The sequence below is a fragment of the bacterium genome, assembly GCA_016703265.1.
Lineage (GTDB): Bacteria > Krumholzibacteriota > Krumholzibacteriia > LZORAL124-64-63 > LZORAL124-64-63 > CAINDZ01.
On record JADJCK010000004.1, the window covers coordinates 1 to 115,343 of the forward strand.

Here is a 115,343-nt window from a genome sequence, read left to right on the forward strand (position 1 = left end):
CGACTTCCGCCGCGCCGCCGCCACATGCCGCGCAAAGTTGTCCAGGATGGCCTGCCAGCCAGTGCGCTGCAGTTCCACGCTGTTCTCCGATTCGGCCTCGAACGTCTCGCGCACCGTGACGCCCCCGGGCCTTTCCACGAACTCGACGAGCACGGCGCGACCATCATCGAGCACGTACTCGAGTACCGACGGCGCGATGATCCGTGTGTACGTTCCCGAGAAGTCGAAGCCCATGCTGCCGTCCTTGGCTTCCATGTGCGCGGTGAACGTGCCGCCCACGCGCAGGTCGAGTTCGGCGCTGGTCGTGTGCCAGTCGGGCGAGGCTGTATTCCAACAGACGATGTCCGCCGGCGTGGTCCAGGCGCGCCACGCTTCGGCCGCGGATGCATCGACGGCGGTTTCGATCAGGATCTTCATGGGCGGCTCCCTTGCTGGGTAAGCGCCCATTCTATCAAGGCCGGGCGCCACTCGCCACGCAGGTGCGCTCAGGTCTTCCCCGACCGCTTCTGAAAATCCTTTTGCACCCGCCCCATGATCTTCTCCTTGCGATGCGCCTCGGCCCGCGCCCGCACATCGGTCTTCGCCGCGGCCACCTGCTGCTCGCGCTGGAGCTTGTGCCAGCTGGCCAGGCGCTCCGGGTCGAGCGCGCCCGTCTCCACCGCCTCGCGCACCGCGCAGTCCGGTTCCTCGCCGTGCCCGCAGTCGCGGAAGCGGCACAGCGGCGCCAGCGCCTCGATGTCCGGGAACGCGAGCGCGATGCCGTCCTCGTCGCCGGTCAAGCCGATCGCGCGCAGTCCCGGCGTGTCGATGATGACGCCATGCCCCGGGATGGCGACCAGCTCGCGCGCGACGGTGGTGTGGCGGCCGCGCCCGTCGTTCTCGCGGACGTCGCCCGTGGCCAGGCGCTTCTCGCCCAGCAGCGCGTTGATGAGCGTGGACTTGCCGGCGCCCGACGGCCCCAGCAGGATCGCGGTGCGGCCGGCGGCGACATGCGCCATCAACCCGGCCACGCCGACACCGTCGAGCCCGTTCACCGGCACGATCTCGACGCCGATCGCGACCTCGCCCACCGCCTCGCAGGCCGCCTCAGAATCTATCGACAGATCGCTCTTCGTCAGCACCACCACCGGCACGGCGCCCGAGCTCCAGGCCACCGACAGTTCGCGCTCGAGCCGGCGCAGGTTCGGCTCATCGGCGATGGGATGCACCACGAACACGGTGTCGACGTTGGCGGCCAGCGCCTGCACCTCGGAGGTGCGGCCGGCATCGCTGCGGACGATGGCGTTGCGCCGCGTCAGCACGGCCTCGATCAGCGAGGCGCCGTCGCCGTCGGGAACCGACAGCGCGACCCAGTCGCCGACCACCGGCAGCGCCGCGTGCCCTTCGCCGGCCTTCAACAGCCGCGCGGCCGTGCCGGCGCGCACGATGCCGTCGGCCGTCGCCACCAGCGAACTGGTGCGGTCGCCGCGGATCACGCGGCCCGCCACCAGGCCCGCGGCGGCGTGCGGGGCAAACAGTTCCTGCCAGTGCCGGGACCAGCCCAGTTCGGTGAGTGTGGTGTTCATGGCTCAAGTATAGCGCAATCGGCCGGGATCAATCACCAACGTTGTATTCGATCGACGCGACCTCGAACCGCAGGTAGACGAATTTCCCCGCCTCCGCGTGCCAGACCCCCTCGCCGTGCGACATCAGGCGGTGCGCGCCGAAATCGCGATAGGCGCTGAGCGGCGTCGACCAGCGCATCGGCGTGAACGACGTGCCGTCCTTCGCCAGGGCGCCGCGCCCGTCGGCGACGAAATCGGTGAGTTCGCCGCGGTCGTTGAACGTGAGCACCGCGCGGACGGTGCGCCCGGCGTTGGTGAAGGTCCCGTAGGCCGTGTGCGCATCGACCTGCTGCCACACGATGGCGGGGTCGACCATGGCGCCCGGCGCCATCACGCACAGGTCGTTGAACAGCGTCACCGTCTCGGCGGCGTCCATCTGCGGCCCGTGCGCATCGACCATCGTGAACACCGAGGCGACCTTCACCCGCATCGTCGCCTCCGGCCCGACGAACCGGTGGAAGGCCTGGAACGGGACGCCGAACATCACGCCATCCATCAGGAACAGTCGCGTCGGCTGGTCGAAGAAGTTGTGCTGCTCGCCGGTGAACGACATCCAGCGAGCGTCGGGTCCACTGCGGATCTGCCCGCGGAACCGCACCCGGAAGTTCTGCACCCGTGGCTGCCCGACCGCTCCCGAAAGCCGGACATAGCGCTGGATGACCTCGGGCAACGGCGCCAGGTCGGCCTCGGTGAGCAGCGGCATGGCAACGGCCCGGCCCAGCCCCTGCGCGACTTCGCGACGATACTGCGCACGATAGCTGCCCGGGGCCTGCGCCAGCCAGGCGAGCACGACGACCACCAGAACCAGCACATTGGCGATGGTCCCGAACCGCGCATCGCTCCATGACGTGAGGATCACGACCTGCGACACGACAACGGCCGCAGCTCCCACCACCCACCACATCCGCGGCCAGGCGAAGAGGGCGATCGCGGCGGCGATGAACAGCACGGCGGCCACGAGCCAGAGCGCGCCCAGCGGCCTGCTGATCGGTTGGGTGAGCAGCGGGAGCGCCGTCCCGAAGGCCTTGGCCGTGCCGAGCAGGTGGATCAGCCCGTGAGCGACGAGGATCAGCGCGAAGACATACTTCATCAGTTCAGGCTCCCGGCAGTTCGCGACAGGCAAAGGCGACGCCGGCGCCTCGTGACCCGGTCTCCTGTCAATATACTCACGGTTGGCCGGCGTGGATTACCTGTACATCGCCTTCACGTGTCCCCACCCGGCCGCCTCGACCGGCACCGAGCCGCAGGCGCCATCGACGGTGCGTTCGATATGCGTGATGATGTGGCCCGGATCGCCCATCATGCCGCAATAGGTGCGCCGGCCATACACGTCAACGATCTGGCCGATGAGGCCGAACGCCGACTCGTCGACGAGCGCAGTCATGTTTGCGGCGCTGATCTCCCCGACGAAGGTCTCCGTCCAGCAGTCTGCCTCGCAGGCGACAATCCGAAAGTACCAGGTGGCCCAGTTGATCTCCAAACGCCCGCGCAGGAATGGTGCTGTTCCACAATCCGTGAGTGCGTAACCGCGGGGATCAAGGTCGCAGTTGTGGCTGATGTACCGCCGGCTGCCATCGGGCCGCACGGCGAACGGTACGTAACGGTAGACAACGTTGTCCCGAGGCGGCGCCAAGGTGACGGTGGAGCTGAAGCTCGAGAAACCGCCCTCGTCGACCGGGACGAACGGCAGCGGCGTGTCTTCCAGGTACACATCCGGTTCGCAGGTCCCGATGGCCTCCCGCCTCAGCACAAGATGGTCGTACTCGCCGGCGATGGGATCGTAGTAGCTCCCCGCCACGGTCACCACGTGGGCGCCGTCAACGCACTCGACGCGGGCCGCCGCAACAAAGTGGGAAGCGCGGCTTTCGCCGGCTCCAAGCGCTGCAACTGTCAGACCGAAGGCCACCATCCTGGCGATATTGATTCTCATGATATCCCCCTTGCCGCTCATCCCTGCCCTGAGCCATACTGTGGGCAAGGGCATCATAGCACAGTCCCGCGCTGCCCGGTCCAGCGCCGACGCCGCAACAGGAGCACCCTCATGAACACCGACTTCCTCCGCGCCCAACTCCGCATGAGCGGCTGGTTCCTCGACCAGGCCCTCGCCGGCATCACCCATGAAGCCAGCCTGCACCCCACGCCCACCGGCCAGACCATCAACTGGCTCGTCGGCCACCTGGCCGATGCCCGCGGCGGCGCGCTGGCGCTGCTGTCGGGCGAGCGCAGCTGGCCCGACGCCGAGCTGGCCCTGTACAAGCGCGGCGCCGACTCGCTCGATCCCGCCCGTGCGCTGCCGCTCAGCGAACTGACCCGCCGCTTCGCCAGCGTGCAGGAACCGCTGTTGCAGCACCTCAAGACACTGACCGACGAGCGCGCCGCGCAGAAGGCGCCGTTCAGCCCGAGCGGCAATCCGGAGGAGACGGTGGGCAGCCTGATGGGCGTGCTCGCGTTCCACGAGGTCTATCACGTGGGGCAGGTGGGCCTGCTGCGGCGATGGGCGGGATTGGCGCGGGTGGTGTAGCGCCGGCGCACTTGCGCCGGCGCAACCCGGCACTCTACCTGAAACAAGAACACCACCACCGCCCATCCGCATACGCAGGATGCTCGAGGGGGGCACCGGACCAGCCAGGTGACCAGCAGGCACTTCTGCCAGGGCGGCCACGCTTGGGCGGAAGCCGAATTCGGAGGGGGGCGATGGCCCAGCGCCACGTCGGCAAGCAGGGCGCTGACCAGCGCCGACCTGCAGCACCCGAACACCGGCGTGCCGTGATCGCGCGCCGACACCGAGTAGAGCAACAGGCCCAGCACCACCACCAGCAGCAGGCGCGATCAACGCGGGGGAGTCACAACACCACCACAGGCGAACAGCGGCGGCAGGCCGTGAGCCCGGGCCGTCTCGATCACCTGCTGCCACCAACGAGGCGATGCCGCCCATGGCGCCGCACGGCAGCAGCCACTGCTCGAAGTAGGCCTCGATATCGACGCCGATGGCCTGGAAGATCAGCACCATGAAACCGGTTAGCACGCCGCCGCCCAGCGCGATCAGCACGTAGTAGATGAAGAGCTCGCCCGAGAAGCGGATGAAATCCATGCGTCCGGCCGACTGTCCCCAGCGACCGCCCGCGTAGGCGATGCCGACCAGCAGCCACAGCGCGATGGGCATGTGGATCGCGGAGAGGACCGCGGTCGCACCCAGTCCCTGCCCGCCGTTGGCCCCGAAGGACTGGTACAGGTTGGCGAAGACCGCCAGCGTCACCGCGCCCAGGATGGGCAGGCGCAGGGCGGCCACGGACATCTGCCGCTTCCAGACGAAGTAGCCGACAAGCAGCGGCAGCACGAACAGCGAGAGATTGGCCGCGTAGAACCCCTCAGCCTCTCCCCAGCGCAGCCCGAAGAGCGCCGGCGCCTTGATCGCCACCGCTGCGGCGATCGCCAGTCCGAACGCGACAAAGCTTCGCGCCGCGCGCCGTCGCCCCCGGCATCGCCCGCCGCCGGCACCACCACCAGCTGCTTCCAGAGTCGTTCGGAGTGTTCGAGCGCGAACTCGCGCGAGAGCGCGTCGAGGCTGCCCATGCGCTGACCGAGACGAGGAATGCCTCGTCGGCGTCGAGGCCGGAATCGACCAGGTGCGCGATCTGCTCGCGCAGGTGATCCTCGAGCTCGGCCACATCCACCGAGTGGATCGCCTGCCGGCGCTGCAGGAACGTGCGCCACTGGTTGATCTGGTCTTGAGTGCGCGGGGGCGGCTCAGGCCCCCTCGGGAAGCGGCATTCCGGATGGCGACAGGTCTGTCGGCAGCGCGGCGGACACGGTCGACCAGATGCCCCGCAGCGTGGCGTCTACCGCCTGCCACTGCCGGCGGTCCTCGACGAGCTGCGCGCGGCCGCCGGGGGTGATCCGGTAGTACTTGCGGCGGCGGCCGGTTTCGGCCACTTCCCACCGCGCCTCGACATGGCCCAGCCGCTCCAGCCGGTGCAGGACCGGGTAGAGCATCCCGTCGGTCCACTCCATGCTGCCCTGGGATAACTCCCCTACCCGCTTGATGATGGCGTATCCGTAGCTGTCCTCTTCGGCCAGGATCGCCAGCACGATCGGGGTCGACGAGGCGGCCATCAGGTCCTTGCTGATCTCCATGGATTCCCCTGCCTTCGGCTGCGGCTTTTACCTCGCAGAACTATACATTGATCTGCTATGTATGTCAAGCCCGGGAGAGCGGTTTGGTCGGGGGCAAAAAAAAGGCCCCAGGCCGGGAAATCGGGTGCGCGGAGGGTTGCGGCAGGGCTCGCGCCTGAATCACGGGCATCGGCCCGCCGGCCTGCGACCGCGATGCGCGGACTCAAACGATGACGATTTGTTGCGCCACTAAGCACGCACGCGTCACCAAAAAAGAAACCCCGCCACTCGAAGAGTGGCGGGGCTTTTCATCAACCCGTGGGCTGACGGTTCGGCTTACCAGCGACCGCCGCCGCCGCCGCCGCCACCGCTGCGACCGCCACCACCGTAGCCGCCGCCGCCGCCGCCGCTGCGACCGCCGCCACCGAAGCCGCCGCCGCCGCCGCCACGGGGCTTGTCCTCGGCCTGGTTCACGCGCAGTGCGCGCCCGCCCATTTCCTTGCCGTCAAGGGCCTGGATAACGCCGGAAATCGCGTCGTCGTCCATCTCGATGAAGCCGAAGCCACGGGGACGACCCGTCTCACGGTCGTTGATCAGCGCAACCGAGTGCACGGTGCCATGCTGACCGAACAGCTGGCGGAGTTCGTCTTCGGTCGCGGTGAAGGGCAGATTGCCGATGTACAGTTTCTTCAAGATCTTTTCTCCATGTGCCGGCTTGCCGGCTTAACCAAGCGCTCATGATCGGTGGCTAGTTCCACCAGGACCCATCGCACTTCTAGCTCTCCGGCTATCGTACTGATCGCCGGCATCGTCAACAGCAACCTCGTCGGACATGCCGTCGGGTGGTTACCGTCCGGACAATATAGCACGTCCAGCGCTATTTCAACATGGTCACTGTGCGGCGGTCCGTCCGGGCCCCCGCCACCAGCTCGATGACGTAGGCCCCGCTGGCCTGCCGCCGCCCCCGGCCGTCGGTCCCGTCCCAGGTCACGGTCCGGGTTCCGGCCGCGAACGTGCCCTCTTCCAGCACCCGGACCAGCCGGCCCTCCAGGTCATGGACGGACACCCGCACCGCAGAAGCGCCCTCAAGGGCGTAACTGATTGATACGCGCGGATTAAATGGATTCGGGTATGCAGTATTCAAGCCCGTGGCCCGGGGGATGGCAGCGGTGTCATCCACCCCGGATGGGGTGCCGGCCGCCCGCAGCTCGATATTGTCGATGCCCACCGTGGCCGCAACGGGGGCCGGCGGGAACGTCGGCAGCGGGTTGTGCATCAGGCGCACCTCGCTCGTGGCGGCCAGCGCGCCGGCGGCGGAACCCGCCAGGACGACCAGGTCGGTGGCCTTGATCGCGAACTGGACCTCCATCCAGCCGCTGCCCGAGGGCACCGCCACCACCTGCGTGACGGCCGCGTTCGTGCCGGCCAGGTCGGTGAACAGAAGCCGGAGGCTCAGGTCGGTGGCGCCGAAATTGTTGACATCCATTACCACGGAACCGGCCCCGGCAGTCCCGTAGTCGCCCGCCCACTGGCCCAGATTGAAGGCGACCAGGCGGCTGCCGGCCCCGAAGGTGCCGGAGGAGCGCAACTGCAGGTAATTGTCGTTGGCGCCGCCCGGACCGCCGGTGGCCACGTTCTGGGGCGGCAGGGGATTCGGGACGCCGGACGACCAGCCGCTGGTGGTGCCGTCCTCGAAGGTGTCGGTCTGGCCGATGGTCAGGGCCAGGGCGGGCGCGGCTATCAGCATCGCTGCTGTGGCGATGGCGGTCATGTACGGGTGCCTGAGGGTCATGGTGGTTCTCCCGGTCCAGAGTGGGGGCGAACCGGGAAAGAATATCAAAATCGTCGGATATTTGCACGCAGGCGTTACCGCACCAGCATCAACTTCCGCGTCTCCGCATAATCGCCGGCCCGCAACCCCGCGAAGTAGACCCCCGACGGCAGCGGCAATCCGTGCGCATCGGTCGCCTCCCAGACCACGCGATGCGTGCCCGCCGCCATCTCGCCATCCACGAGGCCGGCCACCTGCCGCCCCTGCAGGTCGAAGATGTCCAGCCGGCAACGGGCAGGCTGCGCCAGTTCGAAGGCGATCTCGGTGCGCGGGTTGAAGGGATTGGGCCACGAGCCCAGCAGGCGGGTCGCGTTGGTGGGCGTCTCGTCGACCGCCGAGGTGTCCTCGAGTTCGACGATGACGACCGTGGTGCCCGCGGCGGCGATGTCGACGTCGATGGTGCAGACGGTGGGCTCGCCCGTGGCGTCGACCTGGGCCAGCGTGCCGCCGGTGACGAGATAGCCGGCGGCGCCGTGCGGCATCGCCACCTGGATGCGCCCGTTCTCGAAGCGCTCCGCATAGCCGTTGTGGATCTCGACCTGGACCTGGTTGTGCATGCCGTCGTTGGCCGGCAGGTAATCCACGGTCAGGGTCTGCCCGTTGAGGCCGGCCTCGAGGGTGGGCCGCGGGTTCAGTTGGCCGTTGGCAAAGCGCACCAGGCGGAAGGGCCGGTTGGTGCCGCCCGCGTTGTCGGTCAGGATGTTGTAGGGCGCGGTCGCATCCTCGCGGTTCGAGTGCACGTGGCCGCCCAGCGCCATGTCGAGCCCCAGCGTCGCCAGGTTCAGCTGGCTGGCGAAATCGTAGTGGTACAGGAGCACCTTCGTGTCACGAGTGGTGGCCGCCAGGTCCATCTGCAGCCACAGCAGCTGGTGCGTGGTGAAGCTCGTGGCGCCGTAGTGCTCGAAGCGCCAGCCGTCGTAGTTGTCGTAGACTTCCATCGCGGCGAAGTGCACCGGGCCGTAGTCGAAGCTGTAGTTCTGCGTGCGCAGCGGCGCGCCGATGGGCGGATTGTCGAGCCGCTTCCAGCCGAAGAAGCGCCACCAGGTGCGGCGCGAGGTGCCGTCGGGCGGCGGCGTGTCGTCCCAGCCTCCGATGTCGTGGTTGCCCGCGATCAGGTACACCGGCACCCGGAACTCGCGCAGTTGCTGCTGCCCGCGACTGTAGTGGCGCTTGCCGAGGTAGTCCTCCATCTCGCCGTCGTTGATGAAGTCGCCGGTGATCGCCGCGAAGGCCGGGTTGATGATGTTCACGTCGTTGATGATGTGCCGCAGGCTGATCGTGTTCGAACTGTCGGCGTCGGCCCCGCTCTCGTACCAGTAGAGATAGGTCGGCAGGTGCGTGTCGGTCAGCTGGACGAAGTAGAAGTCGTCGGGATACGCCGCCTGCACCTTGACCGCCTGGCGCGTGACATCGTTGAGGCCGCCGTTCGCCGTCACCCGCAGGTCGTACAGGTCGAGCACCGGCACCGACGGCACCTGGGCGGTCAGCGTCCACCAGAGCGTCGAGGCGTCGTAGCTCGAGGACTGCAGCGCCAGCGGGATGTTGAAGCCCCCGCGCTCGAGACTGGCGGTCCAGCCGGTCGTCGCCGGCGCGGCCGCGCAGGAGATCTCGAGGGTACCGCCGGGCAGCACGATCGACGGGATGTTGAGCAGCGGCTTCTGGATCACGGTGAGCGTGTCACCGAGGGCCCAGGGCTGGGCGTGGGCGGTAGTGCCCAGGAGGGCCACGGTGACCAAGGTGGCCAAGGCGAACAAGTTGGCCAAATGGGCCACGCACGCGAAGCGGGAGGACTTCATCGGTTGCGATCCTGTCGCTGGGGAGGTTGGACGAGTGGTAATGATAGCAGGGTTGGGGAGTGGGGATCAACGTGGGTGGTGCGCGGACTCACGAGCGTTTCGGCCCGTGCGGACTACCGGAACTGCCCACCACCCTCGACTGCGTGCCGCTCCAGCTGATCGATTGCGTCCACGATCAATCTGCGCGCTGTGATCGCAAAGGCTTCGATGCTCGGCGGCATCGACGCCAGCAGACCATTGGCGCAAGTATGGTGCCCCTGCTCCAGATCGAAAGGGCTCTGCACGAGTTGACGCAACCCCGAACCTGCACGCCCGGCCAACTGGCGCCATTCGTCGGGGAAGCTGCGGCGCAGTGCTGTTGCCCAAAGTTCGGGCCATTTCTCGAGGGCGGCTTCGTCTTCACCCGACGCAAGCCGGGCAAGGGCAATGACGCGTCCCAGGTCCTTGTTGCTCCGCTTGATGGACGGACGCCCCGCGAAGCCGCCCGACATTGTTTGGTGCCCGATTGTCGGATGCTCGAGCAGGTTGGCCAATGCCATCATCTCCGGACGGGCAACCGCGAGTCCGAACGGTGTCGGGAGCGGATCGACCGTCGCGAGGGCCAGAAAGCCGAAGCTGCCGAGGCCCATGTGTCCGGCCTCGGTCGGCAATCGCAACCACTTCAGATCCCGTTGAGCGGATGATTCGGGCACAGTGAGCAGTTCCAGAAACCACCCGGCGCGATCGGATCGCTGCAGGCGAACCGCAGGGAGTTCGTCCTCCGGAGTTTGCGCATCGCCCGGAGTCCTCCCCTGCGGTCCTTCCATAAATAGCCATCCGGCGGCAAGGAGTCGATTGGTGATCGCCGTACCCGCGGGCAGTGCCGCCATCCGCGGTGACAGCAGGCAATCGGCATCCTTGGTTCGCACCACCATCTCGCCTTGCGACGCGAAATAGCGGTATCCCGCGGCCAAACTGCCAATGATGATCATGCTCTGGCGACAATCCTCAGGCACCGCTTCGGCGATCTCACGTAGCACCCGCGATGGCGAGATTGCGTGGTATCCATCACCTGTCATAGCGGGTCACCTCGTTCCGTCGCGACTCCAGGTGATCCAGGAGTTGCTGAGCCTGAACATCCAAGCGGGCGTCATGGAGATCAAGAAGGCACTCCACCGGGTCGACCACGAGTGCCCCGTCGTCAACGGTCTCGAAAAGGCTGACACGGCGCCTCAGGTAGTGGACGGCAAGCCTCACCGCGCGCTGCGGATCGCTGGTGGCGACAAGTCCCGGATCGAGTCTCTCCACCGGCAGAAGCTCGACGCCGGACAAAGGTGCGTGCACGCAGATGTCGAGCCGCGGAGCACTCACGATGTCCAGCGAGGGCATGTGGTGGCGGGCCCCGAAGACGCCACCGATGGCAAGATCGCAGCGCTCCAGTTGGCGCACCTTCCGTTCCAGGTATTCAGCCGAACGAGATTGTCCGGATCGATCTTCATACCGCATGGTCGTCCGCGCGGCAGAGGCCGTGACGAGCAGGCGACGCCAGGCTTCTTCGGGGAAGTATGCCAGTTCCACGCGCCGATCGCGCGTGCGCGTGACGGCAGAGCCGAGCGAATGGAGAGCCGCCGCAACGGTGCGGTAGCTGCAGCCGACGGTCTTCGCGAGCCAATCCGCGGTCAGCGGCCCGGAACCGGCGTACCGCTGCTGCAGCAACACGCGCAGGACTTCCGATTGCATCGACGGGCGCGGCAATGGGAACGAGTGTGATCCGGCCGTCGTCGCGAGTCGCGTGATCTCTTCCCAGATCCGGATCGGGAGCTCGCTTGGGCGGCGAGCTTCCGGATCGGTTCCGGCAAAGACGATATGCAGGTTCCGGGCAACATCCTGGCGAAGTGCGGGGGCCAGACGCTCGAGTTGCTCGAGGACGGTTGCTTCGGAGAGCCTTGAGTTCACGAGCGCCAGGTACCCGCTCTTCCCGGGGTGCTCGCCCAGCAACTGCGCAAGCTGCACCAGCCCCGCCTGAACTTCGCGCAGAGCCGAGACATTCCACTTTACTTCCACAACCGAGCTATCGTCTTCACAATCAACGGGATACACTGGAAGACACTCCTTCGGCGTGACCACGTGAGCTCGCTGCCGATGCAGCATAGCAGAAATGATGCCGCATGTCAATATTGCATCCGCATATCAATCATGCATCTTCATATCAATGATGGGCGCTCACGCCGCACGCTGTCGATGGGATCGCCGACATGCTATTCTGTACACGATGCGTACCCCGCTCCTCCTCACCCTCCTGCTGCTCGGCTGCCTCCAGGCTGCGATCGCGCCTGTCACGTCGCCTGTCCAGGTCGAGCGGAGCCTGCAGTTGCGCGGCGGCCCCGTCGAGGCCCCGCCCGCGCCGGCCGACAACACGACCACGCTCAAGCGGCTGAACGATACGTCACGACAGTCGGCCCTGACCGGCGACGGGAAGCTGCAGAAGGGCATCCTCGCCGGGGCGCTGCACCATGTGCCCGCTGCTGATGCGGCGTCATCGCGAATGGACGTCGCCGGGCCGTCCACTGCCGAATCCATCCACCAGCGCCCGCCGAAGCCGCGGGCTCCGCCGTTCGCTCCTTCCTGCTAGTCGCTGACGAATGTTCACCGTCGAAGTGATCAAGGCCACGGTCGGCCCGATGCCGGCCACAGGGAGGAGACTGCAATGTCGAACCGCGAAGAACTCGATACCGACAGGAAGACCAGCGACCCGTCCAAGCCGAAGACGTGGCAGCAGAAGTATGGAGCCGCGCTGATGCTGGTCGGCTTTGGATTGCTGATGGTCCTGATGGTCGTGATGCAGAAGTCGATGCAGTAGCGATGGTGCGGGTGGGCCGGAGGGGACTCCGGCCCACCGCTTGACTTGCGCCGGCGCAATTGTCCCGATTCAGCGGATCAGCGCCAGACTCACCGTCTCCACCATGCCCCCCGACTCGAGGCGCGCGAAGTAGCTGCCGGAGCCCACCGCGCGACCCGCCGCATCGCGCCCGTCCCAGTTCACCTGCTGCGATCCCGCAGGCAATCCGCCATCGACGAGCGTCCGCACGAGACGACCGGCCAGGTCGTGGACGCTCAACCGCACGTGCGATGCTTCTTGCAGTGCGAAGCGGATGGTCGTCCGGGGATTGAACGGATTGGGCGCAGCGCCCAGATGCGCGCGGAGGCCTGCCACCGGCACGCGCGAGGTTTCCGCAAGAACTTCCAGCACCTGCACGCCGCTGCCGCCGCAGGCGACCGCGACGTGGCGGCCAATCGCCTGCGCCTGGATCGCGAAGCCCACGGTGGCGAATGACGTGACGAGGGTAGGCGCCGCTGGATCCGCGACGGAGACGACGGCCAGGCCCGCGTCGCCGGCCGCCACCAGGGCCAGGTCGCCGACCAGGCTCACCTCCGTCGCGAGTCCGCTTGTCGGCAGGGTCGCCATCAGGAACGGCGCGCCCGGGTCGGCAACGTCGAGCAGCACCACGCCGCCGGTGCCGTCGGCCACCACGCAGAGATCGCCCGCGACCGCCAGGCCGTTGGCTTCGCCGGCGGTATCGAAGAAGCCCACTTCCACCGGCAGCAGCGGATTGCCGACATCGATGATTCGCACGCCGGACAGGTAGTCGGCGACATAGGCGTACGCGCCCTGCACGACCACGTCGCTGGCGAAGTCGGGCGTGTCCACGGCGCCGACGAGGAGCGGCGCGGCGGCATTGCTGATGTCGATCACGTGCAGGCCGAACGCCTTGTCCGCCACGTAGGCATGGGTGCCGGCGACATCGACGCTGAGGGCCAGGCCCGGGGTGTCGACGGCGCCCACCTCGACCAGGCTTGTCGGCGTGGACAGGTCGATGATGCGCAGGCCCGACGTGCGGTCGACCAGGTACGCCAGGGAACCGACGATGACGGCGTTGCGCGCGAACGCCGGCGTGTCCAGGGTGTCGAGCGCCACGGGCGCCAGCGGGTCGGCCAGGTCGAGCAGCACGACGCCGGCATTGTGATCGGCCACCAGGCACAGGTTGCCGGACACCGCCACGCCGTACGCCTGGCCGGGAGTGTCGACGATCGAGGCCGGCAGCGGCGGCACCAGCACCTGGGCCGCGGCCGGCAAGGCGCACAGGGCCAGGAAGCTCGCGGCAGCGGCGGCGACCACGAGGCGGCAGGGGGCCATGGTGACGTCCTCGGTTCAAGGAGAGAGGGTCGCGCCGGGCTGCTGGATCTGCGGCCCGGCCGTCGCTTCGCCATCTTATACCATTTCTATACCATACGCAACGACAATCGTTTACGGCCTTTAATCACCTCATATGAATCATTCTATTGCTTTTATGTCTAGCATATGTATAATTTCTTCCCCGCTTGGGGCCCCAGGGAATCGACGGTTCAATGAGAGGAAGACAACCGTGAGGAAGACCTTCGGAACCACCGCGCTGCTCGCCTGCGCGTTGACGTTGCTGCTCGCTTCATCCGACGCCGAGGCTTCCAGCCTGGGTCGGCTGCACCGCGAGCGCCTGGAAGTCGGGCGCGCGCTCATCGAGGCCCAGTCCTCGAACTGGCAGGCGATCCTGCCGTACTACACCGCGGACATCGAGTACCACGACCCGGTCGTCGATATCTACGGCATCGACATGATGACGGAGTTCCTCGGTCGGCTGTTCACCAGCTCCGGGGACCTGGTCACGACCATCGAGGACGAGACCCTGCTCAACGGCGTGTACTCGGCGAGCTGGACGATGGTGGGCCAGTTCAACGGCGTTCCCTACAGCGCCAAGGGCATCTCGATCATCAAGTTCCGCGGCCTGAGCAAGCGCGTGTACTACCAGCGCGACTACTACTCAGAGAACGACATCATGATCAACATTCCCGGCCTCGACCAGGCGGCGATCGGGTTCCGGACGTACTACCGCTGCGCCGTGGATCCCACGTTCGAGTGCCCCCTCGAGACCGCCGCGACCACGATCAAGCCGACGGACAACCTGCCGAGCGCGGACAAGAGCTGGAACTCGATTGTTTCGGCGATCCGGCTCCGTCGGGAGCGCCTGGAGATCGGCCGCGCTCTCATCGAGATCAACAACGCGGACTGGCAGTCGCTGCTGCCCTACTACACCAACGACATCGAGTACCACGACCCGATCGTCGACATCTACGGCATCGACACGCTGGTGCCGTTCCTGGGCCGGCTCTTCGCCAGCTCCGGGGATCTCATCACCACGGTCGAGGACGAGTCGCTGGTCGACGGTGTCTACACGGCGACCTGGACGATGGCCGGACTGTTCAACGGCATCCCGTACAGCGCCAAGGGCATGTCGATCCTGAAATTCCGCCCCGGGAGCGCGCAGGCCTACTACTCGCGGGACTACTACACCGAGGGTGACATCATGGCCACCGTCCCGGGCCTGGACCAGGCGATCGGCGGGTTCCGCACGTACTACCGGTGCGCGGTGGATCCCACCTTCACCTGCCCCCTGCCCCCGGCGGGGACCCTCGAGGCCGGGAACGGCAAGTCCGACGGCCCGCAGTCCGCCTCCGCGTTCAGCCTGCGGCAGAACGCGCCGAACCCCTTCAACCCGACCACGGAGATCTCCTTCGTGGTGCCCGACGGGGGCGCGAACGTCTCGCTGCGCGTCTATGACATCACCGGGCGCCTGGTGCGGACGCTGGTCGAGGGGAACGAGCCCGCGGGCACGCGGTCGGTCACCTGGTCCGGCGAGAACGACCGGGGGCAGCCGGTGCCCAGCGGTACGTACTTCTATCACCTGACGGGGCCGTCGTTCTCCGAGAAGAAGAAGATGGTGTTGCTGAAGTAGCGGACGATGGAACGGAGAGGATGAACCGGCCTCCTGGAGTCGATCCGGGGGGCCGGTTCCGTTCCTACGCAGTGATCCCTGCCGCGGACGATTTGCGCGACGAACGCGCAATGAGGTTCTCGAGGTAGCGCGACCTGAACTGCCGCGAAGCCAGCGCCTGCTTCACCGGCGGCAGCCGCAGGATGACGCCCAGCACCGCCGCCAGCGCGCGGTGGTTCCAGAACACCCGCTGGTCGAAAATGAGGTCCTGCAGGTCGCCGCGCTCGATGGCCATCAGCACCACGCGGTGGGTCGAGTTGACCGGGGTGATCACCCTCGCCGCCCGCGACTTCAGCGACAGCCCATCCCGCGAACAGGCCCGCACGCACACGCCGCAGCCGAGGCAGATGTCCTCGTCCACCTGCGCCCGCCGGCGTTCCGGCCGGTTCGGGTCCCCGGCCGCCGCGACCGAGAGTGCCTCCACCGGGCAGGCGGCGACGCATTTGCCGCAGCCGTTGCAGCGTTCGGCATCGACCTCGGGCAGGAAATTGGTGGTGTGCACCGGGTTGAGGCGGCCGAACTTGCGCGCGGCGATCATCGCCTCGCAGCAGCAGCTGCAGCAATTGCAGATGAAGTTGACGCCCTCGCGCACGTTCTCGCCGAACTGCACCAGGCTCCGCTCACGGGCCTGCTCGAGCAGGTCGAGTCCCTCCTGGACGTCCATCACGCGGGCATGGCCGTGGCGGATCAACGAATCGGCCGAGGCGTTGAAGGTCATGCAGATGTCGAGCGGTGCGTCGCAGGCGCGATCGAGGTGCGCCATCTTGTGGCGGCAGTAGCACATTCCCACGCCGCGATGCCGGGCCGTGCGGATCACCTCGCCGGCACGCTCGTAGTCCAGGACGTGCACGGCGTTCGCCGCGGTCAGCGCCGCTTCGTTGACGAAGACGCGGCCGAGCTGCGTCTCGCCGCCGGTGAACAGCGCGCGGATGAACTCTTCCTCGACGTTCAGGTACTGGTGGAACAGTTCGCTCAGCGCCTTCTGGTCGATGTCGCCGCGCACGCGCATGAGGGAGAACTCGAAGAAGCCGGCCATGGGCGGCGGCAGGGTGTAGATGGTGCCCCGCCTGGTCTGCGTGTCGACGAGGAGGGCCCGCTCGGCCAGCGACTCCAGCGTCCGGCGCGTTTCGGCCAGGTCCAGCTTCCAGACGCGGCTCGCGGTCTCGGCGGTGAAGGGCTTGATTGGCAGCAGCGCCACCAGCCGAGCTTCCTTCTCGTCGAACAGGATCTGCAGGATGCTGTACAGCGTGTCGGACGTGGGTGCGCCCTGGGGAAAGCGGTTGAGGCGATCCACCAGTTCGGCATAGCCCGACTTCAGCGTGGTGTGGGACATGTCGACGGTCCTCCAGGAACGTGACCTTCACTCACCGACGACCCAGCCAGCCCCCGTACAGCTCCGGACGCCTGTCGCGCAGGAACAGGCGACGCGCGTGCGAGCGCGCGGCCTCCGACAGGTCGACATCGCACAGCAGGATCTCGTCGTCCGTGGCGCCGGCCCGTGCCAGCACACGTCCATCCGGGGCGCAGACAAAGGAGCCCCCGCCGAACGTGAGCCGCCCTTCGGGCCCAACCCGGTTGCAGAGCGCCGTGAAGTAGCCGTTCTGGAAGGAAGCCACCTGCAGCTCGGCTTCGTAAAGACCCTCGGGCCATTCGCCGACCGTGCCCGCCTGCGGCACAACGACGAGCTCGGCGCCGCCGATGGCCAGCGCCCGCATGTACTCGGGATAGTGGCGGTCGTAGCAAATGGCCACGCCCAGCCGTCCGAAGCGCGTAGCGTACACCGGGGCGCCGGTATCCCCCGGCGCGTAGTAGCCCTGCTCGTGGAAGCCGTCGTAGTCGGTGATGTGGATCATGCGCGTCGTGCCCAGCAGCGCGCCGTCGGCATCGATCACCGGCGAGGCGTCCCAGGTGCGGCCGTCGGCGCTCCGCTCGAACAGGTTCGGGACGCAGACGACGCCGAGCTCGGCCGCCAGCGCCTGGAACGCCGAGGTGACGGGGCCGGGAATCGGCTCGGCATTGTCCAGGGACTCGGGCGTGGCCGGGAACTGCGGATGGAACCGCTCGAAAGCGAGTTCCGCAAAGGTGATCACGCGGGCGCCCCGCCGCGCGGCCTCGCGCGCTGCGGCGAGGCCGCGCTCCAGGTTGTTGCCCCGGTCGGCCGAGGCCGATTGCTGGATGAGGGCGATGATCACGCTAGCGGACCAGCCCGAGCCGTGCCGTCTCCACCTTCCCGCCGCACTCCAGGCGCGCCAGGTAGCTGCCCGAGCCGACGTCGCGGCCGGCCTCATCGCGCCCGTCCCAGACGGCGTCATGGCGGCCCGCGTCGAGATTGTCGTCGACCAGCGTGCGCACCAGCCGTCCGGCCAGGTCGAAGACCTGCAGCTGCGCGCGTCCGGCGGTCGGGAGCTGGAAACGGATCGTTGTCTGCGGATTGAACGGGTTGGGATAGACGCTGCCGCGGCTCAGCATGACCGACGGCGTGGGCTCGGGCGCCGCCGTGATCGTCGGGATGTGGTAGGCGAAATCGACGAGCCCGAGCGCCGGGTCATCGACCTGGTGGTAGACGTGGGGCTCGACTTCACCATCGTTGAACGCGTAGCCCCAGAAGTTGCCCTGCGCCATCTGCGGGAACGGCGTGTTGTTGTAGAAGCCGTAGCTCTGCCCGTTCAGCGCGTTGAGGACGATGAAGTTGCCGCCGTCGTCGTCCACGCTGCCGTTGTCCAGGTTGCCGAGGTTCGGCCGACCGCCGTTGATCGCCGCCACGCCGTACCAGTGCCCGTAGATCCGGTTGCCCGTGAGGATGGGTGCGTTGTTGCCGTTGCAGGCCACGCCGAAGCCCCAGTTCACCTGGTCGGGATGGATGGTGTTGTTCCAGATCCGGTTCGCCTTGATGACGGGGTTCGCGCCGGTCGAGTAGCACAGGATGCCGTAGCCGCAGCCTTCGATGGTGTTGTTGTCGATCGTGGCACTGCTCGCGGCCCAGATCGAGATGCCGCCGCTCATGTGATGGCCGCTGCCGATGATGTGGCAATCGCGGATGACCGGCGAATTGACGCCCTGCAGCCCGACATTGATGTACGGGTACGGCGACGTGTTCTGGATGTTGTTGTTCTCGAACAGGCAGCCCTCGATCAGCGGCGACGACGTGAGCGTGGCCGTGATCGTGCGCGTCTGGTTGTCGCGGATGGTGCAGCGCAGCACGCTTCCGCTGGCCGTCGAGAAATCGAGCGCGCGGTTCGAGCAGTGGTGGATGGTGCTGTCCTCGACGAGGATGTCGGCGCCGAAGACGTCGACACCGATGTCGGCGTACCCGATCTCGCACCAGGCCAGGTGGAACGCGGAGCCCACCGCCGTGTCCTCGAAGTCGAACCCGCGCCAGGCGCCGGGCGTTGCGGCGGTCGCCGTGAAGATGATCGGCTGGCTCTCGGTGCCCACGGCCTCGAGGCTGCCGTTGACCTCGATACCCACCGCATTGCCGCCGAAGAACTGCAGCGTGGTCCCGGCGGCGATCGTGACCCGGTCGCCGACGGCGATGATCACGGCATCGTTCACGGCGTAGCTGCTGCCCCCGCCGGTGACGGCGCCGGCCGAGGCGGCGACGAGGTCATCGAGGGTCCAGTCGACGCCCGAGCCCGGCGTGGTGTAGGCGGCGTGGGCGGTGGCGGCGAGGATGAGGGTGGCCAGCGTGATGGCGGCCACCTGGGCCAGGGCGCGGACGGATTTCATGGCGAGGCCTCCGCGGGGAGAATGACTCTTGCGGCAGGGGGCCGCGCGACAACGGCGGCGGCCCGGCTGCGTTCACGATCGTCGGAGCAGTGGGGTCATCATAGCATGGATGGGAACCGAATACAGTTGGATTGCAGCCAGGAAGACTACTGACAAGCCGCCCCAACCCCCATGGCCAGGCGAGGGATATCGCTCAGGTTGACCCGCCCGTCGAACATGAGATCGGACCGGAGCGGATTCGCCCTGCTTGCGAAGTCGGCGGCGAACAGCGGGATGTCCGCCAGGTTGACCGTACCGTCACCATTGATGTCGGCACTGTTGTGGCTCAGGGGAAGGCCAACGGGGGATCCCACCGCTGCACCGTTGACGACGACCAGCGTCCTGGAAGTCGACCAACCGCCGGCGCGCAACGGCGCCGTCCAGGTGGTGACGCCGTTGGCGTCGGTGTTGGCGTCGGCGATGGTGCCACCGAGGCACGCCACGAAGTTGCCCGTGCCGGCCGCGACTGCCTTCTCCAGCCACATGTCGCTGGCCGGGAAGTTCACAACCGTGTGACACAGGTGGTCGCTGAGCGTCAGGGTGATCGTGGCATCCACGACACCGCCGAGCGAACGGGCCTCGGTCAGCGGCGAGCCCTGGCCGTTGGGCAGGTTGTACAGCACGATGGTCATTCCCATGGGTGCCGCGATGGTAATGGTCGTACAATCGAAGAACTGGCCGTGGGCGGTGGCGGCCATGGCTGCGATCGTGAGCAGGGCGATGGTCGTGACGCCCATGGATCTTCTAGTCCGCACGTGCACACCTCCGGTGTTGTAGAACTCTATCGGCTCAGCGGATCATTGTCATCCGAAGTGTTTCGACCGTGCCGCCATGCACTAGCCGCGCCAGGTAATGGCCAGAACCGACTTCCCGGCCCGCTGCATCTCGCCCGTCCCACACTGCCTCATGGCTGCCGGCGGCCTGGTAACCGTCGACCAGTGTCCGGACCAGTCGGCCGGAAACGTCGTGAATCGCCAGACTCACCCGGCCCGGGTCAGGCAAGCCGAACCTGATCGTGGCGCGGGGATTGAACGGGTTGGGCACGCACTGGAACTGCGCCAGCGGCCCCGGCACATCCTGCCCGACAGGCGAAACAGCAGACCCGGTGACCTCGATGGCCACGGGCAGCAGGCCCTGGGACAGCCGGGCGCTCGCCTCGGCGCTTTCATAGTCGAGGACGAACTCCTGTGGCCTGCCCGGCGCGTGTCCGACTCCGGGCACGAGCAGCAGGTCGAGCAGGTTCGCGTCGCGATTGCTGGTTGAGCCGCCGCCGAAGTTCCATTCGGTCACCGATCCGTTGACCCACCGCATGCCGCCCAACGTTTCGGAGCCGCCGTAATCGTGACTCGCCATCTGCACACAGACATCCCAGCCACGGATCTGCGCGTCGGAAGGCGCACCCAATACGGCCGGCGCGACCAGCGCCGTCACGGTGTTCGCCTGTGCGTCACCGACAAGCACGATATCCCGGTCACTCGTGCGGGCGTCAACCAGCCACTGCGCCAAGGCGTCGCTGCCGGTGTAAGGCACCACGGCCTTGACCCAGCCGTCGAGGATGACGGCGTAATCCCAGGCATCGCGCGCCGCATAGCCTGCGAACCGATTGGGAAGGGATGCGGTCGACCCGCCGGCGCGCGCATCAATGAGGATATCGATCTTCTGGATACCGAGTTCCCCGTACATTGAATTCCAGTCGACATATCCCGCTTCGCCGACGCCGGGGAACTCGGCGAGGCTGACCTTGAACGCGATCCAGTCAGTCGCCACGCCGCCGGCAAACGTCTGCACGCGCCTTATCTCCAGGCCAGTCAGGTCGAACAAGCCCGGCACGAACAACGGATTGGTCGGATACGTGTAGTAGCGGCGAAGGACGCCAGGCTGGTTCGGCCCGTGATCGTCGCCTTCGGCATCATCGGCGCTGACCAGGGCGGGCGGCGGCACGACCTCGAGCGCGCACACGATCTGTGAGTGCTGCAGGCTGATCCCGTCGTACGCGCGTACGGTCACCGGGTGTCGGCCGCCCGGGTGCAGTTGGGGAACGAAACAACGCAGACTGTAGCGGCCGTCACCCGCGACCGCGTCCCCGTGGGCCGCACTGCCGTCGTCGTGGAGTACCTCATCGGCAGCTCCACCGAGGCTCTCGATATCTGCCACTACGGGACCGATGCCACCACCCATGTCGACAACATCGGCCGCCAGCACGAACCAGCTGCCGGCCGCCAAGGTGTCGGGTGCGGCCGTCACCTGCGCCAACTGCGGCAGCGAAGGGAACTCGGTCCGGACACGGTAGACGGGGCTCCAGGCGCTGAGCGTCATCCGCTGAAGTGCGGTGTCCCAGTCACCGGGTGCGGGATTCTCCCAGTCGAAGTCGAGGTCCAGCGTAGCGTCCGACGGAACCGAATCAAAGGCGGAGCGCTTGACGCCGTCTTCCTGGGTCAGGTAGACCGCGACCATCAGGGAATCGGGGCGGCCGCCGAAGGCACCCCACGGAATGCGCACCGAGTACTGGTCCGCCCGCTTGTCGGTCCATAGTGGGACGACATTGAAGCTACTGGACGCCGACCAGGTGCCCGTGGCCGGATCGTACCATTCCCAGCGGGAGGCCGCACTGTTCCAGCGCCGGCAATCGCCGTAGTCGTTCGCGGAGTACAAGCAGGTGACGGCGTAGTCCGGCTTCAGGGCATGGGCGTACGTGACCGGTTGCACGAACGGGTCCATGGTGGCGCCGGCCGCGTCGAACCGGGTTTCCAGGAGCACGTGCAGGATCAGGCCGTTCCAGTCCGACGAAAACGGAATGTCCAGCCACAATTCGTTCGGGCCGTTGACGACGCGCAGTTCAGTGAGGTCCGTGGGTGCAAACGTGTTGTGGTCGTCTGGCTCTTCCGACCAGACCGGATCGGTGACAACCATCTGTCCCACGGGGGTGATCGTCGCCGCTGCTGCGGCCGCCAGGGTGGCCAGGTACAGCATCACACAGGTGATTCGCAGCATGATCATTCTCCATTGCAGGTCGAATCCGGTCATCGGGCGACATTTTCGGGCAGCGCGCGCGGTGAGTATACAGCAAGCGATGGTGCAATATCACCAATCGCGTGTCTTCACGGCGCCGGCGCAAAAAGAATCACTTCAAGATCGCCCCCGGTTTCGGATTCCTTCGCGTCGCGCCGCTTGTCGCCGACCTGGATCTGCCGGTCCGGCTGCGCGGCCGCCATGGCTGCATCCAGGTTCTTGACGCAGATCGCGCGACCGTCGTCGAGCAGGAACAACTCATCGCCCGGGCCATAGCCGGATAGGCGCAGGGTGCGTGTCTCGAGCAGCCGGCCTTCGGTGTCGAGGACATCGAACGTTTTCGCGCCGGGTTCGGAAGCGCCGCGGGCAGGGCAATAGACGTGCAGTTCACGTCCGTTGAAGCGCAGGCCATCGATGACCGCATCGGTGTCCGCCAAGCGGAAGCTGACCGTCAGTTCGCCCTCGCTGGTGAATACGTAGTTGTTCTTGGCGGCTTCTTTTTCCGCTGGAGTGCGCCGGTGCGGGGCAACAGGACGGGTGATGGTGCGCAACAGGATGCCGTCCTGGTCGCGCACGTCGATCCGCCAGTGATCGCGGTCGGGCGCAAGATACACCTCGCCGCCACGCCCGAGGGCCCAGAATCTGCAACTGGACCACTCGCCGAGTTCGTCGACGGTGATCTCGTTCGAGTTGTCCGACCGGCCCCGATGCGATCCGTAGCAGTGCCGGACCGCACCGTCAGCGCTGATCGAGGCGACGTAGTCGGTATAGTGTTGAACCGGGCTCTCGAAGCGCATCACTCGGCCGGCTACAACCAGATGCCCGTCCCGACCGGCGATCGACAAGAGGCTCGGAAAGACCGTTCCGTCACCGAATGACGGCGCCTGCGGTCGCAGCGATGTCCGTGGTGTGCCATCCAGGCCGACGACCACGATCTCGGCCGGAAAGACCTTCACCAGTCCCAGGCGATCGTCATCCAGAAGTCGCACCGTGTAGACACCATCGATCTCCCCCGGCCCCTCGCCCTGGCGCGCCACGAGCCCCAGGTACTGACCGTCGGGCGAGAACTTCTGCAGCACCTGCTGCTGCATGTCGAGGAGGTAGACGTTGCCGGCCGGATCGGTGGTCGCATCGCAGATGGGACCCTAACACCGGGTCGTCTTCGCCGGAGCCGACACGCCACTGCTCGTGCAGGACGATCTCGCGGTGGACAGGAGACTGTTCGGGAAGCTCGATGACTGGACTTTCGCCGGCAGGAGTCGCCGCCAGCGCCGCGGCCGGGACCAGCAGGAGGAACGGGAACGCATGGCGCGTCGCGAATCCGAGCATTCTTATGACCTCACTCCAGGGGCGTCCGGTTGACCTGGGTGGCCACCGTGTCCGCCGGGTCGAAAATGAATTCCACCTGATCGCGCGGCCCGGACAACTGGATCAGGCGCAGCAGTCCGGCGTCCGTGTAGCAGGTGGTGCAGTATTCGATGCGCGCTCCGCGGATGTGCGCCTTCCACCCCGCGGCACCAATGGCCGGCAGACTGACTCCTTCGGGGATATCATCGTACTCGTAGTATTCGAACGAGAGGCGATCCCACAGGCCGCCAGCGCCGGGAGTTCCCTTCACATGCAGGTACGGGTGCGAATAGCGCGGATTCGGCAAGTTGATCGTGTCGAGGTAAAGCAGCAGGTCGTACTCGTAGTCCCGACAGTCCGTTTCGCCCTCGTAGCAGGTGCGGTAGAGATCACCGACGGGGCCCTCGGCGTAGATGTTGGGCTGAGGTTCTTCGTCGCTGCATCCGCCGACGAGCGTGGCCGCGGCGATGAGCAGAATCGCGATGCGGATCATGTGCAAGTCCTTTTCGCTGGCCTTGTTCCAGGTACCGCCAGTTGATCACACTCCCTTCAGGGAGCGAGCTTCACGACACAGACATCCAACGATCCCGCGCTCGTCAGCACGACACCGCCGAAGTCGATCGAGCCCAGGAACAGCCCGGTCACGCACACGTTCTCCGAGGCGTCGACGGCGACGCCGTAGCCGCTCTGGATCGCGGTGTCGCCGAACCGCCGGCTCCAGACCGGTGCACCATCGGACCCCATCCTGGCGACGAACAGATCTTCCTGACCGGCGCTGGTGAGCAGCCCGCCGCCGAAATCGGCCGAGCCCCGCATGGCTCCGGTGATGATCACGTTTCCCAGCGCATCGACGGTGACGGCTTCAGCGCTCTGATAGTCCGCGTCGCCGTATCGCGCGCGCCAGAGGTAGTCGCCGCCGGGCCCGAACTTGGCCACGAAGATGTCGGTGTCGCCCGCACTCACCAGCGCCCCGCCGTCGAAGTCCATGCTGCCGTTGAATCCCCCCGCGAGGATGACGTTGCCCAGTTCATCGACGGCCGTGACGGCCGTGACCTGCGTGCCGGCGTCCCCGAAGCGCCTGCTCCAGAGGTGTTCGCCTGAGCTTCCGAGCTTCGCCAGGAAGATGTCGTAGTCGCCGGCGCTCGTGAGCGCGCCGCCGCCGAAATCGACGGAGCCGATGAACGCCCCCGCGATCGCCACCTGGCCCGAGTGGTCCACCGCGATGGAAGTGGGGACCTGCAGGTTCGTATCCCCCATGCGACGGCTCCAGAGATGGGCGCCGTTGGCGTCGAACTTCGCGACGAAGATATCCTTGTCGCCGGCGCTCGTGAGCGGCCCGCCGCCGAAGTCGGCAGTGCCCGAGAGGAGCCCCGTGATGATCACCTGCCCCGAGTCATCCACGCCGACCGCAGAGACGTACTGCTGGTTGGCATCGCCGAATCGCCTGCTCCAGATATGGGCGCCGTTCGGGGTGAACTTCGCGACGAAGGCGTCGCCATCGCCGGCATCGACCAGCGCACCGCCGCCGAAATCGACCGCGCCGTGAAGCATTCCCGCGAGAAACACCTGGCCGGCATCGTCGACGGCGATCGCCGGGAAACTCTGGGAACCGCTGCCGCCGAAACGCCTGCTCCACAGGTGGGCGCCGTCGGGCCCGAACTTGGCGATGAAGACATCGATGTCGCTGACGCACGTGAGCGGGCCGCCGCCGAGGTCGATCGCCCCTTCGAAGGTCCCAGCAACGATCATGTTCCCCGCGGCGTCGACGGCGATGGCGTAGCCCATCTGCGTATCCGCATCGCCGAAGCGCGCACTCCACAGGTGGGCCGCGGGCGCCGGATCGTTGTCGTCGGGTGCCGTGCTGTCGTCACTGCAGCCGGCGACCAGGCAGGCCGCCGTCAGGAGCATGAGAAGATGGGCGGCTATCCTGCGATTCAGCATGCCGGTCCTCCCGGGGTGGGATGGGGTCATGGGGGCGTCTGTTTTGGGATCCGGATAGGATTGACCTATTTGAGATTACGATATCACCCAGCCCGTGCCAAGGCCGCCGGTCAACGGGTTGTGCCGTCGAGATTGTGTCCGCTGCGCGCTACCCCCAGTTTTGGCGCCAGCGGATCAAATAGGCGCACAAAATATCATCCAAAAGGGGCAGAATCGGCCCTGATCGATGCGAGACACAATTTCGGCGGCACAACTCTGGACACCGACGCGGACTCACGCTTGGATGGTCCGACACCCCGACCAAAGGCACCGAGATGAAACATGCCGCCATCCCGCCCCTGCTCCTGGCCACACTCCTGGCGGCATCGCCGGCCGACGCGCAGCCCACCCGCGCGCCGACCATCACCCACGAGATCCTGCTCACCTCCGAGGCCGGCGCCCGGCAGTCCCCCCTCGCCAACGTGCCCTTCAGTGAGGGCCTCGCCGAAGGCACCGTGATCACGGTCTTCCCCGACAGCACCAAGCAGACCATCGAGGGGATCGGCACGTCGTTCACGGAATCGTCCGCGTTCGTCCTGGCGCACCTCGAACCGCAGCAGCGTCGCGAGTTGATGCAGAAGGTGTACGGCGAGTCCGGCGCCAACTTCTCGCTCACCCGCACCCACATCGGGGCCTGCGATTTCTCCGTGGAGGGCAAGTACTCCTACGCCGACGAGCCAGGTGACCGTGATCTGAAGGCCTTCGGCATCGCGCCGGACGTCGCCGGCTTCGACCCGGTGGCCCATCCGGGCATCGCGGACCCGGGCTACGACCTGTTGCCGATGATCCGGGAAGCCCTCGCGATCAAGCGGGGACAGCGGGACCAGGAACTGAAGATCATCGCCTCGGCCTGGACGGCGCCGGCGTGGATGAAGGACATCGAGACCTGGTACATCCCCGGGTCGGCGGCGAACAACTGGCAGGGCACCGGAGGTACGCTCAAGCCCGAGTACGTGTCCACCTATGCCGACTATCTCGTCAGGTACCTGGACGCGTACGCGGACGCCGGCGTGAAACTCTGGGGCCTGACGCCGGTGAATGAGCCCCACGGGGTCGGCGGCGCCTGGGAGAGCATGGCGTTCTCGCCCGAGTCGCAGAACGACTTCGTCAAATACCACCTGGGCCACGCCTGAAGAGCGGCTCGCATGCCAATGCGCGACTGCTGATCTACGATCAGAACATGGACGGCCTGGAGAAATGGGCCGATACGATCTTAGCGGACGCAGAAACGACGCCCCATGTGTCCGGCGCCGCCGTCCACTGGTACGCCAGCACTGTCAACGTCTTCGAAGACGTGCTCGACCGGGTGCACGCGAAGTTCCCGGAGTTCGCCATCATCCACACCGAGGGCTGCATCGACAACCTGGGCACGGCTCCTTCCAGTTCCATCGGCGATCCCGCCGGATACCAGGAGTCCGGCTGGTTCGGGAACGACGCCTTCTGGTGGAACGCCACGGCCACGGACTGGGCCTACACGGCGTCCTGGATGGGAGAGGGCGCCGCCGGGCATCCCATGTACACACCGGTGCATCGCTATGCGCGCAACATCATCGTCGGCCTGGATCACTGGATCGGCGGCTGGGTGGACTGGAACATCGTCCTGGACCGCAACGGCGGGCCCAACCATGTGGGCAACTTCTGCGGCGCTCCCATCATGATCGATACCGCGACTCGCGAGGTGTACTACACACCTATCTACCACATCCTGGCGCAGTTCAGCCGGACCATCCGGCCGGGGGACAGGGCGGTATGGACGCGGCGGGTGCTGGGCGGCGAGCTGGGTACCGATGATCTGCATGCCTGCGCCACTATCAACGGGGACGGGCTGCTCAGCGTGCAGATGCTGAACACCACGAAGAACGCAATTTCCTGCAAGCTGCAGATCGCGGGGCGGTATGCGGAGATCGTGATGCCTGCGAACTCGGTGCAGACGGTGCGGGTGGGGTTGTAGGCGCGAGGCCGGCGGGCACTTGCGCCGGCGCAACATCGACGAGGCAAGGAATGGACCCGGACCCGTTACCCTGACATGGTCACCCGCAGCTCAGCCCGGTGAATCAGTCCCCCCGACCTTCCGGCTTGGCCTCGCTCCTGGCTGCCTCTTCGGCGGCACCCGCCGGTAGGCAGGAACGCGGCCGGCATCACCAGTTCCCAACCAGTACCGCCCAGGTCACTTGGTCAAAACCATGCGTTTGGAATCAGTGAATTCCCCGGCTTCCAAAACATAGAAATACACGCCAGACGAAACCGGCCGCCCGCCTGCATCCAGGCCGTTCCAAACTACTTCGTTGCGGCCCTCTCTGGCGGTGCCCCCCCCCAGGAGCGTGCGGACCAACCGGCCAGTCACATCATACACGCGAAGCGTGGCCCGAGTTTGCCGCGGCAGGTCGAAAGAAATGGTCGTCTGCGGATTGAACGGATTCGGGCAGGCCTCGTGCAAGGCAAAGCGATTGGTGGCGACAGGGGGAACTTCGGATAGTCCCAGCCCCTGTTGGCAGCTGTCGAGGATGCCGTCGTCATTCCAGTCCCGGCTTTGGTGGCCAGCCATTTCCAGGACATCCAGGATACTGTTCGCATTGCAGTCGGGGCCCAGTTCATTGCTGACCTGCATGATCGGGAGACCATAGGACTCATCCGCGACCAGCACATAGTCGCCGGCGACGCACAGATCAGACGCGAGTCCCGGCGTGTCCAGCCCGCCGAGGAGTTGCGGCATGAACGGGTTGGAAAGGTCGATGATCTGCACGCCGGCGCTCGAAGCCCCGACGTAGGCCAGGTTCCCGACGACTGACACGCCTTCGGCCGAGGCCGGCATCACCACCCGGCTGATCTCCTGGGGATTCGCCGGATTCGAAATATCCACCAGGACCAGGTCATCGGCACAGACGTAGGCCGTGTTCCCGATGACCATGATTTCACTCCCACTGGCCCCCAGGCTGAGGCTGCCGGCCACTGCGGGGGCGCCTGGATCAGTGATGTCGATCACCAGCAACCCGTCAACACCCGCCACAAAGGCGTGATTGCCCGAGACGGCCACTCCCCTGGCCCAGTATTCGGTAACGGTTGCGGGCCCGACATTCCCTGCCAACTGCGGGACTGTCGGGTCAGATATGTCTACTACCTGGAAATCAAAGCTGTTCGCGATGCAGGCGTGGTTGCCCGCTATCGCGACACCCTGCGGCCGGCCGGGAATCGGCAGGTGACCCACCTGCAAGGGGTTTGCCGGATCGGTGATATCAATGACGCTGAGCAGATCGTATTCGGACACGTAGGCGAAATCACCGGCCACAGCCACTTCCCTGACCGTGGACGACAAGTATTCGATGCCGACGGCGTGCGCGGCCCTAGGGTCCGAAATATCGATTACCTGCAGACCGGAAGAGGCGACGTAGGCAAAATCGCCCGCTGTAACGACCCCGGCGGGACTGCCGTGGGTGTCGACCGTGCAGTCGATCCACGACCACGGCTCCGCCCCCCCGCGCCCTGTCCCAGATACACAAAGCGATCCACACTCGAGGAGGTCACGCCGACGTGCGCTCCGCCATCGCCGTCCGAGTACCTGCCGGGCAGCCGTGCACGGACCAGGTCGGGCATGGCTATGGCTGCCGGGCCGAAACCAATCGGTGTGCCGTCGACGGAGATCGTCAGGTAGTCGCCGTTTCTTTGAAAGGTCCAGGTTTGCCAGTCGCCCTGGGCGTTCGAGCCCGTGCTTCCGTAGCTGTTGTTCCCGCCGTTCCCGTCGGAATTGTGCACGACAAGGAAGAGCTTGCCGTACTTGGAGAAGCCGAAGCTGATGCCCGCGCCAATGAGACCGGTATCGTCGGTCAGGGCGATGCCATGGAACGAATCATTCCAGACAATGGAGTTCAGACGAATCACGACCTCGAGTGTCCAGTCGCCACCGAGTTCGGGCGTGAACATGATGAAATCGGCAGGACTCTCTCGATTCAGATTCAATAGCCCACCTGACTCCGTGACAAGGCCGCCACTGGCCCAATAGGCCGGATCGATCACGCCGTCGTTGAATTCGTCGGTGAAATCGGCCCGAGCGGGATTGGCCACCAGAATCAAGACAGCGGCGAACAGGGTCGATACGGATTGGCGCATTGGATTCCCTCCCCGGGGTCCATCAACTGCTGGAGGATGGTCGAATCAACCAACATTCCCCCCGATCGCGGCTCCCCGACACCGCATGATTGTCCCACAACACCCACCTTCCCGTCAATCCGGCCCACTCCCGCCGCATCGCTGCCCTGAATCGCGACGCAGCAGCAGCGAATCCCCCCCGCACGCACATGTCCCCATCTGCCGCGCTTGCCTGCGCCCGGCACCCTATCCCAATCCGACGTTGCCACCGTACAAGCAGCACGTGATTCGCGTCTTATTTGCCGAGTTTCCTCCGAGTCGCCCTTTCTGAAACGTGACGGCAATGCCCAAGATCTGTTCCTGCTGTCGCTTCGTTACTTCGCTCTCTTCAGATCAACGTCCAAGGCACTGCCGCTGGTCGAACGGTTCGTCATGCGCAAGTATCGCAATCGCGTGAGAGTTGCGCCGGCGCAAGTGCCCTCACCCGGCGCGCGGCCCCGGCAGGTTCCCCGCGGTCAACGCCAGGTACACGCTGTCGCAGATCTCGTCGCCGATCTGGAACGTGCCCGCCTTGCGACCGGTCTCCGCGAACCCGAGCCGCGCCAGGAGCTTCAGCGAAGCCTCGTTGCGCGGGTCCACGTCGGCAGTGACCACCGACAGTCCGCGCACCCCGAACGCGCGCGCAAGCACGGCCTGGGTCGCCTCGTAGGCGTAGCCCCGGCCTGTGAACGCCTGATCGAGCACGAAGCCGACCTCGGGATCGCGCCAGAAGCCGACGTTGCCGATCAGCCGGTCGCCGAGCACCATCACGAACTCGTCGTGCGCCTCGGCAATCGTCCGCTCGAGCCAGTGCCGGGTCACCTCGCGGTCCGCGTGCGGCGGCGTCGACCAGTACCGCATCGTGGCTGGATCCGAGAGGATCGCGAAGAGCGGCTCGATGTCGTCCGGTGCCGGGCGGCGCAGGACAAGGCGGGTTGTTCGGAGGGTTGGCGGCGTCACGATCTTCCTCGTTCCATTTGCGCCGGTCCAGGCGCAAGGTGTGCTGAACGCGATCACTTCTTGACCCGGGCCACCAGCCCATCCCCCGCGACATCCATCCCGATCACCGCATCCGCCCCCACCTCCCCGCTCAGAATCAGATCCGCCACCCGATCCTGCACCTCGCGCTGGATCACCCTCTTCACCGGCCGAGCCCCAAACACCGGATCAAACCCCCGCTCCGCCAGCCAGGCCACCGCCTCGTCCGTCACCTCGAGCGCAATCTCCTGCTCCTTCAGCGACCGCGCCACCTTCGCCAGTTCCAGCCGCACGATGCGCGCCACCTGCTCGCGGCCCAGCGATCCGAACCGCACGATGCCGTCCAGCCGGTTCAGCAGTTCCGGCCTGAAGTGCCCGCTCAATCCCTCGAGCAGCCGCGCCTCGTTCTGGTCGTCGCCCGGCCGGGCCGCATACTCCTCACCCTGGCACAGGTTCGAGGTCATGATGACCAGCGTGTTGCGGAAGTCGACCACGCGCCCCTTGCCGTCGGTCAGCCGCCCGTCGTCGAGCAGCTGCAGCAGCACGTTCATCACTTCGGGATGCGCCTTCTCGACTTCATCCAGCAAAATCACCGAATACGGATGCCGACGCACAGCCTCGGTCAGCTGCCCACCGCTCTCGTAACCAACGTATCCCGGCGGCGCGCCGATCATGCGGGCCACCGCGTGCCGCTCCATGTACTCCGACATGTCCAGCCGCACCAGGTGCGTCTCGTCGCCGAACAGCTCGGCGGTCAGCGTCTTCGCCAGCTCCGTCTTGCCCACGCCGGTGGGCCCCAGGAACAGGAACGAACCCAGCGGCCGCCCGCGATCGGTCAGGCCTGCCCGCGAGCGACGGATGGTGCGCGCCACCTTCGACACGGCCTCGTCCTGCCCCACCACGCGCGCGGCCAGGCGCGATTCCATGTCGCGCAGCTTCGCCACCTCATCTTCAACCAGGCGCTGCGCCGGAATGCCCGTCCACCGCGCCACCAGTTCGGCGATGTCGTCCTCGTCCACCTCTTCCTTCAGCAGCGGGTGCTCGCCCTGCACCGTTTTCAGTTCCTCGCGCGCGGCGGCCAGCTGCGCCTCGACGCCCTTCATGCCGCCGTACTTCAGCTCGCTGGCGCGCGCCAGGTCGCCGCGCCGCTCGGCCGTCTCCAGCTCGAGCAGCAGGCCTTCCTGCGACTTCTGCAGCGCACGGATGGCGTCGATCGCCTTCTTCTCCTGCTCCCAGCGCGCACGCACCTGGCCCAGGTCGTCCTTCAGTTCGCCCAGTTGCCGATCGATCAGCTCGCGCCGCGCCACCGCCGTTCGCTCGGTCTCCTTCTCCAACGCCAGCCGCTCCATCTCCAGCTGGTTCAGGTTCCGCTGCAGGTCGTCCACCTCGCTCGGCACCGAGTCGATCTCCATGCGCAGCCGGCTCGCGGCCTCGTCCATCAGGTCGATGGCCTTGTCGGGCAGCATGCGGTCGGCGATGTACCGCTGCGACAGCTTCACCGCCGCCACGATGGCGCCATCGGTGATGCGGATGCCGTGGTGCGTCTCGTACCGCTCCTTCAACCCGCGCAGGATGGCCACCGCCTGCTCCCAGGTCGGCTCCTCCACCATCACCGGCTGGAAGCGCCGTTCGAGCGCCGGGTCCTTCTCGATGTGCTGCCGGTACTCGTCGATGGTCGTGGCGCCCACGCAGTGCAGCTCGCCGCGCGCCAGTGCCGGCTTGAGGATGTTCGATGCGTCCATCGCGCCGCCCGTGGCCCCCGCGCCCACCAGCGTGTGCATCTCGTCGATGAACAGCAGGATCTCGCCCTCCTGCTCGGTCACTTCCTTGATGACCTTCTTCAGGCGGTCCTCGAACTCACCGCGGTACTTGGTCCCGGCAATCAGTGCACCCATGTCCAGCGCCAGCAGCCGCTTGCCCTTCAGGCCCTCGGGCACGTCGCCTTCCACGAGCCGACGCGCGAGCCCCTCCACCACCGCGGTCTTGCCCACGCCCGGCAAACCGATCAGCACGGGATTGTTCTTCGTGCGCCGGCTCAGGATCTGGATGACGCGCCGGATCTCCTCGTCGCGCCCGATGATGGGGTCGATCTTCCCCGCCCGCGCCGCCGCGCACAGGTCGCGCGCGTACTTGCCCAGCGCGCTGTCGTTGGCATCGGCAACACCGCTCTCGTCATCGCCCTGGTACGCCTGGTCGGCGCCGATCTGCTCGAGCGCGCGCGCGATCTTCGCCGGCGTCGCATCGAACGTCTTCAGCACGCTGCCGGCACGGCCCTTGTCGTTCGCCACGGCCAGCAGCAGTTCGCGCGTGCCGGTCATGGCGCCGCCATCGCCGCTGCTACCCTTGTTGGCCTTGCCCGCCAGCTGGTCGGCCTCCAGCAGCACCATCTGCAGTTCGCGGCTGGGCGATGGCACATCCTTCACCTGCACCTTGGGCAGCGACTGCAATTCCTTGTCGGCCGTCCGCGCCACCAGCGCCGGGTCCATCTCCAGCCCGCGCAGCACATTGGTGGCCAGCCCGGTCTCGCTCAGCAGGGCCCAGAGCAGGTGCAGCGGCTCCAGCTGGGCGTGGCTCAGCTCGAACGCCTTGGCCTGGGCGCGCTGCAGGGTCTCGAGGGCGTTGACGGTCAGGTTCTTCATGGGATGGGCCTCCGGATGCTTGCGATGACGATAGGGTCGATCCAGGCGGATAACGCAGGGATGGTGCCGGGACGGGCTCGATCGCCTCGTAAAATCTACAACTACAATACAGACAATATTTTATGCAGCCCGCCACGGCTCCTGTATGCTGTACACGGAGCCCGCGACCAACCAGGGGCGCCAAATTGTCATGTCATTGTGGCGGCGTTTTGGCGGGATGTCAGTAAAGCGGGCCAGCTTGCCGTTCGACGGCCGCCGCGAGTTGCGCCGGCGCAAGCGCACCTCGTTCCCCCTCGACACCACGCCGACCCGCCGCTACGCTCCGCTCCTCATCCCCATTCTTATCGCCGGAGGTTCCCATGCTGCGTTCCGCCGTCCGCCTGTTGCTGGCTCTCTCCGTCATCGCCGCGCTCACGACCACGTCCGCCGTTGCCGCCAACGAAGACCTCAACCTCGGCTTCGAGACCGGCGCCCCCGGCGGCACGCCGCGCGGCTGGTTCGCCGGCGGCGACGGTTACGAAGCCGCGCTGGTCAGCGACAATCCCCACGGCGGCGAGCAATGCCTGCGCCTGACGGCCGTCTCGTCTCCGCGCGCCTTCGGCGTCGCCACCAATGGCTTTCCTGTCGCCGACGCTGCCGGCCACACGGTGACGTTCAGCGGCTGGATCCGCACCGAGGGCGTCAGCGACGGCTTTGCCGGGCTGTGGTGGCGGGTCGACGGGCCCGACCGGAAGTCGCTCGCCTTCGACAACATGCAGGACCGCCCGGTCACCGGCGACACCGAATGGACGCAGTACACCATCACCCTGCCCGTGGCGCCTGAAGCGGTGAACATCAACTTCGGGTGCCTCCTGCCGGGCAAGGGCACGGCCTGGTTCGACGACCTGACCGTGGAACTGGACGGCGTGCCCTACGCGCAGGAAAAGACCGCGCTGTTCGCCGCCAACGACGAGCAGGTGGCCTGGCTGGCCGCCAACGCGCACCCGTTCGCCACCGACAACCCCGTGTACGACAACAGCGACCTCGCCTTCCTCGGCGACGTGGTCGGCTCCGCGCACCTGGTCAGCCTGGGCGAGAGCACGCACGGCACGGCCGAGTTCTTCCGGCTGAAGCACCGCCTGGTCCGCTGCCTGGCCGAGGAACACGGCTTCACGCAGTTCGCCATCGAGGCGAGCATGCCCGAAGCCGAGCGCCTGAACCGCTACGTGCTGACCGGCGAGGGCGACCCCGCCGCACTCGTCGCCGGCATGTACTTCTGGACGTGGCGCACCGAGGAAGTGCTCGCCATGGTCCGCTGGATGCGGCAGTACAACGAGCAGGGCGGGCACATCGAGTTCCACGGTTTCGACATGCAGTCGCCGGGTCTGGCCATGCGCACCGTGCAGGACCTGGCCCAGGCCCACGCGCCCGACCTCGTGGCGGACGTGGCCGCGAACTACGCCGAACTGCGCGGCCTGGCCCGCGCGGCCGCGTCGGGCGGCAGCGGCTACGCCCAGCTGCCTGAGCGCCTGCGCACGGACATCAACGCCCTGCGTCCACGCCTGGAGGAGCGCCGCGCCGCGCTGGCCGCCGCCGTCGGCGACTCGACCGCGGCCTGGGCGCTGCACTGCGCGCGGCTCGTCGAACAGTACGTGGAGATGTGCGGCGGCGACGGCTCGACGCGCGACCGCTGCATGGCCGAGAACGTCGACTGGCTGCTTGACCGCGCCGGACCGGACGCGCGGATGGCGCTGTGGGCCCACAACGGACACATCTCGCGTGTGGGCTACGGCATGGGCAGCGCCATGGGCACGCACCTTTCGCGCCGGCATGGTGCCGACGTGGTTTCGTGCGGCCTCCTGTTCGGCGCCGGCACCTACACCGCGTGGAAGTCCAAGGGCGACGTCGGGGCCTTCGGCACGTCGCCGGCAGCGCCCGGCTCGGTCGAATGGGCCTTCGGCCGCACCGGCCAGCCGCGCCTGGCGTTGGACCTGCGCCGGGCCGAACGCGGCTCACCCGCCTCGGGCTGGGTGTGGGAGCCCGCCGACATGCGGAGCATCGGCGCCATGGCCATGGACGACGCCTTCTCCAGCGGTGTGCCCGGCGATCACTACGACGTGCTGTTCTACGTGCAGGACTCGACGCCCTCGGTGCTGCTCGACGTGGAAACGCCGTCGTCGTGGGCGATGTGGGATTAGACGGGCTGCCGGCGTGGTGGACTTGCTCCGGCGTGGTGGACTTGCGCCGGCGCAAGTCCACCGCCCGCGTCTGCGCGCGCTTGTCAAACCCGCCGCGTCCTGCCTACCATGTACGCGGCGATGGCGCAGCCTGGGCGCTTGCGCCGGCGCAAGTCCGCGCGGAGACCGCCCGGCCCACACCTGAATCCACCGGAGACCCGCCCCGCCGCACCGACAAGCATCGCAACCGCCCATCATCCCCAAGACCGTGGCCCTCGTCGCCCACGACAACCGGAAGAAGGACCTCGCCGAGTGGGTGGCCTACAACTACGGCACGCTGGCCGACCACCACATCGTCTGCACCGGCACCACCGGCAAGCTGATCGAGGAGACGCTGGCGCGCCGCGCCGTCGAGGAGGGCGGGCCGGAGCCGCAGCCCATCATGAAGCTGCGCTCGGGGCCCCTGGGCGGCGACCAGCAGCTGGGCGCGATGATCGCCGAGAACCGCATCGATGTGCTGATCTTCTTCTGGGACCCGATGGAGCCGCAGCCGCACGACGTCGACGTGAAGGCGCTGCTGCGCATCGCCGTGGTCTACAACGTGCCCATCGCCTGCAACCGGTCGACGGCCGACTTCGTGGTCTCGTCGCCGCTGCTCGGGCGGCCGTACCAGCCCATCGTGAAGGATTATTCGGGGTACCTGAAGCGGGAGCTCGACTGAAACTCCGTTCAGCCCCGGCCGAAGACGGGATGGCGACGGGCGGCCAGCCGCACGATGCGGCTGCCCACTTCCCCGTACGAGTAGCCGGCGACGCGGGCGGCGCAGCTGAAGCTCGTGTCCTTCGACACGTCCGCGTTCGGGTTGATGTCGAGGATCTGGAAGACACCGTCGCGCAGGCGCAGGTCGAGCCGCGCGTAGTCGCGGCAGCCCAGGGCCCGGTAGCCGGCAATGCACGTGTCCTCGAGGAGCGCGGCCTGGGCCTCGTCCAGGGGAGCGGGAATCAGCGAGCGGATGCGGTTGTAGCCCTCGGATGACGGGATGAACTTGCTGTCGTAGGAACAGATCCGTTCCCGCACATCGTCGAAGTCGGAGAAGTCCATCTCGGCCGGGGGCAGCATGTCGATCGTGCCGTTGCCCCACAGCGTCACATGGAATTCGCGACCGTCGATGAACTCCTCCACGATCGCCGGCTGGCAGAAGTCGCGGTGCACCTCGGCAACCTGCGCCGCCAGTTCCGCCTGCGTGAGGACCACCGACCGCGAAGTCATGCCCATGCTGCTGTGCTCGTAGGCCGGCTTGACGATGGCGGGGAACAGCGACCAGTCGGGCGCGGCGCCCTCGGGCACCAGGCACCAGTCCGGGGTGGGCAGCCCGTGCGACCGCAGGAGCTCCTTCACCTTGCACTTGTCGCGGCTGAGGGCCAGGACATCGCCCGTGGCACCCGTATAGGTGAACCCGAGCGACTCGAGGGCGTGGGCCACGGCGTAGTCGCTGCGGTCGACGCCGGGAAAGCCCTCGCACCAGTTGAAGACGATGTAGCGGGAGGGGTCGAGCCCGTCGAGCTGCGTGGCGAGATCCACGTCCGTCACCGGCTTGGTCACGACGGAATGACCGTGGCGCCGCAGGGCGGCGACCAGGCGCCGGGTCTCGGCGGCGCACTCGGCGGCCTCGTGGGAATCCCAGGAGGCATCCAGGTCGTACACCATCAGCACTGGCAATTCGCTGTTCTTGAGCGCCAACTCCATCCAGTAACCGCGCTGTTCGGGGACCTCGTGCGGCGAACGGCTCAGTCATAAAACCGCCACTTCCTCGTACTCTTAACAGAGATCAGCGACAGCACCAGAACTTTTCTGTCGGGATCGGCAAAAAAATCGGGCCCGGGCCGGCACCGACCGCCGACCCGGGCCTCGCGGGATCCAGGCCGCTTCGCATCACTTGAGCATGGTCAACCGCCGGCTGGCCGCCTGTCCGCCGGTCTCGAGCCGGCAGTGGTACACGCCCGCGGCCACTGGCTGGCCCGCGTTGTCGCGCCCCTCCCACACAGCTTCGTGCGCGCCGACGGGCAGCACCTGTCCGTCGTGCAGCGTGCGCACCAGCCGCCCGGCCACATCGAAGATCCGCAGGCGCACCGCTCCCGGCCGGTCCAGGCTGAAGCCGATCACGGTGCGCGGGTTGAACGGGTTCGGCACGTTCTGCGCCAGCCCGAACGCCGCGACCGGAGCGCCCGGCACGCCCGACACGGAGGCGGGCGCCGCCGCTTCGCTCTCGTTGCCCGCGAAATCGACCGCCGTCACGATGTAATGTGCGCCGAAGTCGCCCACGGCGTCGGTCCAGCCCGTACCGGTCGTCTGGTGGACCAGGCTGCCGGGGCCGGGCACGAACGCGGCACTGGCCCCGCGGTACACGTTGAAGTGGCGCAGGTCGGCGTCGGCCGATTCCGCCCAGCTGAGCGCGTTGCCGCTTCCACCGTACGCCACCGCCACCTGCTGCGGCACGTTCGGCGCCAGGTTGTCGATCGAGACGCCGGCCAGGACCAGCGAGTCGTGGTTCAGGCCGACGGTGGTCGTGCGCGCACGCACCAGATACGTCGTCTCGTAGTCGCCGTTCTCCGCTGAATAGTCGGCCAGGCTCGGCACGATCACCGAATACTTGTCCTCGCCGTCGGCCGCAAAGAGGCCCAGGTAATCCCAGTCGCCGGGCGGCAGGCTCTTGGCCTCTTCCGGCGACGGCGGGTTCAGCGCCTTGGCCCCCAGCAGCGGATCGACCAGGCGGTACACGGCGTAGCCGGCCAACGTCTCAGGGCTGCCGGCGCGGTCGAAGGCGCTGCGCCGCCAGGTCAGCCGCAGTTGGCCGCCCTGGTCGTTGGGGACGTCGGCCACCGCGGTGATGACGGGGCGGTCGAAGAGGAACTCGAAGGCCAGGTCGGTGATGACGGGCGAGGTGCCGTCGCTGTCCAGTCCCAGCACGATGTTCCACGACCAGTCGCCGGTGCCGTCATCTCCGTAGTACTGCCACGGCGTGGGCGTGCCGTCGGCCGCCGGATCGAAGTCGCCCCAGGCACCGTCGACGACGACCGTCCAGGTGGCGGCTGCCGGATCCCCGCTCGTGACCGCCGACATGCGCAGGCCGAGCAGGCCGTCACAGGGCTGGGGACGATCTCCGCGTAGTTGTACTGCGGCTGCCAGGCGTGCGATGCGTAGTGCATGCCGACGAGCGCATCGGCGTACTCCGTGGTGATCCAGGCCTGTGAGGTGCCCAACGCCATGCGGACGGGGCTCAAACTGCCGGTGGGGAAGGCGCCCGTCTGCGGGATTCCTGCGGTCGGGTCGCTGATGTCCACCTCGTGCAGGACGTGGGTGGCGCCGATGTCCAGGATGACGCGGTTGCCGACGACCGCCAATCCATAGACATCATCCCCGGCGACGGGGACGGGGTAGGTGCCCAGCAGCACCGGTACGGCGCCCCCGATGTCGTAGACCAGGAGCCCCACATCATCGACGGTCGCCAGCAGGCGATCGCCATGGATGGCCACATTGCGCACGAAATCGCCGCCGAAGACGGAGGCAATGACGGCCGGCGTTGCCGGGTCGGAGACGTCATAGAGATGGATGTAGGTGTAGGTGCCGACGCACGCACGGTCGCCACGCAGGGCGACTGACAGGACGACAGGGTTGCCCGTCGGGATGGTCAGTGCGCCCAGCTGCGGGATCCCGGAGTAGGGATTGCTGATGTCCCAGAGTTTCAGACCGCCGGACATCGTCAGGGCCCGCCCGCCATCGACGGCGAGCCGGCCGACCAGTACACCCGGAACGGAGTTGATCACATTCGGCGCCGAGGCGTTCCCCCGGGGGGCCCCTCGCCCTTCTCGGCGCCGGCTGGCCTCCGAACGGGTTGTGGCGGTGGCTGCACGCTCCTGAGCCCCTCCCAGCACAATGAATGGGTTTCTTTCAATGCGGGTCGCCCACTGCTATATGGCGACCAGCGCCCACCACTTCTCCTGCGGCGCCAGCCGGACAGCGGCTGCCGGCGGCGCCTGTTTGCCCTGGTCTCGCGGCGGGGCTCGCGCGCAACAGGGGCGAGGGCCACACGGCACCCGGCACGGGTACCTGAAGCTGGCGGGCAGCAGCGCACTGGCGGGCTTCTCGCCATTGGCGGCCAGCGCTGCTGGCACGGCGGGGGGGCGCCCACCACGCACCTGCGCCCGGCTGCGCGGCTCCCAGCGACGCTGTCGCCGGCGGCTTTGGCGTCTGAAGGGGCCGCATCGTCGAGATGCGCTACTTCGGCGGGTTCACCCACGACGAGATCGCCGCCGCCCTGGACGTGTCGACGCGCACCGTCGAACGCCACTGGCGGTATGCCCGGGCCTGGCTGTTCCGCGCCATGCGCAACGAACCGCCGGCCCCCGCAACCGACGGGGAAGTGCCTGTTGGCTGAACGGCCACGCCGGTCTTCGACTGGCCCTGCGGGTCGCGGGCGTGCGGCGACGATGCGGAAGATCATCCGCGCGGCCATCCTGACCCCGGACGCGATGCGCCGCTTCCGCAACGAGTGCCGCCTGCTGGCGGGGGGTGGCAAGGGCGGCCGGCTGGTCGTCGAGCACGTCGAGGGTCGGCCGCTGGACGCCTGGTGCGACGAGCATGCGGTGGATGCGCGCGGTCGCGTCCGGTTGCTGATGCAGGTCTGCGAGGCGGTACGCCACCTGCACCGCCACTCGATCCTGCACCGCGACCTGAAGCCGGCCAACGTGCTGGTCGATGCCGATGGGCGACCACGCCTGATCGACTTCGGCATCGCCCGCGCGCTGGACCTGGCCGACGACGATGTTGAACAAACCATCACCGGGCTGGAACGCATGACCCCGGCCTACGCCAGCCCCGAGCAGCTGCGTGGCGAGCCGCTGTCGCTGGCCAGCGACGTCTACGCCCTGGGCGTGATGGCCTACCGCCTGCTGACCGGCGAACTGCCGTACGCCGGACGCCGGCGCTGGGAACTGGAACGCGAGATCACGACCACTGCGCCGCGGCGACCCAGCGAGGCGGCCCGGCTGGCGCCCGTGGCGGCGCAGCACCTGCGGGGCGACCTGGACACCATCGTGCTGGCGGCGCTGCGTCCCGAAGCGGACCGCCGGTATCCTTCCGCCGAAGCCCTCGCGAGGACTTCGAACGATACCTGGACGGACGACCTGTCCGCGCGCGCGGCGATTCGTTCACCTACGTGGCCGGCAAGTTCGCGCGGCGCCATGCGGCGGCCGTGGTGCTGACAGTCATCGCCGTTGCTGCGCTGACGTTTGCCGCCGTGACGGGATTCACCCTCTACGGCCGCGCCGAAACCGCGCGCCGCGAAGCCGTGCGCCAGCGCGCGACAGCCGAACAGGTCAGCGGGTTCCTGGAGGGGCTTCTCGCGGCCTGGACCCCATGAGCGCCGGCACGCGCGCCGACATCACCGTGCGGCAGGCGCTGGACGAGGCCGCCACGCGACTCGAGCGCGAACTGGCCGCCGAGCCGACCGTGGCCGCCGCCCTGCACCTGACGATCGGCAACGCCTACGTGAACCTGGGACTGTTCGACGAAGGCGGCCGGCACCTGGACGCGGCGCGATCTCTATGTTTCGGGCCGCGCCGAAGGCGTGGACGGCCTGGCCATGGTGGCGGTGCGGCAGGCCGACCTCGCGATCAAGCAGGGACGCCTGGCCGTCGTCGACAGCCTGATGGCCCCCGCGCTGGCGGCAACGACCGCGCCCGTGCGGGTCGGCGCCCAGCTGAACCTGTCGCGCCTGCGCACCGAACAGTCGCGGCTCGCCGAGGCGGAAGAAGCCGCGCGCGCGGCGGTCGCCCTGGCCGACGCGCCCGGCCTGGAACCGGCGCTGGCTGTACAGACGCGCTCGCAACTGGGGACCGTGCTCTACCGGCAGGGTCGCGCGGCTGCGAGCTGATGATCGCGCGGCGGCGGCGTTCGGACAGACGCACGTGTTGACCGCCGAGGCCGCGCAGAACCTGGGCGCGGTCCTCACGGCGCTGGGCCGGCCCGAGGAAGCGGTCCTCGCCTTCGGCGAGGCGTTGGCGGTCTACGAGCGCCTGTACCCGACCGGGCATCCCGAGTTCGCCGTCACCATGAGCAACCTGGCCGACGCCGAAAGTGCGGCGGGCCGGCACGACCGGGCCCTGGGCAACTACGAACGCGCGCGCGGCGTGATCGAGGGCAGCCTGGGACGCGACCACGTGAACTGGGGCCTGACGACCAACGGAATGGCGTATTGCCGCTGGCGACTGGGCGAGCGCGAGGCGGCCGTACCGCTCTACCACGAGGCCATCAGGGTGATGGCCGCCGGACTGGGCGACAGCCATCCCTGGACAGCTGTGACGAGGAACACCTGGCGCGGGTGCGCCTGGAACTGGGCCACGTGAACGAGGCCGAGGCGCTGGCGCGGCAATCACTGACGGATCTCGAGTCGGCGTTCCCCGGCGGCCACGCCTACACCGCACGGCCGCTGACCCTGCTGGCCGAGATCGCGCTCGAACGCGGCGACCTGGGCCCGGCCGGCGTGCTGATCGCGCGCGCCGACACGTTGACAGGCGCCTCGCCCGCGGCCGGCGGCGACCGCGTGGCCGTGGGGCTGCTCACCGCGCGGCGGCTGCGATTGACCGGCCACAAGGCGCAGGCGGACGCGATGCTCGACTCGCTGCAGGCGCTGGTCGCCGCCGCGCCCCGGCCCAGCGCGGACCTGCTGGCTCGCATCACTGCAGCTCGCTGATACGGCACGCGCCTCAGCTGCCGGAACCGCCCGCCGCCACCGATCGCTCGACCTGCCGCAGCTGCCGGCTGGCCTGGATCGGCATGGTGATCGGCAGCGTCGCGTAGATGAACCCGGCCCAGACACCCATCCACCCGGGCATCACGGCCGCATACAGCGCCGAGACCAGCCCGGTGGCGCCCATCACCACGTACGACTCGATCTTGTGCCGCGTCCGCAGCCGCTCCAGCGCGCTCAGGCGCAGTTCGGGCACCCGCAGCGCGTGCGCGTAAAGCAGGCCCAGCATGGCCGACTGTGCCGCAAAGCCCAGGCCGTAGATGACGAACAGGCCCACCAGCTCCTCTCGCGAGGCGATGGAGAATTTCGCCGGCAGCGCGCCCCCGCTCATCCACGAGGCCAGCGCCCCGAAGACCATCTTCAGCGGGTACACGTAGATCAGCATCACGAAGACCATCGCCAGGCTGAGGAACGTGGAGGTGCGGTCCTCCAGCCCGTAGCGCTGGCTCCACATGCGGTGGGCAGCCCAGAACCCGGCGATGGCGGCGAAGCTGGCCGCGAAAGCGGGCACGTCGCGCAGGGCGGCCAGCAGTTCGGCGTAGCTGCCCGGCACCCCGCCGGTGCTGATCACCAGGATGGTCACCGAGAACGCGAAGGCCGCGTCGCAGAACGCCTCCAGGCGGGTGGCCGCCAGGCCGCGCTGGCGCACGTGGTCGCGGACGGGCAGTTCGGCCAGTTTTTCGTCAGTCCACTCGTTCACGGCTCGATACCTCCGGTTTGGGCCGCAGCATGGCCGCTTTCGCCCGGTTCGTCCAGATGCTAGAGTCAGCCTGTCCCTCGCCGGCGCCCCGGCCGGCGCGACTGGTCCCGAGATCCCGCGAGGTCATCGTGCGCACCATCAACCGCCGGCTGCTGCCGGCCATTGCCCTGCTGGCGATCGCCGCCACCGCCTTCGCCGCCACGCCCGTCACCCCCCCGGGCGAACCCCCGACTCCCACGCCCTTCACGCGCCTGGCCGACGCCGGCACGGCGAAGGACTTCGAGGATGCCGGGCTGGTCGTCGTCTACGAGCACGCCGTCAACCGGGTCAAGACAAGCGGCGTCACCTATGTAGACGGCTACCGGTTGACCAAGCTGCTCACACCCGAGGGCTGCCGCGACAATTCGGTGCTCTACTGGCACTACGACCCGCAGAGCCAGGCGCTGGAGATCCGCGAGGTCAACGTGCTGCGCGACGGCGCGAAACTGCCGGTCGACGTGGCCGGGGTGCACGACCTGCCGGCGCCGCAGTCGGCCATCTACTGGCGCGACCGCATCAAGACGCTGCAGTTGCCGCGCCTGCGCGTGGGCGACGGCATCGAGGTGGTCACCTTCAGCAAGGGCTTCACATACGCGCTGCTGGCCGAGGGTGGCGCGGCCAGTGGTGGCGCGGCCCTGGCCGACGCCCCCGGCGACGAGAAGTACATTCCGCCCATGCCTGGCGAGTACTTCGACATCGTCCTGTTCGCGGGCGACCAGCCCATCAAGGAGAAGCGCTACGAACTGGTGCTGCCGAAGGACAAGCGCCTGCACGCGGAGAACTACAACGGCGCTGTCTACTCCTCGGTGACCTACGACGCCGAGACCACCACGCACGCCTGGTGGTGCAAGGACATGCCGGCGCGGGCCCACGAGCCCTCGCAGCCCGACGCCAGCGACTTCGCGCCGAAGGTCGTCATGGCCACCGCCGAGAGTTGGGAAGCCAAGAGCCGCTGGTTCTTCGACGTGAACCGGAACCAGTTCGAGGTGACGCCGGAGATCCAGGCCAAGGTCGACGAGGTGCTCGCCGCCGCCCGCGCCACGAACGCCGACGACGCACGCAAGGCCGAGGTGCTGGTGCACTGGGTGGCGCAGAACATCCGTTACAGCGGCCAGACCATGGGCCAGGGCGAGGGCTTCACGCTGCACCCCGGCAACATGATCTTCGAGCAGCGCTCGGGCGTGTGCAAGGACATCGCCGGCATGCTCATCACGATGATGCGCGCGGCCGGCCTCGACAGCTACGCGGCCATGACCATGGCCGGCAGCCGCATCGACCAGGTGCCGGCCGACCAGTTCAACCACTGCGTCACCGCCCTGCGCCTGGATGACGGCGCCTTCCGCATGTACGACCCCACCTGGGTGCCGTACAACAACGACATCTGGTCGAAGTCCGAGACCGAGCAGCACTACCTGGTCGGCTCGCCCGAGGGCCAGACGCTCAGCCGCATCCCCTACTCGCCGCCGGAAGAGTCGGCGCTGATGGCGCGGCACAACGCCGTGCTGGCCGACGACGGCGCGCTGAGCGGCACCATCGACGTGTCGGGCGGCGGCGCCTCCGACGCCCGGCTGCGGCGCTTCGTCTCCGGCTCGCGGCGCCAGGAACTGGCGATGGCCGTGGCCGGCCTGCTGGCTGCCGTCAACCCGCGCGTGGAAGGCGTGACGGTCACGCACCTGGCGCCCGACGACTTCAGCGGCGACATGTGGCTGAAGATCGCCTACCGCATCCCCCGCTTCGCCACGACCACCGGCGGCACGCTGGACTTCACCAGCCCGCTGCTGCAGCTGATGCACGGCAACGCCACGTTCTACCGCGCCGGCAGCCAGGACTGGCCGAAGGAACGCGAAACCTCGCTGATGCTAATGTTCACGCAGCTGCTCGACGCGCAGGAAACCGTGCGCCTGCCCCAGGGTTGGAAGCTGGCCGACGCCCCCGAGGCCGACCCCGTCGACGAGACCTACGCCATGTTCGCCGGCAGCGCCGCGCAGGACGGGCGCGTGTTCACGGTCACGGCGAAATCGGCCGTCAAGCGCCGCCAGATACCACCTGACGGCTACGCAGGGTTCCACAAGGCTGTCGCCGCCTCGCGCGACTGGTCGAAGCAGTCGTTCCACTTCACGAAGGGGGGCAAGTGATGAAGACGCCAATGACGATCATGGCCGTCATCCTCGCCCTCATGGTGGGCGCCGGCGCCGCGACAGCGGCACCCGGCCTGGGCACTTCGGCCGGCCACGACCTCGACGCCCTGTGGGCGGCCGCGCAGCAATCGCCCGGCTTCAGGCTGCAGGACGCGGTGCTGCTGCTGGAGAGTCGCGACGTCGCGATCAATGACGCCGGCCAGGTGACCACCACCGTGCACCGCGTCGTCTGGATCGGCACGGCGGCCGGCCTGCGCGCGCACGCCGACCTGCGCGTGCCCTGGAACTCGGCCACCTGCACGTTCGAGGTCACGAAGCTCCGCACCTGGCGCGAAGGCCGCTGGTGGCCCGACGCCAACCGCATCAGCGAGACCGCCGTCGTGCACACGCTGCCCTACGCCGTCGACCATGCCGACGACTACACCGCCATGCGCGAGACGATGCTGCTTCACGATGGCGTGGAGCTGCCCTGCATCATGGAGACGCTCTACACCATCACCGAGCGCAACCTGCCGGCCGTCGACGATGTCTTCGTGCTGGCGCAGCGCGACCCGGCCATGCTGGTGCAGCTGAGCGTGAGCGCACCCTCTTCGCGCAAGCTGCACCACTTCGAGCTGAACGGCGCCCCGGCCCCGGTTGCCGGCGAGCGCGACGGAATCCAGGTGCTGACCTGGTCGCTGCGCCCGGCGCCGGCCCTGCGCCTGCCGCTGACCGGCAAGCCGGCGGCGTTCGAGCCCACGGTTGCCTGGTCGACCTTCGGCGACGAGCGCAAGCTCGGCGACGCCTGGAACAGCGCCTTCTGGGAAGCCGCCGTGGCACCGAAGGCCGTGGTCGACTCGCTGCGCGCCACCGGCCGCGAGGCTGCCGGCGACCGCGCCCGTGTCGAAGCCGGCGGCCGCTGGCTGGCCGCCACGGTGCGCCTCATCCACACCGACGAACGCTGGTGGGCCTTTGCGCCGCGCCCGGCCACCCGCACGTGGGAAACGGGCTACGGCCACGTGCTGGACCGGGCCGTACTGTGGGCTTCGCTGCTGAAGGCCGACGGCTGGCAGGTGCTGCCCGTGCTGGCCGACGCGGTGGGCGCCACCGCCGCGCCCGGCCTGCCGCACCTGGCCGGACGCGGTCGCCTGCTGCTGCACATCCAGGGCGGAGCCGACGCGCCTTCGCGCCGGCCCATCCTCGTCTGCGATCCCGAGGACTTCACCGTCAGCGGCGAGAGCGTGCTCGACGGGCGCCCGCTGCTGTGGCTCTACGGCGAGGTCAAGCCGCAGCCGCCGCGCGGCGAAGGCGGCGAGTTCACCGCCGAACTGAGCCTGGCCGCCGGCGACAGCGCCTGGACCGGCTCCGGCTGGATCTCGGGACGCGGCCTGCTGGCGTTCACCGACCGCGTGGGCGGCGCCCCGGGCGATCTCGCGAAGCACGCGAAGGCGGTTACCGCCGGTGTGCTGGCGGGCGCCACGACGCCCACGGCCGGCCTGACGATGCTGGTCCGCAGCGGTTCGGACCTCCGCTGCGACGTGAGCCTGCCGCCGGCCAAAGCTGACGACCAGGGCAACCACAAGCTCGTCGTCGGCCGCCCTGTCGGCGGCCTGCTCGACCGGCTGCCCCGCGACTGCCGGCTGGGCGAGGAATCGCGCGCCACGCCGGTGCTGCTCGGGGGCCCGCTGCGCCAGTCGCTGGTGCTGCGGCTGCGCCTTCCGGCCGACGCCGTGGTGACGAAGCCGGCCGATCGCGCCCTGGCCAACGCCGCGGGCCGGTTCAGCCTGGTCGTGACCGAGGCGGACGGCTGGCTGGACTACCGGCGGGAGCTCCAGCTGGAGGCGAGCGCCGGTGCCGCCACGCTCTGGCCGGCCCTGCGCGCCCTGTTGCTGGAAGAGGCGGATGCCGCGAACGGGACCCTTACCTGGCGTCCGGCGGCGAAGAAGTAGCGGCAGCGTCGGGACCGGTCGCGAAATGCGACCGGTCCATGCCGTGCGAGGTGAGCTCGAGCCGCAGGGCCGTCAGCGAGCGGTTCACGTCGTAGAGGAAGATCGACAGCGATATCACCAGCGAGACCATGCAGCCGATGAACAGCGTGGCGATGACGGCCGTCGCCTCCACGCCCACGATGGCGGTCACGAACAGCGCCACCACCAGCACGGCGGCCAGCAGGGCGCTGCCGGTGGCGAACGCGATGGCCGTGCGGATCTGCCCGGCGCGCCGCCAGATGATGGCGATCTGCGCCTCCATGACCGCCCGCTTGGCCGGCGACGCCTCGGCCAGCAACGGCCCCATCACCCGCGCGCGGTCGATGGCCCGGCCCAGCCGGTTGGTCATGGTCAGCAGCAACAGGCCGGTTCCCGAAACCAGGATCGCCGGCCCCACCGCGGTCTGCAGCACGGGCACCAGGTTGGTCATTCGCGCCTCCTTGTCCCCATGATGGGTAGCCGGCGGTGCCCCCGCAACCGGGGAGGCGCTTTCTTGCCGCTGGTCAATGGCTTCCGGTGCGTTAGATTGGACTGGTGGTTGCAGCGAACGTGATCCGGACGGGGAGAGATCCATGCGTAGAATCATCGTGGTCGTGCTGGTGCTGGCCGTTGCGGCCGTGGGCTTCTGGAAGTTCAGGGACAGCCGCGCCGCCGAACCGACCAGCTATCGCCTGGTCGAGATCACCAAGGGCGACCTGGCCTCGGTCGTCGCCGCCACGGGCAACCTGCAGCCGGTGACCACGGTGCAGGTCGGCACGCAGGTCAGCGGCATCGTCGACGAAGTGCTGGTCGACTTCAACTCCCATGTCACGGCCGGCCAGGTCATCGCCCGCATCGACAAGACGCTGCTGATCTCGGCCGTTTCGTCATCGCGCGCCCAGCTCGAGCGCATCGAGGCCGAACAGCGTCACGCCGAGGCCGAGTACCAGCGCCTGAGCGAGCTGCACGACCAGAAGATGATCTCCGACAGCGAGTTCAACACCGCCCAGTACAACCGCGATGCGGCCCGCGCCAGCGCCAAGTCGGCCAAGGTCGACCTCGAGCGCGCCGAGCGGAACCTCGGCTACGCCACCATCACCTCGCCCATCGACGGCATCGTCGTGCAGCGCAGCATCGACCCCGGGCAGACGGTGCAGGCCTCGTTCTCGGCGCCGCAGCTGTTCCAGATCGCCGGCGACCTGGCGGCCATGCAGATCCTGGTCTCGGTCGACGAGAGCGACATCGGCCAGATCAAGGTCGGGCTGCCCGTCAAGTTCACCGTGCAGGCCTACCCCGACGACTCGTTCTCCGGCACTGTGCGCCAGGTGCGCCTGCAGTCGGTCACGCAGGAGAACGTGGTCACCTACATCGCCGTGGTCGACGTGCCGAACGCCGACCAGCGCCTGCTGCCGGGCATGACCGCCTCGGTCGAGTTCATCGTCGACCAGGTGCAGGACGTGCTGCAGGTGGCCAATGCGGCACTGCGTTACCGCCCCGACCAGGAAACCATGACCGCGATCATCGAGCGCAAGCGCGCCGCCATGCAGGCCCAGGGCGGCCCCGGCGGGGCGCCGGGCGATACGTCGCGTACGCGGGGTGCGGCCGGCGGGTCTTCAGGCGGCCAGGCGGCGGGCGGCATGACCGGCATGCCCGGCGGCGGCGCCCACGGCGCTCCCGGCGGCATGCCCGCCAACCGCGGCACGCTCTGGTTCACCGACGAGAACGGCAAGCTCGACGTGATGTTCGTCCGCACCGGCATCACCGACGGCACCAACACCGAGATCCGCGGACGCGAGGCTGCCGAGGGCCAAAAGGTCATCGCCGGCGTCACCACCGCAGCCGCCGCGGCAACTGCCGCGACGAGCTCGCCCTTCCAGCAGCAACGCCAGTCCGGCCCCCCGCGGCCGGGCGGCTTCTAGGGGACGCCGTGGCCGCCCAAATCAGCCAGGCCGAGGGCAACCGGGCAGCTGAAGTCATCCGCATCCGCGGCCTGACCCGGACCTACGTGATGGGTTCCACCGAGGTCCAGGCTCTCGCAGGCATCGACCTGACCGTGACCAAGGGCGAGATGGTCGCCGTGATGGGCGCCTCGGGCTCGGGCAAGTCGACGATGATGAACATGCTCGGCTGCCTCGACAAGCCCACCGCAGGCTCTTACGAACTGGATGGCGAGCGCGTCGAGATCATGGACCGCAACCAGCTGGCCGACCTGCGCAACCGGCGCATCGGGTTCGTCTTCCAGGGCTTCAACCTGCTGGCGCGCACCAGCGCGCTGGAAAACGTCGAACTGCCGATGATGTACGACCGCCGCGCCCGCAAGCAGAGCGTGCGCGAGGCCGCCGAGAAGGCCCTTGCGCGCGTCGGCCTGGCCGACCGTGCCTCGCACCTGCCGAACGAACTCTCGGGCGGGCAGCAGCAGCGCGTGGCGATCGCCCGGGCATTGGTGACCGAACCGGCGCTGCTCCTGGCCGACGAGCCCACGGGCAATCTCGACTCCCGCACCAGCGTCGAGGTGCTGGCGCTGTTCCAGGAACTGAACGACCAGGGCCTGACCGTAGTCATGGTCACCCACGAGGACAACATCGCCCACTACGCCAAGCGCATCGTCGAGCTGCGCGACGGCCTCATCGTGCGCGACGAACCGGTCAGTCCGCGCGGCAACGCCGCCGCCGACCTCGCCGCCATCGACGCCCGCCGGAAGGTGAACGCATGAAGCCCCAGATGCTGATCCGCATCGCCCTGCGCAGCATCCGCCGCACGAAGATGCGCAGCACGCTGACCGCGCTGGGCATCATCATCGGCGTCGGCGCCGTGATCGTCATGGTGGCCATCGGGCACGGCGCCAAGTCGCGCATCGAGGCGAGCATCAAGAACCTCGGCACCAACATGGTCGTCATCACGCCGGGTGCCGCCAACACCGGCAACGTGCGCGGCGGCGCCGGCAGCTTCAACCGCCTGAAGACCGAGGATGCCGACAAGCTGAAGCGCGAAGCCGTTCACCTGGCCGACGTCTCGCCTGTCATCATGGCTTTCGGCCGCATTCGCGGCGGCAACGGCATGAACTGGCGTTGCCCCGTCTATGGCGTGGACACCTCCTACCAGGTGATCCGCGACTGGCAGATGACCGACGGCCAGTTCTTCGATGTGCGCGACGTGCGCTCGCGGCGCAAGGTCTGCGTGCTGGGCGCCACCGTTGCCAAGAACATCTTCGGCGAGGACGGCGGCTCGCCGATCGGCCAGGAAGTCATCCTGCGCGACGTGCCGTTCACCGTCATCGGCGTGCTGGCGCCCAAGGGCCAGACCGCCAGCGGCAGCGACCAGGACGACGTCATCATCGCCCCCTACACGACGGTCGAGGAACGGCTCGCCGGCCACCAGTTCATTGCGCAGATCCTCGGTTCTGCCGTGAGCGGCGGCGAGGTCGAGGCCGCCATGGTCGAGGCGAAGTCGATCATGCGCGAGAGCCACGGCCTGGGCGAATGGGAAGAAGACGACTTCCAGGTGAAGAACCAGGCCGAACTGGCCGACGCCGCCACCGGCGCTACCGAAGTCATGACGATCCTGCTCGCCGCCATCGCCGGCATCTCGCTGCTGGTGGGCGGCATCGGCATCATGAACATCATGCTGGTGTCGGTGACCGAGCGCACGCGCGAGATCGGCATCCGCATGGCCATCGGCGCCCGCCCGGCCGACGTACTGCTGCAGTTCCTGGTCGAGGCCATCGTGCTCTCGATGCTCGGCGGCCTGCTCGGCGTGGCGCTCGGCTACGGCGGCTCCTGGCTGGTCGGCCGCATCACGGGCTGGCCCACGGTCATCGACGGCGGCACCGTCGGCGTGGCGCTGGGCTTCTCGGCGGCGGTCGGCGTGTTCTTCGGCTTCTGGCCCGCGCGCAAGGCGGCGGCGCTCAACCCGATCGACGCGCTGCGGTACGAGTAGCGACTGACCTCGGTCGATAGCTCGGTCGATAGTTCGCTGTTACCGAAGCCGGGTGCGAAGGATCGTCATCCGCAAAGCTTGGCTCCCTTCAGCCAAGCCTCGCGCCCCCCATTTCGCATCAGTTGCTCGGCAACCCACGCCACATCTTCGGTTCCGATGACGAGATCGGGCGGGCTCGACCAGAAACAACTGGCGTGGAATCGCCGGTACGCCCGGCGCGCCTCCCGCACGCGGACCATGGCCCTGGCCTGCTCAGGGTCCAGACGGCGGCGGCTCTTGCGGCCGCCGCGGCGGCCGATCTCGGCCAGGTAGCGGCGCACTTCCGTGTTCATGGAATCAACATAAGCGACTTATGATCTAATCACAAGGGAATGAATGCGATAGCTGGCTTCTGGCGCGACTCGGCCGGGGCACTTGCGCCGGCGCAAGTCCCCGCCGATCCAGCCAAGGCATTGCTCCGCACCCCCTGCCCGCCTAGTCTCCCCCGATGCCGCACCACCGTCCCATCCCCGCCCTCATTCTGGCCTTATTGGCCATCCTGCTCTGGAGCACGCTGGCCGCGCTGACCGTGAAGCTGCGCGACCTGCCGCCGTTCCTCCTCGCGGGAACCTCGTTGCTGATCGGTTCGCTGGCCGGCATCCACCGGTGGCGCGCCTGGCGGGCGCCCGCGCCGGTGCTGGCGCTCGGGGTCTACGGCCTGTTCGCCTACCATGCCGCGCTGTTCACGGCGCTGCGCCTAGCGCCGGCAGTCGAGGCCAACCTGCTCAACTACCTCTGGCCGCTGCTCATCGTCGTGCTGACACCGGTGTTCTTCCGCGAGCGGCGCCTGACCGGGCGGCACGTAGTCGCGGCTCTCGCCGGCTTTCTGGGTGCGGCCCTGCTGGTGACGGGCGGCCGCGGCCAGTTGGCCTTCGACCGCGCCCATGCCGGCGGCTATGCGCTGGCCATCGCGGCAGCCGTCATCTGGTCGACCTACTCGCTCGCCTCGGCACGCCGCGGCGCCGCGCAGGCGCCGCCGGTCAGCCTCTTCGGCGCCGTGTCGGGACTGCTGGCGCTGCTGTGCCACCTGCTGTTCGAGCCGCGCGCCACCATCGGTGCAGCCGACCTGCCCTGGCTGCTGCTGCTGGGCCTGGGGCCGATGGGCGCGGCCTTCATCGTCTGGGATGCGGCGCTGCGACGCGGCGACCCGCGCACGATCGGCCTGCTGTCGTACCTGACGCCGCTGCTCTCGACCCTGCTGCTGGCGCTCACCGGCGGCGGCCGCTTGACCGGTGTTTCGCTGGCCGCCATGGTGCTGGTGGTCGGGGGCGCGCTGCTGGGCACGTGGCCTGTCGGGGTCCGGAAACGGCCGGCGGCGCCCGGCAACAGGGCCTAGTTTCCGCCGCGCGGATGGCCCGCTACGACCACACCGCTTGCGCCGGCGCAAGCGCCACCCGGCCCGCGAACGGATCGCTTGATGCGTCCAGCCGACATCGCCCGCCTGCTCGCGCTCGCCGCCATCTGGGGCGGCTCATTCGTGTTCATGCGCGTGGCGGCGCCGGCGTTCGGGCCGGTCGTCACCGCGACCCTGCGCGTGTCGCTGGCCGGCGCGCTGCTGCTGCTGTATTTCCGGGCCGTGCGCTTTGACGCGCAGTGGCGCCTGAACTGGCGTCATTACCTGCTCGTGGGCGTCGTCAACTCGGCGGTGCCGTTCACGCTGTACAGCTACGCGGCGCTGCACATCCCGGCCTCGTACTCGGTCATCCTGAACGCGACCGCGCCGTTGTTCGGCGCCGTGTTCGCCGCCGTCTGGCTCAGCGAGGCGCTGACCCTGCGCAAGGTGACCGGCCTGCTGCTGGGCGCGCTCGGCGTGGGCCTGGTCGCGAAGGTGGGCGGCGCCGACGTCGATGCGAGCTTCCTGCGCGCCGTGGTGGCCTGCCTGATTGCGGCGATGTGCTACGCCCTGACGGGCGTGTACCTCAAGCTCCGCGCGGCCCACATCAAGCCGATGGCGATGGCCGGCGCGAGCCAGGCCATGGCCGGGCTGGCGCTGCTGCCGCTGGCGCTGGCCTCGCCGCCGCCGCACACGCCAGGCGCGGCGGCCGTGCTGAGCGTCATCGCCCTGGCCGTGCTGTGCAGCGCCGTGGCCTACCTGCTCTACTACCGCCTCATGGCCGACGTGGGGCCGGCCCGCGCGCTGACCGTCACGTTCCTGATGCCGGTTTTCGGGATGGTATGGGGCGTCGTGTTCCTGGGCGAGAAGGTCACGCCCTCGATGCTGGCAGGGTGCGCGCTGGTGATTGCCGGGACATTCGTGGTGTTGCGGGCGCCGTCCGCGGTCAGGCCAACTCGCGCCGCAGCCACGCCTTCGCGTGGCTCCACTGGTCCCTGACCGTCCGCTCGGAGACCTTCAGTTCGCGCGCGATCTCGACCTCGGTCAGCCCGGCGAAGAAGCGCATCTCGACGATGCGCGCCTCCATCGCGTCGAGTTCGGACAGCTTCTCCAGCGCGCGATGCAGGTCGAGCATGTCCTGCGCGCGGCCGTCGTCGACGACCGCCGACTCGTCAAGCTCCACCAGCAGCGCGTCGCCGCCGCGCTTCTGCGCTTTCCGCTGCCGCGCGTGGTCCACCAGCACCTGGCGCATAGCCGTGGCCGACATGGCCAGGAAGTGCGTCCGCCCCTGGATGTCGAGCTTGTTCTGGCGGTCGAACTTGAGGTAGACCTCGTTGACCAGCGCCGTGGGCTGCAGCGTGTGGTTGCCGCGTTCGCGGCGCAGGCGGCTCTCGGCCAGCTTGCGCAGGTGGCCGTAGACCAGAGGCATGTACTCGGCGAGGCGGTCGCCTGTCTCGGATGGGCGATCAGTCATGATAGGGCTCTGCTCGTTCGTGGCGCCGGGGCGATGGCGGACGCGATGTTCGTGGGATCATTGAATGTCGGGTGATTATACTAGCCGGACCGGATGATCGCAATCGCCGCCCCGGGACACGGCCCGGCGGCCTCGCCCCGGGAGTGAATCTGCCGGTGATCTTCAGTATCACGCGGTCGCCGCCCCACGGGCCGGCTCAACCCTGCCGCGACTCCAGATCCTCCCACCGCGCATAGACCGTCGCCAGTTCCCCCGCCAGTTCCCCAAGCCGGGCCTGGAGCCCGGGAACCTCGCCGCCCGCCTCGCGGTAGAGGGCTGGATCGGCCAGGCGCCCGTGGAGGGCAGCCAGATCCGCCTCCATGGCCTCGATCTTCGCCGGCAGCCCCGCCAGTTCCTGGTTCTCCTTCCAGGTCAGCTTGCGCGGCTTGTCGCCGGCCGGGGCCGCTTCCGGGCGCACCGGCGCCGCAGCCTTCCGCTCCCGCCGCTCCCTTTCGGCCTCGGCCTGCTTCGCCACGCGCGACACGCGCAGCCAGTCGGCATAGCCGCCCACCGTCTCGGACACGAGGCCGTTGCCTTCGAGCGCCAGGGTGCTGGTCGTGACGTTGTCCAGGAACTCACGGTCGTGGCTGACCACCAGCAGCGTGCCGCTGAACTCCAGCACCAGCTCCTCGAGCAGGTCGAGCGTCTCCAGGTCCAGGTCGTTGGTCGGCTCGTCGAGCACCAGCAGGTTGGCCGGCTGCGTGAACAGCTTGGCCAGCAGCAGGCGGTTGCGCTCGCCTCCGGAAAGCCGCGTCAGCGGACTGCGCGCGCGATCGGGCGTGAACAGGAAGTTCTGCAGGTAGGTGATCACGTGCAGGCTGCGCCCGTTGAGCATGATGGTGTCGCCCACACCGCAGACATTCTCCTGCACCGTCTTCGTCTCGTCGAGCTGGGCGCGCTGCTGGTCCAGGTAGGCGATCTGCAGGTTCGTGCCGTGGCGCACCGTGCCGGCGGCCGGCTGCAGGCGCCCCAGCAGCAGTTGCAGCAGCGTGGTCTTGCCGGCGCCGTTCGGGCCCAGCAGGCCCACGCGATCGCCGCGCATGATCGCCGTGCTGAAGTCGCTGACGATGACCTTGTCGCCCCAGGAAAAGTCCAGGTGCTCCGCCTTCAGCACCAGCTTGCCGCTGCGTTCGGCCTCCTGCAGCTGCAGCACCGCATCGCCCAGCCGTTCGCGGCGCTCACGGCGTTCCTCGCGCATCGCCTTCAGGGCGCGCACGCGGCCTTCGTTGCGGGTGCGGCGTTCCCGCACTCCCTGGCGAATCCACACTTCCTCCTCGGCCAGCTTGCGGTCGAACTCGGCCCACTGGGCGCGCTCGGCGCGCAGGGTCTCGTCGCGGCGGCGCAGGAAGGTGTCGTAGTCGCAGGTCCAGTCGCGCAGGCGGCCGCGGTCCAGCTCGATGACGCGCCCGGCCATCCCCCGCAGGAACGCACGATCGTGCGTGACGAAGAACAGCGTGCCCTCGAACCGGCGCAGCTGCTCTTCGAGCCAGGCGATGGCGTCGATGTCCAGGTGGTTCGTCGGCTCGTCGAGCAGCAGCAGTTCGGGCTCGCCCACCAGCGCGCGCGCCAGCAGCACGCGCCGCTTGTTGCCCATCGAGAGCGCCGTGAACTCCGCCTTCCCGTCCAGGCCCGCCTGTTCGAGGATCGTCTCGACCAGGTGCTCCAGCCGCCAGCTCTCGCCGGTCGCCAGCTCGGCCCGGCCGGCCAGGCCGCCGGCCACCACCTCGCGCACGGGGCCGGACAGGTCTGCCGGCACTTCCTGCGGCAGGAAGCCGATGCCCATGCCGGAACGGCGGATGACCTCGCCCGAATCCGGTCGCATCTCCCCCGCCAGCAGGCGCAGCAGGGTGGTCTTGCCCTCGCCGTTGCGGCCGAGCAGGCAGATGCGCTCGCCCTTCTCGACGCCCAGGTCCACCTGGTCGAGCACGGGCGGTCCACCGAGGGACAGGTTGACCGATTTGAGTTCGAGCAGGGCCATGCCGGCAGGCTCCTCGCCTTGTTCGCGGATCCTCGCGACGGGCCGCAGGGGCGCCGTCGCAGCGTTTAGGTTCGCCCCTGGACCACGAGTCTGCAAGTGCGGCGTGAGGCGGCGCTTAACCCCCGCCGGCCCCGGCCGATAACACAATATCGTTATTGCGCACCTTCGCCCTGGCACGCCTGGCCCGCCTGTTCCGGAGGCACGCCATGAAACCGCCATTCGCCGATACCGTCACGCTCTGCTGGTCCGACCTCGGCGATGTCGCCGAGGGCCGCCCCCACCTCGGCGCCGAAGTGCCGGTGGTCGTGTATCGCCTCGCCCAGTATGCGCTGCGTGAGGCGATCGCCGCCAACTTCGGCGAGGAGATCGCCGGGAAGCTGCTCCGCGAAGGCGGCTGGATCGCCGGCCGCGAGTTCTGCCGCAACACGCTCGACACCTCGCTCACGCCCGCGGCCTTCATCGACCAGCTGCAGGATACGCTTGCCGAATAGCGGATCGGCATCCTTCGAGTCGAATCGCTGGATCTCGCAACCCTGACCATGACGCTGACCGTTTCCGAGGATCTCGATTGCTCGGGCCTGCCCGTGTCTGGCAAGACCGTCTGCGACTACGACGAGGGATTCATCGCCGGCATCCTGTACGAGTTCCTGCACGTCGACTTCCGCGTCGTCGAGATCGACTGCTGGGCCACCGGCGACCGCACCTGCAGGTTCTCCGTGACCCCGGTCACGGCAGGATCGTGACCGCGACCGCGAACACGCGCCTGTCGGCGCTGACGGCGCGCCTGCAGGCCCTGTCCGAAGGGCGGCCGGCGCCGGCAAACAGTGCCGTGCCGGCTGGTGGTGCCCTCGCTGATCCCGACCCCGCCCAGCTCGACGCCGCTTCGCTGCTCACGCTCGTCAGGGCCGCCGAGCGCCTTGCCGATGACGCCGAGGCCATGCGCGCCTTTTCTGCGGCCCTGGCAGGGGGAGACCTGGACTTCTCGCCCCCGCCGCGCGTCCACCTGCTCGGCCCCCTCAAGGCGCTGCAGTCCAGCCTGCGTCACCTGACCTGGCAGACGCGCGAGGTCGCCGGAGGGCATCTCGAGCATCGCGTCGACTTCCTGGGCGAGTTCTCCGTCGCCTTCAACAGCATGATCGATTCGCTGCGCGCCAAGCGGCAGGCCGAAGCCGAGGCGCTGCACGCCACGCGGCAGGCCGGCATCGGCCAGGTGGCGAACGCTTCCGCCCACGAGATCAACTCGGTCATCCAGTACATGGTCTCCAACCTGCAGTACCTGGCCGAAGTGATCCCGCTGCAACCCGCGGCGGATGACACCGCAGCCGCCGACATCCGGGCCGCGCTGGCCGAGACCCTCGAGGGGGCCGAGCGCATCGGGCTGACGGTGACGGCGCTGCGCGAGTTCTCGAACACCGAAGGCAGCGCGACGACCGACCTCAATCGCGCGGTGTCCAACACCCATCTCGTGGCGCGCCACACCTGCCAGTCGGTCGGCGCGGTCGAGCTCGACCTGCAGCCGGGGTTGCCGGTCGTCGCGGGCCGCGCGGCCGATGTGTGCCAGGTGGTCCTGCAGCTGCTCACCAACGCAGCCCGCGCCGTCGCCGGGCCGGCAAGTCCGGGGCGCGGTCGGATCGCGGTGTCCACCGGACGCTGCGGCGGGTTCGTACGCCTGCAGGTGGTCGACAACGGTTGCGGCATCCCCGCAGACTGTCGGGAGAAGGTGTTCGAGCTCTTCTTCAGCGGCTGGCCGGAAGGCACCGGCCGCGGGCTCGGCCTGCCCATCTGTCGCGACATCGTGATAAACCGCCTTGGAGGCCGCCTGCAGATCGACGATGCCCCCGGCGGCGGAACGGTCGTGACCGTCGACCTGCGCTGCGCCGGCTAAATCGCGCCCGGGCACTGGCCGTCCGGCAACCATTCCCTCATAATGTCGTACAAACCCGGACGGTGCCCACCGTCCGTTTTGCCCATTCCCCAGCGGAGGAATCCATGCGTTCGATCCTGTTCCTGGCCGCCCTGATCGGGCTGGCTGCTGGAGGCTCCATGGCCGCGACGCTCCCGGTCGAGACCTACACCCTGCCCAACGGACTGACCGTGATCCTGCACGAGGACCACTCCCAGCCGATGGTCACGATCAACACCTGGTTCGCCGTCGGCTCGAAGGACGAGTCTCCCGGGCGCACGGGCTTCGCGCACCTGTTCGAGCACCTGATGTTCATGGGTACCGAGCGGGTGCCCGACAACCAGTTCGACATGCTCATGGAGCGCGGCGGCGGCGCCAACAACGCCTCGACGAGCAATGACCGCACGAACTACTACTCGTGGGGGCCGCGCTCGCTGTTGCCGACGCTGCTGTGGCTCGACGCCGACCGGCTCGAGGGGCTCAGCCGCGCCATGACGCAGGAGAAGCTCGACCTTCAGCGCAACGTCGTGCGCAACGAGCGCCGCCAGAGCTACGAGAACCAGCCCTACGGCGCCGCCGAACTGATGGTCTCTGACGCCATGTGGCCCCAGGGCCATCCCTACCATCACCCGGTGATCGGCAGCCATGAAGACCTTGAGGCCGCCACCGTGGAGGACGTGAAGGGCTTCTTCGACACCTACTACGTGCCCGGCAACGCCTCGCTGGTCGTGGCCGGCGACTTCGACCCCGCCGAGGCGAAGAAGCTCATCGCCTCCACGTTCGGCGCCGTGCCCGTGCGGCCGCTGCCCGAACACCGCACCGCGGCGCCCGTCACGCTCGAGCGCGAGGTGCGCCGCCTGGCCACCGATCGCGTGCGCTTCCCGCGCCTCTACCTGGTCTGGCACTCGCCGGCCGCGTACCAGGACGGCGATGCCGACATGGACGTCCTGTCGTCGGTGCTCGCCGCCGGGACCACCGGTCGCCTGGTCGAGCGCCTGGTGATGAAGGACCAGCTGGCGCAGTCGGTCCAGGTCTACCAGGACAGCCGCGAACTGGGCTCCGAGTTCCACATCGAGGCCACAGCGGCTGAAGGCGCTGACCTCGAGCACATCAAGCAGGTGGTGCTGGAGGAGATCGCGCGCCTGCAGAAGGAGGGCCCCACGGCCGCCGAGCTGGCCCGCGTCAAGGCCGCGACCGAGTCGGGTTACCTGCGCATGAAGGAGAACCTCGACCGTCGCGCCGACCTCCTCAACGCGTATCGCGCCGCCTACGGCGAGGCGAACAGCTTCGACCGCGACCTGGCGCGCCGCCTGGCGCCGACGTCCGAATCGGTGCAGAAGTGGGCGCGCGAGGTGCTCGGCGAAGGTCGCCTCGACCTGCGCGTGCTGCCGCTCGCAGCCGAGGCGACCACTGCCAGCCTCGACCAGCGGCCCGGCAACCTGCCCGAAATCCCGGCCGAACCGGCGGTGCCGGTGAAGCTCACGCTGAAGAACGGGCAGCCCCTGTACGTGGTGAGCAAGCCGGGCAGCGGCCTGTTCTCGGGACATGTCATCATCGACGGTGGCGAGCGGATGCTCGACGCCGGACAAGCCGGGCTGGCTTCATTGAGCGCCACGCTGGTCACGCGCGGTGCCGGCAAGCTCGACGCCACGGCCTATGCCGATGCGGTGACGACGCTGGGCGCCCGCATCCAGGCGACGAGCGGCACCAACTCGGTGACGCTGGGCGTGTCGGGGCTCACCTCGCGCCTTGATGCCACGCTGGCGCTCATGGCCGACGCGCTCCTGCGCCCGACCCTCGGCGCCGCGGACTTCGACCGCGAGAAGGAACTCGCCCTGGCCGGCATCCGCGCCCGCACGGAGAATGCGGGTCGTGTGGCGCAGGCCGTTGGTCGTGCGGCGCTGTACGGCGCCGGCGACCCGCGCGGCCGCCCCTCCGAAGGCCACGAGACCACGGTGGCGAAGTTGACGCGCGAGGACGTGGTGCAGTGGACGCCGAAGCTGTTCGCCCCCGCGCGCGCCACGCTGGTGTTTGCCGGCGACTTCACGCCCGAGCAGATCAAGGCCGCACTCGATCGCGCGCTCGGCGCCTGGAAGGGCGGCGAGGCGACGGTGGTCGCGGCGCCGGCGCCTCTCACCGCGCCGAAGCCCGGCCTGCTGCTGGTCGACCGCCCGGGCGCCCCGCAGACGGTGATCTCGATCTGGCGTCCGGTCACGGCTCCCGACGGTGCCGACCGCGTGAAGCGCCAGTGCATCAACACGCTGTTCGGAGCCTCGTTCACCAGCCGGCTCAACCAGAACATCCGCGAGAAGAACGGCTTCTCGTACGGTGCGCGCTCTGGCTTCGCCGAGGATGCCGGCCAGTGGGTGCTGACCTCCGGCTCTTCGGTGCAGACAAAGGTCACCGGCCCGGCGCTGACCGAGTTCAAACACGAGTTCGAGGGACTGGCCACCGGCAACGTCACCGCCGACGAGCTCGAGAAGGCCGTGCGCACCGTGCGCTTCGAGCTGGAGACGTCTGGCGACACGACGGCCGCGTCGGCGGAAGTGGTGGCCAACCTTGTGCGCAACGGCCGTCCCTCCGACGCCGTGCGCCAGGACCTGGCCCAGGTGCCCGGCATCGACCTCGCCGCGGCGAACGCGCTGGCGCGGTCGGGCCTCTACCGCTGGGACGACCTGCTGGTGGTGCTGGTCGGCGACAAGGCCGAGGTGCTGCCGCAGCTGGCGGCGGCCGGGTTCCCGGTGCCGAAGATTGTCGATGCTGACGGGCAGCCGCTGCCCTAGGCGGGGCGATTCAGGCGGACACGACGCGAACGGCCGGCTCCCGCGCGGGGCCGGCCGTTTCGCATCATCGAAGAGCGCGTCTCCAACAGTCCGCTCAATGCGTTCCCGACACCACCGACTCCAGCGACTGCACGATCTCCTGCAGCGTCGCCGCCTGCGAACTGAGCTGCTGCCCGGCCGCCGAGAGATCCTCGGAACTGCTCGCGTTCCTCTGCGTGACCGTATCGAGCTGCTCCATGGCGTTGCCGATCTGGCCGATGCCGTCCGCCTGCAGGCTCGACGCACGCGTGACCTCGCCCAGGATGCCGGCCAGGCTGTCGATGGCGGCCGTCATGCCGCCGAGGATCGCGGCGAACTCGGTGCTCGCCCGAACGCCCGCGTCGGCATGGCCGCGCGACTGGTCGATCAGTCCGTTCGTGTTGCGCGCCGCCTCGGCGCTCCGCTGCGCCAGATTGCGCACCTCCTCGGCCACGACGGCGAAGCCCTTGCCCGCCTCGCCGGCGCGCGCCGCCTCCACCGCGGCATTCAGGGCCAGCAGGTTGGTCTGGAACGCGATCTCGTCGATCACCTTGATGATGCGCGCGGTTTCGTCGGACGACTGCTTGATGGCGGCAATCGCGTCGCGCATGCCCGACATCGCCTCATTGCCGCGCGCTGCCGAGACGCTTGCCGCTGCCGCCAGTTCGTCGGCCTGCCGCGTGCTGTCGGCGTTGTGCCGCGTCGTGGCGGCGATCTGTTGCACCGAAGCCGACGTTTCCTGCAGCGATGCCGCCTGTTCGGTGGTGCTCTCGGCCACGGCGCCGCTGGCGTCGGCAATGTCGCTGGCGCTGGCGAACACGTTGGCGGCGCCCTCGCGCAGGCCCGCGATGGCCAGGTTGATCGGCCGCGAGATGGAGCGCGCCAGCAGCCACGACAGCGTGACACTGATCGCGATCAGCACCCCGGCGACGCCGAAGACGAGGAACAGCGCCCGGTTGGCCTCTGCGGCGACATCATCCAGGTACATGCCCGAGCCGACGATCCAGCCCCACTCCGGCACCAGCTTCACGTAGCTGCTCTTGGGCACCGGGTCATCGTGCTTCGGCTTGGCCCAGCGGTAGTTCACGTAGCCGGCGCCTTCGGTCCGGCAGACGGCGGCCATGTCCCGGAACAGGAAGGTGCCGTCCGGGTCCTTGTACTCGCGCAGGTCCTTGCCGTCCAGCTCGGGCTTCATCGGGTGCATGACCATGGCGGGCACGGTGTCGTTCACCCAGAAGTAGTTGTCGCCGTCGTAGCGCAGGCAGCGAAGCGCTGTGAGAGCGCGCGCCTTCGCCTCCTCCTCGCTCATCTCGCCGCGCTTCGCGGCTTCGACGTGGAAGGCAACGGCGCTGGTCGCCGACTCCACCAGCTGGCGCAGGGCCACCCGCTTCGAATCGTAGATCGACGAGCGCAGCTGGGGATACAGCCAGCCCAGCAGCGCCGTGAAGCAGACGACAATGCCGATGCCCAGCGTCAGGATGCGTCGCGAAAGGGACAGGCGGTCCAGCATGAGGTCAGCCCTCCTCGGGTCCGGCAGCGGGAATCGGCGATGGTCACATTCCGTAGGGCGGAAGGGACGGGTCCGGACGGGCCCCTAATCACCACTACAGAAGTTCGGTATCCATAGGCGGGGCTTTAGGAGAATACCGTCCTTCGGAGGTGCCCGCGACGGGGATCCCGTCAGCGTTGAGGGCCAACGTCATGCCGCCGCGCCCATTCTTGAATAATGAAAACGAGAATTCTTTAAGGCACACAGAGGATCTGCCGATGCCATGTCCGGTGAGAACGCACACGGAACCGCGCGGAGATGGGCGGTTCAGGTTCTGCCACGCCGGCGACCCCGGGTTCCGGGCGAGATCGCCCGCACCGCCGCTGCCAAGGGAGCAGATGATGAAGAACTGGACGATCGGGAAGCGCATTTTCGCCGGATTCGGCGCTGTGCTCGCCATCATGGCCATGCTGGGCACGTTCACGACGGTGCGCCTGCTGGCGGTCCGCCACGATGCGCGCGACATCGCCGCCAACCTGCCCATGCTGCGGCATGTGTCGACTCTCGCGATGGGTGCGCGCGACAACATGACGATCATCTATCGCCACATCGGCGCGCCGACCCTTGCGGAGAAGAAGCAGCTCGAGGAAGACATGAAGGCGGCCCGCGCCACCAACAGCACGGCCCTCGAGGAGTTCACGAAGCTCGCGACCGAGGACGAGGTCAAGGCACTGCTGGCCGAACTCAACGCGGCCCGCGAAGTGTACGGCAAGAAGCGTTCGGAACTTCTCGAAGCCAGCCGTGCAGCGACGACGCCCGAGGAGTCCGCTGTCGTCCTGGGGCGCGCCAGGGACGAGCTGCAGCCGCTGGTGGTGCGGTACGCCAATTCCATCAACGCCATCTGGGAGCGTGAAGAGGCTGAATCCCTCGAGTCGGCGAACACCATCGCGGCGGCCAGTTCGCGCACCACGCTGCTGACGATCATCGCGGTCGCCATCGCGCTGGCAGCGGGCGCTCTTCTCTCGTTCGGCCTCGTGCGCGGCATCACGTCGGTGCTGCGCCGCGTCAGCCAGGAGCTCGGCGACGGCTCGCGTCAGGTCGTGGCGGCCGCCACGCAGGTGGCGAGCGCCGCACAGTCACTGGCCCAGGGCGCCAGCGAGCAGGCGGCGGCCATCGAGCAGACCAGCGCCTCGATCGAGCAGATGTCCAGCGTGACGCTGCACAACGCCGACAACGCCGACAAGGTGAACCAGCTGGCGCGCCAGGCCCGCGACGCGGCCGAGAAGGGCGCCGGCGACATGACGCACATGTCGGAGGCCATGGTCGCCATCCAGTCGGGCAGCGACGACATCGCGCGCATCATCAAGACCATCGACGAGATCGCCTTCCAGACCAACATCCTGGCGCTGAACGCCGCGGTCGAAGCGGCCCGCGCCGGCGAGGCCGGGCGCGGCTTCGCGGTCGTGGCCGAGGAAGTGCGCGGCCTGGCGCACCGCAGTGCGCAGGCGGCCCGCGAATCGACCACGCGCATCAGCGACGCCGTCAGTCGCACCCACCAGGGCGTCGCCATCAGCGGCCAGGTCGGTGCCGCGTTGAACGAGATCGTGGCCCACGTGCGGCATGTGGACGAACTGGCCGCCTCGGTGGCCAGCGCTTCGCGCGAGCAGAGCCAGGGCATCTCGCAGGTGAACCTTGCGGTGGGCCAGATGGACAAGGTCACGCAGTCGAACGCCGCCGGCGCCGAGGAGAGCGCGAGCGCCGCCGAGGAACTGAACGCGCAGGCCGAGGCCATGCGCGTGACGGTGCTGGAGCTGGAGCGTCTGGCGGGATGCGGCGGCAACGCGACGACGCCGGCCGCGGCGCCCAAGAAGCGCACGGCTGTGCGGCCGGCAGCGGCAGCGGCGGCGCCCCGCAGGACGACGGCACCGGCCCCGGCGCGCGCCAAGGCGCCGGCCCCGCGGGCGGCCGCCCGCACGCCGCAGCGCGTGCCCGACCAGGTGCTGGTGCCGAGCGACGCCGAGTGGGACGACAAGTCGATGGATGACTGGAACGACCTGTAGGCCGCGAGGGCACGGTAACCGGCGCGGACGGAAGCGGAATCGGCCCGGGGCTCAGCCTCGGGCCTGTTCCTTTCGGAATGGGCTCAGGGCAATGTCAGGACAATGCCGCCGACGGTATTCGCCCCACTGATCTCGATGACCCCGGCCGCCGCCCAGTCGTCGGTTCCCGGATACCAATACTCGATCAAGCCCGGTTCCGTCTGCGTGTCGCCGGAGAAGTCGTAGGCGCGCAAGCCGATCTTGTACCGACCGTCTTCGAGTCCGGCCAGCGAGAAACCGCTCGCCGGCCCGAGATACTGGCTGTAGAGAACGGTCAGTGAGTCCTCGCTCGTGACCCTGACGCTGGACAAGCTCCAGTTGGACCCGATTGGGCCTATCGTGCCGCTGATGACACCGCCCCGCTCGAGCACGAGGTCGAGAACCAGCGTCCCGCCGTTTGCGGGGATCGTGACCAGGGACGCGGCCTCGGGTGTCGCCGCGCGGTCAAACCACTGGTTTCGCCAGGTGCGATTGCTGGAATTGCCGGAGATCCGCGCCAGGTACTGGCCCGGCTGCGCACAGGCCATCCCGTACAGCCCCTGCGGCTGGAAGTAGAGCGACTGCACCAGGACCCGGCTGGTCGGATCCCACAGTTCCAGCCGGGCCGAACCCGCACCGGATTCGTGCATCTCCAGGGTGGTGCGAACGAGCACGCCCGAGATCGCATCATGGACGCCGGACGTCGTCACGCCCGCCTCGAGGTCGAAGACGGTCGCATCTTCCCGGCGCGGGCCGCCTACCCAATGCCGGGCCGATCCATGGACGATCGCCAGACGCACCGGTACCGGGCGCAGGAACGGCAACTCGAAACGGCCGTCCTCGTGAATCACGCACGGACCCGCGACCATGACGTTGTCCATGTCGTAGGCTTCCAGCGAGGGTGCGCTGATCCCCATGGCAAGCCAGGCACCGCTGATGGTGCCGGTCAGCCGGGCCGGGGCTTCCCAGAAGTCCGCCACCGTCGTCAGGGAGTCGACGCCTACGTGGTAGATGTCACCGTCGTCCACGTCACGTTCGCCGGGCAGCCAGAACGACTCGCCGCGTTCGGACCAGCCGCGTTGCACCCGGACCTGAATCCGGTAATTGCCCGGGACGATGGCTCCGAGTGTCAGCGCCAGGCGGCCATCGACGATGGTCGCTTCCTCCATGGGTCCCCACCAGCCATGCTCCGGGCCCTCGTCCACCCGGTACAGATCAGCTTGAACCTGCCAGCCGTCAATATCCGAAAGCCCGTCCTCGACGAGTTGCAGGGCGCCCAGCCTGAAGTTGATCTCGCGCGGCGAATCCCCGGATCGCAGGCTCAAGGTGTCGGCCAGAACCCAGGAAAGGGCGACACCGCCGTCAGCCGTCGCGTAACAGAGCATTCCCCCGACCTGTGCCGAGATGACATAGTCGCCGGCCGGCACCTCGAGGCGATAGCGGCCGGTAGCGTCGGCGTCCAAAGCAAGGGTCACATCGGGCCCATCGGTCCGCCGGAACTGGATGAAGGGAACAGCGCCCGTTGGCGAGGGCGAGATCAGCTGACCCTGGACGACGCATGTGCCCGTCGCCGGTGCCAGCGAGGCCTGGTCTTCATCACAGCCGCCGGCGAGCAGCAGCATGACCGCCGCGAACACCGCCAGGAGCGGTCGCCGCCGGCGAGACGGATTGATCATGGGAACCACCCCCCGTCATCCGTTTCCGGCACGGTCCAGACCAGGTTCCCGATCGTGTCGGAGTCGGCCACGGTGAGCAGGATCGCCTGCGAGAAATCGCCTGTTCCCGGATACCACCAGTTGTCGCCGGAAAAGGACGCCCGCAGGTAGTAGCTGCCGTCGGGCAGGCCATCCACCGAGAACGCGCCTGTCGTCGCGTGGCCCGAAGAGCCGCAGATGTCCTGACCCGCCTGGTCCTGCACGAAGATGGAGCCGATATAGCCGGCATCGCCGTCTTCCTCGACCAACGTGCCGACAAGGGCTCCGCCGGGACGCAGGACGAGGTTCACGTCGGTGAAGGCGCCATTCACCACGGTGAGCGGCATGGCTTCGGACTCGGTGGCCGCATCGTCATACCATTGCGGCAACCAAGGATCGGCAGAGCAGAACCCGGAGATGTACAGACGGTAGGTGCCGGCCTCCAGGTTGGAGATCTGGGATGGCCGCCATTGGTCGGTCGCGAACCATCGCCGACGTCCGTCGGGATGGACCAGCAGGAAATCGACTCGATCGTCTACGAGCAGACCGGGCCCGACGGTGCTGATGCGCAGCCCGCCCTCCGACAACTCCAGGCCCGTCACGTGGTCGCCCGGTTGCACATTGTAGACTGTCGCGCCCTGGAACGACGTGCCCCCGAACCACTGCTCCACGCCGTTGCAGCGTGCGCTGAATCGCAATTGTTCGGCTGCAAACAGGTCGATCCGGAACGATCCATCCGGTTCGCAGTCGACCTCGGAGCGGGTGGCACCGAAGGGCGTCACGGCGCGGACCCGCATGGCCTGTCTGCCGAGTTGCCAGCTTCCCGAAACGTTGCCGGAAACAGTGATATGACCAGGGCGCAGGTCGACGGAGTACGACACGCTGTCGGAAGCGACGTGCAGCGAATCCGCATCGGCGGCATTGACCGTGCCCGGCAGGAAGACCGCGTCGCGCCCACTGCGCGCGTACAGGATCATGCCGTACGTGGCCGGCGGCAGCAGCCGGAACTCGAACGTCGCTTCTCCGTCGACGACTTCAACGTATCGATACGCATCGCAATAGGGGCTGGCGATCTGAAGTCGCGCTTCTTCACCGTCGAACGCCGGGGGCAGGGTGACGGACACGCGTGCGCGACCGCGTACGAAGTCCTTGCGCCGCACCGCGCGGCCGACGGAAACCGTATCGAGATCGCTCTCGACCGAGCCGCTATTGCCCAATCGCAACGATGCCCTGTAGATGCCGATCGGCAGTTCCAGGCGGTACCAACCGCTCGAATCCGCATCGATATCCGCGAAGACTTCGATCCCGCCGACCAGGTTTCGCAACATCAGCCTGGCCGGGACGGGCACCCCCGCCTCGCTCACGCGTCCTTCGAGAACTCCGACTTCCGCGAGTGGTGTCGGATCCGGCATCTCGCTCACGCAGGCGCCCATGGCGACCACGATCGCGACCAGGACAACAACCAGCGTCGGCAGCAGGGCCCGATTCGAGCGGCAATGATCTGGGCTTCGGGACATCAGGAACTCTCAGGCAAACGTGCGGGGGTTCAGGATCCCCACGATTGTCGCCCACGACGGCAATCGAGTCAACCGCTGCGCCTTTCGCCCGCGCACGTCGATCAACGCAAGCCCAACCGCGTCGCCAGGTTGTGCAGGTTCCCCCGCTGCAGCCCCAGTTCGCGCGCGGCCGCCGAACTGGGCGGGAGCGCCGCGGCCCGGGGCTGATCGCCCGCCTGCGGACGGCCGCAAACAGGAAGGCGCCGCACCCCGGCGGGAGCGGCGCCTTCGTTCGTTCGTGGTCGTCAGCGGGAGCCGGCGCCCACGGTCTCCTCGTAGCGGAAGCGCCCCACCGAAACGCGCAACGCCTCGCCGAGACGCGACAGCTCGGTCGCACTCGCGTCGACCTGGCGGCCGGCGCTGTCGATCTCGCCGAGGCCCGTGTTCACGCGCGCGATCCCGTCGGCGATGGTCTCCGACCCGGAGGCGATCTCCGACATGTGCGCGTTCGAGCTGGACACGCCGCCGTTGGCCGCCGCGATGCTCGACGCCACCTCGCGGGTCACGGCCGTCTGTTCCTCGATGGCCGCGGCGATCGTGCCCGTGAACTCGCTCATCTGGGCAATGATGCCGGTGATGGCGTTGATGTCGGTCGCCGCGCTGCTCGTCGACTTCTGCACGGCCGCAATGCGCCGCTGGATGTCGTCGGCCGCCACCGTGGTCTGGCGCGCCAGTTCCTTGATCTCGCTGGCGACCACCGCGAAGCCGCGCCCGGCGTCGCCGGCGTGGGCCGCCTCGATGGTCGCGTTGAGCGCCAGCAGGTTGGTCTGCGAGGAGATGTGGGAGATCGTCTCGGTCACGTTGCCGATCTCCTTGGCGGCCCGCTCCAGCTCGTCCATGGTCCGGCTGATCTCGATGGCCTGGCGCGAAGCGTCCTCGCTGACGGCGCGCGCCCGCTCGGAACTGTTGGCGATGCTCCCGACGGTCTCGCTCAGTTCGCCCGTGGCGGCGGCGACAGTGTGCAGGTTGGCGGTCGCCTGCTGCATGTTCGCGGCCACGTCCTGGGCACCGGCGCTGAAGTTGCCGGCGGTCTCGCTCATGGTGCCGGCAAGCTCGTTCATCTCGTGCACGCCGTTCGACATGCTGCCGGCCACCGCCGACAGCTCGGTCGAGGCCGAAGCGACGGTCTGGATCCCGCCCGTGATCTCGGCGATGACACCGCGGAACGAGCGCCCCATGGCATTCAAGGCGCGGATCAGGCGCCCGACCTCGTCCTCGGGGCCCTCCGGCAGCGTGCCGGTCAGGTCGCCGCGCGCCATCGCGGCCGCGAACTCCACGGCTCCACCCAGGCGCCGGGTGATGGTGACAGCGATCCGGTTCACCATGAAGGCCAGGAAGGCGAGGGCGGCGGCAGCGAAGGCAGCCACCACGGCCAGCCAGCCGGCCCGCGCGCGCAGCAGCGCCGCCACATTCTTCTCGTCGGTCGCCAGCTGGCTGTTCGCCAGCTTCACGACTTCATCGATGGCCGTGCGGTGCTGGCGGAACAGCGGGTCGAGCTGCCCGTGCAGGACGGCGCGGGCACGGGCGCGATCGCCGCGCGAGGCGGCCGGCACCAGGTCGCGGTCGACGATCACGAAGAACTGTTGAGCCGGCGTGTAGGAGTCCTCGAGCAGCAGCGTCCGCACTCGCCCACTGATGTCGGAGTCTTCCCAGTACTTGTGCCGATCGCCGTGCTCCTGGCGCAGGGTGCGCATCCGGCCCGCCAGCTCCGTCGCCACTGCCGGCGAATCCGCGTCGGCCATCTGGTAGGCCACCAGGTAGGCTTCGACGATGTACTCGGGGGGCGGCAGCACATCGGCGATCAGGTCCTTGCCTTCGACGATCCGGGCATAGGCCGGGCCGTTGACCTTGGTGGCCCCGATCGTGTTCCAGGACAGGATGGCGAAGACGACGAATGCCAGCGCGGAAACTCCCACGCCGAGCAGCAGCTTGAGGCGGAGACTCATCGGGAACTGACCTCTGGGCCGAGGGACGTTCAAGGGCGGCGACAACACGGACGGGGGCCATGCGATCGCTGCTCCGGTTGTCCGAATTGATCGGGCCCGGTCAGGCGAACTTGAGAAAGCAAAGCGAATCGCGGCCGTTCCGGCGACACCGGCCGTTTGGAGCCCTTTGGCGCCCGTCTCAGCCCCTGGAGGGCCCGCCCAGCGCGTCGGCGACCACCCCGGCCAGATGCTCGATCGTGATGGGCTTCTGCACCCAGGCGACCGCCCCAAGGTCGAGCAGCCCCACGCCGCGCGCGCCCAGTGGATATCCGCTCATCGCGACCACCCGCACGGCGGGCGCCAGTTCGCGCAGGTGCCGGCAGAGCGCCTCCCCGTCCAGGTCGGGCATCACCACATCGGTGAGCACCAGGTCGAAGCGGCCTTCCTCGCGCGCGAACAGGTCGAGGGCCTGGCGACCCGAACCCGCCGCCGTCACTCGATAGCCCAGGTGGCGCAACATTGCCGTGATCGCGTCGCTCACCGACGGTTCGTCCTCGACCACGAGCACCGCTTGACCCGCCCCGCGCACGATGGCCGGCTTCTCCGGGACTGTCGCCGCACGCACGGCGTCCGTCCGCGGCAGCAGGAGCGTGAACGTGGTGCCGCCACCGACCTCCGAGTGCACCTGGAAGTGGCCGCCGTGCTGTGCGGCGATGCCGGCCGCCTGGGACAGGCCGAGCCCCGTGCCGTCGCCGATCGCCTTCGTGGTGAAGAAAGGCTCGAAGATGAGCGGCAGCGTCTCGACCGCGATGCCGGTGCCCGTGTCGGCGACATCCAGCCGCAGCCACGACCCGGCCAGCGACTGGCCGCAGTGGGCGCACTTGCCTGCGGTGGCGTCGATCGTGTCGCGGCGCAGCGCCAGCTTCAACGTGCCGCCGTCCGGCATCGCATCGCGCGCGTTGATGGCGAGGTTGGTGATCAGCTGCTGCAGCTGCGCGGGCTCGGCCTCCATCAGGTACGAGCCCGGCTCGACCTGCAGATCCATGCGGATGTTCTCCGGCAGCATCGCCCGCAGGAAACCCACGGTGTCGCGCACGCAGTGATCGAGATCCACCGGCTGCACGCGACGCATCGTCTTCTGGCTGAAGTCGAGGATCTGGCGCACGAGATGCGCCGCGCGACGGCTCGAGTCGGAGATGCGCCGCAGGTTCTCCTGCGACGACACCGGTGTTTCGGGCGCTGTCTGCAGCAACTCGGTGAAGCCCAAGATGCTGCAGAGGATGTTGTTGAAGTCGTGCGCGATGCCGGCCGCAAGCTGGCCGACAGCGGCCAGCCGCTCCTGCTGCACCGCTTCCTTCTCCAGGCGCTTGCGCCGCGTGATGTCCTGGTGGACGCCCGCCGCACGCAGGGGCCGTCCCTCGGCATCGCGCACCAGGACCTTGCCCGTGTCCAGGATCCAGACCCAGCCGCCGGAAGCATGCCTCATGCGGAACTCGGCGCGGTAGATCGGCGTCCGGCCCTCCAGGTGTTCCTTCAGGACGGCATTGATCCCGGGCATGTCGTCCGGATGCACGCGCTCGGACCAGGCCGCCAGGGTGCCGGGAATCTCGGTGATCTCGTGACCCAGCATCGCGGCCCAGCGCGTGTCGAAGACCACGACGTCGGTGGCCAGGTCCCAGTCCCACACGCCCAGCTCGGCACCCGTCAGCGCCAGGTCCAGGCGCTCCTCGCTCTCGCGCAGGTCGGTCTCGGTGCGTCGCCAGTCGGTGATGTCGATGAAATAGCCGCTGATCGTGGCGCCGCCGCCCACGGTGCCACCACGCGCCACAAGATTGGCCAGGACCCACACCACGCTCCCGTCGCGATGCCGGAAGCGGCAGGTGGCCTGCGCGAAGCGGCCGCTCCGTTCCTGCGCACCGGTGGCCACCGAGGCCAGCAGCCGATCCAGGTCGTGCTCGTGCACCACCCGGGAGAGCATCAGGGAGCCGTCCAGGAACGCCGACGCCTCATGGCCAAGCACCTGGGCGACATTGGCCGAGATCTGCACGACCGGCCAGCCCGGCTCGTCGCGGCACTGGAAGACCACGACCGGTCCGTCGCGATAGACGTCACTTTCCTGCTGGAGCCGGTCGTGGGCGCGCTGCAGTTCATCGACCACCTGCTGGCGCCGCGCTGCCTGCAACCGGATGATGCGATTGCCGACCGCAATGCCGCCGAGCCCGATCACCCACAGGGGCCCGAGCATCCACAGCGCCCGGAGGTGGCCGCGGCGCTCGGCACTGTACAGGGGCTCGAGCGGCACGCTGATGCCCACGCCGCCGCGAATGCTCCCCTCGAAGCCGGCCTGCTCGGCGTGACAATTGATGCACTCGGCCCGCGTCACCATCGGCCGCATCAGGCGAAGCGTCGGACTCCCTTCGCTCTTGGTGAACTCCGCGACCTCTTCGCCGCCTTCGGCAAGCTTCAACAGGGCGCTGCGCTCCCAGCTGTCGGGGGCGTTCCCGGAGTGCGCGGGCTCCAGGCTCGTGATGCGCCCCGTCACGCCGTGCATGTCGGGTTGCAAGGCGGATGGACGGCTGCCGTGGATGACCGGGTTCATCAGTGTCAGGTGCGGATCGTTGGCGGCATGGGCACGTGCGATGGCCAACGCGGCAAGGTGTGTCTCGTCACGAACGTCGCGGGCGCGCAGCACAAGCGCCACAGCCATGAACAGCGTCCAGGCCAGCGCGAGCAGCCAGGCCAGTCGCCGCAGGCGTCGGGCCGAGGGCAGGAGGGACTGGGTCTTTGCAGCGAACACGAGCGGCACCGGCTTCCTTCACGGAACAGGGTTCCGCGGGGCATATCCCACATGGTGGCGCGCATCATGCCGGACGTCGGCGCGCATGAAAAGACCGAAACGATATCCCGGCGACGGCAGCAGCAATGCCGACAACCGAGATCCCGCTTGCGACAAGGGGGCCCGTTCGGCCATATTCCGCACAGTTGTCAACGTGGCTTGCCACCGGCAAACCGGAACTCCATGGGGAATTGTGATGAAGACGTGGCGTATGGTTTTCTGTATGGCGTTCTGCGCCGGCCTGGTGTCGCTGAGCGCGCCGGCGCAGGCCATCGACAAGGGCACGGCCGAGCTCGGCCTCTTCGGTCGCGTGTCGTTCTTCGACCCGGCGCTGGATATCGCGGACTGGGGCGGCTTCGGTGCGCGTGCCGGCTACTTCGTCGCCAACAATCTGGCCCTCGAAGCCGACATGTCGTTCACGAGCACCGACGGCATCATCACCGAGGGCCTGCGCCAGGATGTGCAGGTCATGCCCTTCCACGCGCGCCTGAACTGGCACCGCCCGTACGGCGAGCGCACGCATCTCATGGTCGGCGCCGGCTATGTGCACACCGAGTACGGCGATGACGCCAACGCCTCCGGCGACGGCGCCGGCCTGCTGCTCGGCTTCCGCTACCAGACGCTGGAGAAACTGTCGTTCCGCTTCGAGGCGACGGCCGACTGGTACAGCGACACCGACTTCACCGCCAAGGAAGACCACGTCGACTACGGCGTGCAGTTCGGCTTCAGCGGCCTGTTCGGCGGCGGCCCCGGCGACGGGGACAAGGACGGCGTCACCGACGACCTCGACCGCTGCCCGGAAACGCCCCGCGGCGAGGCCGTCGATGCGAACGGTTGCCCGCTGCCCAAGGACAGCGACGGCGACGGCGTCATGGACGACGCCGACAAGTGCCCGGACTCGGCACAGGGCGAGAAGGTCGACGCGAACGGTTGCCCGCTGCCCAAGGACAGCGATGGCGACGGCGTGCTCGACAACGCCGACAAGTGCCCGAACACCCCGCGCGGCGAGAAGGTCGACCGGAACGGCTGCCCGCTGCCCAAGGACAGCGACGGCGACGGCGTCATCGACGACAACGACAAGTGCCCGGGCACGCCGGCCGGCACCAAGGTCGACAAGAATGGCTGCCCGCAGCTGTTCGAGGAGTCGAAGGCCACGCTGGTGCTCGAAGGCGTGAACTTCGAGACGGCCAAGGCCGAACTGACCCCGGGCGCCCGCGAAGTGCTCGACCGCGTTGCGGTGAGCCTGGCCGCCTATCCCGAGATCCGCGTCGAGGTGGCCGGCCACACCGACAACAAGGGCTCGCGCGCCTATAACGTGCGCCTGTCGCAGAAGCGCGCCGAGGCGGTACGCGACTACCTGGCCGGCAAGGGCATCGCTGCCGACCGCATGGTTGCCAAGGGGTACGGCCCGGACAAGCCGCTGGGCACGAACGACACCGAAGAGGGTCGTGCGCAGAACCGGTGTACGGAGCTGAGCAAGCTCTAGGGACGGCGCGCCCCTGGGCGCCGATCCATGGCGATTGAAAAAGCGGGCGGCCCCGGCAACGGGGCCGCCTTCGTTCTGCCGCCGGGATGCGCGCGGGCGGACGCGCCCCTTGCACCGGCGCATGTCTTCGGAAACGGACCCCGGCTAGCCTGCGTCCGCGCTCGCCTGCATCAACCCGACCAGGTTGCCGTCCGGGTCCTTCACATACGCCAGCCAGCCCACACCTGCAATCGCCGTCATCGGCACTGCCAGCTCACCGCCGCAGGCCAAGGCCAGCGCGACCGAGTCCTCGACGTTCGCCACGTCGACCGTGCACACGAACGCGTTGACGCCCTGACCCGGCGGCGCGGAAGGCCCCTGCCGCTGCACCAGGCCGCCGTTGATGCCGGGCGAGGCAGCCGGCCCGGTATCGACCAGCCAATACGGGAAGTCGCCCCAGGACGAGAACGTCCAACCGAAGAGTTTTTCGTAGAAAAGGATCAGCGCCGCCGGCCGCGACGCATGTATCTCGAAGTGGATCACGCGGGACATGGCCCTCTCCAATCGATGGACCGCCCTGCAGGTGGGTTGCAGGCGGTCGACCAGGGCCGGGATAATCTACAGGTGAACCCTGTCCTGCGCACGCCGGGAGACCATGTGACGGCACCACTACGGGCGCTCTACAAGCCCCGCACCCACCGCCCGCGCGGGAGTGCCACGAAACCCTCGCGCGCGTAGAGATGCGCCGCGCGCGCGTGATCCTCGGTCACCTCCAGGTCCATCATCAGGCAGCCGCGCTCCCGGGCCTGCGCCAGCGAGACGCGCAGCAGCGCGGCGCCCACGCCCTGTCCACGCCAGGCCGGCAGCACGTACAGTTCCTCCAGCCACGAACTGGGGCCGCCGTGCTCCAGGGACCAGATCATCGCCACGTACGAGACCCCCACCACCTCGTCGCCCCGGCGCGCCACGAGCAGGAAGCCCACCCGGTCATCAGTCAGGATGCCGTCGACGGCGCGCGTCACGCGGGCCGCATCCGCGGGCAAGTCGTGTTCGGCCAGTTGGCGCGTCAGCAGGCGCGCCACGGCGCCCGCCTCCGCCGCCACGGCCATCCCGATACTGGCGAATCCGCTCACGGCATCTCCTCTTGGGGAAGCACCTTCCTAGCGCACGATGGTCCGCAGCACCGCCAGTGACGCCGGTGCCTGCGTCGATGCCAATGCCAGCAGCCCCGTCACCTCGCTGGAACGCAATCGCAGGTCGGCGGCCTCACGCCGGGTGAACCAGCCGGCGCGCAGTGTGTGCTCGTCGGGCACCGACTTGGGCTCGCGGTCGTCGCTCGGCGCAGCCGAGAACAGCACGCGCACGCGGGCGCCACCGCTCTCCAGCACCGTGTGCTCGATGCGATACACGCCGTCCAGCGCGACATCGATGCCCGCCTCTTCACGCACCTCGCGCAGCGCGGCTTCGTGCAGCGTCTCGCCCGGCTCCACACGGCCGGCCGGCAGGTACCAGCCGCCGCCGTGGTCCGTCTCCTCGACGAGCAGGAAGTGATCGTCGCGGCGCACGAGCACCAGTGCGTAGAACCAGGCCGGCATGGATTCACGGACCATGGATTCGCTCCTCGGACGACCTCAAGCCGGGTCGCCGTCCAGTTCGTGGACGATGATTCCGGCGCCGGCTTCCCGGCAGGCGGCCCGCATCACGTCCAGATAGGGCTGCACCGCAGGCACGACGGCCGGCGATGCCGTGTGCCAGGTGACTTCGGTGACACCGCGCGCGCGCAGCTGCCCGGACACGCGTGCCGTCGTCGCCGGCACTTCCGCGGCCGGAAGCAGGTGATCGTACCACGGGATGGGCTCGTCCGCGGCCAGCAGGCCGAAACGGCCCGAGAGGATGAACAGCGGCGCGCCCAGGCTCCGGCCCAGCATCCACAGGCCGCGCAGCCTCTCGCTGCGATAGCGCTCGATCGCCGGCAGCAAGCCGTCGTCGTCGCGCTTCGGCGCGCTGCAGTAGGAGGCCGTGATGCGCATGTCCGCGCCCGTGGTCGTGAGCCCTTCAGCCGCCGTGGCCCCCTGTGCGAGCGGGCCGGTCGCGCCATACTTAGCACGACCGGCCCCGATTCGCCTGCGCGATCTTGCGCTGCGCGGCTAGTTCGGCAACACGGTCGCGACCTGCCACGGGAACGAGGTCGCATCGACCACCAGCAGCCGGAACGTCTCGCCCGAGGCAGCAAGCGAACCGCCCGCCACCGCGAAGGCGCGCAGCCCGGCGGTCAGGCCCAGGTCGAAGCTGGCCACGACCGGCGTGGTCGTGCCCGCGCCGGCCACGCCCACCGTCAGGGGGCCGGCCGCCAGCGCCGTGCCTGCGGCCGACGAAGCCTGTCCGAAGGCCAGGTTGCTGAAGTCGGCCACCGGCGTGATGCTCGCGCCGTTCAGGACGCCGACATTCACCGCAGGCGCATCCGGCGAGGCGTGCACGACGCGCACACGCGCACCCACCGCGTCGCCGAAGGTCTCGCCGAACGGCACCACCGTGAAGGCGCGCGCCGGGTCGGCCGCGTAGCCGGAGGCGATGGCCAGGTAGCGCTCGCCCGCAGCCAGCGACGGCGTGGTGTAGGCGGCCACGAAGGCGCCGCCGGCAGCCACGAGCACGTCGAGCGGGTAGGCGCCGGGCGCCACCTGCAGCGGTGCGGACAGTTCACCGAACGCCAGGTCGTTCACCAGCGTGGTCGACGTGCCACCCAGGTTGACGTCGACCTCGGGGGCGTCGGGCGAGGCGTGCAGCACGAACACGGTCGGGTCCTGGCGGATCAGGCCGATGGTGCCGGCGGGACCCACGGCCAGCAGGCCGAAGCCGTCGGCCGCGCGGGGCAGTTCACCCACCAGGCCGGTGGCGATGACGAAGATCTCGGCGCCGGCCGGCAGCGCCGGCGTGGTCAGCGACGTGACCTTGCTCAGCGGCGAAGCCACCCAGATGCCGAGGGCCAGCGGCGAGCCGGCCGGCAGCGCCACACCGGCGGCGCCGGTGTCGGCGAAGCGCGCCAGGGAGGCGATCTCCGGCGTGCCGTCGTTGCCCACATCGACCGCCACCGTCGGCGCGTCGGCCGAGGCGTGCACCACGCGCACGATCGCATTGCCGGCGCCGGGCGCCGCGAACGACTCGGCCATCAGCAGCACGCGCAGCTTGTCGGCGGCATTGCTCGAACCGGCCAGGCCGGCCGCGATCGCCGTGATGCGCGCGCCTTCGGGCACGGTCACCATGCCGGTCTCGAAGACGGGCGTCGAGGAAGCCGCCGCCCCTGCCGGACGCAACTGGATGTTGTACTGACCAGGCGCCAACTCGAGGTAGGGGCTGGTCGCGGTGTAGGGCACGTTGGTCAACAGGGGGGCGGCCACACCCTCGGCATAGATGTCGACGTTGCCGGCGTCGGGCGAAGCGTGCACCACGCGCAGCTCGGCGCCCTCGCCCATCGGCGTCATCGGGTTGTCGTCGTCGTCGGAGCAGCCGGTCACGGCCACCGACAGGGCCAGCATCGTCACCAGGCCCAGGGTCTTCATCAGGCCCTTCGATTTCAGCTTCAGGTTCATCATCTCTGGTTCCTCCTTCGCCCGGCCAGTGCCGAACGCGGCATGTCCTTGTCGGCGCGGGCCGGATGCCCGCGCCTGGTACAGCAGTGGCGGCCTACAGGTCGCCGGGGATGAGCACGGTGTCGATCACGTGCACCACGCCGTTGCTCGCCACGATGTCGGCCTTGACCACCTTCGCACCCTCGACGGTCACGCCGTCCTTGGTGCCGATCGCCAGCGAGGTGCCGTTGAGCGACTTCGCGGACTTGATCTTCATCACGTCGGCGGCGCGCACGTCACCGGCCACGACGTGGTGCAGCAGCACCTTCTTCAGCTTCTCGGGATTGGCGAGCAGGCCCTCGACGGTGCCGGCCGGCAGCTTGGCGAACGCCTCGTCCGTCGGCGCAAAGACCGTGAACGGGCCCTTGACCGTCAGCGTCTCCTGCAGGCCGGCAGCCTTCACCGCAGCGGTCAGGGTCTTGAAGCCGGCGGCTTCGGCCAGCGGGAAGATGGCCAGCGGGGTCTCCTTGGCCGCGGCACCGGCGGTCGACGCGAACTGGGCCGTGGCGCCCTCAGTGGAGGCCTGCTTCTTCTCGGCACTGCAGTTGCCGCCGGCGGTCGCCAGCTCGGGGCTCACGCTCAGGGCGACCAGCGCGATCGCCACGAAATTCCGGGTCTGGTTCAGCATATCTATCCGTCCTTCGGCTCAGGTTTCTCGTTCAGCTCAAGGGAGCTCTTGGCAGGGTTCACTTCGCTCAACGGGACAGAATACGAAAGCGTACACATTTCGTCAACATTTATTTTATACAATTTCTATACAGCACTGGCAGACACACGGAGTCGCTGCAAGATGTTGGCTGGCAATCAGTTGAGAATCTCGACGAGGGCGCGCTCGAACGCTTCCGGCGTGTCCGTCCGGAAGGCAGCGGCCTGGAGGAGCGCCGCGTCATAGCTGGCAGACGCCGCGCCACCGGCCAGGATGGCCAGCCCGGGGCCGGCCAGCCGGCGCAGGAGGTCGATCTGGCCGGCCACGACCACATCGCTGGCGGGGAAGATCAGGCTCAGGTACACGGCGCGGGCGCCGCGCTGCAGGGCGGCGGCGGCGATCTCCTCGGCGGGGAGGTCTGCGCCCAGGTAGAGCACCTCCCAACCGAGCTCCAGGCCCAGCGAGGCCACCAGCAGGGCCCCCAACTCATGGCGGTTCCGCGCGGGCGCCGCCACGACCAGCAGCGGCGCGCCGGCGTCGGGCATCTGGCTGGCGTTGGTCGCCGACAGGAACGACTGCACGATGGATGAGGCCATGTGCTCGTGCGCGATCCGCAGCGTGCCGTCGCGCCAGAGTTCTCCCACGCGCTCGAGCAGCGGCCGGATCAGCTCCTGCCGCAGCGCCGGGCGACTCAGGTGCATCGAGGCGCGCGCCAGCACATCCTCCAGCGCGGCAGACTGCAGGGCCGCAACCGCGGCCAGCGCCTCGGTGAGCAGTTCCGCGGCCGTGACCGGCAGGGCGCCGACCAGCGAACCGGCCATCCCCGCGCCGAGGTTGGCACCGGCGTTCATCTCGGGCCAGGGATCGGGCAGCCCCTCCGCCAGTTCGCGCAGCTCGACCAGCGGCAGGTTGGCCACATCACCGATCCGGTGATCTGCCGCCGTCAACCGCCGCAGAAGACCCAGCCGCACGATGTCGAGATCGGAATAGCGACGCCGGCCGGATTCGGTGCGGCCCGGCTCCACGACGTGGTAGCGACGCTCCCAGGCCCTCAGCACGAGCTGGCTGAGTCCCGTGCGGCGCGAAACCACCGCAATGCTGTGGCGCGGCAGGGTTTCTGGGCCGGCGGCGGCTTCCGGGGCAGCGGGGGTATCCATGGCAACCCTCCGGCTGCGTGGCGTCTGGAAACGGGAACGGTGTCGGGATGACATCGGTTCTGGCTTGATGATAAGTTTTTGTATAGTGTTTGTCTATCAAAAACATCACGCAAACCAAACCGGCCGCCGCAACCAGGAAGCCGCCCATGAAACCGCACGTCCTCGACAGCGAACAGTTCGTCCCGCGCCCCCGCCCCGAGGTCTTCGCCTTCTTCAGCGAACCGGAGAACCTCGGCACCATCACCCCGCCCTGGCTCGAGTTCCGCATCCTGACGCCGTCACCGGTGCCCATGCGCCAGGGAGCGCTCATCGACTACCTCATCCGCCTCGGTCCGCTGCCCACGCGCTGGCGCACGCTGATCACGTCGTACGACCCGCCGCGCGGCTTCGTCGACGAGCAGTTGCAGGGCCCCTACAGCTTCTGGCACCACACGCACACGTTCGAGGAGGCCGTCGGCGGCACGCTCATCCGCGACCGGGTGCTCTACGTGCTGCCGTTCGGCGTGCTCGGGAGGATCGTGGAACGCCTGCTGATCCGCCGGCAGCTGCGCGCCATCTTCGCGCATCGGCAACGCGTCATCGCGGCGCGTTTCGGCGCCGCCACGCCCGGCGATTGACCGCACCGCCGCTGCGGGGTTAATCTGGTCTGCGCGGCGCCGGGGATGTCGCCGCGTCCATCGGTCACTACACCGCGAAGCTCCTGTATTCGCCGCTCTCGCCATCCGGAGGCCATCATGCGCGCACGCCTGCCGCTGCCCGTCCTTGCCCTGCTGTTCCTCTTCACGCTCAGCGCCGCGACGCCCGCCGCCGCGCAGTTCGGCAAGCTGAAGGACAAAGTCAAGAGCAAGGTCGAACGGAAGGTCGACCAGAAGACGGACCAGGCGATCGACAAGACCATTGATGGTGCCGTCGACGGCGTCGGCAAGGACGGCGAAGCGCCGGCGCCGGCGGAGCCCGCAGAGCCGGCGACGCCCGGGGCCGGCGGCGACAAGGCGGCCGCACCTGCGCCCGGCGGCACGGCTGTTGCCGAGGACATGACGCTCTACACCAAGTACGACTTCGTGCCGGGCGACAAGGTCATCTTCTACGACGACCTGGCCCGCGAGGAGTTGGGCGAGTTCCCTTCGCGCTGGGACCTCGACCACGGCGTCTTCGAGATCGCCAAGGCCGAGGGTCGCAACTGGATCCTCTGTACCGACAAGGGATACATCCTGCCGAAGGTGCCGCAGGGCCCGCTGCCCGAGAAGTACACCGTCGAGATGGAGTTCTTCTCCAACGCCGACCAGGACGGCTGGTACACGATCCATTGGGTCGATGCCGCCGGCCAGCGCGTGGGCGAACTGCGCCTCGGCTACTCGTACATGACCAGGGTAGTCATCAACGACAAGGAGCTCGCCAGCAAGGAGGTCCCGAAGCTGGCGCGCGGGAGCCACGTCCTGCGCATCATGGCCACGAAGTCGACGATCAAGTGCTATCTCGACCAGGAGCGCATCGCCAACATTCCCAAGGTCGCCGACTTCGCGCCCGTCGGCATCCTGGTCGCAATGGACCCGTACTTCGAGAACACCGGCATCTCGCGCATCGGCACGTTCCGCTATGCCGAAGGCGGCAAGTCGCTGCGCGAGCAGCTCGACGAGTCGGGCCGCATCGTCACGCACGGCATCCTGTTCGACTCGGGCTCGGACCGCATCAAGGCCGAGTCGTACAAGACGCTCACCGACATCGGGACCATGCTCGGGGAGGATGCCTCGCTGCGCCTGTCCATCGAGGGCCACACCGACGCCGACGGGGCCGATGACGCCAACCTGAAGCTCTCACAGGCCCGCGCGGCGGCAGTACGTGCGTACCTGGGCGAGAAGCACGGCATCGACGGCGGCCGCCTCGAGACGAAGGGCCTCGGCGAAGGCAAGCCCATCGACACCAACGACACGCCCGAGGGCAAGGCCAACAACCGGCGTGTGGAGCTGGTGAAGCTCTAGGCCATCGCGCAGGCCGCTCGGAATTGGTATCGTTGCCTTACGCGGTGACGGCGGTGCGTACGGGCGAGAGCGGCAGATGGATGCTGAAGAGCGCGCCCCCGAGGGAGGAGTCCGAAACCTCGACCCGACCACCGAAACCGGTGGCGCAGGCCTTCACCGAAAACAGGCCCAGTCCGTTGCCGTCGGGCTTGGTGGTCACCAGCGCGGAGAACAGTTCCGCCCGGCGCTCCACCGGCACACCCGGGCCGTTGTCATGGACTTCGATCACGACCGCGTTGTCCTCGCCGCGCACGCGCACCTCGATGATGCCCTTCTCGCCCGCCGCCTGCGCAGCGTTGATCACGAGGTTGCCCACCAACTGGTGCATGAGCACGGGGCTGGCCGCGATCACGAGGCCGGCCTCCCCCTCGCACGACAGGCGGCAATACCGCACGTCCTGGTGCGAGCGCAGGACGGCCACCACTTCGCCCGCGGCCTCCCGCGCGTCGAGCAGCGAGCCCTCGCGCGAGACATAGGCCTGCGCCAGCCCGAGCAGGCGGCGGTTCAGGCCCACCATGCGCCGCAGCGAATGGTGCAGGCGCGTCAGGTCTTCACTACCCCGGCCGTCCTCCTCCAGCATCTCGATGTCGGCCAGCGCCACGGTCAGCACGTTGTTGACGTCGTGCGCGATGGAGGCCGCGGTCAGCCCGGCGAAGACGCGGCCTTCATTGGCCACCAGCGCCTGATCGCGGCGCATCAGTTCGCGCGCGTCAATCTCCATGCGCCGCATGGCCCAGCGGGCCCCTGCGAAGATCAACAAGGCGGTCACCGCTACGTAGACGACACCCTTGATCGCTTCGATGCGCCGCAGTTCCTCGACGGTGTGGGAGGCCCCGGCAGCCAGATAGCCGGAAAGGATGATATAGGCCCCGGCCAGCAGCACATAGGCGCCGGCCAGGTAGGCAGCGTAGAGGGTGCTCTTCATGCCCTTCCTCCTGCGGACCGTCGGAACGAAAGGGCGGCCGGCGAAAAGGCCGAATCAATGTGCAGTGGCAACGGGTGCCACGGCGCGATACTAGGCTGCAGCCGCAACAGCCGTCAAGGTCCTTGGCGCCGACCGGCAGCGCCGATCAACGCTGCATATTCCGGACCCGGCTCAGGCCGGCGCCGCCCCGCTCTCGCGCACGATGCGGCCGTCCACCAGTTCCACCACCCGGTCACACCGGGCGGCGATGCCCAGGTCGTGCGTCACCACGAGGAAGGCGGTGTGCTCCTCGCGGTTGATGCGCCGCATGAGCTCGAAGATCTGGTCGCTGGACGCGGTGTCGAGGTTGCCCGTCGGCTCGTCGGCCAGGATGAGTCGCGGCCCCAGGCACAGCGCCCGCGCGATGGCCACGCGCTGCTGCTGCCCTCCCGACATCTGGCCGGGCTTGAAGCGCAGGCGATCGGAGAGGCCCACGCGCTCGAGCATCTGTTCCGCCTGCACGCGCAGCTGTCGGCTGATGCGCCCGTCGCGCGCGATGCCGGGCAGCATCACGTTCTCCACCGCCGTGAACGCCGGCAGCAGGTGGTGGAACTGGAACACGAAGCCGATCGAGCGCCCGCGCAGCCGGGTCACTTCCGTGTCATCCAACCCCGAGGTGTCCACGCCGTCCAGGCTCACGCGCCCGCTCGTGGCGCGGTCAAGCAGCCCGATCAGGTTCAGCAGCGTGCTCTTGCCCGAGCCCGAGGGCCCCGTCAGCGCCGTGAACTCGCCGCCCTCCAGGCGCAGGTCCACGCCCTTCAGCACCTGCGTGATGACGTCCTTGCCGTAGTCGCGGGTCACGCCCTCGAGCAGCACCACCGGTTGCGCGCTGCCAGGCACGGGCTTCGTCGCGTCAGCCATGGTGGATGGCCTCCGCGGGATCGAGCGCCGCCGCGCGCCGCGCCGGCGCCGTGGCCGACAGCAGCCCCACGCTGAGCGCCATGACCAGCGTGCCCAGGAACAGCTGCCACGAGAGGTTGACAGGGAACGTGGGCGAGCCGTCGGGATTCCTGGCCAGGCTGGCGAAGATCAACGAGAGCACGGTGCCGATGCCCACGCCCACGACCCAGCCCGCCGCACCCAGCAGCAGCCCCTGGATCAGGAACACGCGCAGGATCTGCCGCCGCGTGGTGCCCACCGCGCGCAGGATGCCGATCTCGCGATTCTTCTGCACCACCCACACCACCAGCACGCTGGCGATGCCCAGGGCCACGGCCACCACCACGAATGCCTGGATCATCGTGCTGCTGCTGCTCTGCGAGCGCAGGCCCACGAGCAACTGCCCGTTCAGCTCCATCCAGCTCTCGGCAATGAGCCCCGTGCGCCGCGCCACCTGCTGCGCGATCCGCTCCGCGTCGAAGATGCGATCGACCCGCGCCTCGATGGCCGAGATGCCGCCAGACAAATCGAGCAGGTTCTGCGCGCTCTTCAGCGAAACGAGCACCCAGCTGTCGTTGACGCCCTTGTTCTGCAGGTCGAAGATGCCGCTGATGGTGAACACGTCGGTACGGCCGTCGGCGGTCAGCACGCGGATGCGGTCGCCCGTGCGCACGCCCAGGTCGGAGGAAAGGCCCGTGCCGATCACCGCCTCGGTGCCCTGCACGCGGAACGAACCGGCCACCATGTTCGCCGGCAGGTCGATGATGCGGGTGAACCGCTCGGGATCAATGCCCCGCAGCGCCACCGAGCGCGTCGCCTCTCCGCGCGTGACGAACGCCGACCCGGCCACCAGCGGCGACACCGCCGTGACGCCCGCCACCTGCTCGATGTCGCGCACCACCTGCGGCCACTGGTTGATCGAACGCAGCCGCTGCGCCGGCTTCTCGAGGCGCACCGCGAGCCCGTCCTCGCCGGGTGCCAGGTCGCGCGCCAGGGCCGCGGGGTCGGTGCCTTCCACGCGTCCCTCGTGCAGCAGCCGCGGCATCTCCTCGGTCGGCCGCACCACCAGGTGCGCCTGCGAACCCAGCGTGTTCTCGATGAGGCTGGCCTGCAACCCGGTGATGAGGGCCGAGAGAAAGATGATGACGCCCACGCCCGTCGACACGCCCAGCAGGATCAGCACCGTCTGGATGCGTCCCTCGCGCAGGTAACGCAGCGCCACAAACCATTCGAAGGGCATCACTGGTCCCCGGTCGCTGCGCGCACACGCGCGCCGGCCTTGATGCGCACGGCCTCGACCGGCACCACCGCCTCGCCGGCCTGCAGGCCGGTAATGATCTCAACCGTGCCCTCGCCGCGCAGTCCCAGGCCCACGTCCTGGCGCTCGGCACGCCCCCCGCGCACGACCAGCACCCACGGCGTGCCGTCGGCGTCGCGCACCACTTCGCCGGGCAGCGTCAGCGCCGCCTCGCTGCGCGCCACCTCCACGGCAATCGACACGGTCATGTCCGGGCGCAGGAACACCGGCGGCCGGTCCACCACCAGTTCCACCTCGACCGTGCCGCGCGCCGGGTCCACCGACGGCGCCACGCGCGTGATGCGGGCGGCAAAGACGCTGTCCGGCCAGGCGTCGGCCGAAGCCAGGGCCTGCTGGCCCACGCGCAGGAAGGCGAGGTTCTTCTCTTCGGGCTGCACCACGAGCCACGTCGGCCCGGCCGGCGCCACGTCCAGCACGCCGCTGCCGGCGGCGATCATGTCGCCCGGTTGCGCCAGGCGCTTCAGCACCACGCCGTCCACCGGCGAGGTGATGCGCGTCTGCTCGAGCTTGGCCTGCGCCGCCGCCAGTTCGGCCACGGCCAGCCGCTCGTTCGCGCCGCCCGGGCTGTTGCCGCGCACGCGCGCAGCGGCGCCGTCACGCCGGCTGAGAGCCAGGTCGCGCTCGTCCTGCGCCTCTTCCAGTTCCTGTGCGGAAACGCCGTCGCCCACGGCCAGGTCACGGGTGCGCTGCAGCTGTCGCTCGGCCTGCCGCAGCGCCACCTCGGCCTGGCGCAGGTCCTCCTGCGCCGCGCGCAGGTCCAGCTCCCGCACCTGCTGCAGGCGGGCCGCCGCGCGGGCCACGCCCGCGGCCGCTTCCTCGGCTGACAGTTCGGCCAGGAGCTGCCCGGCAACCACGCTGTCGCCCTGGTCCACCGCCAGCCGCGCCAGCACGCCGCCGGCCTGCGTGCCCAACTGCACCCGCACGGGCACGTTCACGCGGCCGTTGGCCACGATCTTCTGGACCAGCGGCCGCCGCTCGGCACGCACCACCGGCACATTCGGGCCCACCAGCGCCCTCGCGCCCAGCGCCACCGCCACCAGAATGACGACGCCGATGATGATCCCGTAGCGTATCCGCTTTCCCCCACCCATCGCCATTCTCCGGTCCTCCCGCTGCGCATGCTTCGGTTCGATGAAGCCAGTGTAGGCATCAACGGGAATCTTGTCACCCTTGACGGCCCGGGTCCCGTTGGCGCGCTCAGTGGGCGGCGTACAGCCAGTAGAGGGGATTGGGCGGGAACTGCGGGTGCTCGGCCACGCGGTCGAAGCGGAACGTGACCTCGCGCGGGCGCCCGTCCAGCTCGAGCACCATCGTCATCTCGATGGGTTCGGGCGACGGCGACGGCCTGCGCGTGATCTGCCATTGGGTCAGGCGCTCGCGCACCGGGGCCACCGCCGGCAACACGGGGAAGTGCAGCCGCACCGGCGGACCTTCCCCGTGCAGCTCCGACCCGCGTTCCCGCGCGCCGACCGTCAACCGCTGCGTGTCACGGTCGAGCGCACTCCAGGCCTGCCCGCCCTTGACCACCGTCACGGCCGTCGGCGCCACCGCCAGCACCGCGTCCGACGACCCCGACATGACGATGTCGACGCTGCTCTCGCCCCCGCGCGCCACCGCCTCGGCCCCCGCCACCGTGGCCTCGTCACCGAACTGCTCCTCGTACTCCTGCCGCGAGTTCACCGGCCCGTAGATCTCCGGATGCTCGCGCACATAGCGGTAGCGGTCGTCCGCGGTCATGCCGCCCTCGTCGCGCGCCGCCATGGCTGTCGCGGCGGGCGACGCGTCGGCGAAGGCCGCCCGCGCCGTCAGGAACACCTGGCGGCCCTCCACCTCGACCGAGGCGTGCGCATACTCCTGGTAGTGCACCACGTAGTCGTGCCGCCGCGTGTCGCAACCGGCGGTCGCGGCGACAACCACCAGCAGGCACGGGAACAGGCAGGGCAACTGACAGGGCAACCGGCGGCGCATCGGTCTCCAGCCCGGGGATGGGCGGCAGTCGGGGTGAACCCCGGTTATCGACGGGGTGCCCCGCGCCTTGAGCCTGGTGGGCTGCGGCGCCGCTCTCAGATGCACACCACTCCCCGGACAAAAAGAGCGGCCGGCGTCACAACCACGCCGGCCGCATCACAGGCAACACAAGGCTACCGCCCCAGCAGCACCGCCTTGGCGATCATCCCCGCCATCTCCGGATTCTCCTTCAGGCGGCGCGTCGAGTAGCCGTACCAGTCCGAGCCGAACGGCACGTACACCCGCAGGTGGTGGCCGTCGGCGAGGATGCGGCGGCGCACGTTCTCGCGCACGCCCAGAAGCATCTGGAACTCGTACTGGTCGGGGCGCAGGCCGCGTTCCTTGATGAGGGCGCGGGCGTCGTCGATCAGCGGATCGTCGTGCGTGGCGATGGCGGGATAGAAGCCGCCGTCGACCATCATCCGCAGCAGCTTGCGGTAGTTGGCGCGCACTTCCTCGCGGTCGGTGAAGGCGATGGTGCGCGCTTCCTTGTAGATGCCCTTGCACAGCCGCACCACGGGCTTGTACTCGGTCAGCGCGCGCACGTCGGCTTCGCTGCGGTGGAGCATGGCCTGGATGACCACGCCCACGTTCGTGTAGCCTTCTTCGCGCAGCGTGCGGAAGGCGCGCAGCGTGGCGTCGGTGTAGGGGCTGTTCTCCATGTCGATGTTCACGAAGATGCCCAGGTCGCGCCCGCGCGCCACCACTTCGCGGATGTTGTCGGTGCCGAAGTCGGCATCGATGCCCAGGCCCAGGCTGGTCGGCTTGAGCGACAGGCCGGCCGCGGCCTTCAGCTGGCGGGCGTTGATCGCCTCCAGCACCTCGAGGCTCTCGGCCTTGCTCTTCAGCGCCACCGAGCGTTCCTGCACGAACTCGCCCAGTACGTCGATGGTCGACCAGGCCTTCTCCTGCTGCTCGAGCCGCGCGGCGGTGCCAATGGCGTCGGCCAGCTTGTCACCCGCGATGTAGCGCATGGAAACCTTGCGGATGATGCCCTTGGGCACCATCGGCAGCATGGTCACGATCATCTTGTTGAACACGAGGCGCACCGCCTGGCAGGAGTCCGAAAAGGCACGGACGTGGCGGGCAAAATATGGTGAGGCGGCCGGGGCGGGGCAAATGCCATCCGCCCCGACCGGAGCGTCCCGGTGGGCATTTACGCCCGGGCCTTCTCACCGCCGAGGAACCGGTACACGGCCGCGCCGAGCACCGCCCCGATGATCGGGGCCACCCAGAACAGCCACAGCTGCGACAGCGCCCAGTCGCCGGCGAACAGGGCCACGCCCGTGCTGCGGGCCGGGTTCACCGAGGTGTTCGTGACCGGGATGCTGATCAGGTGGATCAGCGTCAGGCACAGGCCGATGGCGATCGGCGCGAAGCCCGCCGGCGCCCGCTTGTCGGTGGCGCCGAGAATGACGATCAGGAACATCATCGTCATCACGATCTCGCAGACCAGCGCCGCGCCCAGCCCGTAGCCGCCGGGCGAGTGGTCGCCGTAGCCGTTCGCGGCGAAGCCGGCTGTCGCGTCGAAGCCGGCCTTGCCGCTGGCGATGAAGAACAGCACGCCGCCGGCGACGAGTCCGCCCAGGACCTGAGCGATGATGTACGGCGCCAGTTCCTTCGCCGGGAAGCGGCCGCCGGCCCACAGGCCGATCGACACCGCCGGGTTGAGGTGGCAGCCGGAGATGTGGCCGATGGCGTAGGCCATCGTCAGCACCGTCAGGCCGAAGGCCAGCGACACGCCGTGCAGGCCGATGCCCACGCCCGGGAAGGCCGCCGCCAGTACCGCGCTGCCGCAGCCGCCGAGCACCAGCCAGAACGTGCCGAAGAGTTCTGCTCCGTATTTCCGCATGTCGCCTCCCATATCGTGGTTGTTTGCGTGAATCAAAGGTGTGGTGGCCGGGTACACGTCCCGCATTGTCCCTGATGACGGCCGGTTGTACAATGCCGTCATCGTGCGCGCGTGCTTCAATCGCCGGGGGAGCGTCCCATGACCATCGACACGCTGCTGGGCGTCGCCGTCGGCATCGGCCTGGCCGCCGCCTGCGGTTTCCGCGTCTTCGTGCCCCTGCTGGTGATGGGCGGCGCGGCCAGGCTCGGCTGGTACGAGCCCTCGGCGGGCTTCGCCTGGATGGCCACCACCCCGGCCCTGCTCGCGTTCGCCGTCGCCACCGCGCTGGAGGTTGCCGCCGCGCACGTGCCCTTCCTCGATCACGCCCTCGACGTGGTTGCCGCCCCGCTGGCTGTCGCCGCGGGCGCCCTGACCATGGCCGGCGCGCTGGGCGAAGCGTCGCCGCTGCTGCGCTGGTCGTTCGCGCTGATCGCCGGCGGCGGCACCGCCGGCCTGTTCCACGGCCTGAACGGCCTGTTGCGCGCGGGCTCCACCGCGACCACCGCCGGTCTCGCCAATCCGCTCTTCGCCTCGCTGGAAACGGCGGGCGCCTTCACCCTGGCCGCCATCGCCGTGCTGGTGCCGGTGGTGGGGTTGCTGCTGACGGTGGCCATGGTCACCGTCATCTGGCGGCTGGTGCGGCGGGTGCGGGCCGGCGGTCGCGCGGGCGTTCGCACCGCCTGACGGCTACGCCCGGATCCTGGCTTCGCGCGAATCCTCCCCGATCCGTGATGAATTTTCTCTTATATATATGCGGCCCATGCTACAATGGGACCGATTCTCATTTCCATTCCCAGGGCGCGCCGCGGGCGGGGAGATGTCGACATGATCGGCAAGTCGTTGCTGCACTATGAGATAAAGGATCGCCTGGGCAAGGGCGGCATGGGCGAGGTCTTCAGCGCCCGCGACACCAAGCTGGGCCGCGACGTGGCCATCAAGGTGCTGCCCCCCGACATGGCCGGCGACCCCGAGCGGGAGGCCCGCTTCCAGCGCGAAGCCCGGTCGCTGGCCAGCCTGCAGCACCCGAACGTGGCCTCCATCTACGGCTTCGAGGAGGCCGACGGCTTCCGCTTCCTGGTCATGGAACTGGTGGTGGGCTCCGACCTGACGCGACGCATGGCCGCCGGGCCGGTGTCGGTGCCCGAGACGCTGGTCATCGCGCGGCAGATCGCGGCGGGCCTCGAGGCGGCGCACGAGAACGGCATCGTGCACCGCGACCTGAAGCCGGCCAACATCATGGAGACCGAGAGCGGCGAGGTGAAGATCCTCGACTTCGGCTTGGCCCAGGCGTGGCTCGGCGACGGCGCGCGGCAGAACGAATCGTCGGCGATGCCCACCATCACCGCGGCCATGACCATGGCCGGCACCGTGCTGGGCACCGCCGCCTACATGAGCCCCGAGCAGGCGCGCGGCGGCAGCGTCGACCGGCGCACCGACATCTGGGCCTTCGGCGTCATCATGTTCGAGATGCTCACGGGCAAGCGCCTGTTCGAGGGCGAGACCGCCAGCGACACGCTTGCTGCCGTACTGCGCGCCGAACCCGAATGGAACCTGCTGCCGGTGGCCGAGGCGCCCGCGCTGTGTCGCCTGGTCGAACGCTGCCTCGAGCGCAACCCGAAGCAGCGGCTGCGTGACATCGGCGAGGCGCGCATCTTCCTGCAGGACAGCAGCGGCAGCAGTTCGCATCTCAGCTTCTCGCACCTGGCGCCGCCGAACGTGGCCGCCGATGCGGTGCGTGGCCGCGCGCCGGCACTGTTGCTGGTGGGCGTCACGGCTGCGTGCCTGCTGCTCGGTACGTTCGTCGGCTGGAAGGTCATCGCGCGGCCCGCGCCGGCGCCGCTGCTGCACACGATGATCCCGCCACCGCCGAAGACGAACTACAATCTCAACTCGACGGCGCCCGGTCCGGCGGCGTTGTCACCGGACGGCACCATGATGGCGTTCTGCGCCGTCGACGACGACAACAAGACCATGCTGTACCTGCGCTACCTCGACAAGGGCGAGTCGACGGTGATGTCCGGCACCAACGATGCCTCGTACCCGTTCTGGTCGCCGGACGGCAGGTACATCGGCTTCTTCGACAACCGCGGCAAGAAACTGAAGAAGGTGGCCGTGGCGGGCGGCCCGCCGGTGACCCTGTGCACCGCCGAGAACATGAAGGGCGGCTCCTGGAACGAGCAGGGTGACATCATCTTCGCCCCCAGCTTTGACAGCGGCATCTTCCGGATGCCGGCCAGCGGCGGCGACCCGGTGCGCCTCACGAAGCGCGGCCCCGAACACAACTCCCACCGTCACCCGCGCTTCCTGCCGGGTGGGCGCGAGTTCCTGTTCATCGGGCGGTTGACCTCGGGCGAGAGTGAAGGCACGGTCTTCATCGCCAGCCTGGACACCACCGGGACGCCGCGCGCCGTGGCCACGTCGCAGGGCCAGGCAGAGTATGTGGACGGCATGCTGATGACGGTGCGCGAAGGCGTGCTGATGAGTGTGCCGTTCAAGCCGGACCAGGAGAAGGCCGAAGCGGGCGGCACGCCGCTGGTGGAGGACGTTCTCTACCTGCCGGCCGCCGTGGTGGGTGTCTTCAGCTTCTCGCAAACCGGCATGATCGTGTACCAGACCGGCGCCTCGGACGAGGCGGCGCGCGTCCTGGCCTGGGTCGACCTGGCCAGTGGCGCCTCGGTCCCGCTGGGAGAGATGGGGCAGGTCTATCATCCCGCCGTCGCGCCCGACGGGCGGCGCGCGATCATTGAAGTGCGCAATGCCTCGAACGAGGGCACCGACCTGTGGCTGGTCGACCTGGCCACGGGCCTGCGGACGCGCTTCACGTTCGCGACCGGTGACGAGGTCCGGGCCTGCTGGTCACGCGACAGCGCCACGGTCTACTACGAATCGCGTGAAGCGGGCACCTACCGCATCATGCAGCAGCCGGTCGAGGGCCAGGGCGGCGAAGCCATCGTCCTGGAGTCGACGCGAGAGATCAGCCCCACCGACGCCTCGCTCGACGGGAGCACCCTGCTGTTCGATGCCGAAACCGAGGAAGGCCGCATCGAGATGCGCCGCCTGCGCCTGGACGCCGGCAGCGCGACGCCCGTCACCGTGGCCGGGGCAGGCGAAAAGGACCTGGGCGGCGGCAAGTATTCGCCGGACGGCCGCTGGATCGTCTACCACACGCAGACTTCCGCCGGCTGGGACGTCTTCGTGATGCCGGCGGCCGGCGGCGCGCGCAAATGGCAGGTCACCAGCGAAGGCGCCGTGTACCCGCACTGGAACAAGTCCGGCACCGAGCTGTGGGTATCGAAGTTCAATGGCGACTTGTATGTCTACGATGTCGACGGCAGCAGCGAGACGTTCCGCGTCGGCAACGCGCGCCGCACCGTCACCGTCTACCCGCCCGACGGCAACGGCTGCTTCTACGACCTGCATCCGGACGGCAAGCGCATCCTGCAGACCGGCGCCGACCCCGAGTTCCGGGCCGAGGTGTCGTTCCTGCACCTGGTCACGGACTGGCGGCGCGGATTGGTGCAGTAGGCGCCCGTCGCGCTATTCGGGGACGCGCGTGAAAGCAGCGCCGTCCCCGTTGGGGCCGTCCTCGGCGAGCGACAACGTGCTCGCCGTCAGGTCCATCACCACGCGGCGCCAGTGCTGCCCCGTCTCGGTGGTGATGTGCACCACTTCTTCCTCGCCGAAGACGGTGTCTTCGCGCCCGAGGGTGTACCGCCCCGACACGATGAGCTTCCCGTCCTGGAACTGCTCGTAGCGCCCGTCGGGTGCGAAGCGGATGGTGCTCGTGATCCAGGAGCCGTCGGGGTTGCCGCGACTGAAGCCGAAGAAGCCCTTGTCGCTCACTTCCCAGGCCCAGAGCCCGTGGATGGGATGCGCCATGGGGGCCTGCTTCGACTTCGGCGCACAGGCGGCCGCCACGAGCAGCGCCAGCAGCGCCAGCGCAAGGAATGACCGCTTCATCTCCATGTCTTCCCTCCGCAGCTCTACTCGACAAGCACGCCTTCGCGACGCAGGGCACGGATGATCCGCCCGTCGGAGCGCACATCCACGGCCGGGTGAAACAGGTCGATGGTCAGGCTCCGGCCCTTGAGTCCGGACGGCAGGAAGATCTTGATCCCGCCGGTCGGCTCGCGCGTCTGGTGCTCGGTGAAGAACTCGCCCGTATAGATGACCTTGCCCTCAACCAGCACCCGGAACGAATCGACGCCCGCCTTGCTGGCCACGTCCTGCCACCATGTGGCACCGCGGAGTCGCGAAAAGGCCTCTTCATTCATCGTGACGCGATGGGTGGCGAGGTCGTATTCCACGACATCGATCATCTCGACGATGGGGTACTCCTGCCCCTTGTGGACGCCGACCATCGCGAACGGCGTCACGATCTCGGCGCGACCGGCCACGGGCACGCCGCCGGCCAGCGCCACCAGGGCCGCCGCGACCATGACGGATACGACGCTCTTCTTCATGCACACCCTCCACTGCCGTCGGCCCCGAATCCCTCCACAATATCCTGTGTCGGCATTCCAGCTCCCCTGTGGGCCGGTTGCAAGAGCAAATCTGCGGCTATGATCATGACATCAATCCGGCTGCGCGCCCAGAGAATTGATCACACCCTCTCGACAACGGTACGATAGCCGTCATGGTCGACGAACGTGCGGCCGTTCACGGCCCAATAGGGATTGAAGGACGGCACTTCGACAAAGCCGGCAGCCTCCAGCGCCCGGCACCGGTGGGCCCAGGCCTCTTCGCCGGCCACGTACAGGACCAGCAGATCCTCGGCCGTGGGCGTCGGCGTGACCGGATGCGCGCGGCACGACGTGAACTCCAGGTGGTAGTCCGCGTCGGGCGGCCCCAGCATCACGCCATCGAAGCCCTGGTGGTCGGCAAACGCGCCGAGCTGGCGCCACTCCAGCCCCTGCAGGTACATGGCCGCGGAACGCGGCAGGTCGCTGACGGGTCGGGCGATTCGCATACGCATCAGGGTACACTCTCTCCCCGGACGCCCCACAGTACGGCCTGGGCGCGACTTCCGAGGTCGCCACGCACTTCCACGTACGGCAGGCCGAATCCGTAAGGGTCGTCGCAGGCGAGTTCCCTCAGCTTCTCGTCAACCGTCGCCCGCAGTTCGCCGCCGTCATCGTCATCCGAGTCGGCCAGTGCGATGCGGTCGCGGTCCTCGATCGGGACCAGGACCAACAGGTCAAGCGCCTGCAGCGCGGCGCGCACCTTTGGCAGCCAATCCCGGATGTCGAAGCTGCCGTTGTCGTCGTGCACGGCGATGTATGCCAGCATGTCAAGAGGGCAGCGGTCGAAGAGCACATCGTCGCCGGCATCCTCCAGTTCCCCGATCGAGCGCGCGAGCTGCGCTTCGTAGTCCTCGATCGATGGCGGGTTGGAGAACTCGTGGCCGTCATCCTCCAGCAGCCAGTACGGCTCATCGACGGTGCTGTAGCCGGGAAGGAGCGCGGCGAGCTCGGCGATGAGCGTCGACTTGCCGGTGCGGTGGCTGCCGGAGACGGCTATGCGCATGTGTGGCCTCGCCGGGTTCGTGTGGCCGACTCTCTGATCACGTCCAGAAGTGTCTCCTCAGTTCGACAAGCGCGTGAAGTTTCGCGGTAATCTCTTCATCTGCACTCTTGAGCTCCGCCTGCTAACGCGGCGCCGCCACTTCAACCTTGATGCGGTCCGGATCCTCACAGAACAGGGCGTAGTAGTCCGGACCGCCGGCATACGGATACTTCGACTCGTACAGCATCGCATGGCCGTTGGCCCTGACCCAGGCAGCGATCTCATCGACATGGGCCCGGGATGCACCTTCAAAGGCAAGATGATTCAGACCCACCCGCTTGCGATGATAGCCGGCGGCAAGGTGTTCGCCGGGCGCCGGCAGGAAGCACAGGTAGGCGTGCCCCTGCTTGACGTAGCTGATGCCGCCGGGCCAGCGCTCTTCTGCGTAGTCGAGCAGCTTGAGGAATGGCGTCCAGAAGGCCGCCGACCTTTCCAGGTCGCTGACGTAGATCTCGACGTGGTGCAGCAAGGCGCGTCTCCCGAATGCGTCCGTCTATCTCTGCGTGTCCGGTTCCGGACTGAAGATATCGTCCTTCGTGAGCTCATCGACAAACCAGTAGGCGGCGAGCGAGCCACCCACGACCAATGCCGCTGTCCTGATCGGGCGCCACGAGCTGCCCGCTTCTCGAACCTGACGACGTCGGTGGCAGGTATCACCTGCACGTTGCCCGCCCCCGAATCCATCAGGAGGGTGACGGCGAGGCAGTCCAGGGCGACGATCGGGCCCTCAAGCATCCGCGCATCCCGCGTCGTGATCCGTGCCCGGTCGCCGACCTGCACGCTGGCACCGGCCGTGAACTCGGGCGTGCTGGGCCTGCCCGTCCATGGGGTGGCAACGGTCGCGTACCGGGAGCATCCGGCACCCAGGACCACGCCGAGAACCATAGCAAGCATCATGAAGCAGCGCACTGCCGCAGCCTTTCGTTCACCTGTCGCGCACGCCGGCGCCAACGCCGCCGGCGGCGGGCGATTCACCGATCCACGACGAACACGTCGTAGGTCACGCTGTTGTTGTCCTCATTGGTCTCGACGACATCATTGCGTGAATCAAGGACAATGGTGATGGTGTGAGGCCCGGGTGCCATGATGCCGTCACGGACCCGGATGCAGGAAAAGGCGCAGACGTGCCGACGCGGAGTCACACGCGCGCTCGCCTCTTCGGCAACCATCACACCATCGACATAGCAGGCCATCATGGGGGTCCGCTGCCTCTGTCCCGTAAGCCAATCCCGTCGTTCCACACATGCGTAGAAGCCGCGCCCGGCCACGATCGTGTCGCCCATGGCTTCGCCGGATTCCGACTTCATCGCCCGCGCGCCGGGACCGGCGACAACGTCGGGAGTGACCGGAGCCCACGCCGGCATCGGGGTGGACACCGTCCGGCCTTCCACCTCGCCGTCGGCGCTCCGGATCTCGCAGCGGGCCGTCCAGGTCCGCGCCGGCAGGGGATACAGGGAGATCTCGTCGATGATCGCCATCGGCCCGAACCCGGTATCCCACCGCCCATCATTGGTGAAGTCCCACCGAATCTCCATGCCGCCATAGACGGACCCCGAGCGCGTCAATTGCGACGGATCAATGCTGAAGAGCGGGAACGGGGTACAATCGCCAGTCGGCTCCGCCGCGACAGTCAGTATCTGATGGGTGGCGGGCCCGGCGCCGGCTCCGTCCGGACGCGTGGATTCGCCGCAGGACAGGGCCGCAAGCGCCGTGGCGCCGATGAGTCCGAGTCCCCGCACCAGTCGCCAGGCAATCATCAGTGGTCCCTTCCCCGGTCCCTGGTCCCGACGGGAACCGGGGCCTTCATGTGTCGCCAGCTACGGCGTGATGAACCAGGACATGATGGGGTCCAGCCCGAAGCCGTCCGCGGTCGGCCTGAAGACGAAGATCCTTCCCTCGTCACAGAAGACCGCTGAATCCGCGGTGCAGGTCCTCAGTGCAAAGCCATCTACCGGCGAACTCGCGGAACCGGCTTGCGACGGCGGAAACACGCGACTGTTGGAGACGCTCAGGAGAACCTCACCCTCCAGGTACCGGGGCTCGGCCACGCTGAGGGCATACTCGTAGTCGGACACGCGCATGTCGCCGAAGAACGTGACACCCTGGAAGACATACTCCCAGATCGCGCCGTCGGCGTACTCATGGATGGTGACCAGGGTGCCCGAATCGCTGATGTGCGGTTCCGGTGATTCCGCCGGGTCGTCATCAGAGCAACCGGAACAGGCCAGCGCGGCAAGCACGAGCGTGGCAACGGCGAATCTTCGCACAATCCGACCTCTTCCGCGTCGCGCGTACGCAGCCCTAGAACCGCAATCCCAACGTCACGTCGATGCCATCGGCCACGAAGCTGCTGCCGGGCGCATCAGACGACGTGCCGTCCGAAGCCATCCTGTACACCGCATCCAGGGTCAACGGCCTACCCCATAGCGAGTGGGTGAATCCGGCGCCGAGCAGCAGGGCCAGGTCATACCCGCCCGACTCCCGGTCGAGTTCGACGCCGTCCTCCGTGACCTGTCGGGTCAGGTCCTGGCCGTCCTCCTCGACCTCGTACGCCAGAACCCAGCCCAGCGACGGGCCGGCGATCAGGGCCAGCGGCAGCTTTTCGCGCCAGGGACCATTGTACCGCAGGAGAAGCGGCAGTTCCAGATAGTCGCGCCGCAGCACAAGCTCGTCGACCTCGACCTGGCTATTGGTCAGCGACGACGACAGGTCGTGGTAGGTGCCGCCTCGGCGCACAAAGACGAGCGCCGGCTGGAAGACCACCGACGCCGACAGGGCCACATCCGCAAACGAGCCGATGACGAGGCCCGTGTTCGCCTCCGAACTCCCGTAGCCCGGGCCATCGAGGCGCATATGGGACGAGGTGCCGCCGACTTTGATCCCGATGCCCTCGAACGGCGCCGCCCCGGCTGCGGTGGCGGCCAATGCAAGCACCGTCGACAGGTTGGCGACCATCATCCGCTTCCATCCTGGTACACGCATCGCAAGTACTCGTTTCGCTATTCGAACGACGATTGAGTGACGAACAGGACGCCAACGACCACAACCAGGAAGGCAATGCCCGTCAGTGTGGCCTTGGTCACGGAACCAAAGCTCGCCTGGTCCTCCATTTCCACAAGCGTGATCTCCGAACGCGTCAGGGTGCGCCCCTCGACACCGAAGTTGCCGACGCGGCCGATGGTGAACGTCGAGTCGGTGAGCGCGGTGATCTCGCCGGCCGACCTTGCGCCATCCGGATACACGACGCGCGCTGTCGCGCCGACGAACAGCTGGGGTTGTTCGCGCCCGTCCGCGGGTAGTTGCGCGATCTCGCCGGGCAGACGGGCGGCCCTATAGGTGGCACAACCCGTGAGGGTCGCCAGGAGTAGAGCAAGGGCGAGCAGGAGCGCCGGTTCTCTGATGGGCGGCTCGCGGCGTTGGCTGATCAAGGTTCACTCCAGGGTCGATCCGCACCTGTCGACATCAACTGAAAGGCATCTGCGACAATACCAGCACCAATAGTGCCGCCGCCCCCAGGACGATGGCAAACACCGCCGAGACCGGCTTCTCGCTGCCGATGGCCTTGGGCCGGTACTGCACGGATGCGATCTGGTCGGGCGCGAAGGCATGGCGGCCGGCCAGCGGCCGGTCATCGGCGCGGATCACGATTGAATCCCCCAGGGAGACAACCGTTCCCGTCCAGTGCACGCCCGACAGGTCCGTCACTTCCGCTTCGCCGCCGACACGCGCGGGCGCCCACGACACCTCGGCGCCGGGGCCGGAGATTTGCGGGCGCACCCGGTGATACGCCGGCGAACAGGCGCCACTGAGGAGCGCACCGGCAAGGATGCCGATCACGATCACTGTCCTGCGAGCGGATATCATGCAACTCCACTTCAACTCAACTGCAACCCGACCGACACCACAGGTCCCGACTCGAACGGAAACAGGGCCTCCCGCCCCTTGCTGAGCAGCCAGCCCCGCGCCCCGATCACGAGGCCGATCTTCGTCGACACGGGGAACACGCAGGTCCCCGACCCCGTCAGGAACAGGCCGCCGTCCGATGAATTGCAGAGGAGCGTATCACATTGCCGCGAGTAGATGTCTTCATGGGTGACCACGGCCGCTCCCGCAGAAACACCGAACGACACGCAGATCCATGGACGCTTGAACACGAGCCGATCGTATCCGGCCTCCACGGAGTTCGCCGAATAGTGCCTGACGTTCGGCGCGATCTCGGGCGGCATCGTATCCAGGCCGCGGTGGGCGAAGAACAGGCCCCACCGCTGCGTACGGTCGCTGTTCGCAAAATTCTTCGACAGGTAGCCGACTCTCATGGAAAGGCGGCGGCTGTAGTCCAGGTCGGGCGCGCCCTCATAGCCCTGGGTTCGGTACGCCGGAGTGTTCAGGTCGTACTCGATGCTGATGGCCTGCCCATGCACGAGCGCCGGCACAAGCACCACAAGCAGTGCAGCCGCGCACGCTATGGCGCGCAATCTCCGGTTCGCCAGCTGCGTACGCAATTCGCACCTCAATGGAAGCGGATCCCCGCCAACTGCACCCGCCGCGTCAACATCCCGGAAATCGACGCGTCCTCCAGCCAGACCCGGAAGTGCCGCACGTCGGCCAGGTCGGGCTCACCGCCAGCGTTCACGATCGTCAGGCCGCGCCGAATGGGGATCCGGTACAGACGCCAGGAGATCCCGGCATCGATGAGATCCTGGACGTTGTCATAGTCCTGGACGACATCGATCATGGGCACTGCCGCGGCCAGGTCGATGACATGGCTGAAGTAGCTGTTCGCGCGATCCCACTGTCCATTGTGGTCAAGGTCTTCCGTGTCTTCGCGATTGTTCCGGGCCATGTTGTTGATCCGCGGGTACGGTGAGTCGAATTCCCACTCGTAATCTGCGCCGTACACACACGCATCGTAATAGCAGCCATTCAGGCCGATGTCCTCCATGTAAGTCCAGACACCGTCCGGTTCCTCCCCGAGAATGCCGTCTTCCTGCTCGAACTGGCTCGTTACCAGCTGGTTTTCATAGTCACGAGGCCAGTAGCCGTCCTCGTCCAGGCGCCCGAAGTCCACGTGCAGGCGTCCGGTCCGCTGGTCCGGATCGACGATGCCGTCGTTCACCCAGATGTCGAGCCAGGCCATTCCCGACATGTCCGGGAACCCCGTTCCCGTGGCCGTCGGGCTGCACATGATGCCGCCCCAGCTCGATGTCTCCCACGCGCCCGTCTCCGAACGTAGATACAGCTCCAGGGCGGGCACCGGGGCCTCGCCCTCCTCCTGCCCAACGTCAGGTTCCAGGTAGCGGCGCAGCACGGGGGGATTCAGCAGGAACCAGCGGATGGTCTCGACCCGGTCGTTGGCGGTGAATGTCCGCGGCGTGTCGCCGCCGGCCGCCGGGTCGACCGGCAGGCTGGCCAGGCTCCAGGAGAGCCGGTGATGGCTGAGGGTGCCGGGGGCATCGACGGGCCCTGGCGCCACAGGGCTCTTGTCATCATCCGAGCATGCCCCGACGCACAGGATCATGGCCGTGATGATGACAAGCTTGTGCCGCCGCGACAACCAGCCATGGGCGCGAGCATTTTCCATTTCCCGCAGGCACGAAACCGGCATTGCCTTGCTCCACTTCGTCGTGATCATGTCCGTTGCGTACGCTGACGCAACACGCGCGACTCACAGCTGCGACGACAACCGCTGACGGTTCCATCGCGCTCTTTCGGCGATCTCATGTCCAAGGCCAATCCCCGCGCCGATGAGGACACCCAGCTTCAGGTTCGCGATCACCACTTCGGGATTCACGGGGCCGGGCCGCAACAGGCGGAGCACCCCCAGCGCGCACAGATAGACGATACCAAAAACGACGGCCCACAGAACGAACTTTCCGAACGAAACACGCCGCATCCCGTCTTCAATGCGCAGGGCCCCAAGGACCGCGACAAGCAATGCGCTCACCCAGACCGCATTGCGGACCAGCAGGCTGGCGGACCAGGACCCCGAGATGGCCGAGGTCAAGGCGAACGCGACAACACCGACTCCGGCGACGTACTCCAGGCGGCGCGCCTGAATGGCCACCAGGAACGCGCCGCCGACCAGGCCGCCGGCAATGAACTGGAAGCTGGACAGGCTGGGATCAAAGATACGGCCTCCGCAGGCCAGTGCGCCCACCAGCATGCAGGTGAGCAGACACAGGGCAACGGTCAGCAACCCGGAGAATGGACGCGCGCCTGACATATGCCACAACCTCCCGGTACAAGAGAGCCCCGCGCGGCCCGTGCAGACCGCGAACGACAGCTGCAGGCTACTATCTGCCCTTCACCTGCCCCACGTGGGCACGGACAACCACGTTGTGCTCTTCGCCCTTCCGATAGAGATACACCGCGCCGTCCCGCCCCGAACCGACCACCGACTCGAATCCGGCCGAGCTTCCAACGGCCACCAGCGCCACGTTGCTGTCGTAGAGACACAGCAGGCTCCGGCCCGCGTCGTTCTCGCCCCGGCTGAAGGATGTGACCAGGACATGCCCGTTCGACAAGGCCACGATGCCCGAGGTGGCCGGGAACATGTGGTACGTGATCCGGTCGCCATCGACTTCCGGCATGGGCGGTTCCGGTACATAGTCGGCGCCGCCGGCCCTGGTTTCCACGAGCAGGTTTCCCGCCTTGTCGAACTTGCGGATCGCGTAGGGCGCCATCTGCGCATAGACCAGGGCATCGGGCGCCATGATCGCCAGGTCACCGCCGATGTAGGTGGTTCCCACGTACCACGGCGTGTTGCGGCCCTTCACATAGTTGTCCGAAAAGGACTTCCGGTACGCGTGATCCGGGCCATACAGGTCAATGATCGTCTCGTCCTGACGGCCCCGGACACAGATCACGACCGATCCGTCCGCGAAGACGGCGATGGCCCGCGGCAGGTCCACGGCATTGTGGCGCTCGAACGAGCCCACGTGGGTCAGCTGCGCATCGAGGATCTCCACGCGGCCTCCGTGCCCGACGATGTAGATCCGGTCATGGCTGTCGATGGCGGCACTCGGATGCGACATCAGGTCACCGGGTCCGTCACCGGCGTTGTCCAGCACCTGCTGCAACTCGCCATCCCGCGAGAACTTCATGAGGGCGGGCAGATTCCGGTCCAGGACGTAGATGTTGCCCTTCGAGTCTTCCACAACGGAGGAAACGCTCCCGAAGAAGTACTCGTCCGCAACCTCGGCTCCGCCCAGGGTCAGGTCCGCATCCAGTACCAGGTTGGGCCCACCGGCATGCGCCGCCTGCGACGAGAGCGCACAAGCGAGCCCGATGGCGGTTATCGCACCCAGGGCCATTGTTCGCCATGTTTGCAGCAGGTTTCCCATGATATGCCTCCATCAAGCGAGACCATCACACCGAGATCATCCAGGCGTTCCCCGCGGCGCGCATCAACTCTTCGCTGCCGCGACGGCATTGCGGTTGGCCATGTACAGGATATGGGCCAGGCCCGCGACCACGAACACCGGCGGCAACCAGGAGTCGAGTTCCATGAAGGTGCCGGCGCCGACGGGCATGAGGATCAGGTATGTGCCCGGGATCGCGCTGCGCTGCCGCGGAAACAGCCGCATGGCCAACAACTGGAAGCAGAGAATCGCGGCGTGCAGGACAAGTATACCTACGGAAATCTTCTGCATGATGCACCCTCCATTTCGCAGCCCGATAGTAACCCGGCAGACATTGTTTGTCCCCGTCTATTCCCTCCTGCAGGTCCAGTCAGGCACCGCCGGTCAGGCCGGAGTTGCGATCTTGAGGCCGATAATGCCGACGATGATCAGGCCGAGACTTGCCAGGCGCATGGGATTGGCCGACTCACCGAACAGGACAATGCCCAGGATCGCCGTCCCGACGGCGCCGACGCCGACCCATACCGCGTAGGCCGTACCGAGCGGCAGCGACTTCATGGCGATGCCGAGCAATCCCAGGCTGATGACCATGGAAACCGCGGTGCCGACGGTCGGCCACAGGCGGGTGAAGCCGTCGGTGTACTTGAGCCCGACCGCCCAACCCATCTCGAACAGGCCCGCCACGATGAGAATGAACCACTTCATGACTATCCCTCTTCTGGTGGGGCTGTCGTGTCAAGGACACGCTTGATGAACGGCGCCTTGGCCTCGGTGTAGGCGGCCTTGTCCGAGGCGTGCAGCACGGCCAGGTGCCGCTTCAGCTCGGCGTAGGCCCGCGTGATGTCTTCGTTCGCGCGCATCGCATCGCGGAACCCGAGATGCTGCAGCCAAAGCGTGCCCCCCAGCACGACGGCGTGGATGTGCACGCGCGGCGTCACGCCTTCAGCCCTTACGAAGTACCGACGGTCGGGTATCTGCAGCTCATACTCGGGACGGTAGACGAAACCGAGCGACGCGAGGGCCGCGACACTGGCTTGCACCTCGTCGAGTGCCGCCACGCCAAGAAGGACGTCAAGCACCGGCTTGGCGCAGAGCCCGGGAACCGCGGTGCTTCCGATGTGCTCAGGAACAATGCCGGGGTGAGTGATCGCTGATCGGAGCTCGGCCGCGACCTGCGCGTATTGCGTAGGCCACGTGTCCTGGTACTCACTGAGATGGACTTCGGGCATGTGCGCCTTCCGCGGCCGAACGATCGGGCTGACCTGCCGCGCGCGGCGCGGCCGGCGCCACGCTGGGACTACGGACAACTCCTGCCCATCTTCGACACCAGTACGCTGATGTCCGTGAGATTGATGGCGCCGTCAAATGCCAGGTCGGAGCGGAAGGCGTACGCGCCGAAGTAGTCCGCTGCAAAGTCGGCCACGTCGGCGATGTCCACGGAGAGGTCGCCGTTGATGTCCGGACTATTGACGCTCAGCAGCATTCCCGTGTTCGACAGGAGCGGTTGTGACCCCTGCCAATAGACCCGGACCAGGGACTGGCTGTGGCCTCCGGCGTGCGGAGGCGCAATCCAATCCGTGGACCCGTTCGCGCGCGTATTGAAAGTCGCCGCAAGGCCGTTCTCGCAAGCCGCGACCCCGCCATCCTGCCACCGCAGGCTCCAGGCAGTGTACGGCATGTTGGAAATGGGGAAGCCTCCACCGTCAAGCGCCCAGAGCGTGATCTTGCGATTGACCGTCTGTCCATTGATGAGCCGCGCCTCCTCGAACGAGGGGCCCGTTCCATCCGGCACGACAAGCAGGACGGGAGCCTGGGGCAGATAGGACGGAAACCAGGACGTCGACAGTACGAGATCCGGCACAGGATCGGTGCCGACCTGCGCGGTGGCATCGCAGGCTGCTGTTGCAAGCATTGTCGCCGCTATTGCTACGGCAATCTGGATTCTCGGGCGCATTGCAGTCCTCCCTATGCTGGAATCAATCTACGTGCGACGAGAACACGAAGGCAATTGCCGGCCGCCGCAGCGGGTGGGCGCGACCGAAGTGTCAGTTGTTCGGGCTCCAACCGAATATAGGACCCCAGCGCCAGAAGCACGACGCCCACAAGGCCCAGAACCGCGCGCAACCCGGGCGAGCCGATGCAAAGGGCCGCGCTGCCGCCCGAAGCAGTGGCCAGACGTCTGGGGACATAGGGTGGTTGCTGAAACCACGAAACCGCGAACAGGGCCCAAGCCACGGTCGTGAAGCCTCGACCCCAGCCTGCATCGGTGAAGACAAGTGTGAGGGAGTACAAAGAGATAAGGGCGGCGCTGACGGACCATGCCAACCGATAGCCCAAGCCCTGACGAACAGTTGTCATGTCCTCGACCTTCTTGCTGCTGTCATTCCCCGTACCGCCGGCCCTGACGGCGGCTCCATCAAACGCTGTTCGCGCTGTGTGTCCAACGGCTCGAAAGTCGTCATGTCGCTCTTCCGAGCAGGTACCCGTGAAGTATATCCCAGAAACGCCGATCCGGACAACTTCCCAACCGACTGCCACTTGAAGCGACAGAAGAACGCTCTTTGGCGTGGACGAGGGCGTGCGGCATGACGGATACCCGCACACGCCCTACGGGCCCAGACCATTAAGGTACGGCAGGATCTCCTCCGAGTAGTACGGCTCCTGCGTCCCCCAGAAGATGTAGTCGAGTCGCAGCCGTTCCGTCGCGTATCGATACAGATCCGCCACCGTTACGCGTTCCCCCGTGGCGGGGTTGGTCTCCTCGAGGTTGCCATCCTGCACGGCCACGCCGGCCGGGATCTTGGAACCGCGTGCCGCGATCAGCGGGTAGCTGTGATGCTGCTGCCCCTTGCGGTGCGGGAGCAGATCGGGCCCGCCCACGCCCACCCCGATGCTGTCGGCCCAGGCGTAGACCGCTTGGAGGTATCCGTGATCGGTCCAGGGGAGCCACTCTCCCGGCATGAAGTTGGCATACTGGATCACAACGGAGCGCGGGAACGCCTTGCGGGCCCCGACCATGATGGCCTTGATGCCTTCGACATAGCTCTCGTAGGTGAACGCCGCGGGATGGAGCTTGCCGCTCTCGCCGAAGCCGATGGATGTCTCAGCAAGGTTGAGCCCTTCGATCCGTCCATCGACTTCCCTGCCGAGCACCTCGAGCAGCCTGATGAACCGGGCGCGCACGGCCGGATCCCAGCGTCGCGCCACCCAGCCCTCGAAGTGCGCCCTGGACTCGTCGTCTCCTTCGTACTCGTATTTGCGCGCGACACCACCCCCGAAGGCCGGGTCCGTTTGGAGGTAGTCGGGGACCAGGATGTCCTCGGAAAACGATACGTCCTGAAGCTGCACGAAGAGCCGCTTGCCGTGCCTCTCGAGGAACGCAAGGTCGTCGAGCAGCGGTTGGAGCTCATACCGATCGCGCTCAGGCTCGAGTTCGCGCCAGGTGTACTTGAGCTGGGCCCCTGCGATGTGCTCGTTCTCGAGGAAGTCCGTCTCGGAGATGCGCTGGCGGTCGGTTCCGAAGAAGATGAAGTTCCTGGATCTCGCGGTATCGGTGACTTGATGGGCCCTGCTCCCGGAGTCAAGTAACAGCAGCAGGACCACGACTGTTGCCACCAATGCCGTTCTCTTGCCGTTCATGTGGTGTACCACTCAATCCGGCTGACACCATTCCGATCAGCGGCGATGCCCACCGCAATCCGCTGCCTGCTGTTGGTAGGCCCATTCCCGCTCACAGCCGGCATCAGCGTCTCCTACATCGGGTTGGTCCGGCACCGCGAGGCGAGCAGTCCTGTAGCTGCAAGGAGATCCAGGTCGGCCACGAGCAAGCCCGCTTGCCCATACGGTTGAAAGCACTGCACGGTACCGTCCGGACGCACGACGGCCGACGTGGTCCCGGAGCCCTCACTTGCGCAGTTTACCGAAGCGACGTAGCACGTGTTTTCCGCCGCACGACACAGGAGCGCCTTTTCGTGGAACGTATTGGCCGGATCAGCGAACGTGACGGGACGATAGCTTCCAGGCCCGGCGACGTGCGCATGCGGGTGAAACACGATCTGCGCGCCTCGACGTGCAGCCCACCGCACCGTTTCCGGATATCTCCATCCTTCGTGGCAGATCACCACTCCGAATGTGAGCGGCCCGGCGGTGAAGACGCGACGTTCCGTACCGAATGCGGGATAGATGGCGTCTTCCGACGGGTCGAGCTGCACCTTGTCCTGCCAGCCCGCGATCGCGCCGTCCGGACTGATCACGCAAGCCGTGATCTGCAAACCGCGGTCCGTCACACGCTCCGTGCCCAGGATCACCGTGATGCCGGCAACCCTGGCCGCGTTCGCGACATCGGACCACGCCCGCTCCAGAAACGCCGGATCTGGCGGTGGAGCGGTCGTACCGGGCCAGCGATATCCCGGGATGAAGCACTCAGGAAAGCAGACCACGAGCGCGCCTTGTCGACCCGCCTCGGCAACCGTTGATGTTGCCAACAGCACGGACTCCTGCGCTGTCGCGGGAACACGGACGTTTGCGAGCGCGATGCGAACCGTACTCATCGGCGTGCCAGCCCTCCCTGCCTTGGTGTGGCTTCTGCTTACTTTACGATCAGTTCGGTTGGCAAGTCCGCCGACGTGAACGGACCGAACAGGTTCTGTTGCCCGCTGCGCCACTCGAGTCCGCGGCCCGATCCGGCAGGCCGTTCAACCAGAAAGTACACATCTCGCGCCGCTTGCGGTACAAGCCACTCCATTTCGCTATCCAGGGCAACCGGTGGAAACTGTCCCGACCCCAGGGACACGGTCTCACCGAAAGGACCAACCGGAGGCGGGCCGGAGAACATGGCCACCCGAACTTCGCCTGGCGGCATTCCGTCAGCCGCGCGCACCATGAGGTGATGCCTCATCAATCGATCGCGCAAGTCGATCACACCCAGGTCGATCCGGCCCGCCTGATCGACCTCCGGAAGGTCTCCAGCGTCGGCACGATAGACTTCGGCGCCTGCTGTCACCGTGACCCTGGTCACCGTCTCCCTGAAAGTGCGCGAAAAGAGTCGGTGCTCATCGAATAGCACCCACGCGAAAACAGGCTCGCCACCGCCTGGCTCTTTTGTCACCACCACTTCAACGCCGCGGCTGCCGGCTCCAGGTGGCAACAGCAATTGTCCGACCAGTGTGTGCTCGAGCGACACTCGGCGCTGGGGGCTTACCGGCTCCCCGCTGCAGCTGCATACCGCAGCGAAGGCAAGGATCACGGCGAGGCACACAGTAGCTAGTGGCTTCATGGGGCGTCTCCCTGAATCCGACTGATCTGTGAGGTGCACTCGCTGGAGGGCTTCGGCCAGCCAACGTGGAGGTGACCGGTCGACACTGTTGCCGACGGCCACTATGCCTGCCTGAATGCGGTGACTTCAATCTCGATCTTCATCCGTGGATCCGCGAGTCCTGCAGAGATCATCATCGCGGCGGGCCGGACGGCTCCGAAGTACCTCTTCAGCACGGGCCAGCACTTGGAAAACTCACTGCCATCGGGCAGGACGTAGGTTGCACGCACGACGTCGTTCAGGCTTGCGCCGGCTTGTTCAAGTGCGGCGGCGATGTTCCGCAGGCACTGATCCGTCTGCGTCTCGATGTCTTCCGATATCGTCATCGTCGCGTAGTCGAATCCGGTCGTTCCGGAGACAAAGACCCAATCTCCTTGAGCAACTGCCCTGCTGTAGCCAATCTCGCTCTCAAAGGTCGAGCCCGAACTGATGAGAACGCGCTTCATGTTGACATCTCCAGGTTTCGCAGTGAAGTGGATTCGGTGCCACTGCGCTTGTCGCGACACATGAGTCAAGCCGCGCCGCGAAGCGGCGTCGGCTTCGACGAACTGTTGGGCAGCGCTTTCGCGTCGAGCCCGCTTGCCGACGCGACCATCAGCCCGAAGCCGAGCACGGGGCCGGCGCCGTAACCTATCAGCGGCGCTGGCGTCAGCCCCGCTACAGAGCACGCGAACAGCACCGCATAGTAGGCGGCAACCACCGACAGCCAGGTCCGCCCGCCGGACGAGTTCACCTGCAGCCCTACGACAAGAGCGACTGCACTGGCAATGACCGCAGCACCGGCAAACAGCGAATGGCCAAGCGCCAATGCGAAGACGCCCTCAACGTGCGCAACGGGCTGCAATGGGTCCGGCTGCGAGAAGGCCCAGGCTGTGGCAAGGGCAGCAAAGGCCAGGGCAACGATATACACTGGCGATCTTGATGGAGCTCTGGCGACGGCTACCGCCGAGGCGGCCAGCTGGGCAAGCGTCTGAGAGGCATCCGGCTGGGCGGCCAGCAGTACGCTTGCGCCGACGATTGCAGCGGACGCAAGATGCTGAGATCGCCCTCCCCGGGCAATCCAGACCGAACACGCAACAAGGAATGACGGCAACAGGGCGGGCGCCATGTAGAGGTCTATCGGCCCAAGCGATGCCCAGCGCTCGGGCCCTGGCGCCTCCGCGAGCAGGGGAAAGGCAATTCCGAGCAGCGTGAAGACAATAATCGGGCCGGCCGGGGAACGTGCGTGGGTACGGCGCCCCAGCCGCGCGCCCACCAACGCAAGCGCACACGCCAGGCAAATCGCGAGCACCTGAATGAACCAGGTGCTCCCGCCTACCGCGCCGAATGAGAGGACCGCCATGCTGGCGGCGACAGCCGGTACAGCGACTAAAAGTAGTTGTGAGTGCGACAGAGGCATCCGTGCCACCTAACACTTTGCTTCAGCAGTGGGCGCGGTTGGCGCGGCGCCTGCGCCAGCAGTCGGCGTGACAGGCGGCTTCGTCTGCTGCAGGCTCTGGTTAGGCAACACCGCGTCCGTCGCCAACGAGTGGCTTCAGCCGCCTGATCTCAGCGGCATTCGGCCCGTTCATCGCCTGCCACAGATCCCAATCGTGCTGCAGCCCCAACCAAAAATCAGCCGACATGCCGACAACGCGCGAAAGGCGCAGCGCCGTATCAGGCGTTACGGCACGACGTCCCTTGATGATCTCATTCAGCCGCGGATACGAGACACCAAGACGCCGCGCCAACTCGACCTGGGTCACCCCAAGCGGCTTCACAAACTCCTCGAGGAGCATCTCACCAGGATGCGTCGGCGGGCGCCTGCGCGGCAGCCGGCCAGGACCGGGCCTAGTGGTAGTCCGTGATTTCGACCTGGTAGGCATGGCCGTCCTTCCAAACGAAACAGATCCGGTACTGTTCGTTGATCCGGATACTGTGTTGTCCCACGCGGTTCCCCTTCAATCGCTCGAAGTGATTGCCGGGGGGCCCTTTCAGCTCAGCTACATCCCGCACGCGGTTGATCTGGTCGAGTTTCCTGCGCGCAACGGCCCAAAGCACCTGCGGGCAGCATCTTCGCGCGACGCCAGAGGCGATGCCATCAAAGATGTCTTCCGTGCCGGCATTGCGGAACGACTGTATCATGCGCCTCATTATAATGGGGTCCGTTATAGCCGTCAAGCGCCTGCGCCGAGGCGCGACGAGCATCCACACGACATGCCGAGATGCCTAACTCTCAGCATCAGCGGCCGCGCGCAGCGCCGTCCGCTCCATGCTGTTGCTAGGCGGAGCCATCGAAGCACTATCTGTCATGCTGGGTGCCTGGCCGGCGTTGCGCCACGTGCCAAAGGACGCCGGAGGGGTCGACCAAGTAGGCGATCCGCAGGCCCCATGGCTGGACAGTCGGCGGCTTTGGTGCAGGTACGCCGAAACTTGCAGGCAGATCAAGTGACGACATGTGCGTCCACCACGCATCAAGGTCGTCCACCATGAGTTGCATCATGAAGTTCTCCGCCCAGTCTTTCTGGAAGTAATTCTGCAGGACGAAGCTGCTCGCCCCTATTCCGAAGATTGCCACCTCGTCATCCAGTACCTTCGTGAAGCCCAGAGCTTCATAGAAGCGCTTGGACAAGCTGAAGTCTTTTGCCGGCAGGAATGGCCGGGCCAATTCGGTGCCCTCGGGGACTGATGCACTCATAGATCCCTCACTCGTGTAACCGCCTAACACCAGCTTCAGCAGCGAAGACGGCTGGTGCGGGCCGTGCGCAAGCACGGACCGTGACAGGTGGCTTCGTCTGCTGCAAGCTCTGGTTAGGTGGATCGCAGGCCATCCGCTGGACCGTGGCGATACCTGCACCCACCCAACACCGGACACCTACTCTGCATCCCCTGGGCGACTCCACCCGGGGATGAAAGAGACAGATTCCACTATCAGTTGCCATTCGTCTTCATGGAGCCCGCCAACATTCTTGACGACGACCTTGCATGCGCGCCCAAACCTCTCTCTGTCAACGGGCCCCCTGCAGGGGCGGCTATTGGCGCGGAAGATCAGGACAACTCCCGCGAACCCCGCGTATTCCCGGTCGCGCTTGACGTCAATCGCCTGCCTCGAACTTCGGTCTCCCAGTCGCAAAGCCCCCGGCGGCATACCCGGGCGATTGATGGCCATGTATGGCACTAGACGGCAACCCGGAAACAGCGCGCCAAATGCCGTGTCAGCTTCGAGTCTCGTGGCCACAAATGCAAGGTCGCACGGTGTGGGGAAATCCAAGCTAATCCAACAACCCGGTGTTCGTGCGCCGGCTTCGGCACAATAGCGCGAGATTGAGGTAACGCCATTTGCGCGCAGCCATTCGACGATCGGCGCCGCGCAGTGCTGAGACATGATTTCTGCCCCAGTTGACGGTCCTGACAGTTGAAATGATTGCCATACTGCGCTCGCTGATCCCGCTCGATCCATCGAAGCGCTTTCGATTGCCGCGATGCCATCGCAACACGACACAAGGCTCGCATTGCGAGCGACTGCGCAGTCTGGCGTTCCATCTCCACATATGATCAGCGATCTCAACAGATGCGGCCCGGCCGCCGCCGGATTCTCCCGGTAAACAGGATTGTGCGGGTCGCCGGTAACGCAGGCGGTTGCGCGACCAAGACGCAGCGCCTTACTCATAAACCGCGTTTCTTCACTGAGGTAGGCGAGCCCAACCACGTGACCAGGGTCGAAGTGCGCGATGGCCAGTTCAAAGGCTTCGTCGCAATCATCGGCGGCCATCAGCGTTGATGTGCCGCCAGTCGCCGCAACAAAGACTACCGCGCACAAGAACCTGCGTGCGTGCCGGAATTTGCGCCCTGCCCTCAACATACGATGCCGCCGTTCCATTCAGCGCAAGATTGCCACATCACGCCTTTCTCCCTTGGCGCATCTCGCACCTAACACCAGCTTCAGCAGCGAAGACGTCTGGCGCGGCGCCTGCGCAAGCAGGCGACGTGACAGGCGGCTTCGTCTGCTGCAAGCAGAGGTTAGCTCGCCACCCCTAGAACTCATCCTCATGGCGCCATCCGGCATGCGCTCGCTCCACGAGCAGCGTGTCGTTGACGATTGCCCGTGGAGGCAGTGCACGATGCTCCTGCGAAAGCAAGTCAATGCGCCATTGTCTGTCGCCGTCCCAGAGCCAATGAGAGCCCGATCCGTTCGGAAATCGAATCGTCGCTCGAAAGACGGGAAACGACTGCGCCTCCGCCGGCACAGGCGCTTGCCCAACAATTTGTGCAATTCCGCGATGGCATGCCGCGCCGAGTGGAAAGAACGTAACGAACTGCGTGCGCATTGCTGCCAATTCAGCGGCAGTCGTGTCGCCAGCTATCGACGCGGGCGCCGACGCTGGACCGAGTACTCGCAACAGTGGCCCGTACATCTTGTGCCTATGTGTGTATTGCGCGTAGGCGGCGGCACCAGAGGCGTCGACAATGCGCACGACGTCGCCAATTCTCGGCCGCACACGCGCTTTGTCGGTCACGCCACAATCCTTCGATTAGCTAACACCTTGCTTCAGCAGCGAAGACGGCTGGCGCGGGCCGTGCCCTGCACCCGGACCGTGACAGGCGGCTTAATCTGCTGCAAGCTGATTATATGAGTACGCTCGATGCCCGATCTCCAGGGCAGGCCGAAAGCAACGAGCCCTCATGAGTCTACGCCTGCCGCAAGTCACAATCAATGACCTTGCCCAAAGCCGCCCCGGATCGACCTACCGGCCACGAGTACGATTGGGTCCCAGACTCCAGCCCGCAGCCCGATAAGCCCGCCTGTTTGAAGCAAATTCGGCCGTCGCAACACGTCCACGCCGCCGAAGCCCGCCCGTTCCTTCAATTGCCGACCGTTCGGGGCAACGCAAGGCCAGGCACGATTCCGGCGCCAATAGTACGGCGAGCTCGGCGCACTTTGAAGCTTCTGCCCGCCAGATCCACCGCGAACTTCGTGGCGGCTGTCAGCCGGAATTGATCCCGACTCCAGGCGAGTGAAGTGACTCCGAGATCCAGGCTTGTCAGGATGATTCCGCCTGCCGGGCGATGGAGGCGACCTTCAGTTTCAGCCGGCTGCCAGCAATGCGACGGCCGCAAGATCAACGATCATGGACTCGAGTGCGATCGCAGGCACGTTCGCCGTGGTCAGCGCGGCAAATTGCCGCCAGACTCAATGCCGCGGCCGGGCGCGACCGCCAGCAAAACAAAGTTCATGCACTGCCCTATCCATATAACACCAGCTTCAGCAGCGAAGTCGGCTGGCGCGGGCCGTGCTTTGCACGGACCGTGACAGGCGGCTTCGTCTGCTGCAAGCTCTGGTTAGGCCGCCCTAGAGCTCACGCCGCACCGACAGCAGCTCGAGCCGCCCCGGCCCTACCCACTCGATCTCGTAAAAAGCACGGCCGTCGGTTACAACGAATCGATGCGGGTCAAACCACTTGGCAAACCTGAACGGTTTTTCACAATGACCACCGATTTCGCCGTCGATAATCCCTGGGGTCACAATTCTCACGTTCCGCTCTAGCCGAATGCGATTGAGGTAGACGCCTTCGATTCGGCTGGCTGGCCAACTGTACACCATTGCCTGCAATTCTTCGGGCTGGGTTATAGTCGAAAGTTGTGGATGAGCTGATCACGAAAGCGGCGTATCCTCCCCATGCCAAACTCCAACACCTCAAACGAGGTGGAAAGGATACGCCATGGGAAAGATAAGCCAGATCGGGGCCTCGGGTCCACAGCAGAATGCCACGGACGTGCTGACGGAGATCCTGCGAGCCGGCTCGCACCAGCTGCTGGCAGCGGCCCTGGAGGTCGAGATTCAGGAGTTCCTGGGCCGGTACGCGGACCAGAAGGACGAGCACGGCCGGCAGCGCGTGGTGCGCAACGGCTTCCACAAGCCGCGTGAGGTCCAGACGGGCATCGGCGCCATCGAGGTCAAGGCGCCGCGCGCGCGGGACCGGGAGCCGTCCGGCGACCAGATCAGGTTCACGTCGTCGATCCTGCCGCCGTATTTGCGGCGCAGCAAGAGCATCGAGGACCTGTTGCCCTGGCTGTACCTGAAGGGCGTCTCGACGGGCGACTTCGGCGACGCGCTGGCATCGCTGCTCGGCCCGAACGCGCCGGGGCTGTCGGCTTCGACGATCAGCCGGCTGAAGCAGGCTTGGGAAGCTGACTACGCGGGCTGGAACCAGCGCGACCTGTCGACGAAGCGGTACGTGTACGTGTGGGCCGACGGCGTCTACTTCCAGGCTCGGCTTGAGGAGCAGAAGCAGTGCATCCTGGTGCTGATGGGCTCGACGCCGAGCGGGGACAAGGAGCTGATCGCGATCCAGGATGGGTTCCGCGAGAGCGAGCAGTCCTGGCTCGATCTGCTCGAGGACGTCAAACGCCACGGCTTGGTGGTGTCGCCTAAGCTGGCGGTCGGCGACGGTGCACTTGTAAGCGTCCGACCCCGCGCGTATTCCCCCGCCCCTGATTTCGCGGCATGATGCCGCCTCCCCAACCCGGAGGTGCCTCATGTCCAGCCGTCGTCGTACTCCCGCCGAGATCGCAACCATCATCTCGCAGTTCCACGCCAGCGGCCTGAGCCAGCGTGATTTCGCCCAGCGACACGACTTCAGCGTCGGCTCCCTGGGCCGCTGGCTGCAGCGCCAGCCGACGCCGCCGACCGCCCCCAAGTTCGTCCGCGTGGTCCCGGCCGCGACGCCGACACCGCCGTCGTGGTTCGAACTCGCCTTGCCCGACGGCCGCCGCCTGCGCATCCCCGCCGGCTGCGACGAGTCGGCGCTGCGCTCGCTGCTGGGCGTGCTCGCCGAATGCTGACCGTCCCCGAAAGCGTGTGCATCTACCTGGCGGCCGGCCCGACCGACATGCGCAAGTCGTTCGACACGCTGGCGGCGTTGACGCGGGACGTGATCGGCCAGGACCCGCGTTCGGGCCACCTGTTCGTGTTCTGCAACCGCAACCGCGACCGCCTGAAGATCCTGCACTGGGAGAGCAGCGGCTACTGGCTATTGAGCAAGCGGCTCGAAAAGGGAACGTTCGCGTGGCCGGCCGCGGGCGCGGCTCGCGTGACGTTGACGGCGACGGAGTTGGCGGTGCTGCTCGGCGGTCTCGATGTGCGCGACACGCGAAAACGCCCTTGGTACGGCCGGAAAACTACAAGTTCCGCGTGATCGTGCTTGAAATGCGCGCGTGATCGTGTATGCTGCGCGCATGGACAACAACGCGCGCAATCACGAAGCCGAACTCGAAGCGCTGCGCGCGGTCAATGCCCCGCTGCTGGATGGACTCCTTGGCGAGCTGCATCACCTGCGCAGCGAGAACGCCTACCTCAAGCACGCCCTGGCACGACTGAATCATCGCCTCTATGGCCGCAGCAGCGAGAAGGTCGATCCCGGCCAGCTCGAACTGGCGCTGCAACTCGACGCCGCGGTGGCCGCCGCAGCCGAGGATCTGGTCACGGTTCCTCCCGGCCTCGCAGAGGCTCCCGATGCCGAGGTGGTCGCGCCGACGCCGAAGAAGCGCCGCCCGAACCACCATGGCCGTGTGCCGCTGCCGGCGCACCTGGAGCGTGTGCAGACGGAGATCCACCCCGCAGACCTGTCTTGCCCTTGCTGCAGCGGCGAGTTGCGGCGGCTGGGCGAAGAGACGAGCGAGGAACTTGGCCGCCGCCCGGCGCAGTTCTACGTCCGGCAGACGGTGCGGGTCAAGTACGCGTGCCCTCGCTGCCAGGACCAGATCGTGCGGCCGGAGTTGCCGGAGAAGCTGTTCGAGCGCGGCCTGGCGGGCGCCGACGTGGTGGCTCACGTGCTGGTGGGCAAGTACGCCGATCATCTGCCGCTGCATCGCCAGGAGACGATCTACCGTCGCGAGGGCGTGCATCTGGACAAGGCGACGATGTGCGACTGGGTGGACCGGAGCGCGGACCTGCTGCGGCCGGTGGTCGCGGCGCTGCGGCGGGCGGTGCTGGCCGGCCCGGTCGCGCACGCGGACGAGACGCCAATACTGTACCTGAGACACGGCGAACGCGGTTCGTTCCGCGGATGGCTGTGGGTGTACACCAACCTGCATGGCGAAGTGTTCTACGACTTCAGCCGGACGCGAAGTAGACAGTGGCCGGATGCGGTTCTGGCGGAATACCGCGGCTACCTGGTGGTGGACGGGTTCACGGGCTATGACGCGGTGGCGGCACGAGACGGCGTGGTGTACGTCGGCTGCTGGGCACACGCACGGCGCAAGTTCCACGACGCGCTGAAGACGGACCCGCAGCCGGCGGCCGTGATCCTCAAGGCGATCGGCGAGATGTACAAGGTGGAGCAGCAGGCCCGCGACGAGGGTCTTGAGGCGGACTCTGTGCTGGCGTTGCGGCAGGCGCGGACAGCACCGCTGCTTGAGGACCTGGAAGCGTACCTGCGCGCGCTGTTGCCGTCGGTGTTGCCGAAGAGCCCTATCGGCAAGGCCGTGCAGTACACCTTGGCGAGGTGGGCGGCGTTGACGGTGTTCGCCGGCGACGGCCAGGTGCCGATCGACAACAACAGCGCCGAGCGGGCGATGCGGAAGGTGGCGCTGGGCCGAAACAACTGGTTGTTCGCGGGCAACGACACGGGCGGCGAGCGGGCGGCGGTGATCTACTCGCTGATCGAGACGTGCAGCCGCTTGGGCATCAATCCTCACGAGTACCTGACGGACGTGCTGCGGCGGGTAGGAAGCCATCCCCTGAGCCGGGTAGCAGAGCTGACGCCGCGCGCGTGGCTGGCGGGCCGGGCAGCGGCCGGCGTCAGCAGCAATCAAGCGTAACTGAGGACCATACCACTGAGCGTGAGCGGCTGGAATATGCCGTTCGTCGGACGTTTACGTGCACTTGGCTTCTGGAAGGCGGTGCGCAAGGCCTATCCGTCGACGAAGCCCCAGCGCTGCTGGTTCCACAAGATGGGCAACGTGCTGAACAAGCTGCCGAAGCATCTGCATGGGAAGGCGAAGGCGGGGCTGCAGGCGATCTGGATGGCCGACAGCCGCGAACAGGCAGAGAAGGCCATGGCGGCGTTCGCGGCCACGTACGGCGCGAAGTACCCGAAGGCGGTCTCGTGCCTGGTCGGCGATCGGGAGGAGCTGCTGGCGTTCTACAGCTTCCCTGCGGAGCACTGGAAGCACCTGCGGACGACGAACCCGATCGAGTCGACGTTCTCGACGGTGCGGCTGCGCACGGCCAAGACGCGAGGATGCCTCTCGCGA

General features: G+C 67.7%; 108 protein-coding genes and 3 pseudogenes (1 of these 111 running past the window's edge). 34 read left to right on the top strand and 77 right to left on the bottom strand.

Translation table 11 applies throughout. From position 1 onward, the window contains the following. The 4 genes from IPG61_07230 to IPG61_07245 form a co-directional block, all read right to left on the bottom strand. A partial coding sequence (locus IPG61_07230) for an SRPBCC family protein (protein MBK6733873.1) occupies positions 1–417 on the bottom strand: 417 nt, incomplete at its 3' end. 68 nt (positions 418–485) lie between these two features. Continuing rightward, the gene (gene rsgA / locus IPG61_07235) at positions 486–1,565 is read right to left on the bottom strand and encodes a ribosome small subunit-dependent GTPase A (GenBank protein MBK6733874.1); all 1,080 of its coding nucleotides are present in this window, start codon (positions 1,563–1,565) and stop codon (positions 486–488) included. Positions 1,566–1,593: 28 nt separating this feature from the next. Further along, complete coding sequence (locus IPG61_07240; GenBank protein ID MBK6733875.1) at positions 1,594–2,694, bottom strand: hypothetical protein; 1,101 nt, start codon at positions 2,692–2,694, stop codon at positions 1,594–1,596. 96 nt (positions 2,695–2,790) lie between these two features. After that, the gene (locus tag IPG61_07245; protein MBK6733876.1) at positions 2,791–3,534 is read right to left on the bottom strand and encodes a hypothetical protein; all 744 of its coding nucleotides are present in this window, start codon (positions 3,532–3,534) and stop codon (positions 2,791–2,793) included. Positions 3,535–3,645: 111 nt separating this feature from the next. On the opposite strand from IPG61_07245, the gene IPG61_07250 reads away from it, so the two are divergent. Beyond that, the gene (locus IPG61_07250; GenBank protein MBK6733877.1) at positions 3,646–4,125 is read left to right on the top strand and encodes a DinB family protein; all 480 of its coding nucleotides are present in this window, start codon (positions 3,646–3,648) and stop codon (positions 4,123–4,125) included. 1,226 nt (positions 4,126–5,351) lie between these two features. Here the strand turns inward: IPG61_07250 and IPG61_07255 are convergent. From IPG61_07255 to IPG61_07280, 6 genes are all read right to left on the bottom strand, one after another. Beyond that, the gene (locus tag IPG61_07255) at positions 5,352–5,738 is read right to left on the bottom strand and encodes a helix-turn-helix transcriptional regulator (GenBank protein MBK6733878.1); all 387 of its coding nucleotides are present in this window, start codon (positions 5,736–5,738) and stop codon (positions 5,352–5,354) included. Between the two features lie 315 nt (positions 5,739–6,053). Beyond that, positions 6,054–6,413: an RNA-binding protein gene (locus IPG61_07260; protein ID MBK6733879.1), complete on the bottom strand. Its 360-nt coding sequence runs from the start codon at positions 6,411–6,413 to the stop codon at positions 6,054–6,056. 181 nt (positions 6,414–6,594) lie between these two features. Next, positions 6,595–7,509, bottom strand: coding sequence for a T9SS type A sorting domain-containing protein (locus tag IPG61_07265; protein ID MBK6733880.1), 915 nt, complete (start codon positions 7,507–7,509; stop codon positions 6,595–6,597). Between the two features lie 74 nt (positions 7,510–7,583). Then, entirely contained in the window at positions 7,584–9,344 is a 1,761-nt protein-coding gene (locus tag IPG61_07270) for a metallophosphoesterase (protein ID MBK6733881.1), read from the bottom strand. A 113-nt stretch (positions 9,345–9,457) separates the two neighbouring features. Next, a complete protein-coding gene (locus IPG61_07275) occupies positions 9,458–10,315 on the bottom strand; it encodes a hypothetical protein (GenBank protein MBK6733882.1) in 858 nt (285 codons plus the stop codon). A gap of 76 nt (positions 10,316–10,391) precedes the next feature. Further along, entirely contained in the window at positions 10,392–11,423 is a 1,032-nt protein-coding gene (locus IPG61_07280; protein MBK6733883.1) for a hypothetical protein, read from the bottom strand. Positions 11,424–11,595: 172 nt separating this feature from the next. On the opposite strand from IPG61_07280, the gene IPG61_07285 reads away from it, so the two are divergent. Both IPG61_07285 and IPG61_07290 read left to right on the top strand, forming a co-directional pair. After that, positions 11,596–11,955, top strand: coding sequence for a hypothetical protein (locus IPG61_07285; protein ID MBK6733884.1), 360 nt, complete (start codon positions 11,596–11,598; stop codon positions 11,953–11,955). 75 nt (positions 11,956–12,030) lie between these two features. After that, positions 12,031–12,183 carry a hypothetical protein gene (locus tag IPG61_07290; protein MBK6733885.1) on the top strand — a complete coding sequence of 51 codons (153 nt, stop codon included), beginning with the start codon at positions 12,031–12,033 and terminating at the stop codon, positions 12,181–12,183. A 69-nt stretch (positions 12,184–12,252) separates the two neighbouring features. Here the strand turns inward: IPG61_07290 and IPG61_07295 are convergent, their stop codons facing one another. After that, positions 12,253–13,518, bottom strand: a complete 1,266-nt coding sequence (locus IPG61_07295; protein ID MBK6733886.1) for a hypothetical protein — start codon at positions 13,516–13,518, stop codon at positions 12,253–12,255. A 229-nt stretch (positions 13,519–13,747) separates the two neighbouring features. Between IPG61_07295 and IPG61_07300 the strand changes: the two genes are divergently transcribed. Then, positions 13,748–15,151, top strand: coding sequence for a T9SS type A sorting domain-containing protein (locus IPG61_07300; GenBank protein MBK6733887.1), 1,404 nt, complete (start codon positions 13,748–13,750; stop codon positions 15,149–15,151). Between the two features lie 64 nt (positions 15,152–15,215). On the opposite strand, the gene IPG61_07305 is transcribed toward IPG61_07300, so the two are convergent. From IPG61_07305 to IPG61_07340, 8 genes are all read right to left on the bottom strand, one after another. After that, positions 15,216–16,523, bottom strand: coding sequence for a 4Fe-4S binding protein (locus IPG61_07305; GenBank protein MBK6733888.1), 1,308 nt, complete (start codon positions 16,521–16,523; stop codon positions 15,216–15,218). A 31-nt stretch (positions 16,524–16,554) separates the two neighbouring features. Then, positions 16,555–17,478 (bottom strand): carbon-nitrogen hydrolase family protein, encoded by a 924-nt coding sequence (locus IPG61_07310; GenBank protein ID MBK6733889.1) that lies wholly within the window; start codon positions 17,476–17,478, stop codon positions 16,555–16,557. Further along, a complete protein-coding gene (locus IPG61_07315) occupies positions 17,384–18,916 on the bottom strand; it encodes a right-handed parallel beta-helix repeat-containing protein (protein MBK6733890.1) in 1,533 nt (510 codons plus the stop codon). Before IPG61_07315 ends, IPG61_07310 begins: the two co-directional genes overlap by 95 nt. A 146-nt stretch (positions 18,917–19,062) precedes the next feature. Further along, positions 19,063–19,710 carry a hypothetical protein gene (locus IPG61_07320; protein ID MBK6733891.1) on the bottom strand — a complete coding sequence of 216 codons (648 nt, stop codon included), beginning with the start codon at positions 19,708–19,710 and terminating at the stop codon, positions 19,063–19,065. 34 nt (positions 19,711–19,744) lie between these two features. Beyond that, positions 19,745–21,979: a hypothetical protein gene (locus tag IPG61_07325; GenBank protein MBK6733892.1), complete on the bottom strand. Its 2,235-nt coding sequence runs from the start codon at positions 21,977–21,979 to the stop codon at positions 19,745–19,747. Positions 21,980–22,053: 74 nt separating this feature from the next. Beyond that, complete coding sequence (locus IPG61_07330; GenBank protein MBK6733893.1) at positions 22,054–23,043, bottom strand: hypothetical protein; 990 nt, start codon at positions 23,041–23,043, stop codon at positions 22,054–22,056. Between the two features lie 260 nt (positions 23,044–23,303). Then, positions 23,304–23,804: a hypothetical protein gene (locus tag IPG61_07335; GenBank protein ID MBK6733894.1), complete on the bottom strand. Its 501-nt coding sequence runs from the start codon at positions 23,802–23,804 to the stop codon at positions 23,304–23,306. Between the two features lie 56 nt (positions 23,805–23,860). Then, positions 23,861–25,252: a hypothetical protein gene (locus tag IPG61_07340; protein ID MBK6733895.1), complete on the bottom strand. Its 1,392-nt coding sequence runs from the start codon at positions 25,250–25,252 to the stop codon at positions 23,861–23,863. 314 nt (positions 25,253–25,566) lie between these two features. Here IPG61_07340 and IPG61_07345 point away from each other — a divergent pair. Further along, positions 25,567–27,242: pseudogene (locus IPG61_07345) on the top strand (glycosyl hydrolase). Positions 27,243–27,458: 216 nt separating this feature from the next. On the opposite strand, the gene IPG61_07350 reads toward IPG61_07345, so the two are convergent. From IPG61_07350 to IPG61_07365, 4 genes and pseudogenes are all read right to left on the bottom strand, one after another. Continuing rightward, positions 27,459–28,577 carry a T9SS type A sorting domain-containing protein gene (locus IPG61_07350; GenBank protein ID MBK6733896.1) on the bottom strand — a complete coding sequence of 373 codons (1,119 nt, stop codon included), beginning with the start codon at positions 28,575–28,577 and terminating at the stop codon, positions 27,459–27,461. 57 nt (positions 28,578–28,634) lie between these two features. Then, positions 28,635–28,973, bottom strand: a pseudogene (locus IPG61_07355) (hypothetical protein). 881 nt (positions 28,974–29,854) lie between these two features. Next, complete coding sequence (locus tag IPG61_07360; protein MBK6733897.1) at positions 29,855–30,373, bottom strand: GNAT family N-acetyltransferase; 519 nt, start codon at positions 30,371–30,373, stop codon at positions 29,855–29,857. 53 nt (positions 30,374–30,426) lie between these two features. Then, complete coding sequence (locus IPG61_07365; protein MBK6733898.1) at positions 30,427–33,030, bottom strand: AAA family ATPase; 2,604 nt, start codon at positions 33,028–33,030, stop codon at positions 30,427–30,429. Positions 33,031–33,389: 359 nt separating this feature from the next. On the opposite strand from IPG61_07365, the gene IPG61_07370 reads away from it, so the two are divergent. Both IPG61_07370 and IPG61_07375 read left to right on the top strand, forming a co-directional pair. Further along, complete coding sequence (locus IPG61_07370) at positions 33,390–35,207, top strand: erythromycin esterase family protein (GenBank protein MBK6733899.1); 1,818 nt, start codon at positions 33,390–33,392, stop codon at positions 35,205–35,207. 232 nt (positions 35,208–35,439) lie between these two features. After that, positions 35,440–35,907, top strand: coding sequence for a methylglyoxal synthase (locus IPG61_07375; GenBank protein ID MBK6733900.1), 468 nt, complete (start codon positions 35,440–35,442; stop codon positions 35,905–35,907). A gap of 8 nt (positions 35,908–35,915) precedes the next feature. On the opposite strand, the gene IPG61_07380 is transcribed toward IPG61_07375, so the two are convergent. Continuing rightward, complete coding sequence (locus tag IPG61_07380) at positions 35,916–36,926, bottom strand: hypothetical protein (protein ID MBK6733901.1); 1,011 nt, start codon at positions 36,924–36,926, stop codon at positions 35,916–35,918. A gap of 192 nt (positions 36,927–37,118) precedes the next feature. Further along, positions 37,119–38,306, bottom strand: coding sequence for a hypothetical protein (locus IPG61_07385; protein MBK6733902.1), 1,188 nt, complete (start codon positions 38,304–38,306; stop codon positions 37,119–37,121). Positions 38,307–39,456: 1,150 nt separating this feature from the next. Between IPG61_07385 and IPG61_07390 the strand changes: the two genes are divergently transcribed. From IPG61_07390 to IPG61_07415, 6 genes are all read left to right on the top strand, one after another. Further along, complete coding sequence (locus IPG61_07390) at positions 39,457–39,621, top strand: hypothetical protein (protein MBK6733903.1); 165 nt, start codon at positions 39,457–39,459, stop codon at positions 39,619–39,621. Positions 39,622–39,673: 52 nt separating this feature from the next. Beyond that, entirely contained in the window at positions 39,674–40,447 is a 774-nt protein-coding gene (locus IPG61_07395) for a serine/threonine protein kinase (protein ID MBK6733904.1), read from the top strand. Beyond that, positions 40,441–40,605 carry a hypothetical protein gene (locus tag IPG61_07400; GenBank protein MBK6733905.1) on the top strand — a complete coding sequence of 55 codons (165 nt, stop codon included), beginning with the start codon at positions 40,441–40,443 and terminating at the stop codon, positions 40,603–40,605. Before IPG61_07395 ends, IPG61_07400 begins: the two co-directional genes overlap by 7 nt. A 207-nt stretch (positions 40,606–40,812) precedes the next feature. Then, the gene (locus IPG61_07405; GenBank protein MBK6733906.1) at positions 40,813–41,118 is read left to right on the top strand and encodes a hypothetical protein; all 306 of its coding nucleotides are present in this window, start codon (positions 40,813–40,815) and stop codon (positions 41,116–41,118) included. A 34-nt stretch (positions 41,119–41,152) separates the two neighbouring features. After that, positions 41,153–41,590, top strand: coding sequence for a tetratricopeptide repeat protein (locus tag IPG61_07410; protein MBK6733907.1), 438 nt, complete (start codon positions 41,153–41,155; stop codon positions 41,588–41,590). After that, a complete protein-coding gene (locus tag IPG61_07415; GenBank protein ID MBK6733908.1) occupies positions 41,566–41,937 on the top strand; it encodes a hypothetical protein in 372 nt (123 codons plus the stop codon). The genes IPG61_07410 and IPG61_07415 overlap by 25 nt, the downstream gene beginning before the upstream one ends. 13 nt (positions 41,938–41,950) lie before the next feature. On the opposite strand, the gene IPG61_07420 is transcribed toward IPG61_07415, so the two are convergent. After that, positions 41,951–42,694: a DUF1211 domain-containing protein gene (locus IPG61_07420; protein ID MBK6733909.1), complete on the bottom strand. Its 744-nt coding sequence runs from the start codon at positions 42,692–42,694 to the stop codon at positions 41,951–41,953. Between the two features lie 128 nt (positions 42,695–42,822). Here IPG61_07420 and IPG61_07425 point away from each other — a divergent pair, with 128 nt between their 5' ends. Further along, the gene (locus IPG61_07425; GenBank protein MBK6733910.1) at positions 42,823–44,868 is read left to right on the top strand and encodes a DUF3857 domain-containing transglutaminase family protein; all 2,046 of its coding nucleotides are present in this window, start codon (positions 42,823–42,825) and stop codon (positions 44,866–44,868) included. Further along, entirely contained in the window at positions 44,865–46,799 is a 1,935-nt protein-coding gene (locus IPG61_07430; GenBank protein MBK6733911.1) for a DUF3857 domain-containing protein, read from the top strand. Before IPG61_07425 ends, IPG61_07430 begins: the two co-directional genes overlap by 4 nt. On the opposite strand, the gene IPG61_07435 is transcribed toward IPG61_07430, so the two are convergent. Beyond that, on the bottom strand, positions 46,771–47,268 hold the full coding sequence (locus IPG61_07435; protein ID MBK6733912.1) for a DUF2721 domain-containing protein: 498 nt from the start codon (positions 47,266–47,268) through the stop codon (positions 46,771–46,773). The genes IPG61_07430 and IPG61_07435 overlap by 29 nt on opposite strands. A 142-nt stretch (positions 47,269–47,410) precedes the next feature. Between IPG61_07435 and IPG61_07440 the strand changes: the two genes are divergently transcribed. The 3 genes from IPG61_07440 (at position 47,411) to IPG61_07450 (ending at position 50,753) form a co-directional block, all read left to right on the top strand. After that, a complete protein-coding gene (locus tag IPG61_07440) occupies positions 47,411–48,736 on the top strand; it encodes an efflux RND transporter periplasmic adaptor subunit (GenBank protein MBK6733913.1) in 1,326 nt (441 codons plus the stop codon). An 89-nt stretch (positions 48,737–48,825) separates the two neighbouring features. Further along, positions 48,826–49,530 (top strand): ABC transporter ATP-binding protein, encoded by a 705-nt coding sequence (locus tag IPG61_07445; GenBank protein ID MBK6733914.1) that lies wholly within the window; start codon positions 48,826–48,828, stop codon positions 49,528–49,530. After that, positions 49,527–50,753 carry an ABC transporter permease gene (locus IPG61_07450; GenBank protein MBK6733915.1) on the top strand — a complete coding sequence of 409 codons (1,227 nt, stop codon included), beginning with the start codon at positions 49,527–49,529 and terminating at the stop codon, positions 50,751–50,753. Before IPG61_07445 ends, IPG61_07450 begins: the two co-directional genes overlap by 4 nt. Before the next feature lie 65 nt (positions 50,754–50,818). Here IPG61_07450 and IPG61_07455 read toward each other — a convergent pair whose 3' ends face one another. Further along, positions 50,819–51,085: a hypothetical protein gene (locus tag IPG61_07455; protein ID MBK6733916.1), complete on the bottom strand. Its 267-nt coding sequence runs from the start codon at positions 51,083–51,085 to the stop codon at positions 50,819–50,821. A gap of 155 nt (positions 51,086–51,240) precedes the next feature. Here IPG61_07455 and IPG61_07460 point away from each other — a divergent pair, with 155 nt between their 5' ends. Together IPG61_07460 and IPG61_07465 are read left to right on the top strand one after the other, a co-directional pair. Further along, positions 51,241–52,128, top strand: a complete 888-nt coding sequence (locus tag IPG61_07460; GenBank protein MBK6733917.1) for a DMT family transporter — start codon at positions 51,241–51,243, stop codon at positions 52,126–52,128. Positions 52,129–52,209: 81 nt separating this feature from the next. After that, positions 52,210–53,124, top strand: coding sequence for a DMT family transporter (locus IPG61_07465; GenBank protein ID MBK6733918.1), 915 nt, complete (start codon positions 52,210–52,212; stop codon positions 53,122–53,124). Here the strand turns inward: IPG61_07465 and IPG61_07470 are convergent. Together IPG61_07470 and IPG61_07475 are read right to left on the bottom strand one after the other, a co-directional pair. After that, positions 53,072–53,599: a sigma-70 family RNA polymerase sigma factor gene (locus IPG61_07470; protein ID MBK6733919.1), complete on the bottom strand. Its 528-nt coding sequence runs from the start codon at positions 53,597–53,599 to the stop codon at positions 53,072–53,074. The two genes, IPG61_07465 and IPG61_07470, sit on opposite strands and share 53 nt — an antisense overlap. Positions 53,600–53,795: 196 nt before the next feature. Next, positions 53,796–55,616: an ATP-binding cassette domain-containing protein gene (locus IPG61_07475; protein ID MBK6733920.1), complete on the bottom strand. Its 1,821-nt coding sequence runs from the start codon at positions 55,614–55,616 to the stop codon at positions 53,796–53,798. A gap of 206 nt (positions 55,617–55,822) precedes the next feature. Here IPG61_07475 and IPG61_07480 point away from each other — a divergent pair. From IPG61_07480 to IPG61_07490, 3 genes and pseudogenes are all read left to right on the top strand, one after another. After that, positions 55,823–56,359: pseudogene (locus IPG61_07480) on the top strand (4-vinyl reductase). Beyond that, a complete protein-coding gene (locus IPG61_07485; protein MBK6733921.1) occupies positions 56,356–57,501 on the top strand; it encodes a HAMP domain-containing histidine kinase in 1,146 nt (381 codons plus the stop codon). Before IPG61_07480 ends, IPG61_07485 begins: the two are co-directional and overlap by 4 nt. 104 nt (positions 57,502–57,605) lie before the next feature. Further along, a complete protein-coding gene (locus tag IPG61_07490) occupies positions 57,606–60,302 on the top strand; it encodes an insulinase family protein (GenBank protein ID MBK6733922.1) in 2,697 nt (898 codons plus the stop codon). A gap of 94 nt (positions 60,303–60,396) precedes the next feature. Here the strand turns inward: IPG61_07490 and IPG61_07495 are convergent, their stop codons facing one another. Next, complete coding sequence (locus tag IPG61_07495; GenBank protein MBK6733923.1) at positions 60,397–61,830, bottom strand: cache domain-containing protein; 1,434 nt, start codon at positions 61,828–61,830, stop codon at positions 60,397–60,399. A gap of 710 nt (positions 61,831–62,540) precedes the next feature. Between IPG61_07495 and IPG61_07500 the strand changes: the two genes are divergently transcribed. Beyond that, positions 62,541–63,869 carry a chemotaxis protein gene (locus IPG61_07500; GenBank protein MBK6733924.1) on the top strand — a complete coding sequence of 443 codons (1,329 nt, stop codon included), beginning with the start codon at positions 62,541–62,543 and terminating at the stop codon, positions 63,867–63,869. A gap of 83 nt (positions 63,870–63,952) precedes the next feature. Here the strand turns inward: IPG61_07500 and IPG61_07505 are convergent, their stop codons facing one another. The 4 genes from IPG61_07505 to IPG61_07520 all read right to left on the bottom strand — a co-directional run bounded on the left by IPG61_07505 (position 63,953) and on the right by IPG61_07520 (position 71,868). Beyond that, positions 63,953–65,563 (bottom strand): hypothetical protein, encoded by a 1,611-nt coding sequence (locus tag IPG61_07505; protein ID MBK6733925.1) that lies wholly within the window; start codon positions 65,561–65,563, stop codon positions 63,953–63,955. After that, positions 65,560–67,098 (bottom strand): hypothetical protein, encoded by a 1,539-nt coding sequence (locus IPG61_07510; GenBank protein MBK6733926.1) that lies wholly within the window; start codon positions 67,096–67,098, stop codon positions 65,560–65,562. The genes IPG61_07505 and IPG61_07510 overlap by 4 nt, the downstream gene beginning before the upstream one ends. A gap of 284 nt (positions 67,099–67,382) precedes the next feature. Beyond that, complete coding sequence (locus IPG61_07515; protein ID MBK6733927.1) at positions 67,383–69,083, bottom strand: methyl-accepting chemotaxis protein; 1,701 nt, start codon at positions 69,081–69,083, stop codon at positions 67,383–67,385. 178 nt (positions 69,084–69,261) lie between these two features. After that, positions 69,262–71,868 (bottom strand): PAS domain-containing protein, encoded by a 2,607-nt coding sequence (locus IPG61_07520; protein MBK6733928.1) that lies wholly within the window; start codon positions 71,866–71,868, stop codon positions 69,262–69,264. 241 nt (positions 71,869–72,109) lie between these two features. On the opposite strand from IPG61_07520, the gene IPG61_07525 reads away from it, so the two are divergent. Continuing rightward, positions 72,110–73,384: an OmpA family protein gene (locus IPG61_07525; GenBank protein ID MBK6733929.1), complete on the top strand. Its 1,275-nt coding sequence runs from the start codon at positions 72,110–72,112 to the stop codon at positions 73,382–73,384. A gap of 144 nt (positions 73,385–73,528) precedes the next feature. On the opposite strand, the gene IPG61_07530 is transcribed toward IPG61_07525, so the two are convergent. From IPG61_07530 to IPG61_07560, 7 genes are all read right to left on the bottom strand, one after another. Beyond that, positions 73,529–73,915 (bottom strand): VOC family protein, encoded by a 387-nt coding sequence (locus IPG61_07530; GenBank protein ID MBK6733930.1) that lies wholly within the window; start codon positions 73,913–73,915, stop codon positions 73,529–73,531. A 128-nt stretch (positions 73,916–74,043) separates the two neighbouring features. Further along, positions 74,044–74,496: a GNAT family N-acetyltransferase gene (locus IPG61_07535; protein MBK6733931.1), complete on the bottom strand. Its 453-nt coding sequence runs from the start codon at positions 74,494–74,496 to the stop codon at positions 74,044–74,046. 27 nt (positions 74,497–74,523) lie between these two features. Then, positions 74,524–74,973, bottom strand: a complete 450-nt coding sequence (locus tag IPG61_07540) for an NUDIX hydrolase (protein ID MBK6733932.1) — start codon at positions 74,971–74,973, stop codon at positions 74,524–74,526. 21 nt (positions 74,974–74,994) lie between these two features. Continuing rightward, entirely contained in the window at positions 74,995–75,393 is a 399-nt protein-coding gene (locus IPG61_07545; protein ID MBK6733933.1) for a hypothetical protein, read from the bottom strand. Between the two features lie 117 nt (positions 75,394–75,510). Continuing rightward, positions 75,511–76,953 (bottom strand): DUF4397 domain-containing protein, encoded by a 1,443-nt coding sequence (locus tag IPG61_07550; GenBank protein ID MBK6733934.1) that lies wholly within the window; start codon positions 76,951–76,953, stop codon positions 75,511–75,513. Positions 76,954–77,044: 91 nt separating this feature from the next. Then, positions 77,045–77,617: a fasciclin domain-containing protein gene (locus tag IPG61_07555; protein ID MBK6733935.1), complete on the bottom strand. Its 573-nt coding sequence runs from the start codon at positions 77,615–77,617 to the stop codon at positions 77,045–77,047. 176 nt (positions 77,618–77,793) lie between these two features. Beyond that, a complete protein-coding gene (locus tag IPG61_07560) occupies positions 77,794–78,792 on the bottom strand; it encodes a cobalamin B12-binding domain-containing protein (GenBank protein ID MBK6733936.1) in 999 nt (332 codons plus the stop codon). Positions 78,793–78,938: 146 nt separating this feature from the next. Here IPG61_07560 and IPG61_07565 point away from each other — a divergent pair, with 146 nt between their 5' ends. Together IPG61_07565 and IPG61_07570 are read left to right on the top strand one after the other, a co-directional pair. Beyond that, entirely contained in the window at positions 78,939–79,409 is a 471-nt protein-coding gene (locus IPG61_07565; GenBank protein MBK6733937.1) for an SRPBCC family protein, read from the top strand. A 117-nt stretch (positions 79,410–79,526) separates the two neighbouring features. Next, complete coding sequence (locus IPG61_07570) at positions 79,527–80,771, top strand: OmpA family protein (protein MBK6733938.1); 1,245 nt, start codon at positions 79,527–79,529, stop codon at positions 80,769–80,771. 37 nt (positions 80,772–80,808) lie between these two features. On the opposite strand, the gene IPG61_07575 is transcribed toward IPG61_07570, so the two are convergent. The 7 genes from IPG61_07575 to aqpZ all read right to left on the bottom strand — a co-directional run bounded on the left by IPG61_07575 (position 80,809) and on the right by aqpZ (position 87,830). After that, positions 80,809–81,735, bottom strand: a complete 927-nt coding sequence (locus IPG61_07575; GenBank protein MBK6733939.1) for a HAMP domain-containing histidine kinase — start codon at positions 81,733–81,735, stop codon at positions 80,809–80,811. A 171-nt stretch (positions 81,736–81,906) separates the two neighbouring features. Next, a complete protein-coding gene (locus IPG61_07580) occupies positions 81,907–82,635 on the bottom strand; it encodes an ABC transporter ATP-binding protein (GenBank protein ID MBK6733940.1) in 729 nt (242 codons plus the stop codon). Further along, positions 82,628–83,893, bottom strand: a complete 1,266-nt coding sequence (locus IPG61_07585; GenBank protein ID MBK6733941.1) for an ABC transporter permease — start codon at positions 83,891–83,893, stop codon at positions 82,628–82,630. Before IPG61_07585 ends, IPG61_07580 begins: the two co-directional genes overlap by 8 nt. Next, positions 83,893–85,062 carry an efflux RND transporter periplasmic adaptor subunit gene (locus IPG61_07590; protein MBK6733942.1) on the bottom strand — a complete coding sequence of 390 codons (1,170 nt, stop codon included), beginning with the start codon at positions 85,060–85,062 and terminating at the stop codon, positions 83,893–83,895. Before IPG61_07590 ends, IPG61_07585 begins: the two co-directional genes overlap by 1 nt. Positions 85,063–85,168: 106 nt before the next feature. Next, positions 85,169–85,939 (bottom strand): hypothetical protein, encoded by a 771-nt coding sequence (locus tag IPG61_07595; GenBank protein ID MBK6733943.1) that lies wholly within the window; start codon positions 85,937–85,939, stop codon positions 85,169–85,171. A gap of 173 nt (positions 85,940–86,112) precedes the next feature. Beyond that, on the bottom strand, positions 86,113–87,018 hold the full coding sequence (locus IPG61_07600; GenBank protein ID MBK6733944.1) for a proline dehydrogenase family protein: 906 nt from the start codon (positions 87,016–87,018) through the stop codon (positions 86,113–86,115). Between the two features lie 116 nt (positions 87,019–87,134). Next, positions 87,135–87,830 carry an aquaporin Z gene (gene aqpZ, locus IPG61_07605; GenBank protein MBK6733945.1) on the bottom strand — a complete coding sequence of 232 codons (696 nt, stop codon included), beginning with the start codon at positions 87,828–87,830 and terminating at the stop codon, positions 87,135–87,137. A gap of 144 nt (positions 87,831–87,974) precedes the next feature. Between aqpZ and IPG61_07610 the strand changes: the two genes are divergently transcribed. Next, complete coding sequence (locus IPG61_07610) at positions 87,975–88,553, top strand: DUF4126 domain-containing protein (GenBank protein ID MBK6733946.1); 579 nt, start codon at positions 87,975–87,977, stop codon at positions 88,551–88,553. 141 nt (positions 88,554–88,694) lie between these two features. After that, a complete protein-coding gene (locus tag IPG61_07615) occupies positions 88,695–91,394 on the top strand; it encodes a serine/threonine-protein kinase (protein MBK6733947.1) in 2,700 nt (899 codons plus the stop codon). Positions 91,395–91,406: 12 nt separating this feature from the next. On the opposite strand, the gene IPG61_07620 is transcribed toward IPG61_07615, so the two are convergent. The 28 genes from IPG61_07620 to IPG61_07755 all read right to left on the bottom strand — a co-directional run bounded on the left by IPG61_07620 (position 91,407) and on the right by IPG61_07755 (position 111,621). Beyond that, positions 91,407–91,829, bottom strand: coding sequence for a hypothetical protein (locus tag IPG61_07620; GenBank protein ID MBK6733948.1), 423 nt, complete (start codon positions 91,827–91,829; stop codon positions 91,407–91,409). A gap of 23 nt (positions 91,830–91,852) precedes the next feature. Further along, positions 91,853–92,332, bottom strand: coding sequence for a hypothetical protein (locus tag IPG61_07625; GenBank protein ID MBK6733949.1), 480 nt, complete (start codon positions 92,330–92,332; stop codon positions 91,853–91,855). A gap of 140 nt (positions 92,333–92,472) precedes the next feature. Continuing rightward, positions 92,473–92,838, bottom strand: coding sequence for a VOC family protein (locus IPG61_07630; GenBank protein ID MBK6733950.1), 366 nt, complete (start codon positions 92,836–92,838; stop codon positions 92,473–92,475). Between the two features lie 5 nt (positions 92,839–92,843). After that, positions 92,844–93,395 carry an ATP-binding protein gene (locus tag IPG61_07635; GenBank protein MBK6733951.1) on the bottom strand — a complete coding sequence of 184 codons (552 nt, stop codon included), beginning with the start codon at positions 93,393–93,395 and terminating at the stop codon, positions 92,844–92,846. A gap of 121 nt (positions 93,396–93,516) precedes the next feature. Next, positions 93,517–93,903 carry a VOC family protein gene (locus tag IPG61_07640; protein ID MBK6733952.1) on the bottom strand — a complete coding sequence of 129 codons (387 nt, stop codon included), beginning with the start codon at positions 93,901–93,903 and terminating at the stop codon, positions 93,517–93,519. A 502-nt stretch (positions 93,904–94,405) separates the two neighbouring features. Then, entirely contained in the window at positions 94,406–95,191 is a 786-nt protein-coding gene (locus tag IPG61_07645; protein ID MBK6733953.1) for a hypothetical protein, read from the bottom strand. A 60-nt stretch (positions 95,192–95,251) separates the two neighbouring features. Next, positions 95,252–95,701: a hypothetical protein gene (locus IPG61_07650; GenBank protein MBK6733954.1), complete on the bottom strand. Its 450-nt coding sequence runs from the start codon at positions 95,699–95,701 to the stop codon at positions 95,252–95,254. Between the two features lie 34 nt (positions 95,702–95,735). Beyond that, positions 95,736–96,392, bottom strand: a complete 657-nt coding sequence (locus IPG61_07655; GenBank protein ID MBK6733955.1) for a hypothetical protein — start codon at positions 96,390–96,392, stop codon at positions 95,736–95,738. A 41-nt stretch (positions 96,393–96,433) separates the two neighbouring features. Next, complete coding sequence (locus tag IPG61_07660; GenBank protein MBK6733956.1) at positions 96,434–96,862, bottom strand: hypothetical protein; 429 nt, start codon at positions 96,860–96,862, stop codon at positions 96,434–96,436. A gap of 34 nt (positions 96,863–96,896) precedes the next feature. Further along, entirely contained in the window at positions 96,897–97,271 is a 375-nt protein-coding gene (locus tag IPG61_07665; GenBank protein ID MBK6733957.1) for a hypothetical protein, read from the bottom strand. Between the two features lie 38 nt (positions 97,272–97,309). Further along, positions 97,310–97,936 carry a hypothetical protein gene (locus IPG61_07670; protein ID MBK6733958.1) on the bottom strand — a complete coding sequence of 209 codons (627 nt, stop codon included), beginning with the start codon at positions 97,934–97,936 and terminating at the stop codon, positions 97,310–97,312. 8 nt (positions 97,937–97,944) lie between these two features. Further along, positions 97,945–99,039 carry a hypothetical protein gene (locus tag IPG61_07675; GenBank protein ID MBK6733959.1) on the bottom strand — a complete coding sequence of 365 codons (1,095 nt, stop codon included), beginning with the start codon at positions 99,037–99,039 and terminating at the stop codon, positions 97,945–97,947. A 60-nt stretch (positions 99,040–99,099) separates the two neighbouring features. Further along, positions 99,100–99,657: a hypothetical protein gene (locus tag IPG61_07680; GenBank protein ID MBK6733960.1), complete on the bottom strand. Its 558-nt coding sequence runs from the start codon at positions 99,655–99,657 to the stop codon at positions 99,100–99,102. Positions 99,658–99,727: 70 nt separating this feature from the next. After that, positions 99,728–100,777, bottom strand: coding sequence for a 6-bladed beta-propeller (locus IPG61_07685; protein ID MBK6733961.1), 1,050 nt, complete (start codon positions 100,775–100,777; stop codon positions 99,728–99,730). 63 nt (positions 100,778–100,840) lie between these two features. Next, the gene (locus tag IPG61_07690; protein ID MBK6733962.1) at positions 100,841–101,086 is read right to left on the bottom strand and encodes a hypothetical protein; all 246 of its coding nucleotides are present in this window, start codon (positions 101,084–101,086) and stop codon (positions 100,841–100,843) included. 93 nt (positions 101,087–101,179) lie between these two features. Continuing rightward, complete coding sequence (sugE, locus tag IPG61_07695; protein ID MBK6733963.1) at positions 101,180–101,500, bottom strand: quaternary ammonium compound efflux SMR transporter SugE; 321 nt, start codon at positions 101,498–101,500, stop codon at positions 101,180–101,182. Positions 101,501–101,502: 2 nt separating this feature from the next. Further along, on the bottom strand, positions 101,503–102,024 hold the full coding sequence (locus IPG61_07700; protein ID MBK6733964.1) for a GrpB family protein: 522 nt from the start codon (positions 102,022–102,024) through the stop codon (positions 101,503–101,505). A gap of 68 nt (positions 102,025–102,092) precedes the next feature. After that, complete coding sequence (locus tag IPG61_07705; GenBank protein MBK6733965.1) at positions 102,093–102,749, bottom strand: hypothetical protein; 657 nt, start codon at positions 102,747–102,749, stop codon at positions 102,093–102,095. 653 nt (positions 102,750–103,402) lie between these two features. Next, entirely contained in the window at positions 103,403–104,434 is a 1,032-nt protein-coding gene (locus IPG61_07710; protein MBK6733966.1) for a hypothetical protein, read from the bottom strand. Between the two features lie 113 nt (positions 104,435–104,547). Then, entirely contained in the window at positions 104,548–105,345 is a 798-nt protein-coding gene (locus IPG61_07715) for a carbon-nitrogen hydrolase family protein (protein MBK6733967.1), read from the bottom strand. Between the two features lie 38 nt (positions 105,346–105,383). Continuing rightward, on the bottom strand, positions 105,384–106,070 hold the full coding sequence (locus IPG61_07720) for a hypothetical protein (GenBank protein MBK6733968.1): 687 nt from the start codon (positions 106,068–106,070) through the stop codon (positions 105,384–105,386). Between the two features lie 101 nt (positions 106,071–106,171). Then, a complete protein-coding gene (locus tag IPG61_07725; GenBank protein ID MBK6733969.1) occupies positions 106,172–106,555 on the bottom strand; it encodes a RidA family protein in 384 nt (127 codons plus the stop codon). Between the two features lie 65 nt (positions 106,556–106,620). After that, positions 106,621–107,508, bottom strand: a complete 888-nt coding sequence (locus IPG61_07730; protein ID MBK6733970.1) for a hypothetical protein — start codon at positions 107,506–107,508, stop codon at positions 106,621–106,623. A 100-nt stretch (positions 107,509–107,608) separates the two neighbouring features. Next, entirely contained in the window at positions 107,609–107,974 is a 366-nt protein-coding gene (locus tag IPG61_07735; protein MBK6733971.1) for a HigA family addiction module antidote protein, read from the bottom strand. Then, entirely contained in the window at positions 107,940–108,233 is a 294-nt protein-coding gene (locus IPG61_07740) for a type II toxin-antitoxin system RelE/ParE family toxin (protein MBK6733972.1), read from the bottom strand. The genes IPG61_07735 and IPG61_07740 overlap by 35 nt, the downstream gene beginning before the upstream one ends. Before the next feature lie 157 nt (positions 108,234–108,390). Beyond that, entirely contained in the window at positions 108,391–108,786 is a 396-nt protein-coding gene (locus IPG61_07745; GenBank protein MBK6733973.1) for a glyoxalase, read from the bottom strand. A gap of 1,336 nt (positions 108,787–110,122) precedes the next feature. Continuing rightward, positions 110,123–110,605, bottom strand: coding sequence for a hypothetical protein (locus IPG61_07750; GenBank protein ID MBK6733974.1), 483 nt, complete (start codon positions 110,603–110,605; stop codon positions 110,123–110,125). A gap of 833 nt (positions 110,606–111,438) precedes the next feature. After that, positions 111,439–111,621, bottom strand: coding sequence for a hypothetical protein (locus tag IPG61_07755; GenBank protein MBK6733975.1), 183 nt, complete (start codon positions 111,619–111,621; stop codon positions 111,439–111,441). Positions 111,622–111,808: 187 nt separating this feature from the next. Between IPG61_07755 and IPG61_07760 the strand changes: the two genes are divergently transcribed. The 5 genes in view from IPG61_07760 to IPG61_07780 are tightly spaced (at most 28 nt apart) and all read left to right on the top strand, a layout consistent with a single transcriptional unit that may run on beyond the window. Continuing rightward, positions 111,809–112,597, top strand: coding sequence for a transposase (locus tag IPG61_07760; GenBank protein MBK6733976.1), 789 nt, complete (start codon positions 111,809–111,811; stop codon positions 112,595–112,597). A 28-nt stretch (positions 112,598–112,625) separates the two neighbouring features. After that, a complete protein-coding gene (locus tag IPG61_07765; protein ID MBK6733977.1) occupies positions 112,626–112,931 on the top strand; it encodes a hypothetical protein in 306 nt (101 codons plus the stop codon). Then, a complete protein-coding gene (gene tnpB, locus IPG61_07770) occupies positions 112,925–113,284 on the top strand; it encodes an IS66 family insertion sequence element accessory protein TnpB (protein MBK6733978.1) in 360 nt (119 codons plus the stop codon). The genes IPG61_07765 and tnpB overlap by 7 nt, the downstream gene beginning before the upstream one ends. Positions 113,285–113,303: 19 nt before the next feature. Next, positions 113,304–114,908, top strand: coding sequence for an IS66 family transposase (locus IPG61_07775; GenBank protein MBK6733979.1), 1,605 nt, complete (start codon positions 113,304–113,306; stop codon positions 114,906–114,908). Positions 114,909–114,929: 21 nt separating this feature from the next. Beyond that, positions 114,930–115,343 carry the 5' portion of a transposase gene (locus IPG61_07780; GenBank protein MBK6733980.1) on the top strand. 141 nt of this gene lie beyond the right edge of the window, so 414 of the gene's 555 nt are visible here — the first part of the coding sequence; it begins with the start codon at positions 114,930–114,932; the stop codon falls past the right edge of the window.

Bases quoted from the DNA above. Each gene is read 5' to 3' on its own strand.
- IPG61_07570 (MBK6733938.1), top strand. From the start codon at position 79,527: ATGCGCGCACGCCTGCCGCTGCCCGTCCTTGCCCTGCTGTTCCTCTTC.
- IPG61_07740 (MBK6733972.1), bottom strand. From the start codon at position 108,233: ATGATACAGTCGTTCCGCAATGCCGGCACGGAAGACATCTTTGATGGC.
- IPG61_07255 (MBK6733878.1), bottom strand. From the start codon at position 5,738: ATGGAGATCAGCAAGGACCTGATGGCCGCCTCGTCGACCCCGATCGTG.
- IPG61_07575 (MBK6733939.1), bottom strand. From the start codon at position 81,735: ATGAAGAGCACCCTCTACGCTGCCTACCTGGCCGGCGCCTATGTGCTG.
- IPG61_07440 (MBK6733913.1), top strand. From the start codon at position 47,411: ATGCGTAGAATCATCGTGGTCGTGCTGGTGCTGGCCGTTGCGGCCGTG.
- IPG61_07315 (MBK6733890.1), bottom strand. From the start codon at position 18,916: ATGAAATCCGTCCGCGCCCTGGCCCAGGTGGCCGCCATCACGCTGGCC.
- IPG61_07450 (MBK6733915.1), top strand. From the start codon at position 49,527: ATGAAGCCCCAGATGCTGATCCGCATCGCCCTGCGCAGCATCCGCCGC.
- IPG61_07525 (MBK6733929.1), top strand. From the start codon at position 72,110: ATGGTTTTCTGTATGGCGTTCTGCGCCGGCCTGGTGTCGCTGAGCGCG.
- IPG61_07685 (MBK6733961.1), bottom strand. From the start codon at position 100,777: ATGGGAAACCTGCTGCAAACATGGCGAACAATGGCCCTGGGTGCGATA.
- IPG61_07540 (MBK6733932.1), bottom strand. From the start codon at position 74,973: ATGGTCCGTGAATCCATGCCGGCCTGGTTCTACGCACTGGTGCTCGTG.
- IPG61_07760 (MBK6733976.1), top strand. From the start codon at position 111,809: ATGGGAAAGATAAGCCAGATCGGGGCCTCGGGTCCACAGCAGAATGCC.
- IPG61_07305 (MBK6733888.1), bottom strand. From the start codon at position 16,523: ATGTCCCACACCACGCTGAAGTCGGGCTATGCCGAACTGGTGGATCGC.
- IPG61_07365 (MBK6733898.1), bottom strand. From the start codon at position 33,030: ATGAAGAACCTGACCGTCAACGCCCTCGAGACCCTGCAGCGCGCCCAG.
- aqpZ (MBK6733945.1), bottom strand. From the start codon at position 87,830: ATGCGGAAATACGGAGCAGAACTCTTCGGCACGTTCTGGCTGGTGCTC.
- IPG61_07470 (MBK6733919.1), bottom strand. From the start codon at position 53,599: ATGACTGATCGCCCATCCGAGACAGGCGACCGCCTCGCCGAGTACATG.
- IPG61_07490 (MBK6733922.1), top strand. From the start codon at position 57,606: ATGCGTTCGATCCTGTTCCTGGCCGCCCTGATCGGGCTGGCTGCTGGA.
- IPG61_07550 (MBK6733934.1), bottom strand. From the start codon at position 76,953: ATGATGAACCTGAAGCTGAAATCGAAGGGCCTGATGAAGACCCTGGGC.
- IPG61_07645 (MBK6733953.1), bottom strand. From the start codon at position 95,191: ATGATTGCCTGGCGACTGGTGCGGGGACTCGGACTCATCGGCGCCACG.
- IPG61_07705 (MBK6733965.1), bottom strand. From the start codon at position 102,749: ATGCGCCCGAGAATCCAGATTGCCGTAGCAATAGCGGCGACAATGCTT.
- IPG61_07460 (MBK6733917.1), top strand. From the start codon at position 51,241: ATGCCGCACCACCGTCCCATCCCCGCCCTCATTCTGGCCTTATTGGCC.
- IPG61_07290 (MBK6733885.1), top strand. From the start codon at position 12,031: ATGTCGAACCGCGAAGAACTCGATACCGACAGGAAGACCAGCGACCCG.
- IPG61_07245 (MBK6733876.1), bottom strand. From the start codon at position 3,534: ATGAGAATCAATATCGCCAGGATGGTGGCCTTCGGTCTGACAGTTGCA.
- IPG61_07515 (MBK6733927.1), bottom strand. From the start codon at position 69,083: ATGAGTCTCCGCCTCAAGCTGCTGCTCGGCGTGGGAGTTTCCGCGCTG.
- IPG61_07310 (MBK6733889.1), bottom strand. From the start codon at position 17,478: ATGAGGCCGGCCGCGACGTCGGCTCGGGCAGCTACCTGGCGCGCCTGG.
- IPG61_07635 (MBK6733951.1), bottom strand. From the start codon at position 93,395: ATGCGCATAGCCGTCTCCGGCAGCCACCGCACCGGCAAGTCGACGCTC.
- IPG61_07340 (MBK6733895.1), bottom strand. From the start codon at position 25,252: ATGCTGAATCGCAGGATAGCCGCCCATCTTCTCATGCTCCTGACGGCG.
- rsgA (MBK6733874.1), bottom strand. From the start codon at position 1,565: ATGAACACCACACTCACCGAACTGGGCTGGTCCCGGCACTGGCAGGAA.
- IPG61_07275 (MBK6733882.1), bottom strand. From the start codon at position 10,315: ATGATCATCATTGGCAGTTTGGCCGCGGGATACCGCTATTTCGCGTCG.
- IPG61_07510 (MBK6733926.1), bottom strand. From the start codon at position 67,098: ATGTCCCGAAGCCCAGATCATTGCCGCTCGAATCGGGCCCTGCTGCCG.
- IPG61_07715 (MBK6733967.1), bottom strand. From the start codon at position 105,345: ATGAGTACGGTTCGCATCGCGCTCGCAAACGTCCGTGTTCCCGCGACA.
- IPG61_07585 (MBK6733941.1), bottom strand. From the start codon at position 83,893: ATGCCCTTCGAATGGTTTGTGGCGCTGCGTTACCTGCGCGAGGGACGC.
- IPG61_07720 (MBK6733968.1), bottom strand. From the start codon at position 106,070: ATGAAGCCACTAGCTACTGTGTGCCTCGCCGTGATCCTTGCCTTCGCT.
- IPG61_07765 (MBK6733977.1), top strand. From the start codon at position 112,626: ATGTCCAGCCGTCGTCGTACTCCCGCCGAGATCGCAACCATCATCTCG.
- IPG61_07590 (MBK6733942.1), bottom strand. From the start codon at position 85,062: ATGGGTGGGGGAAAGCGGATACGCTACGGGATCATCATCGGCGTCGTC.
- IPG61_07295 (MBK6733886.1), bottom strand. From the start codon at position 13,518: ATGGCCCCCTGCCGCCTCGTGGTCGCCGCCGCTGCCGCGAGCTTCCTG.
- IPG61_07495 (MBK6733923.1), bottom strand. From the start codon at position 61,830: ATGCTGGACCGCCTGTCCCTTTCGCGACGCATCCTGACGCTGGGCATC.
- IPG61_07240 (MBK6733875.1), bottom strand. From the start codon at position 2,694: ATGAAGTATGTCTTCGCGCTGATCCTCGTCGCTCACGGGCTGATCCAC.
- IPG61_07730 (MBK6733970.1), bottom strand. From the start codon at position 107,508: ATGCCTCTGTCGCACTCACAACTACTTTTAGTCGCTGTACCGGCTGTC.
- IPG61_07595 (MBK6733943.1), bottom strand. From the start codon at position 85,939: ATGCGCCGCCGGTTGCCCTGTCAGTTGCCCTGCCTGTTCCCGTGCCTG.
- sugE (MBK6733963.1), bottom strand. From the start codon at position 101,500: ATGAAGTGGTTCATTCTCATCGTGGCGGGCCTGTTCGAGATGGGTTGG.
- IPG61_07690 (MBK6733962.1), bottom strand. From the start codon at position 101,086: ATGCAGAAGATTTCCGTAGGTATACTTGTCCTGCACGCCGCGATTCTC.
- IPG61_07560 (MBK6733936.1), bottom strand. From the start codon at position 78,792: ATGGATACCCCCGCTGCCCCGGAAGCCGCCGCCGGCCCAGAAACCCTG.
- IPG61_07455 (MBK6733916.1), bottom strand. From the start codon at position 51,085: ATGAACACGGAAGTGCGCCGCTACCTGGCCGAGATCGGCCGCCGCGGC.
- IPG61_07700 (MBK6733964.1), bottom strand. From the start codon at position 102,024: ATGCCCGAAGTCCATCTCAGTGAGTACCAGGACACGTGGCCTACGCAA.
- IPG61_07615 (MBK6733947.1), top strand. From the start codon at position 88,695: ATGATCGGCAAGTCGTTGCTGCACTATGAGATAAAGGATCGCCTGGGC.
- IPG61_07265 (MBK6733880.1), bottom strand. From the start codon at position 7,509: ATGACCCTCAGGCACCCGTACATGACCGCCATCGCCACAGCAGCGATG.
- IPG61_07370 (MBK6733899.1), top strand. From the start codon at position 33,390: ATGCTGCGTTCCGCCGTCCGCCTGTTGCTGGCTCTCTCCGTCATCGCC.
- IPG61_07630 (MBK6733950.1), bottom strand. From the start codon at position 92,838: ATGCGAATCGCCCGACCCGTCAGCGACCTGCCGCGTTCCGCGGCCATG.
- IPG61_07745 (MBK6733973.1), bottom strand. From the start codon at position 108,786: ATGAGTGCATCAGTCCCCGAGGGCACCGAATTGGCCCGGCCATTCCTG.
- IPG61_07545 (MBK6733933.1), bottom strand. From the start codon at position 75,393: ATGCGCATCACGGCCTCCTACTGCAGCGCGCCGAAGCGCGACGACGAC.
- IPG61_07725 (MBK6733969.1), bottom strand. From the start codon at position 106,555: ATGAAGCGCGTTCTCATCAGTTCGGGCTCGACCTTTGAGAGCGAGATT.
- tnpB (MBK6733978.1), top strand. From the start codon at position 112,925: ATGCTGACCGTCCCCGAAAGCGTGTGCATCTACCTGGCGGCCGGCCCG.
- IPG61_07620 (MBK6733948.1), bottom strand. From the start codon at position 91,829: ATGAAGCGGTCATTCCTTGCGCTGGCGCTGCTGGCGCTGCTCGTGGCG.
- IPG61_07385 (MBK6733902.1), bottom strand. From the start codon at position 38,306: ATGTCGGCGGTCACGAGCGGGGATCCGGCAGCCGCCACCTGGACGGTC.
- IPG61_07250 (MBK6733877.1), top strand. From the start codon at position 3,646: ATGAACACCGACTTCCTCCGCGCCCAACTCCGCATGAGCGGCTGGTTC.
- IPG61_07710 (MBK6733966.1), bottom strand. From the start codon at position 104,434: ATGAACGGCAAGAGAACGGCATTGGTGGCAACAGTCGTGGTCCTGCTG.
- IPG61_07435 (MBK6733912.1), bottom strand. From the start codon at position 47,268: ATGACCAACCTGGTGCCCGTGCTGCAGACCGCGGTGGGGCCGGCGATC.
- IPG61_07475 (MBK6733920.1), bottom strand. From the start codon at position 55,616: ATGGCCCTGCTCGAACTCAAATCGGTCAACCTGTCCCTCGGTGGACCG.
- IPG61_07505 (MBK6733925.1), bottom strand. From the start codon at position 65,563: ATGATCAATCCGTCTCGCCGGCGGCGACCGCTCCTGGCGGTGTTCGCG.
- IPG61_07465 (MBK6733918.1), top strand. From the start codon at position 52,210: ATGCGTCCAGCCGACATCGCCCGCCTGCTCGCGCTCGCCGCCATCTGG.
- IPG61_07565 (MBK6733937.1), top strand. From the start codon at position 78,939: ATGAAACCGCACGTCCTCGACAGCGAACAGTTCGTCCCGCGCCCCCGC.
- IPG61_07390 (MBK6733903.1), top strand. From the start codon at position 39,457: ATGCGCTACTTCGGCGGGTTCACCCACGACGAGATCGCCGCCGCCCTG.
- IPG61_07445 (MBK6733914.1), top strand. From the start codon at position 48,826: ATGGGTTCCACCGAGGTCCAGGCTCTCGCAGGCATCGACCTGACCGTG.
- IPG61_07325 (MBK6733892.1), bottom strand. From the start codon at position 21,979: ATGACCGGATTCGACCTGCAATGGAGAATGATCATGCTGCGAATCACC.
- IPG61_07675 (MBK6733959.1), bottom strand. From the start codon at position 99,039: ATGCCGGTTTCGTGCCTGCGGGAAATGGAAAATGCTCGCGCCCATGGC.
- IPG61_07270 (MBK6733881.1), bottom strand. From the start codon at position 9,344: ATGAAGTCCTCCCGCTTCGCGTGCGTGGCCCATTTGGCCAACTTGTTC.
- IPG61_07335 (MBK6733894.1), bottom strand. From the start codon at position 23,804: ATGATCCGCATCGCGATTCTGCTCATCGCCGCGGCCACGCTCGTCGGC.
- IPG61_07395 (MBK6733904.1), top strand. From the start codon at position 39,674: ATGCGGAAGATCATCCGCGCGGCCATCCTGACCCCGGACGCGATGCGC.
- IPG61_07655 (MBK6733955.1), bottom strand. From the start codon at position 96,392: ATGATGGTCGCCAACCTGTCGACGGTGCTTGCATTGGCCGCCACCGCA.
- IPG61_07625 (MBK6733949.1), bottom strand. From the start codon at position 92,332: ATGAAGAAGAGCGTCGTATCCGTCATGGTCGCGGCGGCCCTGGTGGCG.
- IPG61_07555 (MBK6733935.1), bottom strand. From the start codon at position 77,617: ATGCTGAACCAGACCCGGAATTTCGTGGCGATCGCGCTGGTCGCCCTG.
- IPG61_07530 (MBK6733930.1), bottom strand. From the start codon at position 73,915: ATGTCCCGCGTGATCCACTTCGAGATACATGCGTCGCGGCCGGCGGCG.
- IPG61_07680 (MBK6733960.1), bottom strand. From the start codon at position 99,657: ATGTCAGGCGCGCGTCCATTCTCCGGGTTGCTGACCGTTGCCCTGTGT.
- IPG61_07580 (MBK6733940.1), bottom strand. From the start codon at position 82,635: ATGGCTGACGCGACGAAGCCCGTGCCTGGCAGCGCGCAACCGGTGGTG.
- IPG61_07735 (MBK6733971.1), bottom strand. From the start codon at position 107,974: ATGCCTACCAGGTCGAAATCACGGACTACCACTAGGCCCGGTCCTGGC.
- IPG61_07285 (MBK6733884.1), top strand. From the start codon at position 11,596: ATGCGTACCCCGCTCCTCCTCACCCTCCTGCTGCTCGGCTGCCTCCAG.